Origin of the sequence: Chelatococcus sp. XZ-Ab1 (assembly GCF_029309855.1) — a bacterium.
Lineage (GTDB): Bacteria > Pseudomonadota > Alphaproteobacteria > Rhizobiales > Beijerinckiaceae > Chelatococcus_A > Chelatococcus_A sambhunathii.
On record NZ_JARKII010000004.1, the window covers coordinates 227,043 to 309,405 of the forward strand.

The 82,363-nt window shown below is 67.8% G+C and carries 78 protein-coding genes (1 of these 78 running past the window's edge); 23 read left to right on the forward strand and 55 right to left on the reverse strand.

The features are described from left to right. The 6 genes in view from P2T65_RS08800 to P2T65_RS08825 are tightly spaced (at most 27 nt apart) and all read left to right on the forward strand, a layout consistent with a single transcriptional unit that may run on beyond the window. Positions 1 to 860, forward strand: partial view of a D-alanyl-D-alanine carboxypeptidase family protein gene (locus P2T65_RS08800; RefSeq protein WP_276199638.1) — the 3' portion only. It extends 346 nt beyond the left edge of the window; the window shows 860 of its 1,206 coding nt (coding positions 347-1,206); its start codon lies off the left edge, out of view; its stop codon occupies positions 858 to 860. A 9-nt stretch (positions 861 to 869) separates the two neighbouring features. Further along, positions 870 to 1,556 (forward strand): dTMP kinase, encoded by a 687-nt coding sequence (gene tmk, locus P2T65_RS08805; protein WP_276199601.1) that lies wholly within the window; start codon positions 870 to 872, stop codon positions 1,554 to 1,556. Beyond that, entirely contained in the window at positions 1,546 to 2,631 is a 1,086-nt protein-coding gene (locus P2T65_RS08810) for a DNA polymerase III subunit delta' (RefSeq protein ID WP_276199602.1), read from the forward strand. The genes tmk and P2T65_RS08810 overlap by 11 nt, the downstream gene beginning before the upstream one ends. 27 nt (positions 2,632 to 2,658) lie before the next feature. Beyond that, the gene (gene metG, locus P2T65_RS08815; protein ID WP_276199603.1) at positions 2,659 to 4,224 is read left to right on the forward strand and encodes a methionine--tRNA ligase; all 1,566 of its coding nucleotides are present in this window, start codon (positions 2,659 to 2,661) and stop codon (positions 4,222 to 4,224) included. Beyond that, the gene (locus P2T65_RS08820; RefSeq protein ID WP_276199604.1) at positions 4,224 to 5,027 is read left to right on the forward strand and encodes a TatD family hydrolase; all 804 of its coding nucleotides are present in this window, start codon (positions 4,224 to 4,226) and stop codon (positions 5,025 to 5,027) included. The genes metG and P2T65_RS08820 overlap by 1 nt, the downstream gene beginning before the upstream one ends. After that, positions 5,024 to 5,830, forward strand: a complete 807-nt coding sequence (locus P2T65_RS08825) for an MBL fold metallo-hydrolase (protein ID WP_071923830.1) — start codon at positions 5,024 to 5,026, stop codon at positions 5,828 to 5,830. Before P2T65_RS08820 ends, P2T65_RS08825 begins: the two co-directional genes overlap by 4 nt. A 13-nt stretch (positions 5,831 to 5,843) precedes the next feature. On the opposite strand, the gene P2T65_RS08830 is transcribed toward P2T65_RS08825, so the two are convergent. The 9 genes from P2T65_RS08830 to P2T65_RS08870 all read right to left on the reverse strand — a co-directional run bounded on the left by P2T65_RS08830 (position 5,844) and on the right by P2T65_RS08870 (position 15,270). Further along, positions 5,844 to 6,014, reverse strand: a complete 171-nt coding sequence (locus P2T65_RS08830) for a hypothetical protein (protein WP_019404776.1) — start codon at positions 6,012 to 6,014, stop codon at positions 5,844 to 5,846. A gap of 130 nt (positions 6,015 to 6,144) precedes the next feature. Next, positions 6,145 to 8,337, reverse strand: coding sequence for a malate synthase G (locus P2T65_RS08835; protein WP_276199605.1), 2,193 nt, complete (start codon positions 8,335 to 8,337; stop codon positions 6,145 to 6,147). A gap of 334 nt (positions 8,338 to 8,671) precedes the next feature. Further along, a complete protein-coding gene (locus P2T65_RS08840; RefSeq protein ID WP_055458183.1) occupies positions 8,672 to 9,721 on the reverse strand; it encodes an ABC transporter substrate-binding protein in 1,050 nt (349 codons plus the stop codon). A 5-nt stretch (positions 9,722 to 9,726) separates the two neighbouring features. After that, positions 9,727 to 10,911 carry an FAD-dependent oxidoreductase gene (locus P2T65_RS08845; protein ID WP_055458182.1) on the reverse strand — a complete coding sequence of 395 codons (1,185 nt, stop codon included), beginning with the start codon at positions 10,909 to 10,911 and terminating at the stop codon, positions 9,727 to 9,729. Then, positions 10,908 to 12,281, reverse strand: coding sequence for an NAD(P)/FAD-dependent oxidoreductase (locus P2T65_RS08850; RefSeq protein ID WP_276199606.1), 1,374 nt, complete (start codon positions 12,279 to 12,281; stop codon positions 10,908 to 10,910). Before P2T65_RS08850 ends, P2T65_RS08845 begins: the two co-directional genes overlap by 4 nt. Beyond that, the gene (locus tag P2T65_RS08855; RefSeq protein WP_276199607.1) at positions 12,278 to 12,562 is read right to left on the reverse strand and encodes a (2Fe-2S)-binding protein; all 285 of its coding nucleotides are present in this window, start codon (positions 12,560 to 12,562) and stop codon (positions 12,278 to 12,280) included. The genes P2T65_RS08850 and P2T65_RS08855 overlap by 4 nt, the downstream gene beginning before the upstream one ends. Positions 12,563 to 12,570: 8 nt before the next feature. Further along, positions 12,571 to 13,365, reverse strand: a complete 795-nt coding sequence (locus P2T65_RS08860) for an ABC transporter permease (protein WP_071923836.1) — start codon at positions 13,363 to 13,365, stop codon at positions 12,571 to 12,573. A 4-nt stretch (positions 13,366 to 13,369) separates the two neighbouring features. Continuing rightward, the gene (locus P2T65_RS08865; RefSeq protein ID WP_055458178.1) at positions 13,370 to 14,221 is read right to left on the reverse strand and encodes an ABC transporter permease; all 852 of its coding nucleotides are present in this window, start codon (positions 14,219 to 14,221) and stop codon (positions 13,370 to 13,372) included. Further along, complete coding sequence (locus tag P2T65_RS08870) at positions 14,218 to 15,270, reverse strand: ABC transporter ATP-binding protein (RefSeq protein WP_276199608.1); 1,053 nt, start codon at positions 15,268 to 15,270, stop codon at positions 14,218 to 14,220. The genes P2T65_RS08865 and P2T65_RS08870 overlap by 4 nt, the downstream gene beginning before the upstream one ends. 155 nt (positions 15,271 to 15,425) lie before the next feature. Between P2T65_RS08870 and P2T65_RS08875 the strand changes: the two genes are divergently transcribed. Both P2T65_RS08875 and P2T65_RS08880 read left to right on the forward strand, forming a co-directional pair. Continuing rightward, positions 15,426 to 16,244 (forward strand): IclR family transcriptional regulator, encoded by an 819-nt coding sequence (locus P2T65_RS08875; protein WP_055458476.1) that lies wholly within the window; start codon positions 15,426 to 15,428, stop codon positions 16,242 to 16,244. Between the two features lie 115 nt (positions 16,245 to 16,359). After that, a complete protein-coding gene (locus P2T65_RS08880; RefSeq protein WP_276199609.1) occupies positions 16,360 to 16,752 on the forward strand; it encodes a GFA family protein in 393 nt (130 codons plus the stop codon). Positions 16,753 to 16,765: 13 nt separating this feature from the next. On the opposite strand, the gene P2T65_RS08885 is transcribed toward P2T65_RS08880, so the two are convergent. The 7 genes from P2T65_RS08885 to P2T65_RS08915 form a co-directional block, all read right to left on the reverse strand. Then, entirely contained in the window at positions 16,766 to 18,127 is a 1,362-nt protein-coding gene (locus P2T65_RS08885; protein ID WP_276199610.1) for an FGGY-family carbohydrate kinase, read from the reverse strand. A 3-nt stretch (positions 18,128 to 18,130) separates the two neighbouring features. Further along, positions 18,131 to 18,454, reverse strand: a complete 324-nt coding sequence (gene rhaM / locus P2T65_RS08890; protein ID WP_055458174.1) for an L-rhamnose mutarotase — start codon at positions 18,452 to 18,454, stop codon at positions 18,131 to 18,133. Then, on the reverse strand, positions 18,451 to 19,491 hold the full coding sequence (locus P2T65_RS08895; protein ID WP_276199611.1) for an ABC transporter permease: 1,041 nt from the start codon (positions 19,489 to 19,491) through the stop codon (positions 18,451 to 18,453). Before P2T65_RS08895 ends, rhaM begins: the two co-directional genes overlap by 4 nt. Then, entirely contained in the window at positions 19,488 to 20,498 is a 1,011-nt protein-coding gene (locus P2T65_RS08900) for an ABC transporter permease (RefSeq protein ID WP_276199639.1), read from the reverse strand. The genes P2T65_RS08895 and P2T65_RS08900 overlap by 4 nt, the downstream gene beginning before the upstream one ends. Before the next feature lie 179 nt (positions 20,499 to 20,677). Next, positions 20,678 to 22,195, reverse strand: coding sequence for a sugar ABC transporter ATP-binding protein (locus tag P2T65_RS08905; protein WP_276199612.1), 1,518 nt, complete (start codon positions 22,193 to 22,195; stop codon positions 20,678 to 20,680). Between the two features lie 132 nt (positions 22,196 to 22,327). After that, entirely contained in the window at positions 22,328 to 23,323 is a 996-nt protein-coding gene (gene rhaS / locus P2T65_RS08910) for a rhamnose ABC transporter substrate-binding protein (RefSeq protein WP_276199613.1), read from the reverse strand. A gap of 38 nt (positions 23,324 to 23,361) precedes the next feature. Beyond that, entirely contained in the window at positions 23,362 to 24,174 is an 813-nt protein-coding gene (locus P2T65_RS08915; RefSeq protein ID WP_019404178.1) for a DeoR/GlpR family DNA-binding transcription regulator, read from the reverse strand. 255 nt (positions 24,175 to 24,429) lie between these two features. Between P2T65_RS08915 and P2T65_RS08920 the strand changes: the two genes are divergently transcribed. The 3 genes from P2T65_RS08920 to yghX all read left to right on the forward strand — a co-directional run bounded on the left by P2T65_RS08920 (position 24,430) and on the right by yghX (position 29,063). Further along, positions 24,430 to 26,526, forward strand: a complete 2,097-nt coding sequence (locus P2T65_RS08920; protein ID WP_276199640.1) for a bifunctional rhamnulose-1-phosphate aldolase/short-chain dehydrogenase — start codon at positions 24,430 to 24,432, stop codon at positions 26,524 to 26,526. Positions 26,527 to 26,659: 133 nt separating this feature from the next. Then, positions 26,660 to 27,955, forward strand: coding sequence for an L-rhamnose catabolism isomerase (gene rhaI, locus P2T65_RS08925; protein WP_276199614.1), 1,296 nt, complete (start codon positions 26,660 to 26,662; stop codon positions 27,953 to 27,955). Between the two features lie 193 nt (positions 27,956 to 28,148). Beyond that, on the forward strand, positions 28,149 to 29,063 hold the full coding sequence (gene yghX, locus P2T65_RS08930) for a YghX family hydrolase (RefSeq protein WP_276199615.1): 915 nt from the start codon (positions 28,149 to 28,151) through the stop codon (positions 29,061 to 29,063). A gap of 98 nt (positions 29,064 to 29,161) precedes the next feature. Here the strand turns inward: yghX and hmgA are convergent, their stop codons facing one another. After that, positions 29,162 to 30,502, reverse strand: coding sequence for a homogentisate 1,2-dioxygenase (gene hmgA, locus P2T65_RS08935; protein WP_276199641.1), 1,341 nt, complete (start codon positions 30,500 to 30,502; stop codon positions 29,162 to 29,164). Between the two features lie 177 nt (positions 30,503 to 30,679). Between hmgA and P2T65_RS08940 the strand changes: the two genes are divergently transcribed. Next, positions 30,680 to 31,105, forward strand: a complete 426-nt coding sequence (locus tag P2T65_RS08940) for a MarR family winged helix-turn-helix transcriptional regulator (protein ID WP_063185026.1) — start codon at positions 30,680 to 30,682, stop codon at positions 31,103 to 31,105. 2 nt (positions 31,106 to 31,107) lie between these two features. On the opposite strand, the gene P2T65_RS08945 is transcribed toward P2T65_RS08940, so the two are convergent. From P2T65_RS08945 to P2T65_RS08975, 7 genes are all read right to left on the reverse strand, one after another. Continuing rightward, positions 31,108 to 31,599 (reverse strand): MarR family transcriptional regulator, encoded by a 492-nt coding sequence (locus P2T65_RS08945; RefSeq protein WP_055458166.1) that lies wholly within the window; start codon positions 31,597 to 31,599, stop codon positions 31,108 to 31,110. Positions 31,600 to 31,679: 80 nt separating this feature from the next. After that, positions 31,680 to 32,990, reverse strand: a complete 1,311-nt coding sequence (locus tag P2T65_RS08950; RefSeq protein ID WP_055458165.1) for a TRAP transporter large permease — start codon at positions 32,988 to 32,990, stop codon at positions 31,680 to 31,682. Beyond that, a complete protein-coding gene (locus P2T65_RS08955; protein WP_245282524.1) occupies positions 32,987 to 33,502 on the reverse strand; it encodes a TRAP transporter small permease in 516 nt (171 codons plus the stop codon). The genes P2T65_RS08950 and P2T65_RS08955 overlap by 4 nt, the downstream gene beginning before the upstream one ends. Next, positions 33,499 to 34,503: a TRAP transporter substrate-binding protein gene (locus P2T65_RS08960; RefSeq protein ID WP_276199616.1), complete on the reverse strand. Its 1,005-nt coding sequence runs from the start codon at positions 34,501 to 34,503 to the stop codon at positions 33,499 to 33,501. Before P2T65_RS08960 ends, P2T65_RS08955 begins: the two co-directional genes overlap by 4 nt. Then, positions 34,500 to 35,177 carry a maleylacetoacetate isomerase gene (maiA, locus tag P2T65_RS08965; RefSeq protein ID WP_071923843.1) on the reverse strand — a complete coding sequence of 226 codons (678 nt, stop codon included), beginning with the start codon at positions 35,175 to 35,177 and terminating at the stop codon, positions 34,500 to 34,502. Before maiA ends, P2T65_RS08960 begins: the two co-directional genes overlap by 4 nt. A 5-nt stretch (positions 35,178 to 35,182) precedes the next feature. Further along, the gene (gene fahA, locus P2T65_RS08970) at positions 35,183 to 36,394 is read right to left on the reverse strand and encodes a fumarylacetoacetase (RefSeq protein ID WP_055458161.1); all 1,212 of its coding nucleotides are present in this window, start codon (positions 36,392 to 36,394) and stop codon (positions 35,183 to 35,185) included. Between the two features lie 201 nt (positions 36,395 to 36,595). Continuing rightward, positions 36,596 to 37,333: a LuxR C-terminal-related transcriptional regulator gene (locus P2T65_RS08975; protein ID WP_055458160.1), complete on the reverse strand. Its 738-nt coding sequence runs from the start codon at positions 37,331 to 37,333 to the stop codon at positions 36,596 to 36,598. 134 nt (positions 37,334 to 37,467) lie between these two features. Between P2T65_RS08975 and P2T65_RS08980 the strand changes: the two genes are divergently transcribed. Genes P2T65_RS08980 through P2T65_RS08990 form a run of 3 tightly spaced genes read left to right on the forward strand, consistent with a single transcriptional unit; the run spans position 37,468 to position 40,249 of the window. Continuing rightward, positions 37,468 to 38,427: an MBL fold metallo-hydrolase gene (locus tag P2T65_RS08980; protein WP_276199617.1), complete on the forward strand. Its 960-nt coding sequence runs from the start codon at positions 37,468 to 37,470 to the stop codon at positions 38,425 to 38,427. A 20-nt stretch (positions 38,428 to 38,447) separates the two neighbouring features. Beyond that, on the forward strand, positions 38,448 to 40,049 hold the full coding sequence (locus tag P2T65_RS08985; protein ID WP_276199618.1) for an FAD-dependent oxidoreductase: 1,602 nt from the start codon (positions 38,448 to 38,450) through the stop codon (positions 40,047 to 40,049). Then, positions 40,037 to 40,249 carry a DUF2783 domain-containing protein gene (locus tag P2T65_RS08990; protein ID WP_055458158.1) on the forward strand — a complete coding sequence of 71 codons (213 nt, stop codon included), beginning with the start codon at positions 40,037 to 40,039 and terminating at the stop codon, positions 40,247 to 40,249. The genes P2T65_RS08985 and P2T65_RS08990 overlap by 13 nt, the downstream gene beginning before the upstream one ends. Positions 40,250 to 40,474: 225 nt before the next feature. On the opposite strand, the gene P2T65_RS08995 is transcribed toward P2T65_RS08990, so the two are convergent. From P2T65_RS08995 to P2T65_RS09020, 6 genes are all read right to left on the reverse strand, one after another. Beyond that, the gene (locus P2T65_RS08995; protein ID WP_276199619.1) at positions 40,475 to 41,551 is read right to left on the reverse strand and encodes a DNA topoisomerase IB; all 1,077 of its coding nucleotides are present in this window, start codon (positions 41,549 to 41,551) and stop codon (positions 40,475 to 40,477) included. Positions 41,552 to 41,619: 68 nt separating this feature from the next. Next, complete coding sequence (locus P2T65_RS09000) at positions 41,620 to 42,327, reverse strand: BON domain-containing protein (protein WP_082464700.1); 708 nt, start codon at positions 42,325 to 42,327, stop codon at positions 41,620 to 41,622. Between the two features lie 337 nt (positions 42,328 to 42,664). Beyond that, complete coding sequence (locus P2T65_RS09005; RefSeq protein ID WP_276199620.1) at positions 42,665 to 42,940, reverse strand: hypothetical protein; 276 nt, start codon at positions 42,938 to 42,940, stop codon at positions 42,665 to 42,667. A gap of 164 nt (positions 42,941 to 43,104) precedes the next feature. Further along, complete coding sequence (ligD, locus tag P2T65_RS09010) at positions 43,105 to 45,645, reverse strand: DNA ligase D (RefSeq protein ID WP_276199621.1); 2,541 nt, start codon at positions 45,643 to 45,645, stop codon at positions 43,105 to 43,107. 7 nt (positions 45,646 to 45,652) lie between these two features. After that, entirely contained in the window at positions 45,653 to 46,531 is an 879-nt protein-coding gene (locus P2T65_RS09015; RefSeq protein ID WP_276199622.1) for a Ku protein, read from the reverse strand. 91 nt (positions 46,532 to 46,622) lie between these two features. Next, positions 46,623 to 46,856: a hypothetical protein gene (locus P2T65_RS09020; RefSeq protein WP_055458153.1), complete on the reverse strand. Its 234-nt coding sequence runs from the start codon at positions 46,854 to 46,856 to the stop codon at positions 46,623 to 46,625. A gap of 364 nt (positions 46,857 to 47,220) precedes the next feature. Here P2T65_RS09020 and P2T65_RS09025 point away from each other — a divergent pair, with 364 nt between their 5' ends. Continuing rightward, entirely contained in the window at positions 47,221 to 47,400 is a 180-nt protein-coding gene (locus P2T65_RS09025; RefSeq protein ID WP_055458151.1) for a hypothetical protein, read from the forward strand. 377 nt (positions 47,401 to 47,777) lie between these two features. Continuing rightward, the gene (locus tag P2T65_RS09030) at positions 47,778 to 48,365 is read left to right on the forward strand and encodes a sigma-70 family RNA polymerase sigma factor (protein ID WP_055458150.1); all 588 of its coding nucleotides are present in this window, start codon (positions 47,778 to 47,780) and stop codon (positions 48,363 to 48,365) included. A 13-nt stretch (positions 48,366 to 48,378) separates the two neighbouring features. Here P2T65_RS09030 and P2T65_RS09035 read toward each other — a convergent pair whose 3' ends face one another. The 6 genes from P2T65_RS09035 to ssb form a co-directional block, all read right to left on the reverse strand. Then, complete coding sequence (locus tag P2T65_RS09035; protein ID WP_055458149.1) at positions 48,379 to 48,795, reverse strand: hypothetical protein; 417 nt, start codon at positions 48,793 to 48,795, stop codon at positions 48,379 to 48,381. 12 nt (positions 48,796 to 48,807) lie between these two features. Continuing rightward, a complete protein-coding gene (locus P2T65_RS09040) occupies positions 48,808 to 49,650 on the reverse strand; it encodes a TIGR02587 family membrane protein (RefSeq protein WP_055458148.1) in 843 nt (280 codons plus the stop codon). Between the two features lie 193 nt (positions 49,651 to 49,843). Then, a complete protein-coding gene (locus tag P2T65_RS09045) occupies positions 49,844 to 50,854 on the reverse strand; it encodes a zinc-binding alcohol dehydrogenase family protein (RefSeq protein ID WP_276199623.1) in 1,011 nt (336 codons plus the stop codon). A gap of 74 nt (positions 50,855 to 50,928) precedes the next feature. Further along, the gene (locus P2T65_RS09050) at positions 50,929 to 52,323 is read right to left on the reverse strand and encodes a globin-coupled sensor protein (protein WP_276199624.1); all 1,395 of its coding nucleotides are present in this window, start codon (positions 52,321 to 52,323) and stop codon (positions 50,929 to 50,931) included. Between the two features lie 163 nt (positions 52,324 to 52,486). Next, positions 52,487 to 53,614 carry a M20 family metallopeptidase gene (locus P2T65_RS09055; RefSeq protein WP_055458145.1) on the reverse strand — a complete coding sequence of 376 codons (1,128 nt, stop codon included), beginning with the start codon at positions 53,612 to 53,614 and terminating at the stop codon, positions 52,487 to 52,489. An 85-nt stretch (positions 53,615 to 53,699) separates the two neighbouring features. After that, positions 53,700 to 54,203, reverse strand: a complete 504-nt coding sequence (gene ssb / locus P2T65_RS09060) for a single-stranded DNA-binding protein (protein ID WP_055458144.1) — start codon at positions 54,201 to 54,203, stop codon at positions 53,700 to 53,702. Positions 54,204 to 54,618: 415 nt separating this feature from the next. On the opposite strand from ssb, the gene uvrA reads away from it, so the two are divergent. The 3 genes from uvrA (at position 54,619) to trmFO (ending at position 59,468) form a co-directional block, all read left to right on the forward strand. Beyond that, positions 54,619 to 57,543, forward strand: a complete 2,925-nt coding sequence (gene uvrA / locus P2T65_RS09065; RefSeq protein WP_276199625.1) for an excinuclease ABC subunit UvrA — start codon at positions 54,619 to 54,621, stop codon at positions 57,541 to 57,543. A gap of 211 nt (positions 57,544 to 57,754) precedes the next feature. After that, on the forward strand, positions 57,755 to 57,910 hold the full coding sequence (locus P2T65_RS09070) for a DUF1127 domain-containing protein (protein WP_019401899.1): 156 nt from the start codon (positions 57,755 to 57,757) through the stop codon (positions 57,908 to 57,910). 142 nt (positions 57,911 to 58,052) lie between these two features. After that, the gene (trmFO, locus tag P2T65_RS09075) at positions 58,053 to 59,468 is read left to right on the forward strand and encodes a methylenetetrahydrofolate--tRNA-(uracil(54)-C(5))-methyltransferase (FADH(2)-oxidizing) TrmFO (protein ID WP_276199626.1); all 1,416 of its coding nucleotides are present in this window, start codon (positions 58,053 to 58,055) and stop codon (positions 59,466 to 59,468) included. Positions 59,469 to 59,531: 63 nt separating this feature from the next. Here trmFO and P2T65_RS09080 read toward each other — a convergent pair whose 3' ends face one another. The 5 genes from P2T65_RS09080 to yajC form a co-directional block, all read right to left on the reverse strand. Beyond that, positions 59,532 to 60,374 (reverse strand): phytoene/squalene synthase family protein, encoded by an 843-nt coding sequence (locus P2T65_RS09080; RefSeq protein WP_276199627.1) that lies wholly within the window; start codon positions 60,372 to 60,374, stop codon positions 59,532 to 59,534. A gap of 47 nt (positions 60,375 to 60,421) precedes the next feature. After that, positions 60,422 to 60,805 (reverse strand): MTH938/NDUFAF3 family protein, encoded by a 384-nt coding sequence (locus tag P2T65_RS09085; RefSeq protein ID WP_055458140.1) that lies wholly within the window; start codon positions 60,803 to 60,805, stop codon positions 60,422 to 60,424. Positions 60,806 to 60,820: 15 nt separating this feature from the next. Next, a complete protein-coding gene (gene secF, locus P2T65_RS09090) occupies positions 60,821 to 61,771 on the reverse strand; it encodes a protein translocase subunit SecF (RefSeq protein WP_055458139.1) in 951 nt (316 codons plus the stop codon). Positions 61,772 to 61,797: 26 nt separating this feature from the next. After that, positions 61,798 to 63,408, reverse strand: coding sequence for a protein translocase subunit SecD (gene secD / locus P2T65_RS09095; protein WP_276199628.1), 1,611 nt, complete (start codon positions 63,406 to 63,408; stop codon positions 61,798 to 61,800). Positions 63,409 to 63,470: 62 nt separating this feature from the next. Continuing rightward, positions 63,471 to 63,761 carry a preprotein translocase subunit YajC gene (gene yajC, locus P2T65_RS09100; RefSeq protein ID WP_183316164.1) on the reverse strand — a complete coding sequence of 97 codons (291 nt, stop codon included), beginning with the start codon at positions 63,759 to 63,761 and terminating at the stop codon, positions 63,471 to 63,473. A 266-nt stretch (positions 63,762 to 64,027) separates the two neighbouring features. Here yajC and P2T65_RS09105 point away from each other — a divergent pair, with 266 nt between their 5' ends. Further along, positions 64,028 to 64,933, forward strand: coding sequence for an ATP-binding protein (locus P2T65_RS09105; RefSeq protein ID WP_055458136.1), 906 nt, complete (start codon positions 64,028 to 64,030; stop codon positions 64,931 to 64,933). 116 nt (positions 64,934 to 65,049) lie between these two features. Here P2T65_RS09105 and P2T65_RS09110 read toward each other — a convergent pair whose 3' ends face one another. The 14 genes from P2T65_RS09110 to P2T65_RS09175 form a co-directional block, all read right to left on the reverse strand. After that, positions 65,050 to 66,225 (reverse strand): M23 family metallopeptidase, encoded by a 1,176-nt coding sequence (locus P2T65_RS09110; protein ID WP_276199629.1) that lies wholly within the window; start codon positions 66,223 to 66,225, stop codon positions 65,050 to 65,052. Between the two features lie 136 nt (positions 66,226 to 66,361). After that, entirely contained in the window at positions 66,362 to 67,063 is a 702-nt protein-coding gene (locus tag P2T65_RS09115) for a protein-L-isoaspartate O-methyltransferase (RefSeq protein WP_082464698.1), read from the reverse strand. Next, complete coding sequence (gene surE / locus P2T65_RS09120) at positions 67,044 to 67,805, reverse strand: 5'/3'-nucleotidase SurE (RefSeq protein WP_063185069.1); 762 nt, start codon at positions 67,803 to 67,805, stop codon at positions 67,044 to 67,046. The genes P2T65_RS09115 and surE overlap by 20 nt, the downstream gene beginning before the upstream one ends. Before the next feature lies 1 nt (position 67,806). Beyond that, positions 67,807 to 69,090: a serine--tRNA ligase gene (serS, locus tag P2T65_RS09125; RefSeq protein ID WP_276199630.1), complete on the reverse strand. Its 1,284-nt coding sequence runs from the start codon at positions 69,088 to 69,090 to the stop codon at positions 67,807 to 67,809. Between the two features lie 55 nt (positions 69,091 to 69,145). Beyond that, positions 69,146 to 69,934 (reverse strand): twin-arginine translocase subunit TatC, encoded by a 789-nt coding sequence (gene tatC / locus P2T65_RS09130; protein WP_055458132.1) that lies wholly within the window; start codon positions 69,932 to 69,934, stop codon positions 69,146 to 69,148. After that, entirely contained in the window at positions 69,931 to 70,587 is a 657-nt protein-coding gene (gene tatB / locus P2T65_RS09135) for a Sec-independent protein translocase protein TatB (protein WP_071923860.1), read from the reverse strand. Before tatB ends, tatC begins: the two co-directional genes overlap by 4 nt. An 83-nt stretch (positions 70,588 to 70,670) precedes the next feature. Next, a complete protein-coding gene (locus P2T65_RS09140; RefSeq protein WP_055458130.1) occupies positions 70,671 to 70,922 on the reverse strand; it encodes a twin-arginine translocase TatA/TatE family subunit in 252 nt (83 codons plus the stop codon). 71 nt (positions 70,923 to 70,993) lie between these two features. Further along, positions 70,994 to 72,115 carry an ABC transporter ATP-binding protein gene (locus tag P2T65_RS09145; RefSeq protein WP_186437974.1) on the reverse strand — a complete coding sequence of 374 codons (1,122 nt, stop codon included), beginning with the start codon at positions 72,113 to 72,115 and terminating at the stop codon, positions 70,994 to 70,996. Between the two features lie 10 nt (positions 72,116 to 72,125). Beyond that, on the reverse strand, positions 72,126 to 72,830 hold the full coding sequence (gene scpB / locus P2T65_RS09150) for an SMC-Scp complex subunit ScpB (protein WP_055458129.1): 705 nt from the start codon (positions 72,828 to 72,830) through the stop codon (positions 72,126 to 72,128). After that, entirely contained in the window at positions 72,827 to 73,642 is an 816-nt protein-coding gene (locus P2T65_RS09155) for a ScpA family protein (protein WP_071923862.1), read from the reverse strand. Before P2T65_RS09155 ends, scpB begins: the two co-directional genes overlap by 4 nt. A 36-nt stretch (positions 73,643 to 73,678) precedes the next feature. Then, positions 73,679 to 74,716 carry a beta-N-acetylhexosaminidase gene (gene nagZ, locus P2T65_RS09160; RefSeq protein ID WP_071923863.1) on the reverse strand — a complete coding sequence of 346 codons (1,038 nt, stop codon included), beginning with the start codon at positions 74,714 to 74,716 and terminating at the stop codon, positions 73,679 to 73,681. 144 nt (positions 74,717 to 74,860) lie between these two features. Continuing rightward, positions 74,861 to 76,369, reverse strand: coding sequence for an SPOR domain-containing protein (locus tag P2T65_RS09165; protein WP_276199631.1), 1,509 nt, complete (start codon positions 76,367 to 76,369; stop codon positions 74,861 to 74,863). A 128-nt stretch (positions 76,370 to 76,497) separates the two neighbouring features. Continuing rightward, on the reverse strand, positions 76,498 to 78,258 hold the full coding sequence (argS, locus tag P2T65_RS09170) for an arginine--tRNA ligase (RefSeq protein WP_276199632.1): 1,761 nt from the start codon (positions 78,256 to 78,258) through the stop codon (positions 76,498 to 76,500). Positions 78,259 to 78,317: 59 nt separating this feature from the next. Further along, positions 78,318 to 79,526, reverse strand: coding sequence for a deoxyguanosinetriphosphate triphosphohydrolase (locus P2T65_RS09175; protein WP_055458125.1), 1,209 nt, complete (start codon positions 79,524 to 79,526; stop codon positions 78,318 to 78,320). A 98-nt stretch (positions 79,527 to 79,624) separates the two neighbouring features. On the opposite strand from P2T65_RS09175, the gene erpA reads away from it, so the two are divergent. Both erpA and P2T65_RS09185 read left to right on the forward strand, forming a co-directional pair. Next, positions 79,625 to 79,951 (forward strand): iron-sulfur cluster insertion protein ErpA, encoded by a 327-nt coding sequence (gene erpA / locus P2T65_RS09180; RefSeq protein WP_055458124.1) that lies wholly within the window; start codon positions 79,625 to 79,627, stop codon positions 79,949 to 79,951. A 136-nt stretch (positions 79,952 to 80,087) separates the two neighbouring features. Next, a complete protein-coding gene (locus P2T65_RS09185; protein ID WP_276199633.1) occupies positions 80,088 to 82,109 on the forward strand; it encodes a hypothetical protein in 2,022 nt (673 codons plus the stop codon). Positions 82,110 to 82,363: the final 254 nt, after the last annotated feature.

Consider the following 82,363-nt stretch of genomic DNA (forward strand, 5'->3'; position numbering starts at 1 on the left):
ACAGCCGCGTTCCCATCGCCGACCTCCTGCGCGGGCTCATCGTCCATTCCGGCAACGATGCAGCCATCGCGCTGGCGGAGGGCATCGCCGGCACCGAGGAGAACTTCGCCCGCCTCATGAACGAGCGGGCGAAGGCGATCGGGCTGCGGAACAGCACCTTCCGCAACGCAACCGGCTATGCCGACCCCGAGCAGCGGACGACGGCGCGCGATCTCGCCGAGCTCTCGCTCTACCTCGTCGAGAATTTTCCGGATCTGTACGCGATATTCGGCGAGCGGGAATTCACCTGGAACAAGATCCGCCAGCAGAACCGCAATCCGCTCCTCGCCATGGATATTGGGGCCGACGGATTGAAGACGGGCAATCTCGCGGAATCGGGCTACGGGCTGGTCGGTTCGGCGGTGCGCGACGGCCAGCGGCTCGTCGTCGTGCTCAACGGCCTGCCCAACGCGCGCGAGCGGGGCAACGAGGGCCGCAAGCTGCTCGACTGGGGCTTCAACAATTTCGAGACGCGCGAGCTCTTCAAGTCCGGCGAGGTGATCGACCAAGCGCAGGTCTATGGCGGCGCGAGAGGGCGCGTCCCGCTCCTCGCCCGGGAAGCGGTGCGCGTGCTGGTGCCGCGCGGCACGAGCGACCGCCTCGACGTGAAGGTCGTCTACCGCGGCCCGCTGCGGGCGCCGGTCGCCGCGGGCATGGAGGTCGGCCACCTGCGCGTCACGCGCGACGATGTCGACGCGCTCGTCGTCCCGCTATACACAGGCGAGGCGGTGGAGTCGGGCAGCCTGTCGCAGCGCGCCTTCGATGCGCTGTTCGAACTCAGCACCGGCGCCATTCGCGATGCGCTGAGCAAGCTATTGTAAGAGGCCGTCTTGCCGGGAGAAACGCGGTCGCCGGGCCGGTTCATCACGTTCGAAGGCGGCGAGGGCGCGGGCAAGTCCACCCAGGTGGAGCGCCTGCGCAGCCGCCTGTCGCAACACGGCCTCGACACCATCGCGACGCGCGAGCCGGGCGGCGCGCCGCGTGCCGAGCGCATCCGCAGCTTCCTGCTCGCGGGCAAGGCCAAGGCGCTCGGACCGGCGGCCGAGGCCATCCTCTTCTCGGCCGCCCGCAACGACCACCTCGAGACGACGATCCGCCCGGCGCTGGCGCGCGGGCAATGGGTGCTGTGCGACCGCTTCTGCGATTCGACCCGCGCCTATCAGGGGGCGCTGGGCGATCTCGATCCGGCCTTTCTCACCCGCCTCGAGGAGGTCGTCGTCGGCCCCACGCGGCCGGACCTGACGTTCATCCTCGACCTTCCGCCGGAGCTGGGCCTGGCGCGGGCGGATGCGCGCCGGCAGGCGCGAAGCGAGGCGACCGACCGCTTCGAGGCGGAGGATATCGGCTTTCACCGGGCACTTCGCGCCGCCTTCCTGGCGATCGCCGAGGAGGAGCCGGCGCGCTGCGTCGTCATCGACGCGAGCCGCGGCGCCGATGCCGTCGCGGCCGACATCTGGTCGCATGTGGAGGCCCGGCTTCTCGGGGCAACGATCGGGGAGGCGGATGATGGCGCGTGAACCGGCGTCCACGCAGCAAGAAGGCGTCGAGCCGGACCGCTACGGCCTCACGCCGCACCCGCGCGAGCGTTTCGACCTCGTCGGCCATGGCGAGGCCGAGCGCGCCTTCCTCGATGCCTGGCGGGCCGGCCGCCTGCATCATGCCTGGCTCATCGGCGGGCCGCGCGGCATCGGAAAGGCGACCTTCGCCTACAGGGTGGCGCGCTTCCTGCTCGCGAATCCCGACCCCGCCGCGGCGCCTGCGGTGCGGGACCTCGCCGTCGCGCCGGACCATCCGGTGGCGCGCAAGGTGGCGGCCTTGTCGCATCCCGACCTCGTCGTCCTGCGGCGCACGCCGGGCACCGACAAGAAGGGCCCGTCGAGCGTCATCGCCATCGATTCCGTGCGGCGCGCCCTTGCCGTCTTCGGCTCCACCGCGGGCGCGGGTGGCTACCGCATCTGCATCGTCGACAGCGCCGAGGACCTCAATGTCGCGAGCGCCAACGCGCTCCTGAAGGTCGTCGAGGAGCCGCCGCCGCGCTCCATCTTCCTCATCGTCTCGCACAGCCCGGGCCGCGTCATGGCCACGATCCGCTCGCGCTGCCGCAAGCTGACGCTGGGAGAGCTCGCGCCGGACGAGATCGAGACGGTCGTGGAGGGGCTCGGTGCGCCCTGGGATGCGATCGAGCCCGGCCTCAGGGCGCGCGCGGCCGCCCTGGCGCAGGGCTCGGTGCAAGGCGCGCTCGAACTCCTCGACGAGGAGCGCATCGCCCTTGTCGAGCGGGTGCGGGCGATGCTCGCCCGCCTGCCGGCGCTCGACATGCGCGAGGTGCTCGGCCTTGCCGAGCTCTGCGCAGGCAGGGACGGCGAGGAGGCCTTCGCGGCCCTGATGGCGACCATCGACATGTTCGTCACGCAGACCATTCATGCCCGGGCGGCTGAAGGCGCGGCTCGCCTTGCGCCCTTGGTCGAGGTGTGGGAGAAGAGCCGCGGTGCGGCGCGCGAAGCGCAGGTGCTCAATCTCGACCGCCGCCCCCTGGTTCTGTCGATATTCAACGACCTGGCAGGCGCCCTCCGCCACGGCGAAGCCGCCTGAGCCAGCGATATTCGGACACGGTTGGGCATGGGCCATCCCGAGACCTTCTACATCACGACCGCCATCTCCTATCCGAATGGCGCGCCGCACATCGGCCACGCCTACGAGGCGGTGGCGGCCGACGCCATCGCCCGCTTCAAGCGGCTCGACGGATACGACGTCTTCTTCATGACCGGCGTCGACGAGCACGGCCTGAAGATGACGCAGACGGCGGCGAAGGAAGGCATCGGCCCGCGCGAACTATCCGACCGCAACACGGCGCTCTTCGAGAAGATGTGCGATGCGCTCGCCGTGGCGCGCGATCGCTTCATCCGCACGACCGAGCCCGCCCATTACGCCGCCTCGCAGGCGCTGTGGAAGCGCATGGCGGACGCCGGCGACATCTATCTCGACACCTACGCGGGCTGGTACTCGGTCCGCGACGAGGCCTTCTACGACGAGAGCGAGACCACGCTGAACGCCGACGGCGTGCGCCTCGGCCCGCAAGGCACGCCGGTGGAATGGACGGAGGAGAAGACCTACTTCTTCCGCCTCTCGGCCTATCAGGACCGGCTCCTCGCGCTCTACGAGAGCAATCCCGACTTCATCGGCCCGGAAGGCCGGCGAAACGAGGTGATGAGCTTCGTCAGGGGCGGGCTGCAGGACCTCTCGATCTCGCGCACCACACTGACCTGGGGCGTGCCGGTGCCGGACGCGCCCGGCCACGTCATGTATGTGTGGGTCGACGCGCTCACCAACTACATCACCGGGCTCGGCTATCCCGACACCGAGGGCTCGCCGCGCTGGCGCTACTGGCCGGCGGACGTGCACATCATCGGCAAGGATATCGTGCGCTTCCACGCCGTCTACTGGCCGGCCTTCCTGATGTCGGCTGGGCTGCAGGTGCCGAAGCGCGTCTTCGGCCACGGCTTCCTGTTCAACCGCGGCGAGAAGATGTCGAAGTCGGTCGGCAATGTCATCGACCCCTTCGCGCTCGCCGGCACCTACGGCGTCGACCAACTGCGCTACTTCTTCCTGCGCGAGGTGCCCTTCGGCCAGGACGGCAACTACAGCCACGAGGCCATCGTCAACCGCATCAACGCGGACCTCGCCAACGACCTCGGCAATCTCGCGCAGCGCTCCTTGTCGATGATCGCCAAGAACTGCGAGGGCAGGGTGCCCGAACCCGGCGCCTTCACTGCCGCAGACGAAGCGCTGCTCGGCGCGGCGGACGGACTTCTCGCCAAGGCGCGGGCGGCGATGCAGAACTATGCCCTGCATACCGTGCTCGCCGACGTCTGGGCGGTGGTGAGCGAGGCGAACCGCTATTTCGCCGGCCAGGAGCCCTGGGCCCTGCGCAAGAGCGATCCCGCCCGCATGGCGACCGTGCTCTACGTGACGGCGGAGGTGCTGCGCAACGTCGCCATCCTCGCGCAGCCCGTCACGCCGACCGCCGCCGCGCGCCTGCTCGATCTTCTCGCCGTCGATGAAGATCGGCGCCGGTTCGATGCGCTCGGTCCTGCCGGGCGCCTCGCCGCTGGCACCGTGCTGCCGGCACCGGCGCCTGTTTTCCCACGTTTCGTGGAGGAGGAGCTGCAGGAGACCAAGGCCTGATGCTGGTCGACAGTCACTGCCATCTCGACTTCCCCGATTTCGCCAGCGAGCTCGATGCCGTGGTGGCGCGTGCTCGGGCGGCCGGCGTCGGCCATCTCGTCACCATCTCGACGCGCGTCAGGCAGTTTCCGACCTATGCGGCGATCACGGAGCGATTTTCCGGCGTCTCCTGCACAGTCGGCACCCATCCGCACAATGCTGGCGAGGAGCCTGACGTCACGGCCGCCGAGCTCGTCGCGCTGTCGCGCCACCCGCGCTGCATCGCCATCGGCGAGGCGGGGCTCGACTATCATTACGACCGCAGCCCGCGGGACGTGCAGCAGGCGGTGTTCCGCACCCATATCGCCGCGGCGCGGGAGACGGGCCTGCCGCTCGTCATCCATGCGCGTGCCGCCGACGAGGACATGATCGCCATTCTCCGTGACGAGATGGGGAAGGGCGCATTCCAGGCCATCCTGCACTGCTTCTCGTCCGGGCCGGAGCTTGCCCGCGTCGGCGTCGAGCTCGGGCTCCATGTCTCCTTCTCCGGCATCCTGACCTTCAAGGGCTCGCAGGAGCTGCGCGACATCGCGGCGCGCGTGCCGCGCGAGCGGCTGCTCGTCGAGACGGATGCGCCCTATCTCGCCCCCGTTCCCAATCGCGGCAAGCGCAACGAGCCCGCCTTCGTTGTGCATACGGCCAAAGTGCTGGCGGAGGTGCACGGCGTGACGGCGGCCGAGATGGCCGCGATCACCACCGACAACTTCCGGCGCCTCTTCACCAAAGCCGATCTCGGCCAGGGGGCCGGGGAAAGCGCCGCATGACGCTGACCGTGACCATTCTCGGTTGCGGATCATCCGGCGGGGTGCCACGCGTCGGCATGGGATGGGGAGCCTGCGACCCTGCCGAGCCGCGCAACAGGCGCCGCCGCTGCTCGATTCTGGTCGAGAAGCGGCGCGAAGCGAGGGACGCGGCGACGACGGTGCTCGTCGACACCTCACCCGACCTGCGCGAGCAACTGCTCGACAGCGACGTGCGCCACCTCGATGCCGTCCTCTTCACGCACGAGCACGCCGACCATACCCACGGCATCGACGACCTGCGGCCGCTCGTCCTGACGATGCGCCGCTGCATCGACGTCTATCTCGACGAGCGCACCAGCGCGCAGGTGCGCACCCGGTTCGGCTATTGCTTCATCACGCCGCCCGGCAGCGACTATCCGCCCATCCTCGTCGAGCATCGCCTCACAAGCGGGCGCGAGGTGCACATCAACGGGCCGGGCGGCACGCTCGCTGCCTTGCCCTTTCGCATGGTACACGGGAATATCGACGCGCTCGGCTTCCGCTTCGGCGGGCTCGCCTATGCGAGCGACGTCAGCGCCATGCCGGAGGAGGCGAAGGCGCTGCTGCGCGGCCTCGACGTGCTGATCATCGACGCGCTGCGCTACACGCCGCACCCGAGCCATTTCAGCCTCGCGGAGGCGCTGGCGCTGATCGACGAGGTGGCGCCGCGGCGTGCCGTGCTGACCAACCTGCACACCGATCTCGACTACGCCACCCTGAGCCGGCAAGTGCCGGCCCACGTCGAGCCGGCCTATGACGGCATGACGATTACGGTTTCTGATTAAATTCGATCCGCAACTATCTGTCTTTATTTTCTTTTTTGTGCTTCGGCGTGGGCTGGGTCTGTGATGGCGGATCGCTGGCGGGAAAGGATTCCTCCAGCGCCTCGTCCAGCAGTTCGTCCTGATGCTGCTTCTTCTCAGCCTTGTCGCGCTCCTGCTCATTGCGGGTCTTGCGCGGATCGCCCATGCTTGGCTCCTTCGGTTTCGACGCAGTGCCAAAAGACCTCACTGGTCATATGGGAAGCAACGCCGCGCACCGCCATGCGGTTCCGGCCGCACCCGCCCGGTAGCCCGGGCAGGCGGGGTGAGGGGATCGCTCAGGCCCGGTCCTTCTCCTTGCGCAGGCGGCGGAAGCGGTGAAGCAGCGGCTCGGTATAGCCGTTCGGCTGGCGCGTTCCCTCGAAGACGAGAGCGCAAGCCGCCTGGAAGGCCAGCGAAGCCTCGAAATCGGGTGCCATCGGTCGATAGGCGGGATCGCCCGCATTCTGACGGTCGACGACCGCCGCGAGCCGCTTCAAGGCCTCCATTACGTGATCGCGCGAGACAATGCCGTGGCGCAGCCAGTTGGCGAGATGCTGCGCCGAGATGCGCAGCGTGGCGCGGTCCTCCATCAGGCCGACGTCGTGAATGTCCGGTACCTTGGAGCAACCGACCCCCTGATCCACCCAGCGCACCACGTAGCCGAGAAGGCTCTGGACGTTCGTGTCGACCTCCTCTGCGATTTCTTCCGGCGACCAGTTCACGCGGTCGACCAGGGGCAGCGTGAGGAGATCCGACCGCCGGGCTTGGGGACGCTTGCGGATCTCCGCCTGCCGGGCGGCGACATCGACCGCCAGATAGTGGAGCGCGTGCAGGGTCGCCGCTGTGGGCGAGGGCACCCAGGCGGTGGTCGCGCCGGCGAGCGGATGGCTGAGCTTTTGCTCGAGCATGGCGTGCATCAGGTCGGGCATGGCCCACATGCCCTTGCCGATCTGGCCGTGGCCGTCGAGACCGACGGCAAGGCCGATATCGACATTGCCGTCCTCATACGCCTTGATCCAGGTGGATGCTTTCATGTCCGCCTTGCGGACCATGGGACCCGCCTCCATGGAGGTGTGAATCTCGTCACCCGTGCGGTCGAGGAAGCCCGTGTTGATGAAGCAGATGCGATCTCTGGCGGCGCGGATCGCAGCCTTGAGGTTGACGCTCGTGCGGCGCTCCTCATCCATCACACCCATCTTGAGCGTGTTGCGCGCAAGGCCCAGGGCATCCTCGAAGGCAGCGAAGAGTGCATCGGCGAAGGCAACCTCCTCGGGCCCATGCATCTTGGGCTTGACGATGTACATCTGGCCCTTGGCCGAATTCGCCCTCCGGCCAGCCGGGCCGATGTCGTGCAGGGCGATGGCCGCGGTCACCATGCCGTCGAGGATGCCTTCTGGGATCTCGCCGCCGTTGTCGTCCAGCACCGCATCCGTCGTCATCAGGTGGCCGACATTGCGCACGAGCATCAGGCTGCGCCCCTTGAGGCGCAGTTCCCCGCCATCCGGGCGCTTGTAGAGCCGATCCGCCGCCAGGCGGCGCGTCACGGTGCGGCCGCCTTTCACAAAGGTCTCGACAAGATCACCGCGCATCAGGCCGAGCCAGTTGCGATAAACGGCGACCTTGTCCTCCGCGTCCACGGCCGCGACGGAATCCTCGCAGTCCATGATGGTCGACAGCGCCGCCTCGAGCTCGATATCGCTGATGCCGGCCGCGTCGGTGCCGCCTATTGGGTGGCCGCGGTCGAAATGTACGACAAGGTGAAGGCCGTGCTTTGTGAAGACGAGCGCCTCCGGGGCTCCGTGCCCCCCGGCAAAGCCGACGAATTGCGCTGCATCTGCAAGACCCGTGGTGCTGCCGTCCGCAAGCTGCACGGTGAGCGTGGCACCATCGACAGCGTAGCGCCGGGCTTCAGCATGCGAGCCGGAAGCCAGCGGCACGTGCTGGTCGAGCACCCGTCGGCCGAAAGCGATGACTCTGACGCCGCGCGCCGGATCGTAAGGGCCCGGCGGTGGCTTCGTGCCGTCAAGCCCATCGGTGCCGTAGAGCGCATCATAGAGGCTGCCCCAGCGGGCATTGGCGGCGTTGAGCGCATAGCGCGCGTTCATCACCGGCACGACGAGCTGCGGCCCGGCGAGCTCGGCGATCTCCGGATCGGCGCTCGTGGTTCCTACGGAGAAATCTCCTTCATCATCAACGATGTAGCCGATTTCCTTCAAGAACAGCTCATAAGCCGCGGCTTCGTGTGGGGCACCGGCGCGGCTGCGGTGCCACGCGTCGATCTGCGCCTGTAGTGCGTCCCGTTTCGCCAGCAGCGCCCGATTTTGCGGCGCGAAGGTTGCGATGATCGATTCCAGTCTCTGCCAGAAATCGGCGGGCGCGATGCCCGTGCCCACCAGCGCTTCCTCGGCGATGAAGGCATGAAGCGGTGCAGCGACCCGGAGCTTGCCGCATGCGATATATCCATTCGCCATCTGGCCGGAACCGCCCATCACAACCTCCAGGATCACAACCAAAACATGCGCTGCCGCATGACCGAGCTTTAAGCCAAGTCTAGCCCTGGGGCACCGCGGTGCAACGAGATGGACTTTCAACCAAAGGGAAAAAATGAACACGACGCGATCGCCGGCCGCCCGGGATGGGAGATAGCGCTATACCACCGACAGAGACCTCGGCTCGTTCTAATAAGTTCCATAATCTTCCTTATGCGATTTTCGACGCTGTACATCGCCACCGGCGCGGACCGGCGTGACGGACCGACATGCCCGCCACGAGCGCGGGCATGTCACCAGCAACACCCCTCGATGGAGCGGGCGGCAGCGTGCCCTACTGCTCGATCGTCTTGTTCCAGCGGCTGTTCCACTCCGGCCGCTTGGCGTTGATCACGTCCCAGTCGAGCGTCACGGCGGTCTTCATGTAGCCGTGGAAGACCTCGAGCTTCTTCTCCGCCTCTGGCGTGCGCGCCTTCGCCTTCGGGTTCGATGGCACGATATTGCCGGCGGCGAGCGCGTTCGACTGGGCCTCGGCGGACAAAAGATAGGCGGCGAGCTTCTGGGCGAGCTCAGGCTCCGAATTGCCGGCGATGACGCATTCGGCCACCATCAGCACCACCGAGCCTTCCTTCGGCTGGGCGTATTCGACGGGGATACCCTTGTCCTTCAGCGTCGCGACCGAGGTCGGCGTCAGCGGGAAGATGGCGGCTTCGCCCGTCTGCACCATTTCCGAGATCTTCGACGAATTCGGGATGAATTCGATGACGTTCTTGCCGATGGTGTCGCGGAACTTCTCGAAGCCGGGCTCGACGTTGTCCTCGCTGCCGCCCTGGATGCGGTTGAACATCAGGAAGGCGTGCAGGCCGAAGGACGAGGCGGCGGCGGACTGGAAGACGACCTTGCCCTGAAACTTCGGGTCGGCGAGGTCCATCCACGAGGTCGGCGCCGCCCAGCCGTTCTCGTCGAACAGCTTCTTGTTGTAGGCAAGGCCCGTCATGCCGAGGTCGACGCCCGCCGCCATGTCGCCCTTGAGCCGCGCGTTGGGCAGGATTTCGTCGAGCTCCGGGCTCGGCTTCAGCTTCTCGCACAGCCCTGCGCCGACGGCACGCACCATGACGCCGTCGTCAAGGAACATGACGTGCATCTGCGGCTTGTCCTTGGCCGCCGTCGCCTTGGCAAGGATGTCGGACGAGGTGCCCGGCACGACGACGATCTTGACGTCGTTGGCCTTTTCGAAGTCCGGGAAGACGGCCTGGGTGTAGGTGCGCTCGAAATTGCCGCCGTTCATGCCGACATAGAGCGTCTTCGTCTCAGCGGACACGGCGGTGGCGTGGCCGAGGGCGAGGGCCGCGGCCCCGGCCAAGAGGATGGTGCGGTTCGTCATCACTGTCAGGCTCCCCTTCTTTGCGGCTCTTGCTCCTTCCCCGCACCCGAGCCGAGGGTGGTGCGGTCGGTCGCTGTGCCCGCCACGAAGCGGGCGATGGAAAAGGCCTCGATCGGCGTGGTGGTCCGGCCGTCGCGGACGAGCTCCGCCAGCACCTCGCCGACGCCCGGTGCGATCTGGAAGCCGGCACCGGAGAAGCCGAAGGCGTGGATGAGGCCCGGCGTCGTCAGGCTCGGGCCGATGACCGGGTTCCTGTCCGGCATCTCGGCCTCGGTGCCGCTCCAGAAGCGGATGGCCTGGGCCTTCGCAAGGCCGGGAAAGAGCGCGGCGGCACGGCTCATGATGGCGAGCGCCCCATCCGAACGGGGGCGCGAGAAGTCCGCATCCGTCAGCGCTTCGGCCCGCTCGCCGCCGACGATGCAGTTGCCGCGCTCGACCTGCCGGGCGTAGATGCCGCCGCCCTCCATGCCAATGTTGACAGTGAGCACCGGCTCGAGCGGCTCCGTCACCACCATGGACGGATAGATGCGCCGGAGCGGCACCGGCTCGCCAAACTCGGCCGCGAAACGATCAGCCCAGGCGCCGGCGCTGTTGATGACGGTGCCGGCCGTGAGCTTCAGCCCCTCCCCCGCCTCCAGCGCAAAGCCCGCGCCATTGCGGGCAACGCCCGTGACGGGCGTGTTCTCGAGAACGTGGACGCCGGCGCGGCGGGCGGCGGCGGCAAAGCCGGTCGCCACGAGGCGCGGATTGGCATGACCGTCCCCCGCGCAGAAGGAGCCGCCGACTGCGTCGCCGAGCCACGGAAAGCGTCGGTGCAACTCGTTGTGACCGAGGAGTTCAAGATCGAGGCCGCAGTCGGCGACCTTCGCCGCATAGGCTTCGAGCGACGCCATGTCGGCCTCGCTCATCGCGAGCTTGAGATGGCCCGAGCGCAGAAACTCGCCGTCGATGCCGATGAGAGCCTTGAGCCGTGGCCAGACGGCATGGGCACGCTGGGACAGCGGCAACTGCTCGGGCGGCCGGCCCTGCCGCCGCACGCCGCCGTAGTTGACCCCGCTCGCCTGCGCGCCGCAGTAACGCCGGTCGAGCAGCGCCACGCTCATGCCCATCTGGCTGAGGGCCAGAGCCGCCGAACTGCCGACGAGCCCGCCGCCGATCACGGCGACATCGACGTGAAGGCGCGTGCTCATTCCGCGGCCTCCCGCGGCATCAGCGTGAGCGGCACCGGCTTGACCGGCGGCTGGTTTCTGAGCCGGCCGACAGCCTCGACGCCGCGTCCTGTCTCGACAGCGAGAAGTTCGGCCGCCGCCGCGCCGCAGAAGCGGCCCTGGCAACGGCCCATGCCGATGCGGCTGACGGCCTTGAGGCGGTTGATCTCGTCGAGCGAAAAGTCGCGCACTGCGTTGCGCAGGGCGCCGGCGCTCACCTCCTCGCAGCGGCAGACGACTGTTTCGTCCTTCACGCGCGCCGCCCATTCGGCGGGAAAGGGGAAGGCAGCCTCCAGCACGTCGCGGAAACGGTCGATCCGGGCGAGCTTTCGTTCCAGGTCCGCCGCCCGCTCCGGCGCATGCGGCAGGCCGCGGTCCTCGAGGAGCGCGAGCGCCGCCCGCTCGCCGGCGAGCTCCGCCGCATCCGCCCCGGCAATGCCGGCGCCGTCGCCGGCGAGATAGACGCCGCGGACGCTGGTGCGGCCGGACGGGTCGCGTTGCGGCAGGAAGGCCCGGTCGCGCTGGTTGAAAGCGAAGGTACATCCGGCAAGATCGGCGAGCTGCGTCTCCGAACGGAGCGACAGGCCATAGCCGGCGCCGTCGCAGAAGAGGTGCCGCTCCCGCCTGCCCTCACGCCAGCGCACGCCGGCCACCCTGCCCTCGCCCTCGAAGGCGAGATCGTCGATGCCATGGCGCAGCATGACGCCGTTGAGTCGCAGTTCGGCGGCAAAGCGCATGCCGCGCAGGACGATATCGGGCGCGAGCGCCAGTCCCCGCAGCAGGTGGCGCTTGGCCGCGAGCGGCGCGGCATCGAGCACCGCGACCACCTTGACGCCTGCCTTCATGTACTGCCAGGCGACGAGATAGAGCAGCGGCCCGGAGCCGGCGAAGACGACGCGCCGACCGATGGCGCAGCCCTGCGCCTTCAGGGCGACCTGCGCCCCGCCGAGGGTGAAGACTCCGGGCAGAGTCCAGCCTGGGACCGGCAGCACGCGGTCGCTCGCGCCCGTGGCGAGGATGAGCCCATCGTAGGCGACCGCACGGCTCTCGCCGGCGACGGCGATATCGGCGCGGCCGTCGCGCAGGTTCCAGACGAGCGCGCGAGGCCAGTGATCGATCCGGTCCGCCAGAGCGGCGACGGCGCCGTGCAGGCGCTGCGCCTTGCCGGCTTCCGACCCGTAGAGCGCGCGTGCATCGCGTTCGTCCTTCACGAGCGGACGGCGATAGATCTGGCCGCCACAGGCAGGCGCCTCGTCGACAACGAGCGGGCGAAGGCCCGCCTTCACGAGCGTCTCGGCGGCGCGCACGCCGGCGGGGCCGGCACCGACGACGAGCGGCTGCGGGTGGCTCATGCGGCAGCTCCCGTCACGACGGACATGCCGGCCGTAAGTGGCGTCGTGCAGGCACGCACGCGCTCGCCGTCCGCCAGCGTCACCCAGCAATCCTGGCAGGCGCCCATCTGGCAGAAGCCGGCCCGCGGTGCGCCGGAGAAGTCGCTGACGCGCACCTTGTCGACATGGGTCAGGATGGCGGTGAGCAGGGTGTCGCCCTCGCGGCCCTCGCAGGGCACGCCGTCGAGCAGGAACCGGACCGGCGCATGGTCGCTGCGGGCGATGCGGTGAAAGAGGGACATGCCGCGCCTCACTTCTCGCCGACGAGGATCTTGTCGAGACCGAAGACGCGGTCGAGCGCCAGCATGGCGAGGGCGGTGAGCGCGATCATCAGCGCCGAAACCGCGGCCATCATCGGGTCGAGGGATTCGGTGGCGTACATGTACATGCGCACCGGCAAGGTCACGGTGGCGGGCGAGGTCACGAAGATCGACATCGTCAGTTCGTCGAAGCTGTTGATGAAGGCGATGAGCCAGCCGCCGCTGATGCCGGGCAGGATCATCGGCGCGGTGACGCGCCGGAAGACCGTGAAGCGCGAGGCGCCCAGCGTCATCGCCGCCTGCTCGGCGCTGCGGTCGAGCCCCGACAGCGCCGCGAGCACGAGGCGCAGCACATAGGGCGTGACGATGATGACGTGGCTCAGCACCAGCCAGGCGAAGGAGCCGGTGGCGCCGATGAGGGCGAAGAGCCTCAGGAAAGCGACGCCGAGCACGAGGTGCGGAATGATGAGCGGCGAGAGAAAAAGCCCGTTGAGCGCATCGCGGCCGGGAAAGCGGTAGCGGTCGATGGCGAGGCCCGCCGGCACCGCGATCGCGACGGAGATGCTGGCGGCAATCGTGGCGAGCCACAGCGAGTTGCCGAAGGCGGTGACGAAATCGGGATGCTCGAACACGGCCCGGAACCAGCGCAGCGAGAACGCGGTGGTCGGCATCGTCAGCGTGTTCTCGGGCGTGAACGCCACGAGGCAGATGACGACGAGCGGCGCCAGGACGAAGGCGACGACGAGGGCGTGAAAGAGGAGCGCGACGGGGCCGTTCTTCTGCATGGCCTCACCCGAGCATGCGGCGGGCGCGCGCTTCGACGGCCCTGTTGTAGGCGAGCATGATGACGAGGTTGGCAACGAGCACGAGGATGGCGATGGCGGCACCCAGCGGCCAGTTGAGCTCGTGCATGTATTCGTCATAGACGAGCGTCGCCGCCATCTTGAGCCGCCGTCCGCCGAGCAGGCCCGGGATGGCGAAGGCGCTCGCCGACAGGCCGAAGACGATGAGGCTGCCGGAGAGAAGCCCCATGGACACCTGCGGCATGACCACGCGGCGCAGGGCGGAGAAGCGCGAGGCCCCCAGCGTCCAGGCCGCCGCCTCGACCATGGGGTCGAGCTTCTGCAGCGCCGTCCACACAGGGATGACCATGAACGGCAGCATGACGTGGACGAGGGCGATGACGATCGCCGTCTCGGTATAGAGCAGCCGCACCGGGCCGAGGCCGACGGCGGCGAGCGCCGCGTTCACGAGGCCGGTGGAGCCGAGCAGCATGCTCCAGCCGAAAGCCCGCACGACAACCGACACGAGCAATGGCCCGATGATGACGAGCAGGAAGACGGAGCGCCACGGGCTCCGCATGCGCGAGAGGATATAGGCCTCCGGTGCGCCGATGAGGGCGCAGATCAGCGTCGTCAGCGCCGCGAGCCGCAGCGTGCGCCAGAAGATGCCGAGATAGTAGCTGTCGGACAGCACGTGCATGTAATGCGCCAGCGTCCAGCTGTCCTTGATGCCGGTGCCGTGGTCATAGGCGAGGAAGGACAGGATCAGCGTCAGCACGAGCGGGACAATGACGAGCCCAGCGAACAGCACCGCGCCAGGCGACGCGAGCATCAGGGGCGTGGCGACCGACCGGTTCATGCGGCGGCCCCGGCGCCGGCTTCGACGCGCAGGCTGGCCGGCTCCCAGTCGAGACCGATCGGCTCGCCCTCGCGCGCCGGCTCCTCGCCCGTGTTCGGTACCGAGACCAGAATGTCGCCGGCCTCGGTCCCGACCGTGAGGAGCCAGTGCCCGCCGAGGAAGAAACGGCTCGCCACCCGCCCGGCGAGGCGCCCCTCGCCCCTAGGGCGCAGGTGGAGCTTTTCGGGGCGGATCCAGGCCGTCACCGCCGTCCCGGCGGCGACATCGGCCGGCGCACTGGCCAGCACCGTGCCGGCGACCGCCACGCCGCCGTCACCCCAGACCCCGGCAAGCCGGTTCATCTTGCCGACGAAGGTCGAGATGAAAGCCGTCGCCGGCTGCTCGTAGAGACGATAGGGCGCGTCGATCTGCGTCATGCGCCCGGCTTCCATCACCACGACCCGGTCGCTGATGGACAAGGCCTCGGCCTGGTCGTGCGTCACCATGATGGTGGTGGTGCCGACGCTGCGCTGGATGCGCCGCAGCTCGAACTGCATTTCCTCGCGCAGCTTGGCGTCAAGGTTGGACAAGGGCTCGTCGAGCAGCAGCACGGGCGGGGCGATGACGAGGGCGCGCGCGATGGCGACGCGCTGGCGCTGGCCGCCGGAGAGCTGGCGCGGATAGCGCTCCGCCAGATTGGCGAGGTGGACGAGCGCGAGCATCTCGGCGACGCGCCTGTCGCGCTCGGCGCGCGGCACCTTGCGCATCTCGAGGCCGAAGGCGACGTTTTCAGCCACCGTCATGTGCGGAAAGAGCGCGTAACTCTGGAAGACGACGCCGAGGCCGCGGCGGTTCGGCTTCTCGCGGGTAATGTCGCGCCCGTCGAGGCCGATGCGCCCGGCCGTCGGCTCCACCAGCCCGGCGATCATCTGCAGGGTCGTCGTCTTGCCGCAGCCGGAAGGCCCGAGCAGCGAGACGAATTCGCCCCTGGCCACCGCCAGATCGACGTCGCGCACGGCGGCGAGCCCGCCGTAGACCTTGCTCACTCCTTCGAGCGTCAGGAAACCCATGCCCCGCCCTGCCTCACACCGTCACGCTGCCACAAGGAGGCGGCATGCGGCAGAGCCTGGTCAATGCCAAATTTCATTCATATGAATTTATCTTGACATAATTCTGATATATGAAATTTTTGCCATTCTTTTCCTTTGCTTTTTTCATTATGCGAATGATGGAAGACGCGCCGACCACCTCCAGCCTCCGCCGCGCGCTCGGTCTGCTGCGCATCGTCGCCACCAGCGATGCCGACGGGATGCGGCTGAAGGACATCGCCGAGGCGGCCCGCTGCAGCCAGCCGACGGCGCACCGGGCGCTGCAGGACCTGATGGCGGAGGGCTTCGTCGAGCAGGCGGCGGGCGGCAAGCGCTATCGCCTGTCGCTCGACTTCTTCGTCTTGGCGGCGAAGGCCGGGCAGGGCAGCGGCATCCGCGACCTCGCCCGGCCGGTGTTGCTGCGCCTCGCCGCCACCTTGAGCGACACGATCTTCCTCCTGGTTCGGCACGGCTATGATGCCGTCTGCCTCGACAGGGTGGAGGGCCCCTTCCCCATCCGTTCGTTCACCGGCGATATCGGCGGGCGGGTGCCGCTCGGCCTCGGCCAGGGCAGCCTCGCCATTCTCGCCCATCTGCCGGAGGCGGAGCAGGAGGAGGTGATCCGCTTCAACGTCCCCCGCCTTCTCGACCGCGGCTTTCTCGACGAGGCGGGACTCAGGACGGCGCTCGCCGAGGCGCGGCGCCAGGGCTGGGTCAATCTCAACACCGGCCTCATCCCCGGCATGGCGGGCGTCGGCGTGCCGGTCATCGACGCCCAGGGCCGGCCCGTGGCGGCGCTCAGCGTCGGCACGCTCGCCGAGCGGCTCGGGCCGCAGCGCCTGCCGAGCGTGGTGCACATCCTGCAGGCGGAGGCGGCCACGCTGGCCGCCGGCCTCAACCCGTTCGACGTGTCGCTGCGCTATCCCTCGCGCAGCCTGAGCAATGTCGAGACGTGAAGGACGGCGGCATTCCGCGCAAATCGTATCCTCGTCCCGGATGGAAGGCTCTTCATCGACGGCTGACCGCGCTCGTTGTAGACAGACGAGCCGTTCGATCTGAAGGAGACACGGCATGGACCGGTTCACCGGCGGTTGTCTGTGCGGCAATGTCCGAATTGTGGCATCAGGGCGCCCCTACCGCGTCGGCCTTTGCCACTGCCTTGACTGCCGCAAGCATCACGGGGCGCTTTTCCACGCGTCCGCCATATTCCCTCAAGATGCCGTGACGATCGACGGCGAAACACGGGACTATGCCGGGCGGTTCTTCTGCCCCCGCTGCGGCTCGTCCGTTTTCGCGCGCACCGGTGATGAAGTCGAAGTGAACCTCGGATCGCTCGATGCCTCCGACCAGCTGACGCCGACCTACGAAAGCTGGATCATCCGCCGCGAGTCCTGGCTGCCCCCATTTCCGCTCAAGAGACGATATGAGCGCGACCGGGACAACACGGGTCGCTTCGAGGAGTAGCCGAGAGGCTCATCTATCGTGCCTGCGCCGCCTGCTCCCACTCGGCTCGATAGGATGCAAACCCCGCCGGCAGCGAGCCGGGCGCGACGACGGCTTCGGGCACCGGTGGCGTCGTCGGCGCGCCTGTCGCCAGCAGCGCTGCGCCCACGCTCGTGCCCGTCGCTCCCGCCATCGGCATGACGGGACGGCCCGCCGCCTCGGCCAGCGCCTCGCAGAAGAGGCGGTTGCGGGCAAACGGCCCCTCCACGATGACCGGTCCGGCGGCACCGGTCAGATCGAGGCAGGTCTTCGTCATCATGGCCGTATACAGCGAGGCGGCCACATGAGCCTCGTCCGCGTCGAGACCCTGCAGGGACGCGGTGGGCCGGCCGTCTGTCCGTGGGAACGGCCCGCAGTCTGGCACCACTCCGGGCATGACGAGGATGGGCTCGCCGATGACGCGCGCCAGGGCGGCGGACGTCCCCTGCCCGCTTCCGCCGGTCAGGATCTCGAATTCGCGCCCGCCCATGAAACGGGCCGATGGCACGGCGCGGCCGAAGGCATCGACATTGGCCAGCGTGTCGCGCGCCGGATCGAGCCGGGCGAGATCGCCGCCGACGGCGAAGGTCACGACCCAGGTCCCCGTCGAGACAACCGCGAACGGCGGCTCGCGGTCGAGGTGCGGCAGCAGCGATGCATTGGAATCGTGGATGCCGCAATGGACCGGCACCGGCCGATCGAGACCGATCTGCCGCGCGATGTTGGCCGCGACCGGGCCGAGGACGTCCGACGGCCGCCGCACGGGTGCGAGCCGGCCGGCCATGCCGAGCCGCTCGACGAGTGACGACAAGCGCCCTTCATGCGGCCGCCACAGGTCCGTGTGGCAGCCGACCGAGGTGACGTCGCAGGCGGCGACACCCGTCAGCCGCCAGCCCCAGTATTGAGGCCAAGTGACGATGCTGCGCACCTTGGCGAAGGCCTGGGGAAAAGCGGACTTCAGGTAGTGGAACTGGGCGCCGAGGTTGAGCCCGCCCGCCAGGCGCGGCGAGAAGGTTTCGGCAAAGGGCGGCCGGATCGTGTCATAGGCAGCCTCGATCTCGGCCGGATAGCGATGTTCGTAGTCGAGCACCGGCAGCGCCAAGCCTTCGTCGCTCAAGAGCGCGCCGCAGGCTCCGTGAGCGGTGAGCGAGATCGCCGCGAAGCCGAGCGTGGCGTAGAGCTCCCGCAGCGCCTCGATGAAGAAGGCGAAGATGCCATCGACATCGAAATGGGGATAAGGCCCTTCCGTCAGCACCCGGTTGGGCCGGGTGCGCGCCGCAAGTTCACGGCCGGTCGCCGTGTCGACCACGACCGCCTTGACGTTCGTTTTGCCGACGTCGAGCACTGCAACGTACATGGATCAGGCCATGTGAAAGACGGTGACGAGGGGCTTCGCCACCGGCGAATGGTCGGGGTTCGTCACCATGAGGTCGGCCATGTGGGCCCACCAGCGCTGCATCACGGGGTGGTTCGGCAGGTCGTCCATGCCATGGTCCTCCCGCCGCCACAGCACGCCGAAGAGGATGTTCGTCTCCGGGTCGAGGTGGATGGAATAGTCCTCGATGCCAGCTTCCTTCAGGAGCGCCAGCAGCTCCGGCCAGATGGCGTCGTGCCGGCGGCGGTATTCCGCCTCCATGCCCGGGTTGAGCTGCATCTTGAAGGCGTATTTCTCTTTTCCGGTCATGACGAAGCCCTGAGGCGGCGAACGACGATGGGCAGCGCGATCACGAGGATGAGCAGAAGGCCCGTGAAGATCGACATGACGATGCCGGGCACGTTGAGCAGCCCGAGGCCGAAGGTGACGAGCCCCATGACGATGGCCGCGAGCACGACGCCGCCGATGCTGCCGGAGCCGCCGAGGATGCTGACGCCGCCGAGCACCGTCACGGTGATGATCTCGAGCTCCCAGCCTGCCGCGATCGAATGGCGCGTCGAGCCGAGGCGCGAGGTGAGGCACACGGCCGCGACCCCGCTCATGAGGCCCGTCAGGAGGAAGAGGACGAACTTGGTGCGCCTGACCGGGATGCCGGAGAACTCCGCAGCGAAGGCGTTGTTGCCGATGGCATAGATGCGCCGGCCGAAGGCGGTCATGTGCAGCAGGACGCCGAAGAGGAGCGCGAAGACGAGGAAGGCGACCATCTCGAAGGTCACCACCTCGAACCCCGGCCATGATGGCCACCAGGAGAGATCGGACATGTAGCCCTGGCCGAACCACGCGAAGTCGGCCGGATAGCCGCCGTAGGCCTTGTCGCCCAGCACGATCTGCGCAATGCCGCGGAAGAGGCTCATGGTGCCGATGGTGACGACGATCGACGGCAGGCCGATGCGTGCCACGAGCAGGCCGTTGAAGGCCCCGCACAGGAGCCCGACGCCGAGCCCGATGCCCACGAGCGCCGGCGCGCCGAAGCCCATCTGCGCTGCCGCGCCCATGGCGGTCGAGGCGAGCGCGATGATGGCGGCAACCGACAGGTCGATCTCGCCGGAGATGATGAGCAGCGTCATCGCGAAGGCGATCATCGCCTTCTCGGTGAAGTTGTAGGTGGCGTCCGACAGGTTCCAAGGATCGAGAAAATGCGGCGACGCCAGCGAATTGGCGAAGAAGATCGCGATCGCCACGGCCGCCAGCAGGCTCTCCCAGCTGCCGAGAAGGCGCGCGGTGGGCGTCGACAGCTTGTCGGGAATGCGTCGCACGGTTGGCTTGTCGAGAGGCATGGTGCTCATGCGGCGGCTCCCTCCGCTGCGGCAGGCGCGGGACTGCGGGCCGCATCGCGCAGGATGAGCCGTCCCTTTCGCCGTTCCTGTCGCGCGTTGAAGATCACGGCGACGATGATGACGAGGCCGGAGATGGCCATCTGCCAGAAGGGCGAGATGTTGATCACCGGCAGCGCATTCTTGATGATGCCAAGAAAGAGCGCCCCGAGCACCGCCCCGGCCACGGAGCCGATGCCCCCGAGCGTCGAGATGCCGCCGATGACGCAGGCCGCCACCGTGTCGAGCTCGAAGCCGGCAGCGATGTCGACATAGGCGACGGCATAGCGCGCCACCCACAGGTAGCCGCAGAGCCCGGCGAGCGTTCCCGACAGGACGAAGGCGAAGAAGCGCGTGCGCCCCACGTCGATGCCGGCATAGAGCGCCGCCGTCGGGTTGCCGCCCGAGGCGTAGAGCGCGCGGCCGAAGCCCGTGCGCATGAAGACGACGGCAATGACGGCGATGACGAGCAGCGCTGTCCAGCCGTTGAGCGGCAGGCCAAGTAGCAGAATGCGCGGTGTGTCGAGAAAGGCGCTCGTCATCTGCGTCTGGTTGACCCACGTCCCCCCGGAGAGGACGAACGCAAGGCCACGGTAGATGGTGAGCGTTCCCAGCGTGGCGACGATCGGGGGAATGCCGATGATCCACACCATGAAGCCGTTGACGGCTCCGAGCACGGCGCCGATGGCCATCGCAGCCGCGATCAGCAGCGGCAGCGGGATGCCGGGATAGGCAGCGTTCAGCATCGCCACCGCCATGCCCGTGAAGGCAAGATTGGCCGCGACCGAGAGGTCGATCGACTTCGTCAGGATCACTGCCATCTGGCCGAGCGCCAGGATGATGAGGATCGAGGTGTCGTTGAAGATGCCGGCGAGGTTTCTCGGTGTTGCGAATCCGGGTGCGCGCAGGCTGAAGGCCGCGATGAGGGCGAGGATGATCGCCCCCAGCAGAAGCTCCCGGTATTTCAGGATGCGGCTCATCATCATGCCGTGCCTTCGTTTATCCTTCTCAAGCTGCGGCTCTCGTCATGGCCGCGCGTGTCGCGGCCGTCCACGCCGTTGATGTCGCGTGGCCGGCGAGCCGTGGATGCCCGCGACGAGCGCGGGCATGACGCCTGAGAGGTACCGGCCGGTGCTTTGGGATCATGGCTGTCTCGCCCTCACGCATTACCCGTTGCCGCGCGCACCAGGGTCTCGGCGTCGAGCCCGTCACGCTCCCAGATGCCTGCCAGGCGGCCCTCGCGCATCACCATCACGCGGTCCGACATGCCGAGGATCTCGGGCAGTTCCGACGAGACCATGATGACCGACAGGCCCTCGGCTGCGAGCTCGCTCATGAAGGCGTGCACGGCGGCCTTGGAGCCGATGTCGATGCCCTTCGTCGGCTCGTCGAGGATGATGACCTTCGGCAATGTCGCCAGCCATTTGGCGATGACGACCTTCTGCTGGTTGCCACCCGACAGCGTGCCGACCGGCACGGATAGAGCTGCCGCGCGCAGGTCGAGCCGCTCGGCATAGCGGCGGGCGAGCGCGAATTCCTCGGCGAGGCGCAGGAAGCCCGCCCGCGTCGTCCGGCCGAGCACGGCCATGGAGACGTTCTGGAAGATCGGCATCGGCAGCACGGCCCCGTGCCGCCCGCGCTCCTCCGGCACGTAGACAATGCCGGCGGCGATCGCATCCTGCGGCGAGCGGACGGTGAGCGCCCTGCCCTCCAGCGCGAGGCGCCCGGCGCTCGGGCGGGTGATGCCGAACAGCGCCTGGCAGAACTCGGAGCGCCCGGCGCCGACGAGGCCGTAGAGGCCGAGGATCTCGCCGCGCCTCAGCGTGAAGGAGATGTCGGCGAATTCGGTCGGGTGCGAATAGCCCGCAACCTCGAGCACCGGCCCGCCGATGGCGACCTCCGCCTTCGGGAAGACGTGCTCGACCGAACGGCCGACCATCATGCGCACGATCTCGTCCTGCCCCGTCTCGGCGAGACGCCCTGCCCCGACCGAGCGGCCGTCGCGGAAGACCACGAAGCGTTCCGCGATCTCGTAGACCTCCTCGAACTTGTGGCTGATGAAGAGGATCGCCTTTCCCTGCCCCTTCAGCTGCTCGATGATGCGGAAGAGGTCTTCCACCTCCTTGTAGGAGAGCGCCGCCGTCGGCTCGTCCATGATGACGACCCGCGCCTCGACGGACAGCGCCCGTGCGATGGCGACGAGATGGCGCTGGGCGATGGAGAGGTCCTTCAGCCGCGCATAGGGGCTGATCGGCGCATCAATGGAGTGCAGCAGCGCCCCGGCGCGCGCCCGCATCGCCGCCCAGTCGACGAGGCCGAGGCGTGACTTCGGCGCATGGCCGAGAAAGATGTTCTCGGCCACCGTCAGTTCGTCGAACAGCACCGTCTCCTGGTGGATGGCGGTGATGCCCGCGCGCATCGCCGCCTGGGCATCGGCAAAACGGACCGGCGCCCCGTCGACGAGAATGTCGCCGGCGTCCGGCTGGTAGATGCCGGTGAGAACCTTGACCAGCGTCGACTTGCCGGCGCCGTTCTCCCCGATGAGCGCGGTGACGGTGCCGGCGTAAAGAGCGACATCGACCCCGTCGAGCGCCTTGACGCCCGGGAAGGACTTCGAGATGCCACGCATCTCCAGGAGGGGATGGGCCGGCTCGGCGACCGCTTCAACGACCGACATGGACAGTCCTGCCGCGTAATGCGTGATCAGAGGAGCAAATGGAGCGCCGGTGGCTAGCTCCCTCTCCCCGCGTGCGGGGAGAGGGCTCCGGCCGGCTACGGCTTCGGCCGCCGGAGCCTCAGCCCCGCCCGATCAGAAGATCTTGGCGAACTCGTCGACGTTGCTCTTGTCGTAGACGAAGGGATCGGCCATGGCGGCCTCGCCGTCGGCGCCGATCTTGATCTTGCCCATGCGGCCGGCGTCGATCTCGGAGCCTGGCTTGCCGTCGCTCTCCTTCTTCACGAGGCGGTAGGCGATCTGCGTCGCCGAATAGCCGAGGTCGATCGGGTTCCAGATGGCGAATTCCTTCGTCGCGCCGGAATGCACAGCGCCCGCCATCTCCGACGGCAGGCCGAGGCCGGTGACGAAGACCTCGCCGATCTTGCCCGCATCCTTCACCGCCTGCGAGGCGGCGAGCACGCCGACCGTCGTCGGGGCGACGATGACCTTGACGTTGGGATGGGTGGAGAGGAGGCCTTGCGCCTCGCGGTAGCTCTTGTCGGCGAGGTCGTCGCCATAGACCGTGGTGACGAGGTTGAGGCCCGGATATTTCGGCAGCTGCTTCTTCATCTCGGCGATCCAGGTGTTCTGGTTCGTCGAGGTGGTGGTGGCCGAGAGAATGGCGAAGTCGCCCTTGCCGTCCGGCAGGTGCGCGGCGGCGAGCTTCAGGCACATGTTGCCGATGAGCTCGTTGGAGGACGGATTGAGGTGCAGGATGCGCCCGTCCTTGCCGACCGCCGAATCCCAGGAGATGACCTTGATGCCGCGCTGCATCGCCTTCTTCAGCGCCGGCACGACCGCGTCGGGGTCGTTGGCCGAGACGGCGATGGCGTCGACCTTCTGGGCGATCAGGGCGTTGATGACCTCGATCTGGCCCTCGGCGGTCGTGCTCGTCGGCCCGGTATAGATCACCTCGACGTCGCCGAGCTCCTTGGCCGCCTCCTGCGCGCCCTTGTTGGCAGCCTCGAAGAAGCCGTTGCCGAGGGACTTGACCACGAGGCCGATCTTGACGGTCCCGGCGCTGGCCACCCCCGTGAAGAGAGCGAGCCCGAGCGCTGTGCCGAGGGCGAGTCTGGCGAACAATTTCATCGTTTTCCTCCCAATTGGCTCTTGTTGTTTCGCCGGCGTCACGCCGCCGACGAGGGTTCCACCGCCTGTTCCGCCGCCGTCGTTGCGGCGACGATGAGCCTGATGCCCGCATCCTCGATCATGGCGCGGGCGGCATCCGGGATGCCGTCGTCTGTGATCAGCGTCGAGACGCGCTCGAGCGGGCAAAGAATGAGACTGGAGCGGCGCGAGAACTTGCTCGAATCGACCATCAGCACCAGCTCGTCCGCCTGGTTGATCAGCTTCTGCTCCGCCTGGATGATGAGCGCGTCCCGCTCCATCACGCCGATTGGCCCGACGCCCTGCGCGCCCATGAACATGCGCCGGGCGTAGAAGTTGCGCGTCACGTCATTGTCGAAGGGCGACAGGATGATGCTCTGGTCGCGGTAGATCGCCCCGCCCGGCAAGGTCACCTGGTTCTTCGAGTGCTTCACCAGATGCTCCGCGATAGCGAAGGAATTGGTGAAGACCTGCAGGCGCCGGCTCGTCAGATAATGCACCATCTGGAAGGTGGTGGTGCCGCCATTGAGGATGATGGGGTCGCCGTCCGTGCACAGGGCCACGGCCTCGCGGGCAATCGCCCGCTTCTGCGCCAGGTGCTCGCCCTCGGACACGCGGAAGGGCTTGGCAGCGAGGCTGCCGATATGCGCCGGATTGAGCGCCTCCGCCCCGCCGCGCACGCGCCTCAAGCGGCCCTGCACATGCAGCGCCGCGATGTCGCGGCGGATCGTTGCCTCCGAAGCGGAGGTGAGCTCGACGAGATCCTGAATGGTCGCCACCGGCTTCTCCTGAACCGCGCTCAGAATGATCCGGTGCCTCTCACGTTCGTGCATGGTGCCTCATGGATCTGCGCGGAAAGAGGGATGAGAACGGTCGAGGACCATTCAGCTTCGCGCAAGCCGGAGGCAAGGCTTGACCATTTTCGAGCCATCGTCAATCACAATCGATCTTGCTGCGTTGCAATATGATTGATAATGATCGTTCATGATCAAATCTGGTTGACAAGGCCGGAGGGCCTGTCGATGCTTCCGCCCGAATTCTGAGGCCGTTCGCCCATCCCCGAGAAGGCACGAGGGACCCCCGTGGACATCGCACCGAAAACGAAGCTGCTGGACAATCTCTGGGACGATAGCGCGGCGGCCGGCCTCGACGAGCCGGGGCTGCTGCTCTACCGCTCCAACCTGCTCGGCGCCGACAAGCGGATCACCAACTACGGCGGCGGCAACACCTCGGCCAAGGTGATGGAGACGGACCCGCTGACGGGCGAAAAGGTCGAGGTACTGTGGGTCAAGGGGTCCGGCGGCGACGTCGGCACCATGAAGCGCGATGGCTTCGCCACGCTTTATCTCGACAAGCTCACGGCGCTGAAGAGCCTCTACAGAGGCATCGAGGACGAGGACCGCATGGTCGGCCTCCTGCCGCACGCCACCTTCAACCTCAACCCGCGCGCCGCCTCCATCGACACGCCGCTGCACGGCTTCCTGCCCTATCGGCACGTCGACCACATGCACCCGGACGCGATCATCGCCATCGCCGCATCGAAGGACTCGCGCGTCCTGACGCGGGAAATCTTCGGCGACGAGATTGGCTGGTTGCCGTGGCGGCGCCCAGGCTTCCAGCTCGGCCTCGATCTCGAAGCCTTCGCCCGCGCCAACCCGCGCGCCAAAGGCGTCGTGCTCGAAAGCCACGGCCTCTTCACCTGGGCGGACACGGCGAAGGACGTCTACGAACTGACGCTCAGCGTCATCAACAAGGCCATCGCCTGGTTCGCCGAGAGGACGGCAGACCGGCCCGCCTTCGGCGGCGCGGTTACGACGAGCCTGCCGCCGGCCGAGCGTCGGGCGATCGCGGCGCGGCTGATGCCCGAGATCCGCGGGCGCATCGGCAAGGTGGAGCGCAAGCTCGGCCATTTCGACGATCAGCAGGCGGTGCTCGATTTCGTCAACTCCGCCGCCCTGAAGCCGCTTGCCGCACTCGGCACCAGCTGTCCGGACCATTTCCTGCGCACCAAGATTCGCCCGCTGGTGCTCGATTTCGACCCCCGGGCGCCCGACCTCGACGCCGTCGTCGCCGGGCTCGACGAGGCACTCGACGCCTATCGTGTCGACTACACGCGCTATTACGAGGGCTGCCGGCGGCCGGACAGCCCGAAGATGCGCGATCCCAACCCGGTGATCTTCCTCGTGCCCGGCGTCGGCATGCTGTCCTTCGCGCACGACAAGGCGACCGCCCGCATCGCCGGCGAGTTCTACGTCAACGCCATCAATGTGATGTGCGGCGCCTCGGCCGTGTCCGAATACCGGGGCCTGCCGGAGCAGGAGGCCTTCGACATCGAATACTGGCTGCTGGAGGAAGCGAAGCTCCAGCGCATGCCCAAGCCCAGGAGCCTCGCCGGCCGTGTCGCCTTCATCACCGGCGGCGCGGGCGGCATCGGCCGCGCCACAGCGGCGCGCCTCGCCAGCGAAGGGGCCTCGATCGTGCTCGCGGACATCGACGCGGCAGCTCTGAATGCGACGGTCGAGGAGTTTGCCGGCCGCTTCAGTCGCGATGCCGTGCGCGGCGTGACGCTGGACGTCACCCGCGAGGACGAGGTGATCGCCGCCTTCCGCAGCGCCTGCATCGAATTCGGTGGCCTCGACATCCTCGTTTCCAATGCCGGCATCGCCTCCTCCGCCCCGGTGGAGGAGACGGACCTTGCCATGTGGAACCGCAACATCGACATCCTCGCGACGGGCTATTTCCTCGTCTCGCGCGAAGCCTTCCGCCTCTTCCGCCGCCAGGGGCTCGGCGGCACCGTCGTCTTCGTCTCGTCGAAGAACGGCCTCGCCTCCTCGCCCAATGCTGCGGCCTATTGCACGGCGAAGGCGGCCGAGATCCACCTTGCCCGCTGCCTGGCGCTGGAAGGGGCCGAAGCCGGCATCCGGGTCAATACGGTCAATCCGGATGCGGTGCTGCGCGGCTCCAAGATCTGGTCGGGCGAATGGCGCGAGCAGCGCGCCGCCTCCTCCAACCTCGCCGTGGATGAACTGGAGGAGCACTATCGCAAGCGCTCGCTCCTGAAGCTCAACGTCTTTCCCGAGGATATCGCCGAGGCGATCTACTTCCTCGCCTCGGACGCCTCGGCGAAGTCGACCGGCAACATCATCAACGTGGATGCGGGCAACGCGACCTCATTCACGCGGTGAGAAAACGGTTGGGAGCGTTAGCCCCAAAACGCAGACGCCGTAACTCCCTCTCCCTGCCTGGGCGGACAGGGAGTGGCGGCGATCTGGCCAAGTTGCCACCCTTTAAGACACCAAAGGCACGCGGGAGCACATCATGACGGAACAGCGCATCGCGGCCGACGTGGTCGCCGCCGACAACGACAGACGCGCCGCTGCGCTGAACGCCGATTACGCGACGCTCGGCGAGAAGCTCGACCGCGACGGCATCGACATCGAGGTCATCACGCAGAAGGTCGCCAGCTTCCACGTCGCCGTGCCCTCCTGGGGCGTCGGCACCGGCGGCACGCGCTTTGCACGTTTTCCCGCTCCGGGCGAGCCGCATGACATCTTCGACAAGCTCGACGACTGCGCCGTCATTCATCAGCTGACCCGTGCCACGCCCACGGTCTCCCTGCACATCCCGTGGGACAAGGTGGACGATCCGCGCCGCCTCAAGGCCCATGCGGATGCCCTTGGACTCGGCTTCGACGCCATGAATTCCAATACCTTCTCCGACGCGCCGGGACAGGAGAAGAGCTACAAGTTCGGCTCCCTCAGCCACACCGACGCGGCGACACGCCGGCAGGCGGTCGAACACAACATCGAATGTATCGAAATCGGCCGTGCGCTCGGCTCCAAGGCTCTGACGGTGTGGATCGGCGACGGGTCGAACTTCCCGGGCCAGTCGCATTTCACCCGGAGCTTCGAACGCTATCTCGATTCCATGAAAGCCATCTATCAGCATCTGCCCGCGAACTGGCGTCTGTTCACCGAACACAAGATGTACGAGCCGGCCTTCTATTCGACGGTCGTGCAGGACTGGGGCACCAACTATCTCATCGCCACCGAGCTCGGGGAGAAGGCCTTCTGCCTCGTCGACCTCGGCCACCATGCGCCGAACGTCAACATCGAGATGATCGTCGCCCGCCTCATCCAGTTCGGGAAGCTGGGTGGTTTCCACTTCAACGACTCGAAATACGGCGACGACGACCTCGACGCCGGATCCATCGACCCGTTCCGGCTCTTCCTCGTCTTCAACGAGTTGGTCGATGCGGAGGAGCGGCGCGCCGAAGGCTTCGCCCCGGCGCATATGATCGACCAGTCGCACAATGTCACCGATCCGGTGGAAAGTCTGATGCGCAGCGCCAATGAGATCCGGCGCGCTTATGCCCAGGCGCTGATCGTCGACCGGGCGGCGCTTGATACATTCCAGGAGGACAACGACGCGCTCATGGCGTCCGAGACGCTGAAGGCCGCCTTCCGCACCGATGTCGAGCCTATCCTGGCCCAGGCACGGTTGAGGACCGGCGGCGCCATCGATCCGATCGCCGCCTATCGAGCGAGCGGCTATCGCCGCAAGGTGGCTGAACAGCGCCCGGCCGTCGCGTCGGGCGGCGGCGGCATCGTCTGACCGCGGGATCGCCGGGCGCGTCCCGTCAGGACGGAGGGCCCGCGGTCACGGCCCATGAGCTTCCGCGGCCTTGACGCCGGTGACACTGCTGCCGCTCATTTCGCCGGCCTTCTATCATCGCAGGCCTTCATGCCGGTGGGCAGCCGTGACGATAGCGCAAGCGTGACCTCCCGCTTGTCCGGAACGCTCTATCATGCGCCGGCAATTTCAGGGAGGCACGACGGTGAGACTGACAGCCAAAGACTTTCCGCAGGAACTGCTCGAGCTCTACGACTTCTATGCTCACGGGCGGATCACCAAGCGCGAATTCCTCGACAGGGCGGGCAAGTTTGCGGTCGGGGGAATGACGGCCGCGACGCTTCTTGCCATGCTCAGCCCGGACTATGCCCTGGCCCAGCAGGTGGCCTTCACCGATCCCGACATCGTCGCGGAATATATCACCTATCCCTCCCCCAACGGGCACGGAGAGGTACGCGGCTATCTGGTGCGGCCGTCAAAGGCCACGGACCCAGTGCCGGGGGTGGTCGTGGTACACGAGAATCGCGGCCTCAATCCCTATATCGAGGATGTTGCCCGCCGGCTGGCCAAGGCGGGGTTCGTGGCGCTCGCGCCCGATGGGCTGACGTCAGTCGGCGGCTATCCCGGCAACGACGAGAACGGGCGCGAACTGCAACGTCAGGTCGACCCGACGAAGCTGATGAACGACTTCTTCGCGGCGATCGAATTTCTGGACGACCATGAACTGACCACCGGCAAGATCGGCATCGTCGGCTTCTGCTACGGAGGCGGCGTGTCGAATGCGGCCGCCGTGGCCTATCCAGAACTCGCGGCGGCGGTCCCCTTCTATGGGCGGCAGGCGCCGGTGGAGGATGTACCCAGGATCAAGGCGCCGCTCCTGCTGCACTTCGCCGAGCACGACGACAATGTCAACGCCGGCTGGCCGGCCTACGAGGCGGCGCTGAAGCAGCACGGCAAGATCTATGAGGCACATGTCTATCCGGGCACGAACCACGGATTCCACAACGATTCGACACCACGCTACGACGAAGCGGCGGCCAAGCTGGCGTGGGAACGCACCATCGACTGGTTCAACCGTCACCTGAACTGAGCCCCGCCCCGGCGCACGTCTTTCGGCTCGGCGCCGGGTGCTGATCCCGGCTTCAAGAGATCATTGGCGGCGACGAGAGTAGAGTGATCCGCTCGCCGTCACTTCACGCCTGGCGTGCCGTCGAACTTCTTCTCGAGCTGCTGCCAGACCTCGATGTAGTCCTGCTGCATCGGGGCCTCCTTCGCGGCGAATTCCGTCAGATGCTGCGGAAAGCGGGTCTCGAACATGAAGCTCATGGTCTCGTCCAGCTTCTCGGGCTTCAATTCGGCATTGGAGGCCCCCTCGAAGGCGTTGCGATCCGGCCCGTGCGGCAGCATGCAGTTGTGCAGACTCATGCCGCCCGGCGCGAAGCCCTGTGGCTTGGCGTCGTAGATGCCGTAGATGTTGCCCATCAGCTCGGACATGATGTTCTTGTGATACCAGGGCGGGCGGAAGCTGTGCTCGGCCACCATCCAGCGCTCGCGGAACAGCACGAAGTCGATGTTGGCCGTCCCCTCCTGCCCCGAAGGCGCCGTGAGCACCGTGAAAATCGACGGGTCCGGATGATCGAAGAGAATGGCGCCGACCGGGCTGTAGGTGCGCAGGTCGTATTTGCAGGGGCAGTAGTTGCCGTGCCAGGCGACCACATCGAGCGGTGAATGGTCGATCCAGGTCTCGTGGAAGCGCCCGCACCACTTGATGATGACCCGCGAGCGCGCCTCGCGGTCCTCGAAGGCCGCCACGGGCGTCTTGAAATCACGCGGGTTCGCCAGGCAGTTGGCGCCGATCGGGCCACGGTTCGGCAGGTCGAACTTCTGGCCGTAGTTCTCGCATACGAAGCCGCGCGCCGGCCCCTCCAGCACCTCGACGCGGTAGACGAGACCGCGCGGGATGATGGCGATCTCCTTGGGCTCGAGATCGATGACGCCAAGCTCGGTACAGAAGCGCAACCGGCCCTCCTGGGGCACGACCAGGATCTCGCTGTCGGCGGAGAAGAAATATTCGTCCTCCATAGAGCGGGTGACGAGATAGATGTGGCTCGCCATGCCGACCTGGGTGTTCACGTCGCCCGCCGTCGTCATGGTGCGCATCCCGGTGATCCAGGTCAGGTCCTCGTCCGCCGCGGGCAGCGGCACCGGATCCCAGCGATACTGGCCAAGGCTGACGACGCCGGGCAGGATATTCGGCGCGGTCTTCCAGTAAGGCACCGAAATCTCGGCGAAGGCGCCGGTATGCCGGACGGAGGGGCGGATGCGATAGCACCAGGTCCGCTCGTTCTGGCCGCGCGGCGCGGTGAAGGCGGTGCCGGAGAGCTGCTCGGCATAAAGCCCGTAATTGCATTTCTGCGGCGAGTTCTGCCCCTGTGGCAGCGCGCCCGGCAGCGCCTCGGTCTCGAAGTCGTTGCCGAAGCCGGGCATGTAGCCCTCGTGCGTGCCGGTGGTGATCGTTGCCCGGACCATGCCGCGCGGCAACTCATGCTTCGTCATCGTTTCTCTCCCAGCGCGATCCACACTCGTTGCATTTACAACGAATTATCGTTACTATTGCAACGATGTCAACTGCCCCTCCCGACCGGGCCGCCCTTTGTTGTCGCCGCAACAAATTTCCGCTCATATTCGGTGAAAGAGGAGCAGCGCATGTCGTTCGATCTGGAGGGATTTCTGCCCTATCGCCTGTCAGTCGCCGCGACCCTGGTCAGCCGTCGCTTCGCCGCGCTGTATGGCGCCGAAGCGGGGCTGACCATCCCGGAGTGGCGGGTGCTGGCACATCTCAACCGCTCGGGCGCGGTCAGCGTGCGCGACATCAATGTGCGGGTGAATCTCGACAAGTCGATCGTCAGCCGGGCCGCATCGCGCCTCCAACAGGCTGGGCTCGTACGCAAGGCCGGTCACTCAGGAGACCGGCGGCTGATCGCGCTGGAACTGACGCCGAAAGGGCAGGAGCTGATGGGCCGCCTCGGCCGTATCGCCGATGCCTTCCAGGCCGAACTCCTCGCCGAACTCGGCCCCGACGCGGCGGGGCTGGACAGAGCCCTCGACCGCCTGATCGCGCGAGGCGTCTGACCTCATTCCTTGCGGGGCGATGGCCCCGGGCGCGGGAAACTGGCACCGCGTCCCTTTTCGGGCTCCGTTACCGCGGCGATCGCCTGGTCCAATGCCGTGATGCCCCGCTCCAGCGCAGCGCGATCTTGAGCCGACATGGCGTTAAGGATTTCCTGCGCGCGGGCCTCGACGCCGCCGAAGGCCCGCTGGAACAGATCCCGCCCCACATCGGTGATGGCATAGTTTCGCAACCGCCGGTCCGATCCCAGCACTTCGCGCGTGATCAACCCCTTCTCTTCGAGCCGCGAAGCCGCGCGACTGACCTGCACCTTTCCGAGTGACGTGCGCTGCGACAGCTGTAGCGAATCGAGCACCCCGGCGTCCTCCAGGAGGAAGAGTAGCCGCCATTCCTCCCGGGAGAGCCCGTGCTCACGGCCGTAGACGGCGGCGAGCTGGCGCGAGAAGGCCTCGGCGACGACCGCAAGGCGATAGGGAAAGAAGAGCTCGATGCGCATGAGGACCGCCGGAAGAGACAGATAGTTCGGATGGTAGGGATGCTTGGCGCCTTGCCCGAAATCAACCGCCCTGCCCCGCGTCAGGTGACGAGATAGAGCGACAGCGCCGGCAGGCCGATGATCAGCGCCAGGCGGACGATGTCGGCCATCCAGAAGACGTAGACCCCGCGGAAGATGGTGCGTAGCGGCACGTCGGGCAGAACCGAGCGCAGCACGAATACATTCATGCCGATCGGGGGCGTGATCAGGCTGATCTCGGTCACCACGACGACAATGATGGCGAACCAGATGAGGACCGCTTCCCGATCCTGCAGGATGGCGAGCCCGAAATCGAGTTCCGAGACGAGCGGATAGAAGACTGGCACCGTCAGCAGGATCATCGACAGGCTTTCGAGAAAGCAGCCGAGGACGATGTAGATCAGCACGATTGCGAGAAGCACCGCCCATGGTGACAGGCCGAGATTTTCGACCATGGTCGAGAGGCTGTCGGGCAGGCCCGCAAAGGTCACGAAATTGCTGAAGATCTCGGCGCCGATGATGATGGCGAAGATCATCGCCGAGGCGGTGGCGCTGTCGAGGAAGGCGCGCCACAGCGCGGCACGGGCAAGGCCACCCGTTGCGAAGGCGATCGCCAGAGCGGCGGCAGCGCCCATGCCGGCCGCCTCGATGGGCGTGAAGAGCCCGCCATAGATGCCTGTCATGATGAAGGCGAAGAGCCCAAGCACCGCGGCCACGCTGACGGCGTCGCGCCGCGTCATCGGATGCACCTCGCGCACTGGCGGCGCCTGTTCCGGGTTGAGCCGCACCGCGACCATCACGGCGAGCAGGTAGCCGACGATGCCGACGATACCGGGGATGATGCCCGCGAGGAACAGCTTGCCGATATCGGCCTCGGTCAGGAGGCCGAAGATGATCAGCACGACCGAGGGCGGGATCAGGATGCCGAGCGTGCCGCCCGCGGCGATGGCACCGGTCGCCAGGCTGTCGGCATAGCCGAAGCGGCGCATCGACGGCATCGTCACCTTGGACATCGTCGCCGCTGTGGCGAGCGACGATCCGCACACCGCCGAAAAGCCGCCGCAGGACAGGACCGTGGCCATGGCGAGCCCGCCGCGCATCCGCCCGAAGACCCGGTCCGCGGCGGAGAACAGGCCCTGGGCGATGCCTGATCCGGCCAGCACGTTGCCCATGAAGATGAACAGCGGCACCACGGACAGCGAATAGTTGAGCCCGGTCTCGAAGACCGCGTTGCCCACCATGGCCCCCGCCGGGCCCCAGCCGCGCAGCAGCGCGAAGCCAACGCCGCCCACGATGGCCATCGCGAAGGCTATGGGGATGCGAGCGAAGACCATGACGAGCAGGATGGCGAAGGCGATCAGGGAAATGGTCATGGCTCCTCCCGCCGCAAGACCATGACGAGGGCCGAGACCGCGCAGCTCACCGCCGCCAGGAAGGCGAGCGGCGCCATCGGCACGGCAAGCGAGGCACTGCGTGTGCCCTCGCGCAGCTGATCCATGCCGATTGCAATCAGCCGCCAGGCGAAATAGGCGAGCACCACCGCCGAGACGAGGCCGGCGAGCCGGCCCAGCAGGCGCTGGAAACCGCGCGGGACGAGATGCAGCGCAAGGTCCACTTCGACGTGGCCGCCGTCGGCACTTGTCAGCGGCAGCGCCATGAAGACGAGCGCCGCGAGCAGCATCTGCGTCAGTTCATAGGCACCGCCGAAGGGCCGGTTCAGCAGATAGCGGCCGACGACATCGATACAGGTGACGCCGATCAGCATCAGGATCAGCAGGGCCGCGATGCCTGCGAGCAGACGGTACCAGCCCGCCTGCCGATGCTGGCTCCGCCCGGGGATCATGTCCGGGGGCGGATCGTCGGCCATGGGGCCGGAACGGCTCATTCGCTTCCGACCCCGGTCATCTCGCGGAACTCGGCCAAGGCGGCGGCGCCGTCATAGTCGTTGCCGAGGCTGTCCGCCCACGCCTTTTCCAGCTTGGCGGCCGCCTCGCGCAGGGCCGCGACCACCTCGGGGCTGGCCTTGTAGAAGAGAACCTTGTCCCCGACCTTCTTTTGGGCGACGACGTCGGCATCGTTCCAAGCCCGACCGACGCGCTCGGCGAAGGCTTCACCGGAAATCGCATCGATGGCGGCGCGGTCCTTCTCCGACAGGCCGTTCCACTTGGCTTCGTTGATGACAAAGAACCAGGTGGTGTTGTAGATGCCGCCCGGCACGGTCATGGAATATTTGATGTAGTCGACGAGGTTGAACGCCGTCATCGCCTCGTAGGTGAAAGCCACCCCGTCGATCACGCCGCGCGACAGCTTCTCGTAGACCTCCGGCGAGGACATGAAGAGCGGTGTCGCCTTCAACGCCGAGACGAGATCGCCGACATAGCCGCCCGGCACACGCAGCTTCAGGCCGGCCATGTCCTCGGGCTTCTCGATCTTGCGCTTGTTGTTGTGCAGCAGGCCGGGGCCGTGCATGAAGAGGCCGAGCAGATGTGTGCCCTTGTGCTCGCTCGCCGCGTCCAGCTTGCCGCCGTAGATCGTCCAGTAGGCCTTGGAATTGGCGATGGCGTCGTCGCCGAGGAAACTGAACTGCCCCAGGCGGGCGCGCTTGAAGCGGTCGTCCTCGGTAAAGGAATGCAGCCCGTAGGTGATGTCAGCGATGCCGTCGCGCGCCATGTCGAAATGCGCCGGCGGGCTGCCGAGCGGCTTACCCATGATCCGCACGCTCACGCGGCCCTCGGTGACCTTCTCCACCTCCTTGGCCCAGGGCTCGAAGGCATTCACGACGATGGGGTGCTTGGGCGGCAGCCACGATGACATGATGAGCTCTTCCGCCATCAGCGGTGCCGACGACAGGATGAGCCCGGTGAGAGCCAGCTTCAGCGATTTCATGGTTTCTCTCCCTGAATGCCCTTCGTCTCCCGCGAAGGGTCGAATTTGTCCGGATGGGCTTCGGCGAAGGCGGGCACGGTCTCGCAGGCGCGCGCCACGACCGAGATGCGCGGCAAATGGCCGAAAGCGACGCCCCAGCGCGCAGCGTTGTAGAGTTGCGGGATGAGCACGCAGTCGGCGAGGCCCGGCTGCTCGCCGTGACAGAAGCGGCCGGCGAAGCCCGGATGGTCAAGCATCTGCTCGAAGGCGGCGAGACCCTCGGCGATGTTGTCGCGGTTCCAGGCTGCCCGGGCCTCGCTCCCTGCCAGCCGCTCCACCCGCGCCAGCACGGCAAGGTTCGAAACCGGGTGGATCTCGCAAGCGATCGCCAGGGCCAGTGCCCGCACATGCGCGCGTGCGCCTGCGTCCCGCGGCAGCAGCGGCGGCTCGGGCCGGGTCTCCTCGAGATATTCGAGGATCGCCAGCGACTGTGTCAGCCGGAGGCCGTCGATCTCCAGCACGGGCACCAGCCCCTGCGGGTTCAGCGCCCGATGCGCTGCACCATGCTGCACCCCCGCGACCAGATCCACCGGTGCGCGTTCATAGGCGATGCCCTTGAGCGCGAGGGCGATTCGCACCCGGAAGGAGGCGGAAGAGCGCCAGTAGTCGTGCAGTAGCACCCGTGCGGCCGCCATCGCACTCACTCCTGCGCCGGCAGGATGCGCCCCGTGCAGGGGCCAAAACCGATGCGGTAGCCATCGCCCCGAGCATAGGCATAGAGCCCGATCTCGTCGCCATCCTCAATGAAGGTGCGCTCCTCGCCGTTGACAACGACAGGGTTCTTGCCGCCCTGCGTCATCTCCAGCAGCGCCCCTGTCTCGCCGAGGGTCGGCCCCGAGATCGTGCCGGAGCCGATGAGGTCGCCCACCCGCATCGGACAGCCCGATACCGTGTGATGCGCCAGTTGCTGGGCGCTCGAATAGTACATGACGTTGTAGTTCGTCCTTCCCATCGCCTGGCCATTCATGGTCCAGCCGACGATGAGGTCATAGAAGCCGGGGCGCTCCTCACGCAGATAGGGCAACAGCGGTGCAACCCGCTCGGCCCCCTGGCAGCGGAACGGCTCGAGCGCGGCCTGCGTCACCACCCATGCGCCGATGGTGGTCCCGAGCGCCTTCGACTGGAACGGGCCGAGGGGCTGGTATTCCCAGGCCTGGATGTCGCGGGCCGACCAGTCGTTCAGCAGCACATAGCCGAAGATCATCGCCTCGGCCTCCTCGACGCTGACACGCTCGCCCATGCGGCTGTCGGCGCCGACGATGGCGCCGAGCTCCAGCTCGAGGTCCAGCCGCCGGCAGCGGCTCCAGACCGGCCCGTCCTCTCCCCTGACCTGTCCCATCGGCCGCCGGATCGGCGTGCCCGAGACCACGACCGAGGACGCCCGCCCGTTGTAGCCGATCGGCATGTGCGTCCATTGCGGCGGCAGCGCATTCTCGGGCCCGCGGAACAGCACGCCCACGTTGAAGGCGTGGTTCTTCGAGGCATAGAAATCGGTGAACTCGGTCACCCGGATCGGCAGATGCATCCGCGCTGCCGCCATCGGCACGAGCGGCAGGCTCTCGTCGCCGCCTTCAGCGAGGAGCGCCGTCAGTCTGGCGCGCACCTCGTCCCACTTGCCGCGCCCCAGAGCGATGAACTCGTTCAACTGCGGCTGCGCAAAGGTGCCGCCGGCATCAACAAGACCCCGCGCCTCGCACGCCGCCATATCGACGATCATGTCGCCGATGGCGACACCGCAGCGCGGCGCCCCGCCCCGCGTGGAAAACACGCCATAGGGCAGGTTCTGGATGGGAAAATCGCAATCGTCCGCATTCGCTGCCGGCACCCAGCTGCGCAACGGCTTCCCGGCCATCGGCGTCGTATCTCCCTGGTGTGTCTGCACTCGCAGGCACGCCTCGGCGGCGCGGCGGCAGATCGTCGTGGTGCGACTCTCCTACCTCACTTTTCGTTTCATTTGCAACAACACTCTTGCCGAGGCGCGGTGACAAGCGGCAACGATGGACCGGGCGAAAATGCACAACCACTTGAAAAACCGGGCGATCCGCGCCCGCCGTCACTCGATGACGGCGGCGAGCAGATCGTTCGCCTTCGATACGCCGAGCTTCTGATAGGCGCGCTGGCGATAGGTCAGCACCGTCCCGACCCCCAGCCCCAGTTCCTCGCCGATCTCACGCGCCGTCCGGCCGGCGAGCGTGCGGGCGCAGACCTCGCGCTCGCGCGGGGTCAGCCTGCGATGGGCTTCGGCCAGGCGGCGCTCCACCTGCTGCACGAGCGGAGCGCCCTCGGCACGCTGTCGCATCAGGCGCGTCAGTCCGGTGATGGCGACCTGCGCCAGCGCGCCGAGCTGCGCCATGTCCACCTCGGCCCCTGTCCGGCGCAGGTAGAAGTTCACCACGAGGCTGTGCGCGGGCGCGCGCCAGCCGAAGCAGATCTTCTCCGAGAAGCGCGGGCGCTCGAAACAGAGCCTGCGGTAGGTGCCGAGCGCGATCGCAGCGGCGGGAATGCGGCAGACGAAGCCGGTTCCCTGGCGTGCCGCGAGGCGCGCGGAAACGGCGGGGTCGCTGCGATGAAAGCGTCGCGCATAGGCCCCCGCCCGCTCGGGTGCTTCGGCCAGCTCGCTGGACAAGGCCAGCGTCTCGGGCGCACCCTCGCCGACGCGAAAGGCGAAGAGCTCCTCGATCCCGGCGACCGTGTGCGCGGCCTCGAGCAGGCGGTCCGAAAACACCGCCGGATCGCGCGTATCGAGCAAGGCCGCGGCGCGGTCCGGGTCGATCAAGCCGGCCGAAGACATGGGTCCCTTCTCTTCCCTCGCCGTCGCAAGGCGCCGGTCGCTGTCGTCAGACCTAATGACATACAGCCCGCGATCGTTTCATTAGAAATTATTTCGAAGACATTCCAGCCGGAAGCATGGAAGAGGAGACAACCATGGGCAAGCCGTTCGCATCCTCAGCCGACACCGCCCGCAAGACCGACACGCTCGAGATTCTCGCCGACGGCGTCTATGCGCTGACTGCCGAGGGCGATCCCAATGTCGGCGCCGTCGAGGGGGAGGATTTCGTCGTCGCCATCGAGTCGCGCGCCACGCCGGCGGCCTCGCGCGACTGGCTGAAGATCCTGCGCGAGCATACCGACAAGCCGGTCCGCTACCTCATCCTCACCCACTATCACGCCGTGCGTGTGCTGGGCGCCAGCGCCTTCGAAGCACAGGACATCATCATGTCCCGCGCCTCCCGCGATCTGGTGGCGGAGCGCGGCGAGGAGGACTGGAAGAGCGAGTTCGGCCGCATGCCGCGCCTCGCCAAGAATGCCGAAGAGGTGCGTGGCCTGACCTGGCCGACGATCACCTTCGAGAGCGAATACGACATCGAGCTCGGCGGCGGGCGCGGCCGGCTCGCGCTGCGCTTCCTGGGCCGCGGTCATACCGGCGGCGACATCACCGTATGGCACGATAAGACGCGCACGCTCTATGCGGGCGACCTCGTCGAAGCAAAGGCCGCGCTCTACACGGGCGATGCCTATCATTTCGACTGGGTCGGCAAGACGCTCGACAACGTCAAGGCCTACCGCGCCGAGAACCTGATCGGCGGGCGCGGCGCCGTGGCGCGCGGCGTCGCGGAGACCGATGCGGCGGTCGAACAGACCCGTAAGTTCCTGAACGGCATGATCGAGAACGTCGGGCGCGTCCACAAGGCGGGCGGCAGTTTGAAGGAAGCCTTCGAGGCCACCCGCGACGCCCTCGCGCCCGAATTCGGCTCGTGGCCGATCTTCGAACATTGCCTGCCCTTCGACGTGCAGCGCCTGTGGGACGAATACGACGGCATCGAGCATCCGCGCATCTGGACGGCCGAGCGCGATCGCGAGGTCTGGGCCAAGCTGCAGGGCTGACCGGTGGTCGGGAGGACATCATGGTGAATGCTCAGGGCATCCCCGTGTACAAGAAGATCGGCGCCACCCCTGCCCCCGCTGCACCAGAGGATCGCGCCCGCGTCGTGATCGTTGGGGCCGGGCCGGTGGGCCTTGCCATGGCGCTCGACCTCGGCCGCCGCGGCCATCCGGTGACGGTCGTGACCAAGCTGGACTACATCGCGCATTGCTCGAAAGCGATCTGCTTCTCAAAGCGCTCGCTGGACATTCTAGACCGCCTCGGCGTGGGCGACCCGGTCGTGGAAAAGGGCGTGACCTGGAATGTCGGCAAGGTCTTCTGGGGCGCGAACGATACCCCCGTCTACCAGTTCGACATGCTGCCGGTGAAGGACCAGAAGCGTCCCGGCTTCATCAATCTCCAGCAGTACTATCTCGAGGAATATCTGCTCGACGGGCTCAGCGCCTTGCCCAATGTCGAGATCCGCTGGGGCCACACGGTCGAGGGCGTTAAGCCCGCGAACGACGGTGTCGCGCTGGAGATCGCGACCGCCGACGGTCGCTACAGGCTCCGGACGGAATGGCTGATCGCCTGCGACGGCTCGCGCTCGACCGTGCGCGATCGGCTGGGGCTCGATTTCGAGGGGCGCGTCTTCGAGGACAACTTCCTGATCGCCGACATCCGCATGAAGAACCGCGAGATGCCTTGCGAGCGCTGGTTCTGGTTCGATCCGCCCTTCAACCCCGGCAAGTCGGCACTGATGCACCGCCAGCCCGACGACGTCTGGCGGCTCGACTTCCAGCTCGGCTGGAACATCGACCGCGAGGCGGCCATCCGCCCCGAGAACGTGGAGCCCTATATCCGCGCCATGCTCGGTGAGGACGTCGCCTTCGAGCGAGAATGGTACAGCGTCTACACCTTCCAGTGCCGCCGCATGGCACGCTTCGTCCACGGCCGGACCGTCTTCGCCGGCGACGCAGCCCATCTCGTCTCGCCCTTCGGGGCCCGGGGCTGCAACGGCGGCTTCGCCGATATCGACAACCTCGGCTGGAAGCTCGATCTCGTCCTGCGCGGCAAGGCCGGCGAGGAACTGATCGAGACCTATAACGAGGAGGCGACCGTCACGGCGGACGAGAACATCCTGAACTCGACCCGATCGACCGATTTCCTGACGCCGAAATCGACGGCGAGCCGGGCGCTGCGCGATGCGGTGCTGGAACTGGCGCATGACCATGCCTTCGCCCGCCCCTTCGTGAACTCCGGCCGGCTGTCGACGCCGGTGAGCTATCCCGCAAGCCGGCTCTCGACCCAGGACGAGGACGACTGGCGAGGCGGCGTGCCCCCCGGCAGCCCGATGCTGGACGCCCCCCACGGCGACGGCTGGCTGCTAGATCAGCTGGGCGACGACTTTGTACTCCTGACCCGCGGCTGGCGGGGCGACGTACCGGCCGGGCTGCGGGTCGTGCCCGTCACCGGGATGGCCGCCGACCGCCTGTCGCTTGAGGAGGGAGCCGCCTGCCTGGTGCGTCCCGACCAGTATGTCGCGGCCCGCTGGAAACGGCCGGATGCGACGAAGATCGCAGCAGCACTCGCCCGCGCCATGGGTCGCGCGGCAGACATGGGACGAGAGACATGGCGCAACTGATCACCGCCCCCAACCTGTCCAACCCGGACGACATCTACGAACGGCTCGTGCGTCTGCACGATGGCTTGAGCGAGGCTGAAAGCCTGAAGACCTGGTCCCGCCTGGTCCTGGCGCTCATCAACCATATCGGCGATCCCGAGGTCATCGGCGAGGCCATTGCCATCAGCCGGCAGACTGGCCCTCAAAGCCGCCAGTCGTGAGGCCGACGCTTCCGCCCCAAGCGGCGTACCGGCACCTGCGACCCATGGAGCCGGCGTCTGCGCCGGGCAAGGTTCGTTTCACGCCGATGTCATTGGCGCCGTGGCACGTGATCGCGAAAGCGGCAACGCCGGCAGCCAGCGCGCAGGATGTGATCGCACGTACCGCATTGCCGTGCCCGTCGTGCCGTTGGCGGGCCCCTCCTCATGTAGCTCGCTTGAGGCCGTCTATCCCTCTTGCCGATCGAGCCAGGCGAGGACCGCCGCCTCGTCGCGTGCCAACCCCGCGGGTGTGCGGCCGAGCCCGGCGCGCGCATTCGCGAGTTCCTCGGCGAGCCGGCCGTCCTCCCACGCGCTGATCAGCCCGGGATGGATGTAGCAGCGCCGGCAGATCGCCCGCGTGTTGCCGAGTTGGGCGGCCACGGCGTCGATCACCCCATTGAGGCTCCGCGCCCTTTCACGTTTCGTTACCGGAAGCGGCGTCCCCGAGAGGAGGCGGGCAGCCAGCACCGTACCGCCCCATGTGCGGAACTGCTTGGAGCTGAAGGGCTCGCCGCCGCTCGCGGCGCGGATGTAGTCGTTCACGTCCTGAGAAGAGACCGGGCGACGGCTGCCGTCCTCGTCGCGATACTGGAAGAGATGCTGCCCCGGCAGGTCCTGCACGCAGCGGATCACCTTGGCGATGCGCCGGTCCTCGATCCCGAGATTCCATTCCTTGCCGGACTTGCCGCGGAAGGCGAAGCGCAGCGACGCGCCGCGCACCGCGACATGGCGCGCCCGCAGCGTGGTCAGGCCGAAGCTCTTGTTCTGGCGCCGATAGGTCTCGTTGCCGATCCTGATCATGGCGCGGTCGAGCAGCCATACGACCGCGGCCAGCACCCGCTCGCGCGGCACCCCCTTCAGCGCGAGGTCGCGCCGCACCCGCCGGCGCATCCGCGGCAGGGCGCGGGCGAAGGCGGCGAGCGTCGTGTATTTCACCTCGTCGCGGCAGGCTGTCCAGAGCGGATGATAGCGATATTGCTTGCGGCCGCGCTGGTCCCGCCCCGTCGCCTGGATATGGCCGCGGCCCGTCGGGGCGATCCACACGTCGGTCCATGCGGGCGGAATGGCGAGGCTACGGATGCGCGCCATCGTCGCCTCGTCCTCGACACGCCGGCCGGCGGCATCGACATAAAAGAAGCCGCGCCCGGCGCGCCTGCGCCGGATGCCCGGCTCCCCGTCGTTGATGTAGAGAAGATCGGCGGCCTCCGCGCTGGCGGGCGGATCGGGCGGGAGGACGGAAGCCGTTTGCGCATGGGCGAGCATGGCGTCTCACGAAAGCGCCGGCCGCGAGCCGGCCGGCGCAGGACGGCGGGCTGCCGATCCGGAAAGTGTCAGAAGGTCGTGTTCACGCCCGTGTCCGGGCCTGTCGCTCTGGCATTCACCCTCAGATTGTTCTGGACATGGGTGACGCCCGACACGTCCTCGGCGATATCCTCGGCCCGCCGCTTGTCGTAACGGCTGTAGACCTCGCCGGAGAGGGTCACCTCATGCGATTCGACGCTCACCTCGATGCCCGATGCATCGAGCGAGGGGTCGTCGCTCAAGCGGTCGCTCACATCCTCCTTGATGCGCTCGTCCGAGCGGGTGTAGCCCTTCGGGCCGTGACCGCGGTACTGGTCCTGCCGCCGGCGCCTCTCGGCCTCCTCGTCGCCGAACCAGGACGAGATCTCGTCACTCGCCTTGTCCCAGAAGTCGCGCTCCTCGGGCCGGCGGGCATGATAGTCGCGCGCGTAGTGTTCCCGTCCGCCGTAGGGCTGGCGCTGGCGGCGCCCGCCGGTGCCGTAGGTGCCCTCATAGAGGGCCGAATAGCGCCCGGCCCCGGTCGGGGCGAGGTCATAGCGCGGGTCGCGGCGCGGCCACTCGTTGTAGCCACGGCCGTAGCGGCGCTCGTAATAGTCCTCGTAGGGGTTGTTGCGGCGCACCTGCCGCGCCCATTCATCCTCGCTCATCGGCCCGTAGTCACGGTCGCGATAGCGCAGGTCGTCGGTTTCGAAATACTCCCGGTCGTCGCCGTACCAGGGGGATCGTTCTCTCGGCATTGTCCGTACCCTTCTTGGTCTCCTTGAGGTCCGGCACAGCCCGCTCTGCACGCTGTCGCGGGCCGCCACCGTGAATGCCCCCGAACCTTGACGGGGCCGGAAAGGTTCCGAAGCCCAGAGAGCCTGCCGCCGGGCGACCCGCAGAAATTTTTATGCGATTTTTAGTCGCGGAGCGGAACAATGCCCGTCATCGATCGTTGGTTGACGTCCAGCCGGCGGTGGTGCGTCGCCCCCATCCCCTTCCCCTGGTCTGCGATATAGCGGACGCCGGCTGGGCCCCTTTTTCCGGCGCCTGCTGTCTCGAAGTACGGCGGTGCCGGCCTGAAGCGACACCCAATCACGCCCCGCCCACGGCCTGTCGCGGCTCCTCACCCGAGGGCCGCGACAGCATGATGAAGACGACCGCCGCGCCCGCGATCCCGGCCGCGACGATGATGGCGCGGCGGCTGTGCGGCTGCGGCGTCAACGTGCGACTCTCCGAGTGCACTTCCGCAGCCGTGGTGGGCGTTCCGGCCGCCTCGTCGTCGGAGCCGAGCGGCGCGGCTGCGGGGTCGGGAAAGGGCACCTTGTCCCCCGTCTTTCCGAGGTCGATGTAGCGCCGCAGACGCTCCACGGTCCCGGCGCTTCGGGCGGCAGCACCTGCGTCGGTCGTGCCCGTTTCATGGGACTCACCTTGCTTGCGGACTGTTGCGAAAGGGCGCCCGGAGACGCGCGCGTGCCCCCCAACCACTCCCCAAGCGGACTGTTCCCGGCCCGATGACGCGGCCCGGCTCCTTCTCAGCCCTCCTCGGCGCCCACTTTCCCGAGCATGGTCTTCGTGATCGCCTGGCGCCCCTCGGCTTCACCCGCCCAGGGATCCGGCATCGACAGGCGTCTCTTCATGTCGGCAATGGTGAAGGCCTGCGCGGTGTCGATGATCCGCAACTCTTCCCAGCTCACGGGAGTCGCGACCGGCGCGTTCTTCTTCGCCCGCGTCGAATAGGGCGCGATGGCAGTGGAGCCGCGCTCGTTGCGCAGCCAGTCGACGAAGATGCGGCCGGCCCGCTTGGCCTTCGCGGCCTGGGCGACATAACGGTCCGGATTTTCCCCGGCGATGAGTCGGGCGAAGCCGCGGGCGAAGGCCTTGACCATCGGCCAATCCGCCCGGCGCACGAGGGGGGCGATGACATGGATGCCCTTGCCGCCGGTCAGCAGCGGCACGGTCTGAAGGCCGAGCGTCGCGAGCCGCTCGCGCAGGTCGAAGGCGGCGGCGCGCACGGCGGCGAAGTCGAGCCCCTCGTCGGGATCGAGATCGAAGACCAGCCGGTCCGGCTGGTCGAGGCGATCGATGCGCGAGCCCCAGATGTGATATTCGAGCGTCCCCATCTGCACGCCGGCGACGAGACCCGCGAGGTCGTCGACATAGAGATAGACGCCGCGCTCGCCGTCGCTCTCGGTGATCTCGCGGCGCTTGAGCTCGCGGGCCACGGTCTTGTTGCCGTGCTTCTGGAAGAAGCACTGTGTGCCGGCCCCCTCGGGGCAGCGCACGAGGCTGAGAAGACGTTCCGAGACGAAGGGCAGGATCCGCCCGGCCACGCGCTCGTAATGGGCCGCCAGATCGGCCTTCGTCACGCCCTGCTCGGCGAACAGCACCTTGTCCGGGTTGGACAGCCTGATGCCGGCGATGACATCCCGCGCTTCGTGCTCCTGCATGGCCGTCCCCCTGGGTGTCTCCAACACCACCTCGCGCGCCGGCTTGTCCTCGCGGATGCCCTTCAGAACGCCGTGGCGGACGGCGCCTTCGCGCGTGAATTCAGTAAAGCCGACTTCGACGACGATGTCCGGCCGCACGAAGCGAGCCCGTCGAGCGATATCGCGCGGCAGCTCGGCGAAGGGCGAGGTCTTGCGGCCGCGGCTGGCGAGGAGCTGCTCCAGCCGCGCCAGATGGTCGCCCTCGAAGGCCCCCACCCGTCCCTTGTAGACGAGCTTGCCTCCCTCGTTGACGCCGATCAGCAGCGAGGCGACGGTGCGGCCCTTCTTGTCGCTCGGCCTATAGCCGCCGATGACGAACTCCTGGCGCGCTCCGCATTTCACCTTCAGCCAGCTGCGCCCGCGGCCGGAGCGGTAGGCGTCCTCCGCCCGCTTGGCGACGATTCCCTCGTGCCCGGTCGCGCACAGCCGCCGGTTCACCTCGGACGCGTTGCCGACGACATGCGTCGAATAGATGAGCGGCGGCCCGGCCTCGCCGAGGAGCTGCTGCAGCAGGTCCTTGCGCTCGGTGAGGGGACGCCCGCGGACGTCCTCGCCGTCGAGCCACAGGAGATCGAAGGCGAAGAACGTCAGTCCTCTCCTGCCCTCCTGCAACGCCGCCTGCAGGGTGGAAAAGTCGGTCTTGCCCTTCTCGTCGAAGGCGACGATCTCGCCATCGATCAGGGTGCCCGACGTGTCGAGACGGCCGGCCGCCTGCGCGACCTCGGGGAAGCGATCGGTCCAGTCCTTGCCGTTGCGGGTATAGACGCGGCAGGTGCCGCCGCCGATGGCGACCAGGGCGCGGTAGCCGTCGTATTTCATCTCCGACAGCCATTGCCCGCCCTCGGGCGCGGCGTCGACCAGCGTAGCGAGCTGCGGCTCCACCCAGCGCGGCAGCGCATGCCCGCCCCGGCCGCCCTTGCGGGCCTTTTTCTCCGCAGCCTTCGCCGCCGGCCGCCGGGCGCGCCGCTCCGGCGCCACATCCTCGGGGGCGATCGTGCGCCCCTCAGCGGCGATTTCCTCCATCGTGTGCCCGGAGGCGACGCTGCGGGTATGGCGCGTCAGAATGTCCGGCGGGCGGCGCCGGCCGGAGGTTTCCTCCTGATGCTTGATCAGCAGCCAGTTCTCGCGCTTGTCGCCCGGCTTCGGCGCCATGCGCACGAGGGCCCATTCGCCCGACAGCCGCTCGCCGTGAAGGCGAAAGGTCAGCTTGCCGCGGCGCAGGCCCTCGTCAGGGTCGCCGACAGGCTCCCAGGTGCCGCGGTCCCACAGCATGACCGTGCCGCCGCCGTACTGGCCCTTGGGAATGATGCCCTCGAAGTCGCCATAGGCGAGCGGATGGTCCTCGGTCCGCACCGCGAGCCGCTTGTCGGCAGGGTCGAGGCTCGGGCCGCGCGTCACCGCCCAGCTCTTCAGAACACCCTGCCATTCGAGGCGGAAATCGTAGTGGAGGCGCGTCGCGGCATGTTTCTGCACGACGAAGAGCAGCCCCTCGCCGGTGCCGGCCTCGGCCGTGACGTCGGGTTCGGCTGTCCTGGTGAAATCCCGCCGCTCCCGGTATTCCCTGAGGAGATGCCGCGCCTCGGCCATGGGCCCCTCACGCCGACTTCTTGCGCCGCGAGGCCGGGGCCGCCTTCGCGGCCGGCTTCTTCTGCGCCGGCCGCTTCTTCGGCGACGACGGCTGCGTGCCGGATTTCTCGAGGCTCTCCTTGAGGGCCGACATCAGGTCGACGACATTGCCGCCGCGCGGCCGGGCCTCCTCCTCGGCCCTCACGCGCTTCGGCTTGCGCCCCTTGACCTTCTCGTCGATCAGGGTCCGGATGGCCTCGGCATAGCGGTCCTCGAAGGCGCTCGCGTCGAAGGGGCCGCTCTTGCGGTCAATCAACTGCTTGGCGACCTCGAGCAGGTCCTTCTCGGCGGCCTTGCGCGAGATCGAGGAGAAGAAGGCGTCGGTCTTGCGAATCTCTTCCTCGTAGTGGAGCGTCTCCGCCAAAAGGCCGCTGCCGCACGGCCGCACGGCGACGAGATATTCCCGGCCGCGCATGGCGAGCTGGCCGAGCCCCGCCTTGCGCGTCTCCGCGAGCGCGTCACGCACCACCCGGAAGGCGTCTTCCGCCAGTTCGTCGGTGGGGGCGAGGAAATACGGACGGTCGAAGTAGAGCGGAGGGATCTCGCAGACATCAACGAAATGCACGAGCTCGAGCGTCTTCTTCGTCTCGAGCCTGATGGCGTCGATCTCATCCGGATCGATCAGCACATATTCGTCGTCCTCGACCTCGTAGCCCTTCCAGACATCGTCGTTCTTCACCGGTCCGACGCCGGGCACGACTTTCTGGTACTGCACGCGCTTGCCCGAGGGCTTGTGTATCTGGCGGAAGGAGATGCGCGCCGACGTGTTCGTCGCCGAATACATCTCCACCGGAATGGAGACGAGCGACAAACGCAGCTGGCCCTTCCAGACCGGGCGCTCGGCCATGGCCTGCTCCTCGGCTGATCCCTGCTAAATGGTCCTTTCCCTCAACGGCTTCGCGGCGCGGATGTTCCTTCTCCCGCCCCTTCGGCGCCGGCTACGAGACGGGCGAGACGCTACGGGCGCAGCGATCGCCGGCCGGCGGCCAGTCGACACGGATGACCGGCGCAGCCACGGCTCGCTCGGGACGGATACAGGCGACTGCCTCATAGCCTGCGCCCGTCCCGCAACCGAGGCTGGAACAGGCCGCCGCGTCGACGGTTAGGGCCGCGAGCTTCTCCGCGCCGACACGCGCCGCCGCCACGATCGTGAAGGAAGCGAAGCATGCCAATGCATCATACCTTCGTCTGCCTGTCCCGGAGATCCGCCCCCGCGAGATGGGCCCATCCCCGCCCGGGCTCGGCCTCCGCACCCCAGTCGCCCACTCCGATTCCCCGCCCACTGCCCATCCGCCTGTGGAGGAGCCGAAGCCCCATAGCCTGCTGGGCGGCGGGCTTGGTCGCAATTCCGACGAAACGGACGGTCCGGCCCTCTGGCACCGGGCGATCCGCCGATCCAGAACCCGCGGCGCGCCTTCTCCTGATACCAGCCGACAGATCGGAACACCTTGAAATCTCTGTCAAATGGTGATGTTTCGCTTGCAATCGCGACGGCAAGGGGCGAGGCTCATGTGATTAACAATTGTTAGGGCCGTCATGGGCGAGAATATCGGCAAGCACATGAAGGAACCGACTGCCTCGGCGACGTGCGCGAGAGACATCCGGTTGCTGCTCGACGAAATCGAGCGCGAACCGGTGCCCGAGCGACTGCTCGTGCTTGCCCTCGAGCTCCAGGAGGCGCTGACGAGGCAGCGGCGCGAGAAGGACCAGGGTTGACGAGGTTACGGCGGTGTCGACTGCCGTCAGGGCGGCCAAGACAGCGGCCGTTCGGTCGCGTCGTGCCGTTGACCGCGCCTTGAAGAGATAACGCCGCTCCAGCGGGTCGGTGATGACGAAGCTGGCGCTGCGCAACACGGCTTCGACCGCAGCCGGTTCGTCATGAACCAGTTCCCCGGATCGATCGTATAGCGCGGCGACGACCGGCTCGCCTTGCCCCGCCGGCCCAACCCGCCCCCAGCCCGAGACCAGCGCCTCGGCGGCATCGATTTTTCCCCGAGATCGCGGAACTATCGGACGGGGCGAACATTGTCCCAAGAGGACGGGCCGGAGGGGCGGCTCGGATGCCAGCACACGATTCTGCGGAGGCAATCGCCATGCAGCCTGACCGAAGGCTCGAGAAAGGACACGCCTCGCACCAACAATCTAGCTCCGAGATCGTCGCGCTCATTCCTGCCCTGCGTGCCTTCGCGCGCACGTTCTGCCGCAACACCAGCGATGCTGACGACCTCGTACAGGAGACTTTGACCAAGGCTCTCGCCAAGATCGAGCAGTTCGAAGCCGGCACCAGCCTGAAATCGTGGCTGTTCACCATCATGCGCAACACGTTCTACACGCAGGCGAAGCTTGCCCGACGGGAGGCCCCGGGGGTGAGCGACTGCGCGTCGACGCGCCTGCGCGTCGACGCGACGCAGGAATGGTCGACCCGCGGGCGCGAGCTTTATGAAGCCATCCAGCGCCTGCCGCCCCAGCACCGCGAGATCATCGTGCTCGTGGGCGTTCTCGGCATGAGCTACGAAGAAGCGGGCGAGATCTGCGGCTGTGCCCTCGGCACGGTGAAGAGCCGACTCAGCCGTGCGCGGCTGCGGCTGCTGGAAGAGCTCGACGAGCAGTCGGCCTCGAGCTGCATCGAGCGGACCGAGACTTTTCCGACAGCGTCCCTGCCCAAATCCGTTCCACGGTGACCGGCACCCCATCTCACGGCTCGACATAGCTGGTCACGGACAAGTCCACCGTCACGCCGCTGCGCGGATCCCGTTCGAAGACGAAGGCGCCGCGCCGCTGCGACCGCTGCGGCAGGTAGTCGAAGCGCAGCTCCCTCGCCTCGTCCGGACCCACGTCCTGGTGCAGCACCGCGCGCAGCCTCACGTCCGATGCGGTGACGTCTCCCTCGTTAGTTACCACCACCTGCATCTGATAGACGTTGCCGATCTGCTCGACGTTCTCCACCATGATCGCGAAGCGCGGCGGCTGCCCGTCCACCCAGGCGCCGAGACCGAAGAGATAGCCCAGCAGCACGACGACAAAGAAGAAAGCGACGCCGCCGACGACCCATTCGAGCGCCTTCTCGTAGCTCGCGGTAGCGCCGGCCTTGCCCTTTCCGTTCGTCCGCATCAGCCTGCCCTCCTAAAGGATGAGCCGGGCAGCCGCGGCGCCGGCGGAAGAGGGAAAGCCGAGCACGATCGTCGCGGTGATGACCTGTTCGAGCGAGGTGTCGTCGGTGCGGCCGAAGGTCCACAGGATGTACAGGCTGACCAACATGGCGAGCATGTAGCCTGGCAGCGTGAAACGGACAAAGGCGCTCCACCAGGGCGTCTGCGGTGTGAGCTCGGTGCCGCCCCTGAAGCCCACGGCGAAGATGAAGCCATGCATGACGAACAGCGAGAGCAGGACAAGCGCCACCGCGTGCCAGGGCGTCATCCGGTAGGAAATGACGATCATCTCCTCCGTCGGGGCCACGTTGAAGCCCAGGAACAGGGCACCCACCGCCATGAGGAACATCTCGCCCCAGTAACTCTCTTGCCGGTCTTCCTCCCCCCGCCTCTCGGAGCCGAACTGGCTGCGCGCTAGGAGCGCCCCGATGCTCGCGGGCGCCACCTGGATGGCGATCTTGCCGGCGATCTCATGAACGGACATGCCCGGGCCGATGGCGCCGAACACAACGAGGGCGACGGCGCTCGTCACCATGCCGATGCCGAGCGCAAAGAGGGCATCGGCCACATCCTCGCGCCAGGCGCGGGTCGTCTCGAAGCCGATCCGCCGCGACAGGAGGATGAGCAGCGGCAGGCAGACGACCAGCAGAAGAGCGAGGCGCAGCCGGTCCATGGCAAAGCCGAGCCACCACATCTCCATCGTCATGAGCATTGGCAGGGAGAAGATCAACGCGCCGCCGAGCGCGCGGCCCGTGTCGCGCAGCGCCTTGCTGCGTGCGGGTGCACTCGTTGCACGGTCAAGGCCGACTGTTCCCATCGGTGCATCACCTCGGGCGAGGCCGGCCCGGCCGGATCCGAACCTGCTCGCAGCGATACAACGCGCTGGTGCGCCTTTGGTTCGGATCGCCCGTGAAGCGGCCTTTTGCCGGCGCTCTGCGGCCTGCACGGCGCCATCTCGACGCGGAATGATGACCGCGGCCGGCCACGAGGCCGCGGCCTTACGGGGCGCGTCAGATCTCGATGAGTCCCTTGATGACGCCGGCCTCCGGCTTCGACCAGGCCGGCACCAGCTGCGGCGCCTCGTCGAGGCTGCCCCGGTGGCTTGCGAGGGCGCGGGTCGGCACCTTGCCCGCGCGCATGGTCGCAAGCACCGTCTCGAAGTCCTCCCGCGTCGCGTTGCGGCTGCCGAGCAGCGTCGTCTCGCGCTTGTGGAACGCGGGATCGTTGAAGGTGATGTCGGCATTGACGATGGAGAGCAGCACATAGCTGCCTCCGTGTCCGACGAGGGAAAAGCCCTTCATCATCGCCGCGGGGCTGCCGGTCGCGTCGAAGACGACGTCGAAGAAGTCGCCGTCCGTCGCGGCATTGAGACGCTCGTCGAGATCCGCCGACACCTCGTAGACGCTGTCGACGCCGATCTCGTCGGCACAGAAGGCGAGCCGCCGGGCATTCATGTCGATCACCGACACGTCGGCGCCGCGCGCCTTGGCGAAGATCGCCGCCGCGATGCCGATGGGGCCGGCGCCGACCACGGCCACGCGGCTCTGCGCACCGGCGCCGGAGCGGCGCACCCCATGGGCGCCGATGGCGAGGAACTCGACCATCGCCGCCTCGTCGAGCCCGAGTCCGCCGGCGGGGACGACATTGGGCACCGGCACGGCGATGTGGTCGCAGGCGCCGCCGTCGCGGTGCACGCCGAGCACCTCGAGCCGCTGGCAACAGTTGGTGCGCCCCAGGCGGCAGGCCCGGCACGCGCCGCAATAAAGATAGGGTTCGATGGAGACGATCTCGCCGGCCCGGAGCGCGCTGCCCTCCGGCGCCGTCACGATCTCGCCGGAGAGCTCGTGGCCGATCACGCGCGGATAGCTGAAATAGGGCTGGTCGCCGTGAAAGATATGATAGTCGGTGCCGCAGATGCCCACCCGGCGGATGCGCACCAGCGCCTCGCCTTCGCCGGCAACCGGCTCGTCCCGCTCGATGATGCTGAGCTTTCCCGGCTCGTCACAACGCAACGCTCTCATCGACGCCTCCTCCCTCTCCGCTGTCGATAACGCAGCATGGCGCCGCGGTCGAGGCCGACTGATGGCATGATCGTTCAGGCGGCCCGCAGTTGCGACAGGAGACGAGCTGCCTCTCCCCTGAAGCCGTCCGCGCGGGCGAGAAGTGCGCGCGAGGCCGCGGCAACCTCCTGCGCCAGACGCCCGGCCGTATTGGCATCGGCCACCAGTTGCGATAGCTCGTCTTTCGCCCGGTGCACGCCTTCGCTGGCGCGGCCCGTGTGTGTGCCGATGGCAGCCGCGCCGACGCTCTGTTGCTCGACGGCAGAAAAGATTGAGGCGGAGGCCGTATTGACCCCCTCGATGCAGGCGCTCACCGCCCCGATATCGTCCACGGCGCGACCGACGACGGCCTGGATATCGCGGATGTGGCCAGCGATATCGTCCGTCGCACGCGCCGTCTGTTGGGCGAGTTGCTTGACCTCGGCCGCCACGACGGCGAAGCCACGCCCCGCTTCGCCCGCCCGCGCTGCCTCGATGGTGGCGTTGAGGGCGAGCAGGTTGGTCTGCTTGGCGACCGCCTCGATGACGCCGAGGATCTCGCCGATGCGCCGCGCGGCCTCCGACAGGGCGCCGACCGTCTCGCGCGTGCGCCCGGCCTGCCCGCTCGCCTCGCTGGCCGATTGGGCGGCTTCGCCCGCGCGCCGTGTCACCTCCGCGATCGCCTGCCGCAGGATATCGGCCGCCTCGTTGACCGCGGAAGCACCCGCGCCGGCGTCCTCGACCACCGCCGCCACCTGATGGGAGCGCTGGCTCGTCTGCCCGGCTGCGGCAACGAGCCTCTCGGCCGCAGCCGCCACGTCGCTTGAGGCGAGTGACACAGCTTCGGCCAGACCTGAAGCCATAGTTTCAAATTCCGCTGCAAGTGTCTCGCGCTGCGTCATTTCCGCGCTCTTCCGGCGCGCTTCCATGGCAGCCATGCACTGGTCGAGATCGAACATCGCGGCCTTGATCAGCGCGTCGAGCGCCAGGTCGAGATTGGCGCCGAGACTATTGTGGCCCCAGATATGCCGGGAGCGCAGGATCGCCCGGGTAACAGAGCGGGTCAGGGCGCTCGTGGTACGGGCATAGCCGGCAAGACAGAGGCGCGGACACAGGCCGAGGCTGGCATACATCTCCGCCACCGCTCCAACCGACTGGCGATAGCCGTCGTCGAAGCGGGCATCGCAGACGCGCAACCAGTGCGCGATGAGGACGGTGCGGATGTTGCGGCGCACGTCCTTGCGCGTGAAGAGCTCACCCGCCACGCCGCTGGTGCCGAGATGATCGACGAGCGCGTCGAGAATCGCCGGCAGTTCCTCCGCCACCACGGGCTTCAGTTGCCGCAGCCGCTCCCGGTCCTTGCGGTCGAAACCGACGAAGGCAAGTTCGTCCTCCAGCCGTTGGCGGGCCGCCTGCCCGGCCGTGCGCTTCGATGCCCGTTCCACGTCCATGCTCAGACGTCTCGTCCCAAGCTTTGCCGGTGAGCCGACCCGCCTCCGGCAAGCACGCCACAAGAACCCGCCGGCCGGACGCCGACGGGAGTGAAGCCGCATCGGAGACGAAATTGCGGGGCGAGGCTTGCCCGGAGCCTGCCGGGCAGGCGCAACGGTGCCTTCAGGCGAGCGTTTCGAGCAGGCGCTGCATCAACTGCCCGCGCGGTGCGAGCGAGGAAATGAGGCCGTATTCGTGGAGCGTATGCGCCCCCTCGCCGTCGATGCCGAGGCCGTCAAGGGTCGGCACGCCGAGCGCCGCCGTGAAATTGCCGTCGCTGCCGCCGCCGGTCATGGGCGAATCGGCGAGCTCGAAACCGATGTCGGCGGCGAGATGCTGCGCATGGGCGAGCAGCCGGCCGATCTCGTCGGTCTTCACATAGGCCGGGCGATTCATGCCACCCGTGATCGTCAGCTTCACGTCCGGATCGTATGGCTTGAGGGCGAGGATCTTTTCGCTCGCCGATACACCGTCGGCATCCTCGATCACCCTGAGGTCGACGGAGAAATAGGTGAAGTGCGGGATGACGTTGGCCGCCGTGCCGCCGGAGACGAGGCCGACCGTGGTGGTGATGCCGCGCCCGTAGTCGGTCATCGCCTCGATGTCGAGGATCTGCCGCGCCGCCTCGCGGATGGCGCTGCGGCCGAGCTGGTGGCTCGTGCCGGAATGGGCCGGCCGCCCCTCGATGCGCACGTCGAAGCGCCCCACCCCCTTGCGGGCGGTAACGATCTTGCCGCCGTCGCGCGCCGGCTCCGTCACCAGCGCATAGGAGGCCCGGCGGGCCTGATCCTCGATGATCTCGCGCGTCGTGGGGCTGCCTATTTCTTCGTCGGGCGTGAACAGGAAGGTGATCGGCAGCAGTGCCGATCCCGCCGCGGCCACACGCTTGAAGGCCTCAAGGGCGAGATAGGCGCCGCCCTTCATGTCATAGATGCCCGGCCCGTAGAGCTTGTCCTCGTCGCGCCGCAGCGGCAGCGGCCCGTCGATGGTCCCCATGGGATGCACGGTGTCGACATGAGACATGATGAGGATGCCCTTGGCATCCGTGCGCGGGCCAGCGCGCATGACGAGTGTGTCGCCGAGCCCCTGCTTGCCGGGCAGCCGCTCCACCGCGATCGGCAGCCCCTGCGCCTCCGCGGCTACGATGTCGATCATGCGGTTGACGGCCGCCGCATCGCGGGTCGGACTTTCCTCCAGCACCCAGCGCGACAGGCCCGCTACCATCGCATCCGTATCGTACTCGCTCGCCATCGCCGCCCGGTCCTTCGTCTCTCACGCACTTCGGGCGACGTCGGCGGATGCCTGCGTCGCCCGAGCATCGGTGAAACCCTTGCTATCAGAAGGGGATATCGTCGTCGAGATCGCCAGAGTAGCCGCCTGTGCTGCCCGAGGCGGCCGGCTTGCGCTCCATCGGCGAGGCGCGGCCGAAATCCGAGCCGCGCGAGCCGCCGAAGCCGCCGCCGTCTTCACCCATCTCGCCGCCGCCGCCGCGGCTGTCGAGAATGGTCAGTTCGCCGCGGAACGGGCGCAGCACAACCTCGGTGAAATAGCGTTCCCCGCCCGAGGCATCGGTCGCCTTGCGGGTTTCGAGCTGACCTTCGATATAGACCTTCGAGCCCTTCTTGAGATACTGCTCGGCCACGCGCAGCAGGTTCTCGTTGAAGATGACGACCGTGTGCCATTCGGTTTTCTCGCGCCGCTCGCCGCTCGTCTTGTCCCGCCACGTCTCTGAGGTCGCGATGCGCAGGTTGCAGACGCGGTTGCCGTTCTGGAACGTGCGCACTTCCGGGTCGCGTCCCAGATTGCCGATGAGGATCACCTTGTTGACGCTGCCCGCCATACCTCCACCTCCGCTCGTTTCGACACCGACCTTAAACCAGAGCCGCCCCGGCGCCTGATAGCGGCGGGCGGACGGGATGACGGCTTGTCCACAGTTGCATGTCTCATCGTTCTTGCTATGTTCTTATCGCTCCGACTCGCAATGTGCAAGCCGCCCTTTGCAACGGCGTGCCGAGCAACGCGGGCAGGAATGCCGGCCGCGCCTGCCGGCGGCGACCCGGTTCCAGTGGGCAATCGCCGTGAGGCGCATTATATCGGGTTCGCTTGCGGGCCCGATTGCCGTTTCGGAAGGGATGCGGCCGTGCATGCCCTGCAGGACGGTGTTTCCTGGGTTCTCAGGAACCCGCATGTGGTGCGGTGACTGCTCTTCTTCTGCAGCGTCGAGTCTTCGGCGCGGCTCAGCCGGTTTGTGATCCATGGCTCCCATCGACGATCTCTTCGACCATGCCGCCGAGGCGGCCGCCACCCGCACCATCACCATCCGTGGTGCGCGCGAGCACAATCTCAAGAACGTCGACCTCACCATCCCGCGCGACAAGCTCGTCGTCTTCACGGGCCTGTCCGGCTCCGGCAAGTCGTCGCTCGCCTTCGACACCATCTATGCCGAAGGCCAGCGCCGCTATGTCGAGTCGCTCTCCGCCTACGCCCGTCAGTTCCTGGAGATGATGCAGAAGCCGGACGTCGACCAGATCGACGGGCTCTCCCCCGCCATCTCCATCGAGCAGAAGACCACCTCGAAGAACCCTCGCTCCACCGTCGGCACGGTCACGGAGATCTACGACTACATGCGCCTCCTGTGGGCGCGCGCGGGCGTACCCTATTCGCCGGCCACCGGCCTGCCGATCGAGAGCCAGACGGTCAGCCAGATGGTCGACCGCGTGCTCGCCCTGCCGGAGAAGAGCCGTCTCTATCTCCTCGCCCCCGTGGTGCGGGGTCGCAAGGGCGAGTACCGCAAGGAGCTCGCCGATTTCATGAAGCGCGGCTTCCAGCGCGTGAAGATCGACGGTCAGTTCTACGAGATCGCCGAGGCCCCAGCGCTCGACAAGAAGCTCAAGCACGACATCGACGTGGTGGTCGACCGCCTCGTCGTGCGGCCCGACATCGCCGCGCGCCTGTCGGAATCGCTTGAGACGGCGCTCGAGCTCGCCGACGGCATCGCCGTGATGGAATTCGCGGACGAGAAGGACGACAAGGGCGAGGCGCGGCGCCTCGTCTTCTCCTCGCGTTTCGCCTGCCCTGTCTCGGGCTTCACCATCCCCGAGATCGAGCCGCGCCTTTTCTCCTTCAACAATCCCTTCGGCGCCTGCCCGGTCTGCGGTGGCCTCGGCCACGAGATGCAGATCGACCCCGACCTCGTGGTGCCGGACGGGCGGCTGACCCTGCGCGGCGGCGCCATCGCACCCTGGGCGAAGTCCACCTCGCCCTATTACGGCCAGACGCTCGAGGCGCTGGGGAGGCACTTCGACTTCCCGGTCTCGAAGCCGTGGGACGAGTTGCCCGAGAAGGCGCGCGACATCATCCTCTACGGCACCGGCGACGAGGCCGTGCGCTTCGCCTATGACGACGGCCTGCGCTCCTACGAGGTGAAGAAGCCCTTCGAGGGCGTCGTCAACAACCTGCAGCGCCGCTGGAAGGAGACCGAGAGCGACTGGGCCCGCGAAGAGATCGGCCGGTTCATGTCGGAGACGCCCTGCGGCGCCTGCGGCGGCCACCGCCTCAAGCCCGAGGCGCTGGCGGTGAAGATCGACGGCCGGCACATCGGCGAGGTGGCGCAGATGTCGGTCGCCGAGGCGCGGGGATGGTTCGAGATCCTGCCCGACCGGCTAAGCGACAAGCAGAACGAGATCGCCGGGCGCATCCTCAAGGAGATCCGCGAGCGCCTCACCTTCCTGCTCGACGTCGGGCTCGACTACCTCACCCTCTCGCGCGGCTCGGGCTCGCTGTCGGGCGGCGAGAGCCAGCGCATCCGCCTCGCCTCGCAGATCGGCTCCGGCCTCACGGGCGTGCTCTACGTGCTGGACGAGCCGTCCATCGGCCTGCACCAGCGCGACAACGAGCGCCTGCTCGGCACGCTGCGCCGCCTGCGCGACCTCGGCAATTCGGTCATCGTCGTGGAGCACGACGAGGACGCGATCCTGACGGCGGATCATGTCGTCGACGTCGGCCCCGGCGCCGGCATCCATGGCGGCGAGATCGTCGCCCAGGGCAAGCCCGAGGACATCATCACCGATCCGAATTCGCTGACCGGGCAATATCTGAGCGGGCGTCTCTCGGTGCCCGTGCCGCCGAAGCGGCGCAAGCCGCAGAAGAGCCGCATGCTCAAGCTCGCCGGCGCCCGCGGCAACAACCTCAAGAACGTCACGGCCAACGTGCCGCTCGGCCTCTTCACCTGCGTCACGGGCGTGTCCGGCGGCGGCAAGTCGACCCTCGTCATCGACACGCTCTACAAGGCGGTGGCGCGGCGCCTCAACGGCGCCATCGAGCATCCCGCCCCCTTCGACGCGCTCGAGGGGCTGGAGCATCTCGACAAGGTCATCGACATCGACCAGTCGCCCATAGGCCGCACGCCGCGCTCCAACCCGGCGACCTATACCGGCGCGTTCACGCCGATCCGCGAATGGTTCGCCGGCCTGCCGGAGGCGAAGGCCCGCGGCTACCAGCCGGGGCGCTTCTCCTTCAACGTCAAGGGCGGCCGCTGCGAAGCGTGCCAGGGCGACGGTGTCATCAAGATCGAGATGCACTTCCTGCCCGACGTCTACGTGACCTGCGACGTCTGCAAGGGCAAGCGCTACGACCGCGAGACGCTGGAGGTGAAGTACCGCGAGAAGTCCATCGCCGACGTGCTCGACATGACGGTCGAGGAGGCGAAGGAGCTGTTCAAGGCGGTGCCCGCCATCCGTGACAAGATGGAGACGCTGGCACGCGTCGGGCTCGACTACGTGAAGGTCGGCCAGCAGGCGACGACCCTGTCGGGCGGCGAGGCCCAGCGCGTCAAGCTGTCGAAGGAATTGTCGAAACGCGCCACGGGCCGCACGCTCTACATCCTCGACGAGCCGACGACGGGCCTGCATTCCCACGACGTCGCCAAGCTGCTCGAGGTGCTGCACGAGCTCGTCGACCAGGGCAACACCGTCGTCGTCATCGAACACAATCTCGAGGTCATCAAGACCGCCGACTGGGTGATCGACATGGGTCCCGAGGGTGGCGACGGCGGCGGCACCATCGTCGCCGAGGGCCCGCCGGAGGCGATCTGCAAGGTGCCGGCGAGCCATACCGGCCGCTTCCTCGCCGAGGTGCTGGAGCGCCGGCCTCTTCGCAGCCGCAAACAAGCTGCCGAATAGGCTCGAATCGGCCAGTTGCCCACGCCGAGGGCATAACGGTGCCTGAATCTTGACAGGTTTGCCGCACCGTTATGCAGGCCACGCGGGTCTGTCATACGAACTTGCCTCTCCTCAATGTGCGTTGCCGCACTTATATGCTGCATCGCAACAACTAGTGTGTGTCCAGTTCGGCGCAACAAGCAGTTCGCGACCGCAAGAATAGGAGAGCCCCATGTTCGTTTCTTACATCCTCGCCAAGATCAAGGCGTACATTCGCTACCGCGAGACCGTCCGTGAGCTGTCGCGTCTGACCGACCGCGAGCTCAACGACCTCGGCATCTCGCGCTGGGACATTCCCTTCGTCGCGAAGAAGCACGCTGCCGTCTGAGGATGAGCACCGCGGCGGCTTCGCCAGCTGCGCCCATCCACCGGACCGTCTGTTCGGAACGCCCGCCACAAGCGGGCGTTCGTGTTTTCGAGGCCTCGGCGCGCGCCTTGACGCGGGCCCGGCCTGCGGACACATAGGCGGCATGACCACGATCACACCCATTCACGTCATCGGCGGCGGCCTCGCCGGTTCGGAGGCCGCTTGGCAGATCGCCTCGCGCGGCGTGCCCGTCGTCCTGCACGAGATGCGCCCCGTGCGCATGACGCCGGCCCACAAGACCGAAGGCCTCGCCGAGCTCGTCTGCTCCAATTCCTTCCGCTCCGATGATGCCGAGAGCAATGCCGTGGGCCTCCTGCACCAGGAGATGCGGGCGCTCGGCTCCCTCATCATGGCCAAGGGCGATGCGCATCAGGTGCCGGCCGGCGGCGCGCTCGCCGTCGATCGCGACGGCTTCTCCGAGGCCGTGAGCCAGGCTCTCGCCGGGCACCCGCTCGTCACCATCGCCCGCGAGGAGATCGCCGGCCTGCCGCCGGCCGACTGGGACAGCGTCATCGTGGCGACCGGCCCCCTCACCTCGCCGGCGCTCGCCGAGGCGGTGCGTGCCCTCACCGGCGAAGGCGAGCTCGCCTTCTTCGACGCGATCGCGCCGATCGTCTACCGCGACAGCATCGACATGTCGGTCGCCTGGGCACAGTCACGCTACGACAAGGCCGGCCCCGGCGGCACCGGCGCCGACTACCTCAACTGCCCCATGACACGCGAGGAATACGAGGCCTTCGTCGATGCGCTGCTGGCCGGCGAGAAGACCGATTTTCGCGAGTGGGAGAAGGACACGCCCTATTTCGACGGCTGCCTGCCCGTCGAGGTGATGGCCGAGCGCGGCCGCGAGACGCTGCGCTACGGGCCCATGAAGCCGGTCGGCCTCACCAACCCGCACAAACCGGACGAGCGCCCCTATGCGGTGGTGCAACTGCGGCAGGACAATGCGCTCGGCACCCTGTTCAACATGGTCGGTTTCCAGACGAAGCTGAAATATGCCGAACAGACGCGCATCTTCCGCATGATCCCGGGCCTCGAGAATGCGGAATTCGCCCGCCTCGGCGGCCTGCACCGCAACACCTTCATCAATTCGCCCCGGCTGCTCGACGGCACATTGCGCCTCAAGGCGGAGCCGCGCCTGCGCTTCGCCGGCCAGATCACCGGCTGCGAGGGCTATGTCGAAAGCGCCGCCATCGGCCTTCTCGCCGGCCGCTTCGCCGCCGCCGAGCGGCTCGGCGAGGCACTCAACCCGCCGCCGGCGACCACGGCGCTGGGCGCCCTCGTCAACCACATCACCGGTGGCCACATCGCCACCATCGACGGCGGCCCGCAGTCCTACCAGCCGATGAACATCAACTTCGGCCTCTTCCCGCCGCTCGATACCGCGCCGAAGGGCACGGACGGACGGCGCCTGCGCGGCAAAGACAAGGCGGTCGCCAAGAAGAAGGCGCTGACCGACCGCGCGCGGACGGACCTTGCCGCCTGGCTCGACGGGCGAGACCGTCAGGCCGCCGAATAGGATCCTTTGTGGAGTTTGGGCCGGATTCGTCGATCAGGTCGACCAGTCTGGTCGGATCCGGCTCTAGCCGAGCCGCCGCGCCAGGCGCCACAGCGCCCACTGGCGGTGCCATTGCGGCACCTCGACAAGGTCGCGGAAGGGATCGTAGGGCCGCTCCATCCGCGCGAGATACGGCGCGACCACGGCCAGCGGCAGGAAGGCGGGGCGCACGGCACCCGGCACCTCGGCGATGAAGGCGAGCGCCTTCCGCCGGTGGTCCTCGGCAAGCGCCCGCATCTCGGCGAGGACCGGCGCGAGCCGCGCCGCCTCGTCCCGCGCCAGAGCCTCCATGCGGGAAAGGCCGTGACGGGCAAGGACATCCGCCGGCAGATAAAGCTGGCCGCGCGCCGCATGCCAAGGGAAGGCGCGCAGCAGCATGGTGATGCCGTAGGCGACGCCGGCATGGCCCGCCGCATCGGCCGGCCCGGCCTCGCCGCCATCGGCGAGGATGAGGGATGCGAGGCGGAACAGCGCCGATGCGGTTTCGCCGCAATAGCCCTCGAGGTCGCCGAGGCTTGGCATGGGGTCTTCGTAGAGGTCGAAGCTGCGCGCGTCGATGAGTGCAACGAGCGCTTCGACGGGCAGCCGGAAGCGGGCCACGGTTTCCCGCAGCGCCGCGGCGACCGGATGGCCCTCGGCATCGCCCCGCGCCTGTCCCGCGAGCTCGTCCCGCCACCATTGCAGGCGCACCTCGCCGGGCATCGGGTCGCTCACCACCTCCCGCACGCGGGCAATCTCGAGATTGAAGGCGTAAAGGGCGTGGAGATAGGGCCGCTTCCCGGCCGGCGTGAACAAGCTGGCGAAGAACCGGTCCGGATCGTGACCGCGGACCTCCTCGGCGCAATGCGCGAAGGCGACGTTCGGCATGGCGGCGTCATTCACGGCTGGGCCCTTTCTGGCTGCAGCGCGGTGGCTCAGGCGACGGCGACGAGCGCCGCAGCGACCTTGCGCCCTTCGGCCACCAGCACGTTGTAGGTGCGTGCCGCCGCACCGGTCGGCATCACCTCGACAGCGATGCGCAGCTCGCGCAGGTGCCAGCGCACGGCCTCGCTGAGGGGCACGAGCTCGACGCCCGTGCCGACGATGAGCAGCTCGATGTCATCCGCTTCTGCACGCACGGCCAGGAAGTCGGCCGGGGCGAGCCCCTGACCCGATGTCGCCTCCCATGCCTTGACGCCGGAAGGCAGCGCCAGGACCGAGCCCTTGTGCGACATGTCCGCAAAACGGAAGCCGCCGTTGCCATAGGCATCGATCTGGTGCCGGCCGGGTACGAAGCCCTCGTATCGCCGCTCGGCCATCGTGCTCAATTCCCGTCAGGGCGCCGCCTGCGGCGCGGAGGCCTGCGTCTTCTCGCCGGCCTCCCCCTCGCCACCGACCTTCGCCCCCAGATAGATGAGCACCGGGGCGGCAATGAAGATCGACGAATAGGTGCCCATCACGACTCCGAAGATCATCGCGAGCGAGAAGCTCTCGATGACCGCCCCGCCGAAGACGGCAAGCGCCAGGAGGGCGAGGAAGGTCGTCGTCGCCGTCATGATCGTGCGCGAGAGCGTCGAATTGATGGCGATGTCGATGATGTCTGGCAGCGACAGGCGTTTGTATTTGCGCAGCATCTCGCGGATGCGATCGTAGACCACCACCGTGTCGTTTAGCGAATAGCCGACGATGGTCAGGATGGCCGCGATCGAGGTCATGTTGAACTCGAGCTGCGTGATCGAAAAGAAGCCGATGGTCAGGACGAGATCGTGCAGCGTGGCGATGACCGCGCCGACGGCGAACTGCCACTCGAAACGGAACCACAAATAGATGAGAACGCCAAGGACCGCCACCACGACACCGAGCGTGCCGGACTGAACGAGTTCGCCCGAGACGCGCGGCCCGACCACTTCGACCCGACGGAATTCATAGTCGGCCTCGAAGGCGCCGCGCACGGCGCTGACCAAGGATTGCTGCGCCTGCTCGCTGTCGCCCTGCAGGCCGAAGCGCATCAGCACTTCGTCGGGGCCGCCGAAGGTCTGCACCTCGACGTCGCCGAAGCCCAGCCCGCCCGCCGTTTGGCGGATGGAGCCGGGGTCAGCCACGCCGTTCCGCGCCTGCATCTCAATGAGCGTGCCGCCGCGGAAGTCGATGCCGAAATTCATGCCCACGGCAAAGAAGAGCACGATCGTCAGGACCGACAGCACCGCCGACAGCGGAAAGCTGATCCGGCGATACTGCATGAAGCCGAACTTGGTGTCGTCCGGTATATAGCGCAGGAGACGCATGGTTTTCGTTCACTCGGTCCAGCAGATCAAAGCGGAATGGTGGTCGGGCGCAGGGTGCGGAACCACAACGCCACCATCAGCCGCGTCAGGGTGAAGGCCGTGAAGACCGTCGTCACGATGCCGACAGAGAGGGTGACGGCGAAGCCGCGCACCGGCCCGGAGCCGAGCAGGAACAAGACGACCGCCGCAATCAGCGTCGTGATGTTGGAATCGACGATGGTGGACAGGGCTCGGCTGAAGCCCGCATCGAGCGCCGAGATGACCGAGCGCCCCATCCGGCGCTCTTCGCGGATGCGTTCGTAGATGAGCACGTTCGCGTCGACCGCCATGCCAACCGTCAGCACGATGCCGGCGATGCCCGGCAGCGTCAGCGTGGCTCCCAACGCCGACAGAAGCCCCAGGATCATGATGACGTTGATGAGCACCGCGATATTGGCCATCACGCCGAACAGGCCGTAGCAGGCAATCATGTAGATGGCGACGAGGATCGTGCCGACGATGGCCGCGAGCCTGCCGGCCTCGATCGAATCCTGGCCGAGCCCCGGCCCCACCGTACGCTCTTCGACAATGGTCAGCTTCGCCGGCAGCGCGCCGGCGCGCAGAAGGATGGCGAGGTTGTTCGCCTGCTCCACCGTGAAGTTGCCCGAGATCTGGCCCGAACCACCGGTGATCGGCTGCAGGATGCGCGGCGCGGAGATGATCTCGTTGTCGAGCACGATGGCGAGCGGGCGGCCGACGTTCTCGCTCGTCGCCTGGCCGAAGCGCTGGGCGCCGCGCACATTGAAACGGAAATTGACGATGGGCTCGCCGGTGCGCTGGTCGAAGGCCGGCTGCGCATCGGTGAGGTCCTCGCCCTCGACGATGACGCGGCGCTCGACCGGCATCATCTGGCCGCCGCTGTCGCGCGACGGCATCATCTCGACCTCCGATGGGCTCGCCCCACCTTCGGCCATGAAGCGGAACTGCAACTTGGCCGTGCGGCCGAGGATTTCCTTCAGCCGCTGCGGATCCTGCAGGCCCGGCACCTGCACCAGGATGCGGTCCGCGCCCTGGCGCTGGATATTCGGCTCGGTCGTACCGAGGGCGTCGACGCGCCGGCGTAGCACCTCGATGGCCTGATCAACGGCGCGCCGCACGCGCTCGTCGACGCCGGCCTGGCTCAGCGTGAGCTGGATGGAATCGCCGTTCGCCGTGATGTCGATATTGCGCTCGCCCGTCTGGCCGATGATCGCGTTGCTGATCGGCTGCGACAGCTCCCGCAGCCGCGGCATCACCTTCTCGACGTCCGCCGCGTCTGCGAGGCGCAGCTGCACGCCGCGCGGCATCGCCACGATGCCGCCCTGCGGCGCAACCCGCGTCTCCCGCAGGACGCGCCGCACGTCGTCGCGCAGCGCCGCCACCTGCGAGCGCACGAGGTCGTTCGAATCGACTTCGAGCAGCACGTGCGAGCCGCCCTGCAGATCGAGACCGAGCACGATGGCCTGCGTCGGCACAAGCCACGACGGCACCCAGCCCGGAACGGCCTGGCGGATCGCGGTGCGGGTATCGGGCGCCATCAGGTTCGGCACTGCCAGAAGGCAGACGAAAGCCGTGACGGCGAGCATGATGACGACCTTGGTGGTCGAAAAGCGCAGCATGGGACAGCCTTGACGCAGGGCAAGGCGCGGCAACGGCTGGCCGTCGCCGCGCGCGGTATCGATCAGCTCTTCGTTGCCTCGGCCTTGACCGGCTCGGACTTGGAGCGAACCTCAGAGATCATGCCACGGACGAGCCGCGCCTTGACGCCCTCGGCGATCTCCACCTCGATCTCGCCGTCGTCGACCACCTTGGTCACCTTGGCGACGAGGCCGCCCGAGGTGACGATGGTGTCGCCGCGCCGCACATTCTTGATCATCTCCTGGTGGGCCTTCACCCGCCGCTGCTGCGGCCGGATGATGAGGAACCACATGATGACGAAGATCAGAATGAACGGAACGAGCTGAATGAGCATGTCGCCCCCGCCGGCGGATCCGGCGGACTGAGCGAAGGCTGGCGTGATCACTGACTGACCTCCGGCGAAAAACCGCATCGCTGGCATGCATGCGGCGCAAAGGGTTATTAGAGCGCGCGGACTATAACGATGAGCCCGCCGAAAGCAAACCGCCCGCACGTCGGTGCGCACGGCTCGTCGCAGGACCGCTCCGGTGCGAATATCGCCACCGTCCTCGCGCCGGGCACGCGCGACGACAAGTCCAACGAGGAAAGACAGGCCGAGGAATGCCCCCACAACCGCCCGCCCCAACAAGCGCCGACAGGGACGCGCTCCTGTCGACGCTGACGCGCATCGCCGACGCCCTCGAGCGGATCGCTCCGCGCGCAGCGACGGCCCCCGACCTCAATGCGGCCGACGCCTTCGTCTGGCATCCTTCCCCGGCCCGGCTCGATCCCGTGCCGAAGGTCAACCGGGTGGACCTCGTTCTCCTGCGCGGCATCGACCGCATGCGTGACGTCCTGGCGGAGAATACCGAGCGCTTCGCCCGCGGCCTGCCGGCCAACAACGCGCTGCTCTGGGGGGCGCGCGGCATGGGCAAGTCCTCGCTCGTCAAGGCCATCCACGCCGAAACCAACGAGCGGCTCGCGCGGCGGGAGGGCGAGCGGTCGCTGAAGCTCGTCGAGATCCACCGCGAGGACATCGAGAGTCTGCCGGCCCTGATGAGCTTGCTCAAGGCGGACCCGCACCGTTTCATCGTCTTCTGCGACGATCTGTCCTTCGACAGCGACGACACGTCCTACAAGTCCCTGAAGGCCGTCCTCGAGGGCGGCATCGAGGGGCGCCCGCAGAACGTCATCTTCTACGCCACCTCCAACCGCCGCCACCTCCTGCCGCGCGACATGATGGAGAACGAGCGTTCGACCGCCATCAACCCCGGCGAAGCCGTGGAGGAGAAGGTGTCGCTGTCCGACCGCTTCGGCCTATGGCTCGGCTTCCACAAGTGCAGCCAGGACGAATACCTCGACATGATCAACGGCTATGCCGCGCATTTCGGCCTCGCTTACGACCGCGAGCGCCTGCGCGCCGAAGCGCTCGAATGGGCGACGACGCGCGGCGCCCGGTCCGGCCGCACGGCTTGGCAGTTCGTCCAGGATCTTGCGGGCCGTCTCGGCATCAGGCTCGAGGCCTGAACCAAAGAAAACGGGCCCGGTGCACACCGGGCCCGCCTCCTGTGATCGGCGCAGGGTCTCACGCGCACCGATCATTTGCCTCGATCATCATCGCCGCATCCGGCGCCGCGTCCGCCTCACAATCCCGCGAGATGCGGCATCGGATCGACGGGGCTCGACCCGCGCCGCAGTTCGAAGTGCAGCTGGGGCGAGGAGACATTGCCCGTCTGCCCGGACTTGGCGATGGTCTGGCCGCGCCGCACGCTCTCCCCGCGCTTGACGAGAAGCTCGCTGTTGTGAGCGTAGGCACTCACCCAGCCGTTGTCGTGGCGAATAAGGATGAGATTGCCGTATCCCTTGAGTTCGCTGCCGGCGTAGGCCACCGTGCCGCTCTCGGCGGCCTTGACGGGCGTGCCCTCGGGCAGTGCGATATTGATGCCCTCGTTGCCGCCCTTGCCGCCGAAGCCGGCAATGACGCGGCCGCGCGCCGGCCAGCGGAATTCGAGCCCGCCGGCAACCTCGGCTGGATTGAGGCTCGCCGTGCGGGTCGGCTCCGACGCCTTTTCTTCCGGCTTGGCCGCCTCGGCCGGGAGCGGTGACGGCACCGTCTTGATCTCCTGCGACTTCGGCTCGGCCTTCGGCTCGAGCTTTGCGACCTGCACAGGCTTCTCGGCCAACGGCTCGGCCGCCTTGACAGACGCTGCGGGGCGAGCCGCCCGCGGCGGAGCCGGAACCGCCACCGGCGCGGCGACGGGCACGGAATTGGCGGCGGAGGCGACCCTCACCGGCTGCGGGGCAGCGGCGACGGATGACGCTCCGGGATTGTAAACGGGGATGATGATCTGGCGCCCCGGGGTGATCTGCGATGCGCTGGTCAGGCCGTTGGCAGCCAGGATGGCGGCCGTCGGCACGCCATAGCGGCCGGAGATGCTCGCGAGCGTATCGCCGGTGCCGACATAGATGGCGCTGCCGCCCTGTGCGGTCCAGCCATTGGCGCTGCCCGTGACGGCCTGGGGCGCGCCGGTCGCCCGCACCGGCTGGGACGGCGGCACATAAGCCGCCGGCTGCACAGGCTGCGTCGGCCGGTAGGTGGAGGCCATGCCGGGAGAGGAAAGCGGCTGGCTGGCGACGGGGGCAGGCGGCGAGGCCTGCACGCTGCCGGTCACGCCGGGGTCCTTGAAGGGGTTCGAGAACGGATCTTCCGTAAAGCGCATCACGTCCGAGCTGCAGCCGGCCGCAACGCCCGCAACCAGGCTGACAGCAGCGAGGCGCACCAGGAGCCATGACTGCTCGTTGACAACGCTCTGACCCATTGAACCACCCACGAGAACGCAACGCATCTGGGGTGATTAAAAGGGATTCAGGTTAAGCAACCGTTTCGATGTCGGCCGCGGCAGCACCATCGTCGGTCATCCTAAAGCCGCCGGAACAGCTCTGGGGACGCGCCCGTCACAACGCCCGTGCCAGCCCGCGCGCCAGCGGCGGCATGCGCGCCGGCTGCAGCGACGTCTCGACCAGTTCCCCGTCGGCTCCGCGCTCGATCATGACGATGCGCGAGACCCCCTCTACGATCCGCGCCGTCACGAGGCGTCCACCCGGCGGCAGGGTCGACGTGAGCGTGGCCGGTGCAGCCGGCACAAGGCCATTGAGGATGATACGGTCGAAGGTACCGCCGAGATTGCCGATGCCGAGGCCGTCGCCGGGCATGATGCGCACGTGCGACAGGCCGAGCGAAGCGATGCGCTCGGCCGCCGCAAGCGCCAGCGTGCGGAACCGCTCGATCGAAATGACCTCGCGCCCGAGATGGCCGAGCACGGCCGATAGATAGCCCGAGCCGGTGCCGATCTCGAGCACGCGGTGATGCCGCTGAACGGCGAGCGCCTTCAGCATGGCGGCGATGATGCCGGGCGCCGTCATCGTCTGGCCGCACGGCAGCGGCAGCGACACGTCGGCTCGCGCGAGATCGGCGAAGCGCCGTGGCGCGAACATGTCGCGCGGCACGACCTCCATCGCTCTCAGCACCGCCGTGTCGCGGATGCCCTTCGCCCTGAGGCTCAACAGGAAGGCGACCGTCTCCTCCGCGCCGGTCACCGGCCCGGCGTCGGCATCGGCTTCGTCGAGGGCGTCGGGATTACCCGAAAAGTCGCGCATAGCGCGTCATGGTCGGCTCGTGCGTCAGGTCGAGCTCGAGCGGGGTGATGGAGATGCGGTTTTCGGCGATGGCGCGCAGGTCCGTGCCGGCGCCCGCCTCTCTCTTCTCGCGGGCGAAGACAAGCCAGTAATAGGGATTGCCGCGCCCGTCCCGGCGCTCCTCTATGTTGAGAAGGGCCTGGTCGCGCCGTCCCTGTACCGTGACGGCCGTGCCCCTCACCTCCTGCGGCTCGCAGGCGGGGAAGTTGACATTGACGAGGATGCCCGGCTCGATGCCTGCCTCGATAAGCCGGCGGATGATGCCGGGAGCATGCGCCCGGGCGCAGTCCCAGGGAATGGCCGCGCGCCCGTAGGAGCCGTAGGCCTGCGACAGCGCGATCGACGGCACGCCGAGCAGCGTGCCCTCCATCGCCCCGGCGATGGTGCCGGAATAGGTCACGTCCTCGGCCACGTTCTGGCCGCGGTTGACGCCGGACAGGATCAGATCCGGCGGATTGTCCTTCATCACGTGGCGCAGGCCCATGATGACGCAATCCGTCGGCGTGCCGCGCACGGCATAGTGGCGCTCGTTGACCATGCGCAGGCGCAGCGGGTCGTTGAGCGACAGCGAATGCGAGACGCCGCTCTGGTCCGTCTCCGGCGCGAAGATCCACAGGTCGTCGGAGAGGGCGCGGGCAATCTCCTCCAGCACCTTGAGGCCGGGAGCGTGAATGCCGTCGTCGTTCGTCAAAAGGATGCGCATGTCAGCCCGTCTTCTCGATTCGCGTGATCCCGCCCATGTAGCCCGCAAGGGCGGGAGGGACGGTGATGGAGCCGTCCTCGTTCTGCCATGTCTCCATGACGGCGATGAGCGCGCGCCCGACAGCCGTGCCCGAACCGTTGAGCGTGTGGACGAAGCGCGGCTCCTTCACGTCCCTCGGCCGGTAGCGGGCGCGCATGCGCCGGGCCTGGAAATCGCCGCAGACCGAGCAGGACGAAATCTCGCGATAGGCGCCCTGCCCCGGCAGCCATACCTCGATGTCGTAGGTCTTCTGCGAGGCGAAGCCCATGTCGCCGGTGCATAGCGTCACGACGCGGTAGTGCAGGTCGAGCTTCTTCAGCACGGCCTCGGCCGCGGCGAGCATGCGCTCGTGCTCCTCGGCGGAGGCCTCCGGCGTCGTGATCGAGACGAGCTCAACCTTGGAGAACTGATGCTGGCGCAGCATACCGCGCGTGTCGCGCCCGGCCGATCCGGCCTCCGAGCGGAAGCAAGGCGTCAGCGCCGTAAAGCGCTGGGGCAACTCCTCCTCGGAAAGAATTGATTCGCGCACGAGATTCGTCAGCGGCACCTCGGCCGTCGAAATCAGCCAACGATCGTCCGTGGTGCGGAAAAGATCCTCCTCGAACTTAGGCAGTTGACCGACGCCATAGACCGCCTCGTCCCGCACCAGGAGCGGCGGGCTGACCTCGGTGTAGCCGTGCTCTGTGGTGTGCAAGTCGATCATGAACTGGCCGAGGGCGCGCTCAAGCCGGGCGAGTTGCCCCTTGAGCACCACGAAGCGCGCGCCCGAGAGCTTGGCCGCAGCCTCGAAATCCATCTGGCCGAGCGCCTCGCCGAGGTCGAAATGTTCTTTCGGCTGAAAAGCATAGGCCCGCTTGTCGCCATGGCGGTGGCGCTCGACATTGGCGCTCTCGTCCGGCCCGTCCGGCACGTCCGCCTTGGGCAGGTTGGGGATGGCGGCGAGCGCGGCATCGAGCTCGGCGATAGCGGCGCGCTCGGCCGTCTCGCCGGCCTGCATCGCATCCTTGAGCGCGGCGACCTCCGCCATCAGCGCTTCGGCCCGCGCCTCGTCCTTCGCCTTCTTCGCTTCGCCGATCTCGCGCGAAAGGGCGTTGCGCCGCTCCTGCGCGGCCTGCAGCCCGGTGATGACGGACCGGCGCTTCTCGTCGAGCGCGATCAGGGCCTCGGCCTGGGCCGGGAGGCCGCGGCGGGCAAGGCCGGCGTCGAAGGCTTGCGGGTTCTCGCGAATGAAACGGATATCGTGCATGGCAATCCGGATCGGCCGATGGACGAGGCAGCGGCCGCTCCGGCGGGCATTGCCGTCAGGCCGCCTCGCGCGCGGCCTCGGCTTCCGCGCGCTTCTTCTCGACCATGCGGACGGAGAAGATGGAAGCCTCGTAAAGGAGCAGCGTCGGCAGGGCAAGGGCGAGCTGGCTGATGACGTCGGGCGGCGTCAAAAGCGCGGCCAGCACGAAGACGAGCACGATGGCGTAGCGCCGCTTGTCCTTCAGGAAGGCGCTGTCGATGAGCCCGGCCCGCGCAAGCAGCGTCAGGATGACAGGTAACTGGAAGCAGATACCGAAGGCGAAGATCAGCGTCATGATGAGCGAGAGGTATTCGCTCACCTTCGGCAGCAGCGTGATCGCGGCCTGGCCGGCCTCGGCGAGTTGTTGCTGGCCGATGGAGAAACGCATCACGATCGGCATGGCGATGAAGAAGACCACCGCCGCACCGAGCAGAAAGAAAATCGGTGTCGCAACGAGATAGGGCAGGAAGGCCTCGCGCTCGTTCTTGTAGAGGCCCGGCGCCACGAACATGTAGATCTGCGCCGCCACCACGGGGAAGGACAGGAAGGCGGCGCCGAACAGCGCGATCTTGATCTGCGTGAACAGATATTCGAGTGGCGCGGTGTAGATGAGCTGGATCTGCGCCTCCGGCCCGGCCGCGAACATGTAAGGCCAGATCAGGACGTTGTAGATCTGCTTCGCGAACAGGAAGCTGAGGAAAAACGTCGCGAGGAAGGCGATGAGCGACTTGATGAGGCGCGAGCGCAGCTCGATCAGATGCTCGATGAGCGGTGCGCGCGTTGCGTCGATGTCTTCCTGACTCATGCGCCGCCCCCGTCAGCCGGAGACGCGACGGTCTTCTTCTTCGTTGTGGTGCGCCGGGCCTTCGATGCCGCCGGCCTGGCGGTTGTCACCTCGGCCTTGGGCTTCGCGGCAACCGTCTTGCTTGTCCGCGGCTTCGCGGCAGCCTTGGCTTCGACGGCCTTGGGCGCCGCGGTCGCGGCGGCCTTCGTCGCGCGCCTCGGCCTGGGCGCCGGCTCGGCCGGTGGTGCAGCCGCCATCGCCTTGGTGGGATCCGGCGCGGCCGGCAGGTCCGGCGGCGGCAGATCGACCAGTTCCGGGCCGGCAGCGGCGCCGGCCTTGCCCGTGCCTTGCTTGGCGGCCGCGTCTTCCTTGGCGACGGTGCCCGCGCCCTCGATGGCGCTCTTGATCTCGTTGCGCGCCGTCTCGATGGGGTTGAAGGGCTTGTCGAAGGCCGAGGTCACGTCCTTGACGCTCTCGACGTTGCGCCGGATCTCGTCGAGTTCGGCCTCGCGCATGGCCTCATTGAACTGGCCCTGGAATTCGCCGGCCATGCGGCGGATCTTCGCCGTCATCTGCCCGATGGCGCGCAGCGTGCGCGGCAGGTCGCGCGGACCGATGACGATGAGCGCGATCGCCCCGACGATGAGAAGCTCGCTCCAACCGATGTCGAACATGGCGCGCTCAACTGCCTGCGTCACGAAGCCAGCGGGATGCGCGCGGCATCCCGACCGGACCTGTTACACGCGATTGTCCCGGATCAACCGGCCTTGCGCTCGCTCGCCTTCGCGTCGACCTCGGCCGTCGGCGTCGCCTTATGCTCAATGACCTTGCCCTTGTCGGACGCCGGCGAAGCCGCAGGCTCGCTGGTGTCGTCCTCGGCCATGCCCTTCTTGAAGGCTTTGATACCCTTCGCGACGTCACCCATCATCTCTGAAATCTTGCCGCGCCCGAAGAGCAGCAGAACGACCAGACCGACGACAATCCAATGCCAGATGCTTGCGCCACCCATAACCTGCTTCTCCACGCGCCGTTCCGGCGTCTTCACGCGCCACGCAGCGCTCTCCCGTCTTCGCCCCGAAACTAGGCTCCCCCCGCGGCGAAAACAAGAACTTCGTCAGGCATGATCGTCACACCCACGTCCTGCCCTTCGTGGAACGGCCCGCCGTTGCGTAACCGGGCCTGCAACGGCCGTTCGAGGCCGTGGAGCGAAATGTGCAGAAGATCGACCTCCCCAAGGAAACACCGCATCGTGATCCGCCCCGGTATGCCTTCCCCGGGGGTACCGACAACGATGCCCTGCGGCCGCACGCAGACGACGGCCTGTCCCTCGGGCTCTCCAGGCGCCGGGAAGGCGCCGAGCGGCGTCATGACCCTTCCTGCTTTCACGTCGCCCGGCAGCTCGTTGAAATCGCAAAAGAAGCGGGCTGCGAACAGGGACTGCGGCCGGCGGTAGAGTTCTTCCGCCGTACCGATCTGCTCCACCTTGCCGCCGCGCATAAGCACGATGCGGTCTGCGATGCGCATCGCCTCCTCCGGATCGTGCGTCACGACGATGGCCGTTGCCCCCGTCTCGCGCATCAAGGCCACCGTCTCGTCACGGATCGCGTCGCGCATGCGCCGGTCGAGGTTTGAGAATGGCTCGTCCATGAGCAGGATGCCGGGACGCGGCGCCACGGCCCGCGCGAGCGCCACGCGCTGCTGCTCGCCGCCCGACAGCATGTGCGGATAATCCTCCGCATAACGGTCGAGCCCGACGCGGGCAAGCGCACGGCGCGCCACCTTTTCCGCCTCTGCTGGCGGCAGGCGGCGCAGCCCGAACATGACATTGCGCAGGTTCGTCAGGTGCGGGAACAGCGCATAGTCCTGAAACATCAAGCCGACGCCGCGCGCCTCCGGCTCCACGAAGGCGTTCGGCCCCGCAACCTCCTGCCCGTCGAGCACCACCCGGCCGGCCGTCGGCCGCTCGATGCCGGCGGCGATGCGCAGCAGCGTCGTCTTGCCGCAACCCGAATGGCCGAGCAGCCCGACGATCTCGCCGGGGTCGGCCGACAGCGACACGCCCGACAACGCCGCCACCTCGCCATAGGCCTGGTGCACATCCTCGATGCTGAGCGAGGACGGGAAGGCCGCCCCCGCCGTGCCGCGCGGCCCCCATTCCCGCCAGGGCCACCGCACCGGCTCACGCATCACGCTGTCGCTCATCACCCATCCGTCACTGGTCACTGTCCGTCAGCGGCTCGTCCACGTCCGGCTCCCGCAGGAAGAAGAGATCCTCCTCCAGCGGATCCTCGTCATCGCGAAGCCCCGGCGCGTCGCTCGGTACCGGCACGGAGAAGCCGGACGGCAGACGCCCCTCGAAGAAACCTGCCCCCTTGAGCTCGTCAAGCCCAGGCAGATCATCGATGCCCTCGAGCCCGAAATGCGCGAGGAAGGCAGGCGTCGTGCCGTAGGTCACCGGCCGGCCGGGCGTGCGGCGCCGGCCGCGCAGACGCACCCATCCGGTTTCGAGCAGCAGGTCGAGCGTGCCGCGCGAGGTGGCGACGCCCCGGATGTCCTCGATCTCGGCACGCGTCACGGGCTGGTGATAGGCGATGATCGCGAGCGTCTCGAGCGCCGCGCGCGAGAGCTTCTTCGGCTCGGCCAGCTCGCGCGCCAGCAGATAGGACAGGTCCGAGGCGGTGCGGAACATCCAGCCCTGCGCCACCCGCCGCAGGTTGACCCCGCGCCCGGCATAGAGATGCTGCAGCCGGTCGAGCACGGCGGCGACCTCGGCTCCCTTCGGCAGCCGCTCGGCGATGGCCGCCTCGCTCACCGGCTCGCGCGAGGCGAAGAGCAGCGCCTCGGCGATGCGCAGCGCCTGGACGAAGGCTTCGGCAGCCTCGTCGTGCCGGTCGAAGCGCTCGACATTGGCGCTCATGCCACCCCGCCTTCCCCGCTGTCGGATTGCCCCAGGCCGGCACGCCGGCGGATCCACAGCGGCGCGAAGGCGCCGTCCTGGCGCAGGTCGAGCACGCCTTCGCGCACCATCTCGAGGGTGGCCGACAGGGCCGAGGCGCGCACCGTGGCCTGCATGCCGGGCGCCGCGACATAGGCGATGAGGTACTCGTCCAGCGCCGTCCAGTCCTGTGCGCTGCCGACGAGCCGCTCCAGCGCGTCGCGCGCCTCCACCAGCGACCAGACGAAGCGCTTGCGCAACGTCACACGCGCATTCGCCGCCTTCTGGCGCTGGCGGGCATAGGCGTCGAGCAGGTCGTAGAGCGTCGCATCCCAGGTCGGCCGCGCCACCACCGACATCGGCTCGGGCGCCCCGCGGGCGAAGACGTCGCGGCCGAGCTGGTCGAGGTCCGACAGCCGGCGCGCGGCGGCGCGGATGGCTTCGAGCCGCTGCAGACGCAGGGTCAGGGCGCTCGCGAGGTCGGATGCACTCGGCTCGTCGCCCTTCGGCTTCTCGGGCAGCAGCAGGCGGGACTTGAGATAGGCGAGCCAAGCGGCCATGACGAGGTAATCCGCCGCGAGTTCCAGGCGAAGGCGTCGCGCCTCCTCGATAAAGACGATGTACTGCTCCGCAAGGGCGAGAATCGAGATGCGCGCGAGATCGACCTTCTGCCGGCGCGCAAGCTCGAGCAGCAGATCGAGCGGGCCCTCGAAACCATCGACATCGACGATCAGGGCAGGCTCGCTCGTGCCGCGCTCGGCAACCTCCTCGAAGGGCAGTTCGACAACAGACATCAATCAACCGTTGTGCGGGCGATTCTCCAGCCCGAATCAAGTTTCGGCGCCGACGCTGCCCATGGCAAGCGCGGACTTCAGCCGCTCGCGGCCCTCCGCCACATCGAAAGGTTCCGGCTCGTGCGCGAGGCGCGCGAGTGCCGCCGCGGCCCGCGCCCGCGCCATCCCTGCAAGGGTTGGAACCACTTCGGCTACTGTTTTCATCTCCTCGAGCCTGCCGTTGCAATGCAGAACGATATCGCAACCGGCGCGGCTCGCGGCGCGCGCGCGCTCGCCGATGGTGCCGGCGAGCGCATTCATGGAGATGTCGTCGCTCATCAGCAGGCCGCCGAAACCGATCTCCCCGCGGATCACCTCGCCGATCACGCGGCGCGAGACCGTCGCCGGCCGGCGCGGGTCGAGCGCGCGGTAGATGATGTGCGCCGACATGGCGAGCGGCATGTCCGCCAGCACCCGGAAGGGCAGGAAGTCGCTCACCGCCAGATCCTCTCGCACCGCCTCGACCACCGGCAGTGCGTGGTGGCTGTCCGCATTGCCGCGGCCGTGGCCGGGAACGTGCTTGACGACCGGCAGCACGCCGCCGGCAAGAAGCCCCTCCGCGCAGGCGCGGCCGAGCACGGCGACCTCTCGCGCGTCGCGCCCGTACGCCCGGTCGCCGATGACGCTGTCGGCCCCGGGCACCGGCACGTCGAGCACAGGCATGCAATCAACGGTGATGCCGACGGCCCGGAGGTCGTGCGCGATGAGCCGCGCCCCGAGCCGCGCCACCTCGCGCCTGAGCAGGAAGTCGTTGGCCGGCAGGCGGCCGAAGGCCGCGGCGGGCGGATAGGCCGGCCAGTGCGGCGGGGCAAGCCTTTGCACGCGCCCGCCCTCCTGGTCGACGAGCACCGGCGCATCGGCGCGCCCGACGCTCTCGCGCAGGGCGTCCGTCAGCCGCCGCACCTGGTCCGGCGTGTCGACATTGCGCCGAAAGAGGATGAAGCCCCAGGGCTGCGCCTCGCGGAAGAAGGCCGCCTCGTCCGGGCTGAGCACATGGCCGGCACAGCCGGCGATAAAGGCCTTGATCGCCGTCATGTCCGGCATCTCGTCACAGCAGGGATGGTCATGCCGCCGGATCTAGACCAATCCGATCGGCCGAAAAAGTGCGACCATCCGCAACGCGATGCGGCGGCCACCGGGGAGGCGCCGCCGCATGGATGCCGATGATCGGCCGCCCCGTCAGTTGCGGGCCACGAAGCAGTCACCGCCCTGGGACTGGAGCGAAGAGCACAGGTTCGCCGCCTCGTCGCGGCTCATCGGGCCGACGCGCAGGCGATAAACGGTGCGCTCGCCCACCTGCGCCCGCCGGATCATCGGCTCGAAGCTGCCGAGATCGCTGTAGCGGCGCTGCAGCTGGGCGAAGGATTCGCGCGCCGCGGCCTCGCTGGGCCGGGCCGCGAGCTGCACCGCGAAATCGCCGCCGCGCGGCGCGACCGCAGCCGCCGGGCGTGTATCGGGTGCCGGCACGGCCGGTTCAGCGGCAGCAACGCGCGCGGGCTGCGCCGGTTGTGGCTGGGATGCCTGCGGCACGATCGACAGCGGCGCGGTGCGCTGTGCCGGCTGTCGGGGCGGCTCGGCCGCCTGAGGCACGGGCTCCGGCGTGGAAGGCGTCACGACTGCTGCCTCCGGCGCCGGAACGGTCATCGGCGGCCGCTCCGTGGCCTGCGCCCGCGCCGGAGCAGGCTGCCCGCCGCCGATCACGCTGCCGTCGGGCCGCACGGCGACCGTCTTCACGCGCCTGGGATCGCCCAGGCCGGGGATCGACTGGCTGGCCGCCTCGAACCCCTCGGGCATCGTCAGGCGCAGGTCGTCGAGGGCGGGCTGCGCATCGGGTGCGCCACCCCCATTGGCGTTCAGCAACGCATTGACGTCGACCGGCTGCTCCGACTGGCGAACGACATTCGCGTCCGTCGGCTTCTTGGCCGCATCGGCGCGCTCGTAGATCTGCTTGTTCTGGTTGGGGATTTCGACACCGCCGGGGTTCTGCGGCGCGATCTTCGCCGGCTCGGCGGCAGCCTTGATCAGCGGCGGCTCTCCGCCGGCGCCGCCCTCCCCGCCCGTATAATTGAGCGCCAGGGCGACGCCCGCGGCCGCCATGGCCAGGACCGAAGCGACCGCGATCAGGCCCTTGCGGCCGCGCCGCGGCCGGGCGGGCTCCTCGTCGCCCTCGCCGGCATAGCCTTCCTCGACGTAGCCCTGGTCGATGTCGAACGAGCGCGGATCATAGGCACTGACCTGGGCCGGCTGGTACTCGCCATCGTCTGCCTGCTGGGGCATATGTACGGCGGATCGGCCGGCTGGCGCGCCCCAGTCATCGTCCCGGTAGCCGTCGAAACCGCCGGCGGCGGCGTTCTGCGGCGGCAACGTGGAAGCATCTCCGAGCAGCGCCTTTTCGAAGGCTGCCTCGAAGGGATCGGCCACCGGCATGGCGGCGGCAGCGGCCTCCTGCTGCATTCCGCGCAGCGGCACGTCGCCGAAGTCGAAGGCCGGCTCGGCCCGCTGCGGCACTGGCCGCTGCGGCGGGGCGTTGAGGAGATCGCGAAAGGGATCGTCCTGCCCCACGATGCGCGCGAGTTCTGCGAGCGGATCATCCGCGCGGGAGCCGCGCTCATCCTTGGGCGACTGGCGCAGTTGACGCTCCAGGTCGTCGAGATCGAGCAGGAAGCGTGATTTCGCTGTTTCGTTCATGGGCCTTGTCCGCACTCCATGCGCCGACCGCCCATGCAGCCGCACGCAGACCATGACCAGCGCGCCGATCAATCGACCAGCTGACGCGCACCGGCCCCATGCCTACGGCAGCGCGACGCAGGTCGCCTTCAGCGCATCTCTTCGGGCGCGGCCACACCCAGCACCGCAAGACCCGACGCAAGGATCGACCGCACCGCATGCACGAGCGCCAGCCTCGCCAGGGTCGACTTTCGATCGGTTTGATTAACAAACCGTAATTGGGGCGACTCCTTGCCGCGGTTCCATAGACTATGGAACGCGCTGGCGAGATCGTGCAGGTAGAACGCCACCCGGTGCGGTTCATGCGATGCCGCCGCACTCTCGATCATGCGCGGATACTGCGCGATCTGCCTGACGAGATCAATCTCCGCCGCATCGTCGAGAATGGTGAGATCCGCACGCGACAGCGCCACGCCGCTCACGTCGAGATCGGGAAAGGCCTCGGCCGCCTGGCGGAAGACCGATGCGCAGCGCGCGTGGGCATACTGCACGTAGAATACGGGGTTGTCCTTCGACTGCTCGACCACCTTGGCGAGGTCGAAGTCGAGCGGCGCATCGTTCTTGCGGAACAGCATCATGAAGCGCACCGCGTCGCGGCCGACCTCGTCGATGACCTCGCGCAGGGTGACGAAGTCACCCGCCCGCTTCGACATCTTCACCGGCTCGCCGGCGCGCAGCAGCTTGACGAGCTGGCACAGGAGCACGATGACCGCGAGATCCTCGCCACCGATGGCCCGGCCGACCGCCTGAAGGCGCTTCACATAGCCTCCGTGATCGGCGCCGAGCACATAGATGAGCTCGCGGAAGCCCCGCTCGTACTTGTCGCGCATATAGGCAACGTCAGCGGCGAAATAGGTGTAGCTGCCGTCGGACTTCATGAGCGGCCGGTCGATATCGTCGCCGACATCGGTCGCGCGGAAGAGCAACTGCTCGCGGTCTTCCCAGTCCTCCGGCAGTTGGCCCTTCGGTGGCGGCACGCGCCCGCGGTAGACATAGCCGCGCCCTTCGAGGCTCGCGATCGTCTCGGCGATGGCACCGCCGTTCTTGCCGTGCAGGGCGCGCTCGGAAAAGAAGACGTCGTGCACGACGCCGAGCGCGGCGAGGTCGTCGCGGATCATCGCCATCATCGCGTCGATGGCCGCATCGCGCACGATCGGCAGCCACGCGGCCTCGTCCATGTCGACGAGGCTCGCCCCGTGGCGCTCCTTCAGCGCCTCGCCGACCGGCTTGAGGTAATCGCCCGGGTAGAGCCCTTCGGGAATGGCGCCAATGTCCTCGCCGAGCGCCTCGCGATAGCGCAGGAAGGCGGAACGGGCGAGGACCTCGATCTGCGCGCCGGCGTCGTTGATGTAATATTCGCGCGTCACCTCGTGCCCGGCGAAGGCCAGGAGCCCGGCGAGCGCATCGCCGAAGACGGCGCCGCGACCATGGCCGACATGCATGGGCCCGGTGGGGTTGGCCGAGACATATTCGACGTTGACCGGCTTGCCGGTCCTCGCAGCGCCGCGGCCGAAATCGGTGCCGAGGCCGGCGACCGCCCGCAGCACGTCCTGATAGACGGCGGGCGCGAGGCGCAGGTTGATGAAGCCCGGCCCCGCGATCTCGACGGCGGTGACGCCCTCCTCCCGCTGCAGCTCCTCGGCGACGAGGGCCGCGAGCGCGCGCGGATTGGTGCCGGCCGGCTTGGCGAGCACCATGGCGGCATTGGTGGCGAGGTCGCCGTGGGCGGGATCGCGCGGCGGCTCGACGACGACGCGCGACAGATCGAGCCCCTCAGGCAGCTTGCCCGCGGCGACGAGCCGCTCGATCGCGCCGGCGAGGCGGCGCTGGTACGCGTCGAAGATGTTCATGGCCGTCCTTGAGACAACATAAGCCGCGCCGACAGGGGCGCCCTTCCGAAGGCGGCGCCCTAGCGCAATTCCGGTGTTGCGTCAAACAGGCGGCGGTGCTCCTGCAGGGCATAGCCGTCCGTCATGCCGGCGATATAGTCCGCGACGCGCCGGGCGACGCGCGGCTCCTCCTCCCGGGCTCGGTCGAGCCGCCATTCCTCCGGCATCAGCTGCGGCTCGCGCACGAATTTGCCGAAGAGATCGCGCACCACCGCCTCCGCCTCCCGCCGCACGCGCATGACGCGCTGATGGCGGTACATGTTCGGGTAGAGGAAGCCCTTGATGGCCTCGTCGGCCGCCGCCATGGCCGGCGAGAAGGCGACGACCTGCAAGCCCGCCCGGCGGATGGCATCCGCATCGGCCGGGGCGAGGCGCGCCAGGCGCCGGCCGCTCTCGGCGATCACATCCTCGACAAAACGGGTGATCACCCGGCGCACGAGTTCGTGAATGACGCGCGGGCGTTCGAGCCCCGGATAGCGGCGGGCGATGTCGTCGAGCAGCTCGGCGAGGAACGGCACCGCCCTGAGGTCGTCGAGCGCGAAGAGCTCGGCCCTGAGGCCGTCGTCGATGTCGTGTGCGTCATAGGCGATGTCGTCGGCGATGGCGGCGGCCTGCGCCTCGCCGCCGGCATGGGTCGCGAGCCACAGATCGTCGCGCTCGTTGTATTCCGTGATGGCGCCCGGCACGCCGCGCTCACCATAGCGGCCGAAGGGCCGGCCGTCCGCGTCGACGAGCGGGCCGTTGTGCTTGACGAGCCCCTCGAGCGTCTCCCAGGTCAGGTTGAGGCCGTCGAAGGTGGCGTAGCGCCGCTCGAGCCGGGTGACGATGCGCAGGGCCTGGGCGTTGTGGTCGAAACCGCCGAAACCCTCCATGCAGGCATCGAGCGCGTCCTCGCCCGTATGGCCGAAGGGCGTATGGCCGAGGTCGTGCGAGAGGGCGAGCGCCTCGGCGAGATCCTCGTCGAGCCCCAGCGAGCGGGCGATGGCGCGGGCGATCTGGCTCACCTCGATGGAGTGGGTGAGCCGCGTGCGGTAGTGGTCGCCCTCGTGATAGACGAAGACCTGCGTCTTGTGCTTCAGACGCCGGAAGGCGGTGGAATGGATGATGCGGTCGCGGTCGCGCTGGAACTCGCTGCGCGTCGGCGACGTCTCTTCCCGGATCAGCCGGCCGCGGCTCGCCGCCGGATCGCAGGCATAGGGTGCGCGCCAACGCTCGCCGTGCGCTTGCATGTCTGGCTCCCTGTTGCGGCGGACGCCGACCGCACTTACCTTTTCAGTGAATGGCGAGGCAAGCCTCGCGGCACGGATATGAACGGATCTTGCCTGAGATGTCGGCAATTACTGTGACGGAGCGCGCCGCCAGGCGCATCAAGGAGGTGCTGAAGGGGGAACCCGAAGGCAGCATGCTGCGCATCAGCGTCAACGGCGGCGGCTGCTCGGGCTTTCAGTACGCCTTCGATATCGAGCGCAACAGCAGCGACGACGACGTGATCGTGGAGCGCGACGGCGCGGCCGTCGTCGTCGATTCCGTCTCCCTGCAATATATCGACGGCTCGGTGGTCGATTTCGTCGACGACCTCATCGGCCAGTCCTTCAAGATCGAGAACCCGCACGCCACCGCCTCCTGCGGCTGCGGCACGTCCTTCTCGCTCTGATCCGACGTCCCCTGCCGGCGGGCGGACAATCTCGACGCGAGCCGGACAGCGGCGCGCGCCGACGCTGCGCTGGCGCACATCGAATGGTAACCTCGCTCCTCTAGATGAACGGGCAATCGTTGATCAGGAGCTCCCTATGACATCCGCAGTTCGCCCCGCCAGGCCCGTTTTCAGCGCACGCAGGCGCCGGAACATCCTTCTTGCCGGCGCGGCGGCGATCGCGCTCGTCGGCGCCTTGCCGGTGGCGGACGAATTCACCGCATGGCGGCTGTCGCGGATCCTGGCGCCCGCCGGAACGGTCGATGCCGTTTCCGGTGCGCTGTTCGGCCCCCTCGCCGTCGACGGCCTCCGTCTCGCCACGCCGGGCGCGACGATCTCGATCGACCGCATCGTGCTGCCGGGCCGGGGCCTTCTCGGCAGCTCCGCTCTTGCCGCGGGCGACGTGACGCTCGAAGGCGTCTCTGTCGTGCTCGACGGCCTGACCCTCCGCATGCCGCGCATCCTCGTCTCGGGGACGGACCTCGACCAGGCGACGATTGCCCGCATCTTCGACAAGGCGGCGACGCAGCCCCTATCCGAGCGGCTCGCTGCCCTGACCGCAAGCGCGGTGCGCATCCCCGAGCTGACGATGGAGCAGACCGTCGGCGACATGCAGCAGACGGTGACCTATCACGACATCGAGATGCGCGACATCAGGGCAGGCGTCATCTCTGCCATCGCCGTCCCGCGCGCCACGATGCGGATTGACGGGAAGAAGGAGGGGCTGACCACCGGCTCCGTGGGTCCGATCACCATCGACGATTTCGACACGGTGCAGACAGCCCGCGTCTATGGCGAGAAGGCCGGCCCGGGCGACACCGAGCCGAAGCGGCTTTACGGCGCCTTCAGCGTCGAGAACTTCAGCATGCGCGATGCGAAGGGCAACGAGGTCGGTGTCGCGCGCATCTCCGGCCGCGCCTTCAAGGCGCGCCCGACGGCCGATTCCTGGCTCGGCACCATCGACGCGCTCGGCAAGGTTGACGACTTCGAGAAGCTGTCATCCGCGGAGCGCAAGGCCTTCTTCATGCGCCTCGTCGACATGATGACGGCTTTCGAGATCGGCGGCTTCGAGGCTTCCGGGTTCACCTTCAAGGGCAAGGACGAGAAGAAGGGCGAGCCGATCGACGGCGAGATGGAGCGCATCGCCATGAGCGCCGATGCGACCGGCCCCAGCTTCTCGGTCACCGGCATGCGCTTCGTCACGCCGGATGCCGAAATGCGCTTCGGCGGCATGAGCTTCTCCGAAATCGTCTGGCGCCCGATGCTGGAGCGGCTGAAAGAGGCGCTCGCCGCACCCGATACGGATTTCGAGGATCTCGACGCCCGGAAATTCGTGCCCCTGATCGGCCATGCCCGCATCGAGGCCATCGACATCGACATCCCGGCCGACGAGGACGAGCCGCGCCGCGGCAAGGACAAGCGGGCCGTGAAGGCCGGCGAGCGGATCAAGATGGCGATCGGCGCCATCGACCTCAAGGCCGGCAATATCGTCGACGACATCCCGACCGAACTCGGCGCGCGCGTTGACCATTTCGCCATGGCCCTGCCCGCGGGCACCGACAAGGACGGGCTCAAGGAGCTGCGCGCCATGGGCTATGAGGCGCTCGACCTGTCGTTCGCCCTCGATGCCGCCTGGGCGCCGGACAAGCAGGAACTCGCCGTCAAGACTTTGTCGTTCAACGGCAAGGACATGGGTGCCGTGACGCTCTCGGCCCTCCTCGGCAATGTCACGAAGGACATCTTTTCGTCGGACGAGGCCATCCAGCAGGTCGCCCTCATGTCGGCGACGGCGAAGCGCCTGTCATTCGCCGTCGAGAATGGCGGCATCTTCGAGCGCTTCCTGGAGCAGGAGGCGAAGAAGCAGAAGCGCAAGCCGGACGACCTGCGCAAGGAATACGGCATGGGCGCCGCCATCGTCGTGCCTGCCTTCCTCGGCAATTCCGAGGGCGCACGGACGCTCGCCAATGCCGTGGCGCGCTTCGTCGCCAAGCCCGGCGCGCTCAACGTCACGGCAACCGCCAACAACGCGGGCGGCCTCGGCCTCGCCGACTTCGCCGCCGCTGGCGGCGAACCCGCGACATTGTTCGAGCAGGTGACGATCGAGGCCAAGGCAGAATAGGCCTCGGCAGCGCCGGGCACAGCGGCGCGATGCCATCTGCGAACGGCAGCGACGCGGGATGGTAAGCGCAACTTCTCCCTCGTCATGGCCGGGCTTGTCCAACGCAAGTCGGGCTTGCCCAACTTGCGTCACTGCAAAGAGACGCGAGGCGCGCTGCTGTTGCCATCCACGTCTTGTGCGCTCGTGCCAGCCTCGCGGCGTGGGGTGGCCGCCCCCGGGCCGGGCAGCCCCCCCCCCGCCCGGCCCGCGGGGGG

Excerpts from the sequence above, each read along its gene's own strand:
- P2T65_RS08850 (WP_276199606.1), bottom strand. The coding sequence starts at position 12,281 with ATGAGCCACCCGCAGCCGCTCGTCGTCGGTGCCGGCCCCGCCGGCGTG.
- P2T65_RS09055 (WP_055458145.1), bottom strand. The coding sequence starts at position 53,614 with ATGGCGAGCGAGTACGATACGGATGCGATGGTAGCGGGCCTGTCGCGC.
- P2T65_RS08900 (WP_276199639.1), bottom strand. The coding sequence starts at position 20,498 with ATGAGCCGCATCCTGAAATACCGGGAGCTTCTGCTGGGGGCGATCATC.
- fahA (WP_055458161.1), bottom strand. The coding sequence starts at position 36,394 with ATGGCCGGGAAGCCGTTGCGCAGCTGGGTGCCGGCAGCGAATGCGGAC.
- ssb (WP_055458144.1), bottom strand. The coding sequence starts at position 54,203 with ATGGCGGGCAGCGTCAACAAGGTGATCCTCATCGGCAATCTGGGACGC.
- P2T65_RS08830 (WP_019404776.1), bottom strand. The coding sequence starts at position 6,014 with ATGGGCGATCCGCGCAAGACCCGCAATGAGCAGGAGCGCGACAAGGCT.
- rhaS (WP_276199613.1), bottom strand. The coding sequence starts at position 23,323 with ATGAAATTGTTCGCCAGACTCGCCCTCGGCACAGCGCTCGGGCTCGCT.
- P2T65_RS08870 (WP_276199608.1), bottom strand. The coding sequence starts at position 15,270 with ATGGGTTTCCTGACGCTCGAAGGAGTGAGCAAGGTCTACGGCGGGCTC.
- serS (WP_276199630.1), bottom strand. The coding sequence starts at position 69,090 with ATGCACGATATCCGTTTCATTCGCGAGAACCCGCAAGCCTTCGACGCC.
- yghX (WP_276199615.1), top strand. The coding sequence starts at position 28,149 with ATGCGCCGGCAATTTCAGGGAGGCACGACGGTGAGACTGACAGCCAAA.
- secF (WP_055458139.1), bottom strand. The coding sequence starts at position 61,771 with ATGCGTCTCCTGCGCTATATACCGGACGACACCAAGTTCGGCTTCATG.
- P2T65_RS08955 (WP_245282524.1), bottom strand. The coding sequence starts at position 33,502 with ATGAGCCGTTCCGGCCCCATGGCCGACGATCCGCCCCCGGACATGATC.
- P2T65_RS08840 (WP_055458183.1), bottom strand. The coding sequence starts at position 9,721 with ATGACGAACCGCACCATCCTCTTGGCCGGGGCCGCGGCCCTCGCCCTC.
- P2T65_RS09045 (WP_276199623.1), bottom strand. The coding sequence starts at position 50,854 with ATGAGAGCGTTGCGTTGTGACGAGCCGGGAAAGCTCAGCATCATCGAG.
- P2T65_RS08820 (WP_276199604.1), top strand. The coding sequence starts at position 4,224 with ATGCTGGTCGACAGTCACTGCCATCTCGACTTCCCCGATTTCGCCAGC.
- trmFO (WP_276199626.1), top strand. The coding sequence starts at position 58,053 with ATGACCACGATCACACCCATTCACGTCATCGGCGGCGGCCTCGCCGGT.
- uvrA (WP_276199625.1), top strand. The coding sequence starts at position 54,619 with ATGGCTCCCATCGACGATCTCTTCGACCATGCCGCCGAGGCGGCCGCC.
- yajC (WP_183316164.1), bottom strand. The coding sequence starts at position 63,761 with ATGCTCATTCAGCTCGTTCCGTTCATTCTGATCTTCGTCATCATGTGG.
- nagZ (WP_071923863.1), bottom strand. The coding sequence starts at position 74,716 with ATGACGGCGATCAAGGCCTTTATCGCCGGCTGTGCCGGCCATGTGCTC.
- tatB (WP_071923860.1), bottom strand. The coding sequence starts at position 70,587 with ATGTTCGACATCGGTTGGAGCGAGCTTCTCATCGTCGGGGCGATCGCG.
- P2T65_RS08950 (WP_055458165.1), bottom strand. The coding sequence starts at position 32,990 with ATGACCATTTCCCTGATCGCCTTCGCCATCCTGCTCGTCATGGTCTTC.
- P2T65_RS09145 (WP_186437974.1), bottom strand. The coding sequence starts at position 72,115 with ATGAGCGACAGCGTGATGCGTGAGCCGGTGCGGTGGCCCTGGCGGGAA.
- P2T65_RS09140 (WP_055458130.1), bottom strand. The coding sequence starts at position 70,922 with ATGGGTGGCGCAAGCATCTGGCATTGGATTGTCGTCGGTCTGGTCGTT.
- P2T65_RS08905 (WP_276199612.1), bottom strand. The coding sequence starts at position 22,195 with ATGTCGGTCGTTGAAGCGGTCGCCGAGCCGGCCCATCCCCTCCTGGAG.
- P2T65_RS08960 (WP_276199616.1), bottom strand. The coding sequence starts at position 34,503 with ATGAAATCGCTGAAGCTGGCTCTCACCGGGCTCATCCTGTCGTCGGCA.
- P2T65_RS09175 (WP_055458125.1), bottom strand. The coding sequence starts at position 79,526 with ATGCAAGCGCACGGCGAGCGTTGGCGCGCACCCTATGCCTGCGATCCG.
- P2T65_RS09025 (WP_055458151.1), top strand. The coding sequence starts at position 47,221 with ATGGGCGAGAATATCGGCAAGCACATGAAGGAACCGACTGCCTCGGCG.
- P2T65_RS08835 (WP_276199605.1), bottom strand. The coding sequence starts at position 8,337 with ATGGGCGGTTCCGGCCAGATGGCGAATGGATATATCGCATGCGGCAAG.
- P2T65_RS08980 (WP_276199617.1), top strand. The coding sequence starts at position 37,468 with ATGGGCAAGCCGTTCGCATCCTCAGCCGACACCGCCCGCAAGACCGAC.
- P2T65_RS09035 (WP_055458149.1), bottom strand. The coding sequence starts at position 48,795 with ATGCGGACGAACGGAAAGGGCAAGGCCGGCGCTACCGCGAGCTACGAG.
- P2T65_RS09185 (WP_276199633.1), top strand. The coding sequence starts at position 80,088 with ATGACATCCGCAGTTCGCCCCGCCAGGCCCGTTTTCAGCGCACGCAGG.
- P2T65_RS08855 (WP_276199607.1), bottom strand. The coding sequence starts at position 12,562 with ATGTCCCTCTTTCACCGCATCGCCCGCAGCGACCATGCGCCGGTCCGG.
- P2T65_RS09000 (WP_082464700.1), bottom strand. The coding sequence starts at position 42,327 with ATGCCGAGAGAACGATCCCCCTGGTACGGCGACGACCGGGAGTATTTC.
- P2T65_RS08825 (WP_071923830.1), top strand. The coding sequence starts at position 5,024 with ATGACGCTGACCGTGACCATTCTCGGTTGCGGATCATCCGGCGGGGTG.
- argS (WP_276199632.1), bottom strand. The coding sequence starts at position 78,258 with ATGAACATCTTCGACGCGTACCAGCGCCGCCTCGCCGGCGCGATCGAG.
- P2T65_RS09015 (WP_276199622.1), bottom strand. The coding sequence starts at position 46,531 with ATGGCCGAGCGCCCGGTCTGGAAGGGCCAGCTGCGTTTGTCGCTCGTC.
- P2T65_RS09040 (WP_055458148.1), bottom strand. The coding sequence starts at position 49,650 with ATGGGAACAGTCGGCCTTGACCGTGCAACGAGTGCACCCGCACGCAGC.
- erpA (WP_055458124.1), top strand. The coding sequence starts at position 79,625 with ATGTCGGCAATTACTGTGACGGAGCGCGCCGCCAGGCGCATCAAGGAG.
- P2T65_RS08895 (WP_276199611.1), bottom strand. The coding sequence starts at position 19,491 with ATGAGCACCATGCCTCTCGACAAGCCAACCGTGCGACGCATTCCCGAC.
- P2T65_RS09080 (WP_276199627.1), bottom strand. The coding sequence starts at position 60,374 with ATGCCGAACGTCGCCTTCGCGCATTGCGCCGAGGAGGTCCGCGGTCAC.
- ligD (WP_276199621.1), bottom strand. The coding sequence starts at position 45,645 with ATGGCCGAGGCGCGGCATCTCCTCAGGGAATACCGGGAGCGGCGGGAT.
- P2T65_RS08885 (WP_276199610.1), bottom strand. The coding sequence starts at position 18,127 with ATGTACGTTGCAGTGCTCGACGTCGGCAAAACGAACGTCAAGGCGGTC.
- P2T65_RS08945 (WP_055458166.1), bottom strand. The coding sequence starts at position 31,599 with ATGCGCATCGAGCTCTTCTTTCCCTATCGCCTTGCGGTCGTCGCCGAG.
- scpB (WP_055458129.1), bottom strand. The coding sequence starts at position 72,830 with ATGAGCGCCAATGTCGAGCGCTTCGACCGGCACGACGAGGCTGCCGAA.
- P2T65_RS08880 (WP_276199609.1), top strand. The coding sequence starts at position 16,360 with ATGGACCGGTTCACCGGCGGTTGTCTGTGCGGCAATGTCCGAATTGTG.
- P2T65_RS08995 (WP_276199619.1), bottom strand. The coding sequence starts at position 41,551 with ATGCTCGCCCATGCGCAAACGGCTTCCGTCCTCCCGCCCGATCCGCCC.
- surE (WP_063185069.1), bottom strand. The coding sequence starts at position 67,805 with ATGCGCATCCTTTTGACGAACGACGACGGCATTCACGCTCCCGGCCTC.
- P2T65_RS09115 (WP_082464698.1), bottom strand. The coding sequence starts at position 67,063 with ATGCGCGACTTTTCGGGTAATCCCGACGCCCTCGACGAAGCCGATGCC.
- metG (WP_276199603.1), top strand. The coding sequence starts at position 2,659 with ATGGGCCATCCCGAGACCTTCTACATCACGACCGCCATCTCCTATCCG.
- secD (WP_276199628.1), bottom strand. The coding sequence starts at position 63,408 with ATGCTGCGCTTTTCGACCACCAAGGTCGTCATCATGCTCGCCGTCACG.
- P2T65_RS08875 (WP_055458476.1), top strand. The coding sequence starts at position 15,426 with ATGATGGAAGACGCGCCGACCACCTCCAGCCTCCGCCGCGCGCTCGGT.
- hmgA (WP_276199641.1), bottom strand. The coding sequence starts at position 30,502 with ATGGTCCGGGCAACGATCACCACCGGCACGCACGAGGGCTACATGCCC.
- tatC (WP_055458132.1), bottom strand. The coding sequence starts at position 69,934 with ATGAGTCAGGAAGACATCGACGCAACGCGCGCACCGCTCATCGAGCAT.
- rhaM (WP_055458174.1), bottom strand. The coding sequence starts at position 18,454 with ATGACCGGAAAAGAGAAATACGCCTTCAAGATGCAGCTCAACCCGGGC.
- P2T65_RS08915 (WP_019404178.1), bottom strand. The coding sequence starts at position 24,174 with ATGCACGAACGTGAGAGGCACCGGATCATTCTGAGCGCGGTTCAGGAG.
- P2T65_RS08865 (WP_055458178.1), bottom strand. The coding sequence starts at position 14,221 with ATGAACCGGTCGGTCGCCACGCCCCTGATGCTCGCGTCGCCTGGCGCG.
- P2T65_RS08940 (WP_063185026.1), top strand. The coding sequence starts at position 30,680 with ATGTCGTTCGATCTGGAGGGATTTCTGCCCTATCGCCTGTCAGTCGCC.
- P2T65_RS09105 (WP_055458136.1), top strand. The coding sequence starts at position 64,028 with ATGCCCCCACAACCGCCCGCCCCAACAAGCGCCGACAGGGACGCGCTC.
- P2T65_RS08845 (WP_055458182.1), bottom strand. The coding sequence starts at position 10,911 with ATGAGCACGCGCCTTCACGTCGATGTCGCCGTGATCGGCGGCGGGCTC.
- P2T65_RS09070 (WP_019401899.1), top strand. The coding sequence starts at position 57,755 with ATGTTCGTTTCTTACATCCTCGCCAAGATCAAGGCGTACATTCGCTAC.
- P2T65_RS09165 (WP_276199631.1), bottom strand. The coding sequence starts at position 76,369 with ATGAACGAAACAGCGAAATCACGCTTCCTGCTCGATCTCGACGACCTG.
- P2T65_RS08860 (WP_071923836.1), bottom strand. The coding sequence starts at position 13,365 with ATGCAGAAGAACGGCCCCGTCGCGCTCCTCTTTCACGCCCTCGTCGTC.
- P2T65_RS09155 (WP_071923862.1), bottom strand. The coding sequence starts at position 73,642 with ATGTCTGTTGTCGAACTGCCCTTCGAGGAGGTTGCCGAGCGCGGCACG.
- maiA (WP_071923843.1), bottom strand. The coding sequence starts at position 35,177 with ATGGCGGCCGCACGGGTGCTACTGCACGACTACTGGCGCTCTTCCGCC.
- P2T65_RS08810 (WP_276199602.1), top strand. The coding sequence starts at position 1,546 with ATGGCGCGTGAACCGGCGTCCACGCAGCAAGAAGGCGTCGAGCCGGAC.
- P2T65_RS09085 (WP_055458140.1), bottom strand. The coding sequence starts at position 60,805 with ATGGCCGAGCGGCGATACGAGGGCTTCGTACCCGGCCGGCACCAGATC.
- P2T65_RS09110 (WP_276199629.1), bottom strand. The coding sequence starts at position 66,225 with ATGGGTCAGAGCGTTGTCAACGAGCAGTCATGGCTCCTGGTGCGCCTC.
- P2T65_RS08975 (WP_055458160.1), bottom strand. The coding sequence starts at position 37,333 with ATGTCTTCGGCCGGCTTGATCGACCCGGACCGCGCCGCGGCCTTGCTC.
- P2T65_RS09030 (WP_055458150.1), top strand. The coding sequence starts at position 47,778 with ATGCAGCCTGACCGAAGGCTCGAGAAAGGACACGCCTCGCACCAACAA.
- P2T65_RS08985 (WP_276199618.1), top strand. The coding sequence starts at position 38,448 with ATGGTGAATGCTCAGGGCATCCCCGTGTACAAGAAGATCGGCGCCACC.
- rhaI (WP_276199614.1), top strand. The coding sequence starts at position 26,660 with ATGACGGAACAGCGCATCGCGGCCGACGTGGTCGCCGCCGACAACGAC.
- P2T65_RS08990 (WP_055458158.1), top strand. The coding sequence starts at position 40,037 with ATGGCGCAACTGATCACCGCCCCCAACCTGTCCAACCCGGACGACATC.
- P2T65_RS09050 (WP_276199624.1), bottom strand. The coding sequence starts at position 52,323 with ATGGACGTGGAACGGGCATCGAAGCGCACGGCCGGGCAGGCGGCCCGC.